93 protein-coding genes, 2 tRNA genes and 1 pseudogene (2 of these 96 running past the window's edge) are annotated in these 115,343 nt (G+C 41.0%); 41 read left to right on the top strand and 55 right to left on the bottom strand.

Features of this window, described 5'->3' with window-relative positions; genetic code table 11:
- The 6 genes from AC4PG5_RS06985 to AC4PG5_RS06960 all read left to right on the top strand — a co-directional run.
- Nucleotides 1–1,574, top strand: partial view of a dipeptidyl-peptidase 3 family protein gene (locus AC4PG5_RS06985; protein WP_492028236.1) — the 3' portion only. 475 nt of this gene lie to the left of the window's left edge; 1,574 of the gene's 2,049 nt are visible here — the last part of the coding sequence; its start codon lies off the left edge, out of view; the stop codon is at nt 1,572–1,574.
- Between the two features lie 9 nt (nt 1,575–1,583).
- The gene (locus tag AC4PG5_RS06980) at nt 1,584–2,255 is read left to right on the top strand and encodes a DNA alkylation repair protein (protein WP_492028235.1); all 672 of its coding nucleotides are present in this window, start codon (nt 1,584–1,586) and stop codon (nt 2,253–2,255) included.
- A 74-nt stretch (nt 2,256–2,329) separates the two neighbouring features.
- Complete coding sequence (locus AC4PG5_RS06975; protein WP_492028234.1) at nt 2,330–2,818, top strand: Fur family transcriptional regulator; 489 nt, start codon at nt 2,330–2,332, stop codon at nt 2,816–2,818.
- Nucleotides 2,815–4,086, top strand: a complete 1,272-nt coding sequence (locus AC4PG5_RS06970) for an adenylosuccinate synthase (protein ID WP_492028233.1) — start codon at nt 2,815–2,817, stop codon at nt 4,084–4,086. Before AC4PG5_RS06975 ends, AC4PG5_RS06970 begins: the two co-directional genes overlap by 4 nt.
- A 74-nt stretch (nt 4,087–4,160) precedes the next feature.
- Nucleotides 4,161–5,465, top strand: a complete 1,305-nt coding sequence (locus tag AC4PG5_RS06965; RefSeq protein ID WP_492028232.1) for an alpha-L-fucosidase — start codon at nt 4,161–4,163, stop codon at nt 5,463–5,465.
- A gap of 112 nt (nt 5,466–5,577) precedes the next feature.
- On the top strand, nt 5,578–6,258 hold the full coding sequence (locus tag AC4PG5_RS06960; RefSeq protein ID WP_492028231.1) for a zinc metallopeptidase: 681 nt from the start codon (nt 5,578–5,580) through the stop codon (nt 6,256–6,258).
- A gap of 546 nt (nt 6,259–6,804) precedes the next feature.
- Here AC4PG5_RS06960 and AC4PG5_RS06955 read toward each other — a convergent pair.
- Complete coding sequence (locus AC4PG5_RS06955) at nt 6,805–9,327, bottom strand: M1 family metallopeptidase (protein ID WP_492028230.1); 2,523 nt, start codon at nt 9,325–9,327, stop codon at nt 6,805–6,807.
- A 167-nt stretch (nt 9,328–9,494) separates the two neighbouring features.
- On the opposite strand from AC4PG5_RS06955, the gene AC4PG5_RS06950 reads away from it, so the two are divergent.
- Entirely contained in the window at nt 9,495–11,123 is a 1,629-nt protein-coding gene (locus tag AC4PG5_RS06950) for a DUF4955 domain-containing protein (protein ID WP_492028229.1), read from the top strand.
- A 129-nt stretch (nt 11,124–11,252) separates the two neighbouring features.
- A complete protein-coding gene (gene hisS, locus AC4PG5_RS06945) occupies nt 11,253–12,617 on the top strand; it encodes a histidine--tRNA ligase (RefSeq protein WP_492028228.1) in 1,365 nt (454 codons plus the stop codon).
- A gap of 97 nt (nt 12,618–12,714) precedes the next feature.
- Here hisS and AC4PG5_RS06940 read toward each other — a convergent pair whose 3' ends face one another.
- The 6 genes from AC4PG5_RS06940 to AC4PG5_RS06915 form a co-directional block, all read right to left on the bottom strand.
- Nucleotides 12,715–12,990, bottom strand: a complete 276-nt coding sequence (locus tag AC4PG5_RS06940) for a putative quinol monooxygenase (protein WP_492028227.1) — start codon at nt 12,988–12,990, stop codon at nt 12,715–12,717.
- A gap of 139 nt (nt 12,991–13,129) precedes the next feature.
- Nucleotides 13,130–13,669: a GNAT family N-acetyltransferase gene (locus AC4PG5_RS06935; RefSeq protein ID WP_492028226.1), complete on the bottom strand. Its 540-nt coding sequence runs from the start codon at nt 13,667–13,669 to the stop codon at nt 13,130–13,132.
- A gap of 1 nt (nt 13,670) precedes the next feature.
- On the bottom strand, nt 13,671–13,853 hold the full coding sequence (locus AC4PG5_RS06930; RefSeq protein ID WP_492028225.1) for a hypothetical protein: 183 nt from the start codon (nt 13,851–13,853) through the stop codon (nt 13,671–13,673).
- Between the two features lie 111 nt (nt 13,854–13,964).
- Nucleotides 13,965–14,753 carry a glycoside hydrolase family 16 protein gene (locus AC4PG5_RS06925; RefSeq protein ID WP_492028224.1) on the bottom strand — a complete coding sequence of 263 codons (789 nt, stop codon included), beginning with the start codon at nt 14,751–14,753 and terminating at the stop codon, nt 13,965–13,967.
- A gap of 11 nt (nt 14,754–14,764) precedes the next feature.
- Nucleotides 14,765–17,254, bottom strand: coding sequence for an outer membrane protein assembly factor BamB family protein (locus tag AC4PG5_RS06920; protein ID WP_492030710.1), 2,490 nt, complete (start codon nt 17,252–17,254; stop codon nt 14,765–14,767).
- Nucleotides 17,255–17,421: 167 nt separating this feature from the next.
- Complete coding sequence (locus tag AC4PG5_RS06915; protein WP_492028223.1) at nt 17,422–17,817, bottom strand: PH domain-containing protein; 396 nt, start codon at nt 17,815–17,817, stop codon at nt 17,422–17,424.
- A gap of 265 nt (nt 17,818–18,082) precedes the next feature.
- Here AC4PG5_RS06915 and recD2 point away from each other — a divergent pair, with 265 nt between their 5' ends.
- The gene (recD2, locus tag AC4PG5_RS06910) at nt 18,083–20,254 is read left to right on the top strand and encodes an SF1B family DNA helicase RecD2 (protein ID WP_492028222.1); all 2,172 of its coding nucleotides are present in this window, start codon (nt 18,083–18,085) and stop codon (nt 20,252–20,254) included.
- A 379-nt stretch (nt 20,255–20,633) separates the two neighbouring features.
- A complete protein-coding gene (locus tag AC4PG5_RS06905; RefSeq protein WP_492028221.1) occupies nt 20,634–20,858 on the top strand; it encodes a hypothetical protein in 225 nt (74 codons plus the stop codon).
- Between the two features lie 157 nt (nt 20,859–21,015).
- Here AC4PG5_RS06905 and AC4PG5_RS06900 read toward each other — a convergent pair whose 3' ends face one another.
- From AC4PG5_RS06900 to AC4PG5_RS06860, 9 genes and pseudogenes are all read right to left on the bottom strand, one after another.
- Complete coding sequence (locus tag AC4PG5_RS06900) at nt 21,016–21,288, bottom strand: DUF1294 domain-containing protein (protein ID WP_492028220.1); 273 nt, start codon at nt 21,286–21,288, stop codon at nt 21,016–21,018.
- Between the two features lie 170 nt (nt 21,289–21,458).
- Nucleotides 21,459–22,229 carry a DUF3387 domain-containing protein gene (locus tag AC4PG5_RS06895; protein ID WP_492028219.1) on the bottom strand — a complete coding sequence of 257 codons (771 nt, stop codon included), beginning with the start codon at nt 22,227–22,229 and terminating at the stop codon, nt 21,459–21,461.
- A 191-nt stretch (nt 22,230–22,420) separates the two neighbouring features.
- Nucleotides 22,421–23,557: a Fic family protein gene (locus tag AC4PG5_RS06890; protein ID WP_492028218.1), complete on the bottom strand. Its 1,137-nt coding sequence runs from the start codon at nt 23,555–23,557 to the stop codon at nt 22,421–22,423.
- A 331-nt stretch (nt 23,558–23,888) separates the two neighbouring features.
- Nucleotides 23,889–23,999 (bottom strand): annotated as a pseudogene (locus tag AC4PG5_RS06885) (IS1595 family transposase); the annotation flags it as partial.
- Nucleotides 24,000–24,196: 197 nt separating this feature from the next.
- Entirely contained in the window at nt 24,197–25,609 is a 1,413-nt protein-coding gene (gene mnmE / locus AC4PG5_RS06880) for a tRNA uridine-5-carboxymethylaminomethyl(34) synthesis GTPase MnmE (RefSeq protein WP_492030709.1), read from the bottom strand.
- 227 nt (nt 25,610–25,836) lie between these two features.
- Complete coding sequence (locus AC4PG5_RS06875; RefSeq protein WP_492028217.1) at nt 25,837–26,715, bottom strand: nucleoside phosphorylase; 879 nt, start codon at nt 26,713–26,715, stop codon at nt 25,837–25,839.
- Between the two features lie 145 nt (nt 26,716–26,860).
- Complete coding sequence (gene floA, locus AC4PG5_RS06870; RefSeq protein WP_492028216.1) at nt 26,861–27,862, bottom strand: flotillin-like protein FloA; 1,002 nt, start codon at nt 27,860–27,862, stop codon at nt 26,861–26,863.
- A gap of 22 nt (nt 27,863–27,884) precedes the next feature.
- Nucleotides 27,885–28,349, bottom strand: coding sequence for an NfeD family protein (locus AC4PG5_RS06865; RefSeq protein WP_492028215.1), 465 nt, complete (start codon nt 28,347–28,349; stop codon nt 27,885–27,887).
- A gap of 8 nt (nt 28,350–28,357) precedes the next feature.
- Nucleotides 28,358–29,782 carry a tetratricopeptide repeat protein gene (locus tag AC4PG5_RS06860; RefSeq protein WP_492028214.1) on the bottom strand — a complete coding sequence of 475 codons (1,425 nt, stop codon included), beginning with the start codon at nt 29,780–29,782 and terminating at the stop codon, nt 28,358–28,360.
- 137 nt (nt 29,783–29,919) lie between these two features.
- Here AC4PG5_RS06860 and AC4PG5_RS06855 point away from each other — a divergent pair, with 137 nt between their 5' ends.
- Together AC4PG5_RS06855 and AC4PG5_RS06850 are read left to right on the top strand one after the other, a co-directional pair.
- Nucleotides 29,920–30,672 (top strand): PP-loop family protein, encoded by a 753-nt coding sequence (locus tag AC4PG5_RS06855; RefSeq protein ID WP_492028213.1) that lies wholly within the window; start codon nt 29,920–29,922, stop codon nt 30,670–30,672.
- Nucleotides 30,673–30,707: 35 nt separating this feature from the next.
- Nucleotides 30,708–31,076 carry a DMT family protein gene (locus AC4PG5_RS06850; protein WP_492030708.1) on the top strand — a complete coding sequence of 123 codons (369 nt, stop codon included), beginning with the start codon at nt 30,708–30,710 and terminating at the stop codon, nt 31,074–31,076.
- Nucleotides 31,077–31,228: 152 nt separating this feature from the next.
- Here AC4PG5_RS06850 and AC4PG5_RS06845 read toward each other — a convergent pair whose 3' ends face one another.
- From AC4PG5_RS06845 to AC4PG5_RS06820, 6 genes are read right to left on the bottom strand one after another with little or no spacing between them, the layout of a single operon-like run.
- Nucleotides 31,229–32,242, bottom strand: a complete 1,014-nt coding sequence (locus AC4PG5_RS06845; RefSeq protein ID WP_492028212.1) for an FAD:protein FMN transferase — start codon at nt 32,240–32,242, stop codon at nt 31,229–31,231.
- 45 nt (nt 32,243–32,287) lie between these two features.
- On the bottom strand, nt 32,288–32,869 hold the full coding sequence (locus tag AC4PG5_RS06840) for a manganese efflux pump MntP (RefSeq protein ID WP_492028211.1): 582 nt from the start codon (nt 32,867–32,869) through the stop codon (nt 32,288–32,290).
- Nucleotides 32,870–32,886: 17 nt separating this feature from the next.
- Nucleotides 32,887–33,675, bottom strand: coding sequence for a DUF6048 family protein (locus AC4PG5_RS06835; RefSeq protein WP_492028210.1), 789 nt, complete (start codon nt 33,673–33,675; stop codon nt 32,887–32,889).
- The gene (locus tag AC4PG5_RS06830; RefSeq protein WP_492028209.1) at nt 33,632–34,156 is read right to left on the bottom strand and encodes a DUF6452 family protein; all 525 of its coding nucleotides are present in this window, start codon (nt 34,154–34,156) and stop codon (nt 33,632–33,634) included. The genes AC4PG5_RS06835 and AC4PG5_RS06830 overlap by 44 nt, the downstream gene beginning before the upstream one ends.
- A 27-nt stretch (nt 34,157–34,183) precedes the next feature.
- Complete coding sequence (locus AC4PG5_RS06825) at nt 34,184–35,134, bottom strand: glycosyltransferase family 2 protein (protein ID WP_492028208.1); 951 nt, start codon at nt 35,132–35,134, stop codon at nt 34,184–34,186.
- A gap of 35 nt (nt 35,135–35,169) precedes the next feature.
- Entirely contained in the window at nt 35,170–35,703 is a 534-nt protein-coding gene (locus AC4PG5_RS06820; protein ID WP_492028207.1) for a DUF4199 domain-containing protein, read from the bottom strand.
- Nucleotides 35,704–36,053: 350 nt separating this feature from the next.
- On the opposite strand from AC4PG5_RS06820, the gene AC4PG5_RS06815 reads away from it, so the two are divergent.
- Nucleotides 36,054–36,127: transfer RNA gene (locus AC4PG5_RS06815), tRNA-Thr, on the top strand.
- Between the two features lie 680 nt (nt 36,128–36,807).
- Here the strand turns inward: AC4PG5_RS06815 and eno are convergent.
- Both eno and crcB read right to left on the bottom strand, forming a co-directional pair.
- The gene (eno, locus tag AC4PG5_RS06810) at nt 36,808–38,088 is read right to left on the bottom strand and encodes a phosphopyruvate hydratase (protein ID WP_492028206.1); all 1,281 of its coding nucleotides are present in this window, start codon (nt 38,086–38,088) and stop codon (nt 36,808–36,810) included.
- Nucleotides 38,089–38,238: 150 nt separating this feature from the next.
- Nucleotides 38,239–38,619 carry a fluoride efflux transporter CrcB gene (crcB, locus tag AC4PG5_RS06805; RefSeq protein WP_492028205.1) on the bottom strand — a complete coding sequence of 127 codons (381 nt, stop codon included), beginning with the start codon at nt 38,617–38,619 and terminating at the stop codon, nt 38,239–38,241.
- A 240-nt stretch (nt 38,620–38,859) separates the two neighbouring features.
- On the opposite strand from crcB, the gene AC4PG5_RS06800 reads away from it, so the two are divergent.
- A complete protein-coding gene (locus AC4PG5_RS06800; protein ID WP_492028204.1) occupies nt 38,860–41,019 on the top strand; it encodes a glycoside hydrolase family 97 protein in 2,160 nt (719 codons plus the stop codon).
- A 90-nt stretch (nt 41,020–41,109) separates the two neighbouring features.
- On the opposite strand, the gene AC4PG5_RS06795 is transcribed toward AC4PG5_RS06800, so the two are convergent.
- The 3 genes from AC4PG5_RS06795 to AC4PG5_RS06785 form a co-directional block, all read right to left on the bottom strand.
- Nucleotides 41,110–43,422: a family 65 glycosyl hydrolase domain-containing protein gene (locus AC4PG5_RS06795; RefSeq protein WP_492030707.1), complete on the bottom strand. Its 2,313-nt coding sequence runs from the start codon at nt 43,420–43,422 to the stop codon at nt 41,110–41,112.
- A gap of 103 nt (nt 43,423–43,525) precedes the next feature.
- Nucleotides 43,526–44,845 carry an SLC45 family MFS transporter gene (locus tag AC4PG5_RS06790; RefSeq protein ID WP_492028203.1) on the bottom strand — a complete coding sequence of 440 codons (1,320 nt, stop codon included), beginning with the start codon at nt 44,843–44,845 and terminating at the stop codon, nt 43,526–43,528.
- A gap of 107 nt (nt 44,846–44,952) precedes the next feature.
- On the bottom strand, nt 44,953–45,966 hold the full coding sequence (locus AC4PG5_RS06785; protein WP_492030706.1) for a LacI family DNA-binding transcriptional regulator: 1,014 nt from the start codon (nt 45,964–45,966) through the stop codon (nt 44,953–44,955).
- A 491-nt stretch (nt 45,967–46,457) separates the two neighbouring features.
- Between AC4PG5_RS06785 and AC4PG5_RS06780 the strand changes: the two genes are divergently transcribed.
- The 15 genes from AC4PG5_RS06780 (at nt 46,458) to AC4PG5_RS06710 (ending at nt 69,074) form a co-directional block, all read left to right on the top strand.
- Nucleotides 46,458–49,481, top strand: coding sequence for a SusC/RagA family TonB-linked outer membrane protein (locus AC4PG5_RS06780; protein WP_492028202.1), 3,024 nt, complete (start codon nt 46,458–46,460; stop codon nt 49,479–49,481).
- Nucleotides 49,482–49,508: 27 nt separating this feature from the next.
- Complete coding sequence (locus AC4PG5_RS06775) at nt 49,509–51,077, top strand: RagB/SusD family nutrient uptake outer membrane protein (protein ID WP_492028201.1); 1,569 nt, start codon at nt 49,509–49,511, stop codon at nt 51,075–51,077.
- A 29-nt stretch (nt 51,078–51,106) separates the two neighbouring features.
- Nucleotides 51,107–52,246 carry a SusF/SusE family carbohydrate-binding protein gene (locus AC4PG5_RS06770; RefSeq protein ID WP_492028200.1) on the top strand — a complete coding sequence of 380 codons (1,140 nt, stop codon included), beginning with the start codon at nt 51,107–51,109 and terminating at the stop codon, nt 52,244–52,246.
- 20 nt (nt 52,247–52,266) lie between these two features.
- On the top strand, nt 52,267–53,721 hold the full coding sequence (locus AC4PG5_RS06765) for an Outer membrane protein SusF domain-containing protein (RefSeq protein WP_492028199.1): 1,455 nt from the start codon (nt 52,267–52,269) through the stop codon (nt 53,719–53,721).
- An 87-nt stretch (nt 53,722–53,808) separates the two neighbouring features.
- Nucleotides 53,809–56,112 carry an alpha-amylase family glycosyl hydrolase gene (locus tag AC4PG5_RS06760; RefSeq protein ID WP_492028198.1) on the top strand — a complete coding sequence of 768 codons (2,304 nt, stop codon included), beginning with the start codon at nt 53,809–53,811 and terminating at the stop codon, nt 56,110–56,112.
- A gap of 284 nt (nt 56,113–56,396) precedes the next feature.
- Nucleotides 56,397–57,269, top strand: a complete 873-nt coding sequence (locus AC4PG5_RS06755; RefSeq protein ID WP_492028197.1) for an electron transfer flavoprotein subunit beta/FixA family protein — start codon at nt 56,397–56,399, stop codon at nt 57,267–57,269.
- Between the two features lie 2 nt (nt 57,270–57,271).
- Nucleotides 57,272–58,291: an electron transfer flavoprotein subunit alpha/FixB family protein gene (locus tag AC4PG5_RS06750; RefSeq protein ID WP_492028196.1), complete on the top strand. Its 1,020-nt coding sequence runs from the start codon at nt 57,272–57,274 to the stop codon at nt 58,289–58,291.
- A gap of 32 nt (nt 58,292–58,323) precedes the next feature.
- Nucleotides 58,324–60,027: an acyl-CoA dehydrogenase family protein gene (locus AC4PG5_RS06745; protein WP_492030647.1), complete on the top strand. Its 1,704-nt coding sequence runs from the start codon at nt 58,324–58,326 to the stop codon at nt 60,025–60,027.
- A 788-nt stretch (nt 60,028–60,815) separates the two neighbouring features.
- On the top strand, nt 60,816–61,946 hold the full coding sequence (locus AC4PG5_RS06740) for a porin family protein (RefSeq protein WP_492030646.1): 1,131 nt from the start codon (nt 60,816–60,818) through the stop codon (nt 61,944–61,946).
- Nucleotides 61,947–61,968: 22 nt separating this feature from the next.
- Nucleotides 61,969–63,195, top strand: coding sequence for a quaternary amine ABC transporter ATP-binding protein (locus AC4PG5_RS06735; protein WP_492030645.1), 1,227 nt, complete (start codon nt 61,969–61,971; stop codon nt 63,193–63,195).
- Nucleotides 63,192–64,019: an ABC transporter permease gene (locus AC4PG5_RS06730; RefSeq protein WP_492030644.1), complete on the top strand. Its 828-nt coding sequence runs from the start codon at nt 63,192–63,194 to the stop codon at nt 64,017–64,019. Before AC4PG5_RS06735 ends, AC4PG5_RS06730 begins: the two co-directional genes overlap by 4 nt.
- A 74-nt stretch (nt 64,020–64,093) precedes the next feature.
- Nucleotides 64,094–64,954, top strand: a complete 861-nt coding sequence (locus AC4PG5_RS06725; protein ID WP_492030705.1) for a glycine betaine ABC transporter substrate-binding protein — start codon at nt 64,094–64,096, stop codon at nt 64,952–64,954.
- A gap of 272 nt (nt 64,955–65,226) precedes the next feature.
- Complete coding sequence (gene dinB, locus AC4PG5_RS06720) at nt 65,227–66,315, top strand: DNA polymerase IV (protein ID WP_492030643.1); 1,089 nt, start codon at nt 65,227–65,229, stop codon at nt 66,313–66,315.
- Nucleotides 66,316–66,407: 92 nt separating this feature from the next.
- Nucleotides 66,408–68,339: a heparinase II/III family protein gene (locus AC4PG5_RS06715; protein ID WP_492030642.1), complete on the top strand. Its 1,932-nt coding sequence runs from the start codon at nt 66,408–66,410 to the stop codon at nt 68,337–68,339.
- Nucleotides 68,340–68,366: 27 nt separating this feature from the next.
- Nucleotides 68,367–69,074: a BT4411 family hyaluronic acid-binding protein gene (locus AC4PG5_RS06710; protein ID WP_492030641.1), complete on the top strand. Its 708-nt coding sequence runs from the start codon at nt 68,367–68,369 to the stop codon at nt 69,072–69,074.
- A 111-nt stretch (nt 69,075–69,185) separates the two neighbouring features.
- Here AC4PG5_RS06710 and AC4PG5_RS06705 read toward each other — a convergent pair whose 3' ends face one another.
- The gene (locus AC4PG5_RS06705) at nt 69,186–70,364 is read right to left on the bottom strand and encodes a C1 family peptidase (RefSeq protein WP_492030640.1); all 1,179 of its coding nucleotides are present in this window, start codon (nt 70,362–70,364) and stop codon (nt 69,186–69,188) included.
- A 179-nt stretch (nt 70,365–70,543) separates the two neighbouring features.
- Complete coding sequence (locus AC4PG5_RS06700) at nt 70,544–70,681, bottom strand: hypothetical protein (protein WP_492030639.1); 138 nt, start codon at nt 70,679–70,681, stop codon at nt 70,544–70,546.
- 305 nt (nt 70,682–70,986) lie between these two features.
- On the opposite strand from AC4PG5_RS06700, the gene AC4PG5_RS06695 reads away from it, so the two are divergent.
- On the top strand, nt 70,987–73,671 hold the full coding sequence (locus AC4PG5_RS06695; RefSeq protein WP_492030638.1) for a transglutaminase-like domain-containing protein: 2,685 nt from the start codon (nt 70,987–70,989) through the stop codon (nt 73,669–73,671).
- 174 nt (nt 73,672–73,845) lie between these two features.
- On the opposite strand, the gene AC4PG5_RS06690 is transcribed toward AC4PG5_RS06695, so the two are convergent.
- From AC4PG5_RS06690 to AC4PG5_RS06670, 5 genes are all read right to left on the bottom strand, one after another.
- Nucleotides 73,846–75,348, bottom strand: a complete 1,503-nt coding sequence (locus AC4PG5_RS06690; protein ID WP_492030704.1) for a sulfatase — start codon at nt 75,346–75,348, stop codon at nt 73,846–73,848.
- Between the two features lie 29 nt (nt 75,349–75,377).
- On the bottom strand, nt 75,378–76,988 hold the full coding sequence (locus tag AC4PG5_RS06685; RefSeq protein WP_492030637.1) for a RagB/SusD family nutrient uptake outer membrane protein: 1,611 nt from the start codon (nt 76,986–76,988) through the stop codon (nt 75,378–75,380).
- A gap of 10 nt (nt 76,989–76,998) precedes the next feature.
- Nucleotides 76,999–80,388 (bottom strand): TonB-dependent receptor, encoded by a 3,390-nt coding sequence (locus AC4PG5_RS06680; RefSeq protein ID WP_492030636.1) that lies wholly within the window; start codon nt 80,386–80,388, stop codon nt 76,999–77,001.
- Between the two features lie 198 nt (nt 80,389–80,586).
- The gene (locus AC4PG5_RS06675; RefSeq protein WP_492030635.1) at nt 80,587–81,531 is read right to left on the bottom strand and encodes a FecR family protein; all 945 of its coding nucleotides are present in this window, start codon (nt 81,529–81,531) and stop codon (nt 80,587–80,589) included.
- A 67-nt stretch (nt 81,532–81,598) separates the two neighbouring features.
- Nucleotides 81,599–82,135: an RNA polymerase sigma-70 factor gene (locus AC4PG5_RS06670; RefSeq protein WP_492030634.1), complete on the bottom strand. Its 537-nt coding sequence runs from the start codon at nt 82,133–82,135 to the stop codon at nt 81,599–81,601.
- 235 nt (nt 82,136–82,370) lie between these two features.
- Here AC4PG5_RS06670 and AC4PG5_RS06665 point away from each other — a divergent pair, with 235 nt between their 5' ends.
- Entirely contained in the window at nt 82,371–82,586 is a 216-nt protein-coding gene (locus tag AC4PG5_RS06665; protein ID WP_492030633.1) for a hypothetical protein, read from the top strand.
- A 658-nt stretch (nt 82,587–83,244) separates the two neighbouring features.
- Here the strand turns inward: AC4PG5_RS06665 and AC4PG5_RS06660 are convergent.
- From AC4PG5_RS06660 to AC4PG5_RS06645, 4 genes are all read right to left on the bottom strand, one after another.
- Nucleotides 83,245–83,991 carry a copper homeostasis protein CutC gene (locus AC4PG5_RS06660; protein ID WP_492030632.1) on the bottom strand — a complete coding sequence of 249 codons (747 nt, stop codon included), beginning with the start codon at nt 83,989–83,991 and terminating at the stop codon, nt 83,245–83,247.
- Nucleotides 83,992–84,065: 74 nt separating this feature from the next.
- Nucleotides 84,066–85,601, bottom strand: coding sequence for a ribonuclease Y (gene rny / locus AC4PG5_RS06655; protein WP_492030631.1), 1,536 nt, complete (start codon nt 85,599–85,601; stop codon nt 84,066–84,068).
- Between the two features lie 123 nt (nt 85,602–85,724).
- A complete protein-coding gene (locus tag AC4PG5_RS06650) occupies nt 85,725–86,015 on the bottom strand; it encodes a cell division protein ZapA (RefSeq protein WP_492030630.1) in 291 nt (96 codons plus the stop codon).
- Nucleotides 86,016–86,027: 12 nt separating this feature from the next.
- Nucleotides 86,028–86,321, bottom strand: coding sequence for a coiled-coil domain-containing protein (locus AC4PG5_RS06645; RefSeq protein WP_492030629.1), 294 nt, complete (start codon nt 86,319–86,321; stop codon nt 86,028–86,030).
- A 335-nt stretch (nt 86,322–86,656) separates the two neighbouring features.
- Here AC4PG5_RS06645 and AC4PG5_RS06640 point away from each other — a divergent pair, with 335 nt between their 5' ends.
- Nucleotides 86,657–87,223, top strand: a complete 567-nt coding sequence (locus AC4PG5_RS06640; RefSeq protein WP_492030628.1) for a 5'-methylthioadenosine/S-adenosylhomocysteine nucleosidase family protein — start codon at nt 86,657–86,659, stop codon at nt 87,221–87,223.
- A 93-nt stretch (nt 87,224–87,316) separates the two neighbouring features.
- Here the strand turns inward: AC4PG5_RS06640 and AC4PG5_RS06635 are convergent.
- The 3 genes from AC4PG5_RS06635 to AC4PG5_RS06625 all read right to left on the bottom strand — a co-directional run bounded on the left by AC4PG5_RS06635 (nt 87,317) and on the right by AC4PG5_RS06625 (nt 88,413).
- A tRNA-Trp gene (locus AC4PG5_RS06635) sits at nt 87,317–87,389 on the bottom strand.
- A 65-nt stretch (nt 87,390–87,454) separates the two neighbouring features.
- The gene (locus AC4PG5_RS06630) at nt 87,455–87,811 is read right to left on the bottom strand and encodes an arsenate reductase family protein (protein ID WP_492030627.1); all 357 of its coding nucleotides are present in this window, start codon (nt 87,809–87,811) and stop codon (nt 87,455–87,457) included.
- 26 nt (nt 87,812–87,837) lie between these two features.
- Complete coding sequence (locus AC4PG5_RS06625) at nt 87,838–88,413, bottom strand: uracil-DNA glycosylase family protein (RefSeq protein WP_492030626.1); 576 nt, start codon at nt 88,411–88,413, stop codon at nt 87,838–87,840.
- 123 nt (nt 88,414–88,536) lie between these two features.
- On the opposite strand from AC4PG5_RS06625, the gene AC4PG5_RS06620 reads away from it, so the two are divergent.
- Nucleotides 88,537–89,244 carry a nucleoside-specific channel-forming Tsx family protein gene (locus AC4PG5_RS06620; protein WP_492030625.1) on the top strand — a complete coding sequence of 236 codons (708 nt, stop codon included), beginning with the start codon at nt 88,537–88,539 and terminating at the stop codon, nt 89,242–89,244.
- 1 nt (nt 89,245) lies between these two features.
- Nucleotides 89,246–90,559 (top strand): nucleobase:cation symporter-2 family protein, encoded by a 1,314-nt coding sequence (locus AC4PG5_RS06615; protein WP_492030624.1) that lies wholly within the window; start codon nt 89,246–89,248, stop codon nt 90,557–90,559.
- 96 nt (nt 90,560–90,655) lie between these two features.
- Here the strand turns inward: AC4PG5_RS06615 and AC4PG5_RS06610 are convergent, their stop codons facing one another.
- The 3 genes from AC4PG5_RS06610 to AC4PG5_RS06600 all read right to left on the bottom strand — a co-directional run bounded on the left by AC4PG5_RS06610 (nt 90,656) and on the right by AC4PG5_RS06600 (nt 94,490).
- Nucleotides 90,656–92,755 carry a KamA family radical SAM protein gene (locus AC4PG5_RS06610; RefSeq protein ID WP_492030623.1) on the bottom strand — a complete coding sequence of 700 codons (2,100 nt, stop codon included), beginning with the start codon at nt 92,753–92,755 and terminating at the stop codon, nt 90,656–90,658.
- A 140-nt stretch (nt 92,756–92,895) separates the two neighbouring features.
- Nucleotides 92,896–93,528, bottom strand: a complete 633-nt coding sequence (locus AC4PG5_RS06605) for a DUF8491 family protein (RefSeq protein ID WP_492030622.1) — start codon at nt 93,526–93,528, stop codon at nt 92,896–92,898.
- Between the two features lie 317 nt (nt 93,529–93,845).
- On the bottom strand, nt 93,846–94,490 hold the full coding sequence (locus AC4PG5_RS06600; RefSeq protein WP_492030621.1) for an AlbA family DNA-binding domain-containing protein: 645 nt from the start codon (nt 94,488–94,490) through the stop codon (nt 93,846–93,848).
- Between the two features lie 148 nt (nt 94,491–94,638).
- On the opposite strand from AC4PG5_RS06600, the gene AC4PG5_RS06595 reads away from it, so the two are divergent.
- The 5 genes from AC4PG5_RS06595 to AC4PG5_RS06575 all read left to right on the top strand — a co-directional run bounded on the left by AC4PG5_RS06595 (nt 94,639) and on the right by AC4PG5_RS06575 (nt 98,368).
- Complete coding sequence (locus tag AC4PG5_RS06595) at nt 94,639–94,815, top strand: histone H1 (protein ID WP_492030620.1); 177 nt, start codon at nt 94,639–94,641, stop codon at nt 94,813–94,815.
- A 181-nt stretch (nt 94,816–94,996) separates the two neighbouring features.
- Nucleotides 94,997–96,295 (top strand): putative DNA modification/repair radical SAM protein, encoded by a 1,299-nt coding sequence (locus AC4PG5_RS06590; protein WP_492030619.1) that lies wholly within the window; start codon nt 94,997–94,999, stop codon nt 96,293–96,295.
- Nucleotides 96,296–96,330: 35 nt separating this feature from the next.
- Complete coding sequence (locus AC4PG5_RS06585) at nt 96,331–97,122, top strand: TIGR03915 family putative DNA repair protein (RefSeq protein WP_492030618.1); 792 nt, start codon at nt 96,331–96,333, stop codon at nt 97,120–97,122.
- Nucleotides 97,123–97,213: 91 nt separating this feature from the next.
- A complete protein-coding gene (locus tag AC4PG5_RS06580; RefSeq protein WP_492030617.1) occupies nt 97,214–98,092 on the top strand; it encodes a TIGR01777 family oxidoreductase in 879 nt (292 codons plus the stop codon).
- A 9-nt stretch (nt 98,093–98,101) separates the two neighbouring features.
- On the top strand, nt 98,102–98,368 hold the full coding sequence (locus AC4PG5_RS06575; protein ID WP_492030616.1) for a GNAT family N-acetyltransferase: 267 nt from the start codon (nt 98,102–98,104) through the stop codon (nt 98,366–98,368).
- Between the two features lie 14 nt (nt 98,369–98,382).
- Here the strand turns inward: AC4PG5_RS06575 and AC4PG5_RS06570 are convergent, their stop codons facing one another.
- A complete protein-coding gene (locus tag AC4PG5_RS06570) occupies nt 98,383–98,652 on the bottom strand; it encodes a zinc ribbon domain-containing protein (RefSeq protein WP_492030615.1) in 270 nt (89 codons plus the stop codon).
- Between the two features lie 51 nt (nt 98,653–98,703).
- On the bottom strand, nt 98,704–99,438 hold the full coding sequence (locus AC4PG5_RS06565) for an SDR family NAD(P)-dependent oxidoreductase (RefSeq protein ID WP_492030703.1): 735 nt from the start codon (nt 99,436–99,438) through the stop codon (nt 98,704–98,706).
- A gap of 185 nt (nt 99,439–99,623) precedes the next feature.
- On the opposite strand from AC4PG5_RS06565, the gene AC4PG5_RS06560 reads away from it, so the two are divergent.
- Nucleotides 99,624–101,129: a TrkH family potassium uptake protein gene (locus AC4PG5_RS06560; protein ID WP_492030614.1), complete on the top strand. Its 1,506-nt coding sequence runs from the start codon at nt 99,624–99,626 to the stop codon at nt 101,127–101,129.
- A gap of 8 nt (nt 101,130–101,137) precedes the next feature.
- Here AC4PG5_RS06560 and AC4PG5_RS06555 read toward each other — a convergent pair whose 3' ends face one another.
- Nucleotides 101,138–102,760, bottom strand: a complete 1,623-nt coding sequence (locus AC4PG5_RS06555; protein ID WP_492030613.1) for an RluA family pseudouridine synthase — start codon at nt 102,758–102,760, stop codon at nt 101,138–101,140.
- A gap of 104 nt (nt 102,761–102,864) precedes the next feature.
- Here AC4PG5_RS06555 and AC4PG5_RS06550 point away from each other — a divergent pair, with 104 nt between their 5' ends.
- Nucleotides 102,865–103,890, top strand: a complete 1,026-nt coding sequence (locus AC4PG5_RS06550) for an endonuclease/exonuclease/phosphatase family protein (RefSeq protein WP_492030612.1) — start codon at nt 102,865–102,867, stop codon at nt 103,888–103,890.
- Between the two features lie 157 nt (nt 103,891–104,047).
- On the opposite strand, the gene AC4PG5_RS06545 is transcribed toward AC4PG5_RS06550, so the two are convergent.
- The 8 genes from AC4PG5_RS06545 to AC4PG5_RS06510 all read right to left on the bottom strand — a co-directional run.
- On the bottom strand, nt 104,048–106,105 hold the full coding sequence (locus AC4PG5_RS06545) for a TonB-dependent receptor (RefSeq protein WP_492030611.1): 2,058 nt from the start codon (nt 106,103–106,105) through the stop codon (nt 104,048–104,050).
- A 182-nt stretch (nt 106,106–106,287) separates the two neighbouring features.
- Nucleotides 106,288–107,292 (bottom strand): metallophosphoesterase family protein, encoded by a 1,005-nt coding sequence (locus AC4PG5_RS06540; protein ID WP_492030610.1) that lies wholly within the window; start codon nt 107,290–107,292, stop codon nt 106,288–106,290.
- Nucleotides 107,293–107,310: 18 nt separating this feature from the next.
- Nucleotides 107,311–108,786: a SusD/RagB family nutrient-binding outer membrane lipoprotein gene (locus AC4PG5_RS06535; RefSeq protein ID WP_492030609.1), complete on the bottom strand. Its 1,476-nt coding sequence runs from the start codon at nt 108,784–108,786 to the stop codon at nt 107,311–107,313.
- A gap of 32 nt (nt 108,787–108,818) precedes the next feature.
- A complete protein-coding gene (locus AC4PG5_RS06530; protein ID WP_492030608.1) occupies nt 108,819–111,974 on the bottom strand; it encodes a SusC/RagA family TonB-linked outer membrane protein in 3,156 nt (1,051 codons plus the stop codon).
- A gap of 110 nt (nt 111,975–112,084) precedes the next feature.
- Entirely contained in the window at nt 112,085–112,621 is a 537-nt protein-coding gene (locus tag AC4PG5_RS06525) for a hypothetical protein (protein WP_492030607.1), read from the bottom strand.
- A 149-nt stretch (nt 112,622–112,770) separates the two neighbouring features.
- Nucleotides 112,771–114,150, bottom strand: a complete 1,380-nt coding sequence (locus tag AC4PG5_RS06520; RefSeq protein ID WP_492030606.1) for an MATE family efflux transporter — start codon at nt 114,148–114,150, stop codon at nt 112,771–112,773.
- Between the two features lie 450 nt (nt 114,151–114,600).
- A complete protein-coding gene (locus AC4PG5_RS06515) occupies nt 114,601–114,987 on the bottom strand; it encodes a YybH family protein (RefSeq protein ID WP_492030605.1) in 387 nt (128 codons plus the stop codon).
- A gap of 160 nt (nt 114,988–115,147) precedes the next feature.
- On the bottom strand, nt 115,148–115,343 hold the 3' portion of the coding sequence (locus AC4PG5_RS06510) for an HU family DNA-binding protein (RefSeq protein ID WP_492030604.1). The gene runs 419 nt beyond the window's last position; the window shows 196 of its 615 coding nt (coding positions 420–615); the start codon falls outside the window, past its right edge — the gene reads right to left on this strand; the stop codon is at nt 115,148–115,150.

The following is a 115,343-nucleotide window of genomic DNA, read 5'->3' as shown; positions in this document are numbered from 1 at the left end:
AAACGGTTGAGCAGTTATGTGATGAGCTTTTCCCAATCATCTTTGACGCAAAGATTATGCCTAAACGCGTTAATCAGGCTGATGGAGAAGATCTTATTTTAACTTCAGCGTCTAATTATTATGATGGAGTCACTCAAGACGAAGCCGAACGTTATTATGCATCGATGAAAGATCCGAAAGATGAGACGCCAATCTCTTATGGATTAAATAGCCGTTTAGTGAAAAAGGATGGTAAACTTCAGGAATTAGCTTGGAAGGTTGGCGGACTTTATTCACCTGCTATTGAAAAGATCGTTTATTGGTTAAAGAAAGCGCAAGATGTTGCTGAGAATGAAGCTCAAAAAGCGGTGATTGCTCAGCTTATTAAGTTTTACGAAACGGGCGATTTAAAGGATTTTGATGAGTATGCTATTCTTTGGGTTAAAGATTTAGATTCACGAATTGACTTCGTTAATGGATTTACGGAAACATATGGCGATCCATTAGGAATGAAAGCAAGCTGGGAATCATTGGTTAACTTCAAAGACATTGAAGCAACTCGTCGGACCGAACTCATTAGTCGTAATGCACAATGGTTTGAAGACCATTCTCCGGTTGATAAATCGTTCAAGAAGGAGACTGTAAAAGGGGTTTCGGCTAAAGTGATTACAACCGCTATTTTGGCAGGAGATCTTTATCCGGCAACAGCGATAGGAATCAACTTACCAAATGCAAACTGGATTCGCGCTCATCATGGCTCGAAATCGGTGACCATTGGCAATATTACCGATGCTTATAATAAAGCGTCTCATGGCAATGGTTTCTCTGAAGAGTTTGTCTATAGCGATACCGAGAAAAAACTGATAGAGACATACGGAGATTTGACCGGTGATTTACATACCGACTTGCACGAATGTCTAGGACATGGTTCTGGAAAACTTTTACCTGGAGTTGATCCGGATGCCTTGAAAGCCTATGGATCCACTATCGAAGAAGCACGTGCCGATTTGTTTGGCTTATATTATATGGCGGATCCTAAATTGGTTGAGTTGAAACTCTTACCGAGTGAAGAGGCTTATAAGGCTGAGTATTACACTTTCCTTATGAATGGCTTAATGACTCAATTAGTACGTATTCAGCCGGGAAGCAATGTCGAAGAAGCGCACATGCGTAATCGTCAACTTATTGCTCGTTGGGTCTTCGAGAAAGGTGCTGCCGATCGTGTTGTTGAGTTGGTGAAGAAGGAAAACAAAACGTATGTGGTGATTAACGATTATCAAAAACTACGGGACTTGTTTGGACAATTACTTGCTGAGATTCAACGCATCAAATCGACTGGCGATTTTAAAGCTGCCCGCGAATTGGTTGAGGCATATGCGGTTAAGGTTGATCCGGTACTTCATACTGAGATTCTTGACCGGTATAAAAAACTAAACTTAGCTCCATATAAAGGTTTTGTTAATCCGAAGTATGAGCTGGTAACAGACGAACAAGGTCATGTTACCGATGTTAAAGTCACTTATGAAGAAGGTTATGCAGAACAGATGTTGCGTTACAGCAAAGATTATTCTCCACTACCTTCTGTCAATAATTAAAATCTTTTGATGGATATTAATGAAGTATTAAAAGAAATAAAGACACAACTCCGTTTATCAATGAACGGAGTTGTGTCTCAAAGTATGCGTGAGCGTGGACTGAAGTATAAATTAAACTTTGGTGTCGAATTGCCACGCATAAAAAGCATTGCTGCAAAATATGAGAAGAATCATGATTTGGCACAGGCTTTATGGAAAGAAAATATTAGAGAGTGTAAGATCTTAGCCGGGATGCTTCAGCCTATCGATACGTTTTATCCTGAAATCGCAGATATCTGGGTGGAAAGTATTGATAATATAGAGATCGCCGAGCTGACTTGTATGTCTTTGTTTCAACACTTGCCTTATGCACCGGCTAAATCGTTTCATTGGATTGCCGATGAGCGTGAGTTTGTGCAAACTTGCGGGTTCTTAACTGCAGCTCGCCTGTTAGCACAGAAGGGCGATATGACCGAACGTGCTTCCGGAGAATTGATCGATCAAGCGCTTTGCGCAGCTTGTTCCGAGGGGTATAATGTCCGTCATGCGGCTTTGCTCGTTATAAAGAAGTATATGCAACATAGCCAAGAACATGCTTTTCAAGTGTGCCGTTTAGTTGAGCATTTGTTTGAATCGACGAAAGAAGCAGAAGCCATCTTATACAATGTCGTTAAAGAGGAATCTGACGCTTATGCGTTATGATTCAAAAAATAACTATTTATGGCTTACTTTCCGCAAAAAACAGTTAACTTTGTTCACGCAAATTTTGTGTGATAATGAAAGCTGAAAATGTGAAAGATACGGTACGGCAGATATTCACAGAATATCTCAACGCGAACGGACATCGTAAGACTCCCGAGCGTTTTGCGATACTAGATACGATTTATTCTATTGACGGTCATTTTGATATCGATTCACTTTATTCACGGATGATGGAATGTGAAAAATTCAGAGTGAGTCGTGCTACACTTTATAATACGATTGTGTTGCTTATTAATGCTCATCTGGTGATTAAACATCAATTTTCCAGTTCTTCGCAATATGAAAAATCGTATAATCGTGAGACCCACCATCATCAGATTTGTACTCAATGTGGTGCAGTGACCGAATTTCAGGATTTAGAGCTGCAGCAAGTGATTGAAGATTCTAAATTAAGCCGTTTCCAGCTTTCTCATTACTCTCTCTATTTATATGGCATTTGTAGCAAGTGTCAGAGGGTAAATAAGCGGAAGAAAAAAAACAATATCAATAAGAAAGAAAAATGAAAGTAGATGTTCTATTAGGATTACAATGGGGCGACGAAGGTAAAGGTAAAGTTGTCGATGTATTAACCCCTCAATATGATGTGATCGCTCGTTTTCAGGGTGGTCCAAATGCAGGTCACACTTTAGAGTTTGAAGGGCAAAAATATGTGCTTCGTTCTATACCTTCGGGAATTTTCCAAGGAGATAAAGTCAATATTATTGGTAATGGCGTGGTGCTTGATCCAGCTTTATTCAAGGCTGAAGCAGAATCTTTGGAAGCATCCGGACATCCATTGAAAGATAGACTTCATATTTCAAAGAAAGCTCATTTGATCCTTCCGACTCACCGCTTGCTCGATGCCGCTTATGAAGCCGCTAAGGGAGATGCAAAAGTGGGTACAACAGGAAAAGGTATTGGCCCGACTTATACCGATAAGGTGAGCCGTAACGGACTTCGTGTTGGAGATCTCTTACATCAATTCGATCAGAAATATGCAGCAGCTAAGGCACGTCACGAACAAATCCTTAAAAGTTTGAACTTCGAATATGACTTGACTGAGTTGGAACAAGCTTGGATGGAAGGTGTAGAATATCTGAAGCAATTCCGGTTTGTGGACAGCGAGCATGAAATCAATGGACTTTTGAATAACGATAAGAGTGTTCTATGCGAAGGTGCTCAAGGAACAATGCTTGATGTGGACTTTGGTTCATATCCATTTGTAACCTCATCAAACACCGTTTGTGCCGGTGCATGTACCGGTTTGGGCGTGGCTCCTAATCGCATTGGTGATGTTTATGGAATCTTCAAAGCTTATTGTACACGCGTGGGATCCGGTCCGTTCCCAACAGAACTATTCGATGAGACTGGCGATAAGATTTGCACATTAGGTCACGAGTTTGGTTCAGTAACCGGTCGTAAACGTCGTTGTGGATGGATTGACTTGGTTGCCTTGAAATATTCAGTGATGATTAATGGCGTAACTAAGTTGATTATGATGAAGAGCGATGTGCTCGATTCATTCGAAACGATTAAAGCGTGTGTGGCTTATCAGGTGAATGGTGAAGAAATTGAAAACTTCCCTTATGATATTGAAGACACGTTGGAGCCAATCTATGTGGAACTACCGGGATGGCAAACGGATATGACAAAAATGCAAAATGAGGATGAATTCCCAGAAGAATTTAATGCCTATTTGTCATTCCTTGAAGAACAACTTGGCGTACAGATTAAGATTGTATCTGTAGGTCCCGATAGAGCACAGACTATCGAACGTTATACTGAAGAATAATAAGATCTTTTACGTATAATCATAAAGGCGGGTTTTTTATCGAATCCGCCTTTTTTTAAAAACACCTATCTATTATGAACAAACGCTTTATTATTGCTTTACTCGCACTGGGTTCTCTTCTTCCTTTGAGTGCCCAAACCACTTATCAACCTTCGCCTGAGAATATTAAATCACGTGAAGCCTTTCAAAACAATAAGTTTGGTATCTTTCTGCATTGGGGCTTATACAGCATGTTGGCCAATGGTGAATGGGCGATGACCAATCATAATCTGAATTATAAGGAGTATGCCAAGCTTGCCAGTGGATTTTATCCTTCAAAGTTCGATGCTGCCAAATGGGTGGCCGATATCAAAGCCTCGGGTGCAAAATATATTTGTATTACGACCCGTCATCACGAGGGCTTTTCGATGTTCGATACTCAATATTCTGATTACAATATTGTAAAAGCAACGCCATTTAAGCGTGATATCTTGAAAGAGTTGGCTCATGAGTGCGATAAACAAGGCATTAAATTGCATTTGTATTATTCTCATTTAGATTGGTATAGAGAGGATTATCCTTGGGGACGTACGGGACGGGGAACCGGAAGACCGGATGCCAAGGGAAATTGGAAAAGCTATTATCAGTTTATGAACAACCAGTTGACCGAACTCCTGACCAACTATGGAAAGATTGGTGCCATCTGGTTTGATGGCTGGTGGGATCAAGATCAGAATCCGAACTTCGATTGGGAGTTGCCCGAACAATATGCTCTGATTCATAAACTCCAACCGGGATGTCTAGTCGCCAATAATCACCATCATCTGCCTTATCCGGGTGAAGATCTTCAACTGTTTGAACGGGATCTGCCCGGTGAGAATACCTCCGGCTTTTCAGGACAAGACATTAGTCATTTGCCTTTGGAAACTTGCGAGACGATGAATGGAATGTGGGGATATAAGATCACCGACCAGAACTATAAGACGTCTAAAGAACTGATTCATTATTTAGTAAAAGCTGCCGGAAAGAATGCCAATCTATTGATGAATATCGGTCCGCAACCGAATGGCGAATTGCCGGCAACTGCGGTAGAACGTTTAAAGGAGATGGGGCAGTGGATGGCTATTTATGGTGAAACCATTTATGGAACGCGCGGCGGATGGGTCGCTCCGCACGATTGGGGAGTAACGACCATGAAAGGGAATAAGCTATACGTGCATATCCTCAATTTGAAAGACCGCTCTTTATTCTTGCCATTAACGGGTAAAAAAGTTAAGAAAGCCGTAACCTTCAAAGATCAGACTCCGGTACGGGTGGTTAAGACGAAATCGGGCATTTTGTTAGAAATGAATGATGTACCGACTGATATCGATCACGTCATAGAATTAACAATTGAATAAGATTTAGATAATTCTTCCTAAAATGAAAGGAAACAATCGTTTTATTGGTTGTTTCCTTTTATTTTTGGCAAACTATTTGTATCATTGATTATAAATTTAAAAACAAAAGAATATGGTTTCATATTGGGTATTATTTATTGGGATTGCATTAGTCAGCTTTCTAGTGCAAGCCAATCTACAAAGCAAGTTCAAGAAATATTCTAAAATTGCAACCGGAAATGGAATGACCGGACGCGACGTTGCTTTGAAGATGCTTCATGATAACGGCATTCACGATGTTCAGGTCACACATACTCCGGGACAACTGACCGACCACTACAACCCATTGACTCGTACGGTCAATTTGAGTGAAGGGGTTTATGAAAGTAACAGCATTATGGCAGCTGCTGTAGCCGCTCATGAATGTGGACATGCGGTGCAACATGCACGTGCTTATGCGCCTCTAAAGATGCGTAGTGCTTTAGTGCCTGTGGTTAATTTCTCCTCTTCTATCATGAGTTGGATTTTATTGGGAGGTATCTTGATGGTGAATAGTTTTCCACAGTTGTTGCTTATTGGTATTATTCTTTTTGCAACTACCACCTTATTTAGCTTTATCACTCTTCCGGTTGAGATCGATGCGAGTAAGCGTGCATTGGTTTGGTTGAGTGCTTCGGGAATAACCAATTCTTATAATCATAATCAGGCAGAAGATGCCCTGCGTTCGGCTGCTTATACTTATGTGGTAGCGGCGTTAGGCTCATTGGCTACTTTGGTTTATTACATTATGATTTTCATGGGTAGACGCGACTAATTTATTATAGCAAACCATATTGAAAGCCATTTACGAGTATTCGATTACCGTAAAATGGCTTTTTTTTATGCGGCAAGCAAGGGAGTTTCATACGTAGACAAAGAAGTTTCATGCGGTGGAGCCTCTAGTTGTGTACTGATAAAGTGAGAGTGCCAACGTTTGAAAATAAATTTCCAAAAGAGGAAACTGAAGTGGCAAGCCTTGAAACTCTTAGGTTTGCCTTGAACGCAGAAAAGTTGCCTTTGAACGAGTCGGATCGACCCTTTGTGGTTGTCGGAATAATTCATCGTCATGAGGTGGCAGATCGACGATCTGCCACCTCATCTGCCACCGATCTGCCACACTTGTTCGAATTTGATAATCAGTAAATTAGTGCTTGTTTGATGGCACGTTGCAGATAAATTTCAAAAAGACAACTCTAGGAGAAGGAGTCCATAAGAGTCCGGTTGTCCGATACCACTTGAATAGTCTGATAACCATTAGATCGACCATTCAAAGACGGTCGCTGAATTGTGGCTTAGTAGATATACAATCCTGATCAATTGATCACTGCGTGGTACTAAAATCGCGATACAGCAAATAGCTGGCTTGTAAAATCTTATTCTTTAAAAGTTGAGGGTAGTTAGGGTGAGTCTCTAAGAATGTTTTAACTGCCGAATAAGCTTCCGGTGTACGATGGCCTCTAAGTAAAGCACTGACCCAATTGCGTGGGAAGAAGATGTCGCCGGTTCGTTGCACTTCTTCCAAAACGTTCAGACCTTGTTGGATATAGTGCACCGCTTGTGCCTGACGTAAAGGATGGTTTAAATAATATAAGAGTGAAGCCGTCCACGGTTCGATACGTCGGTTTTCAGCCTTCATCAAGGATAAAAAGAGTTCGTCTTGTTGTGCGCGATCGGCTTGGATGGCCCGACGGATGTAATCGAACTGACGTAAACGATCGGGATTGGTGAGTCGTGCTCGTTGGGTGCTGATTATTTCATCTTGTTGATCGGGCATTCTTAAAGCAAGCTCATAAGATAAGGTCATATAATCTTGCTCGTTGAGACGTTTGTCATTCTGATTTTTCCATAAGGTGTACAATTGTCGGCTCACATTGTCCGAGATATGCGTGGCTGTAAGCATACGCAGCAATTGCGTTTGACACGATGGAATAGGATGAGACTCGGCAAGCATCATTAATTCTTCCTCAGCTTTCACCCGTTGATCTTTGTCGAGCTCTTCCAATGGTAAGGGGAATAGTTGAACAATGGTCGATGCAATTAATGCGTTCTTTTCAAGAAGTAACCCTTTATACAACGCTTTGAGCAGATCACGATTTGAAAGAGTCTTATTCAGATAGTTTTCATACAACAACATCAATTGTGCTTGTCGGTTAGTCTCACTCGGTAACGAGGTCCAATGGTCGACTACCCAATCTAAGCTGTGCTGATCCGGGATCATTAATCCATATCCACGTCCATCGCTGTTCACGATGAGATGATCGACGTCGAATGGCAAAGGCAATCGAGTCTCGGTGCTCTTGATCTGTACCTCTACGGTACGTTCTTGATCGCCACAGAGCGTGACCTGAAACGTTTGTGGCCAGATCAATCCCCGATGATACCGGTCGTGTTGTGTGAGGATCAATTGTCCGTCTTGGGTTTTGAACGTGAGCGTCGGCATCCCTTTTCGGTTGACCCAAACTTCGCTAAAGGCCGTCAGATCCTCTGGCGTTTTACGGTCGAGGATATCAATCAGCTGATCCCATGTGGCATTGCTGTAAGCATACGTCTTAAGATATTCTCTAATCCCTGCTTTAAAGGCTTCCTTTCCCATGAGCTCGACCAGCTTGGCCATCATGATCGGTGCCTTGTTATAAATGATCTGCCCATAGATGAGTCCGGCCTGATTAAGATTGTCTAAGGGTTGCCGAATGGCGGTTGTTCCTAAGGTACGGTCTTCCGATAAAGCGGCTGCATTGAACGTACGCAAACGGTTTAACTCATGATTGATGGTTGGGAATAAGGGTTCGGTGATACAAGCGGCAAAATAGTTGGCGAACACCTCTTTGGTCCAGACATCATTAAACCAATCCATCGTGACGAAATCGCCAAACCACATATGTGCAGTTTCATGGGCGATCAGCAAGGTACGTCGGAGTTCTTCATCCGGAGTCGGATGTTCACTTAAAAACATCTGATTGTCGTTATAAAGCGTGGCACCGGTGTGCTCCATACCTCCATATTGAAATCCCGGAAGAATAATAAAGTCGTATTTGGCAAAGGGATAGTCGATGCCGGTATAGTTTTCCAACCACCGCAAGGAAGCCATGACTTGTTTGAAGATCGTGTCTAGCTGTGCCACTTTTTTCGGGTCGGTCTCCCGATAATAAGCCGCGATGCTTTGTTGGCCTTCGCGATATTCGCGACGTTCGAGTTTCCCGGCAACAAACGAAAAAAGGTAGGTGCTGAGGGGTTCGGTGGTGCCGAAAGTAATCTTCTTTCGATGATTCTCTAAGATTTTCTCGTGAGTTTGAGCGGTGTTTGAAACGGCCTTCCAGCTCTCCGGAACTTCTAGCTTCAAGATAAACTTGGCTTTTAGGTTCGGCTGGTCGAAACAAGGAAAGAGCGTTCTCGCACGATCGGGTACCAGAAGGGTATACAGAAAATCTTCATTGCGATTAAGCGATTGGTTGCCCGCTATAAAGTCAATCGCAATGGTATTTGCTCCTTTTGCTACGGTCGACTTTGACAAGATGAGATGTTCGTTCTCAAAACGATAGGGAGCTACTTTTCCGTTGACTCTAACTTGTTTCATTTTGTCGGCACTTTCACGAAAGTCAATGATGATTTCTTCCGGTTCTGTTAGTGTGAAACAGATCGTCACTTTTCCGTCGACCGGAAGGCTTTTTTGTTCGGGTATGGAAAATGAAAGATCATATTTTAAATTCTTAATGGTCTGTTTGCGCCATTGGGCTAACTCGAAGGAGACGCCTTTGGTGTAAAAGGCTGAATGAGCCGAGAGGTTCACGGTCGATTCTAGTAGACAAAAAAGAAGAAAGAGGATTCTGACGGTTCGTGTGCCCATAAAAGTTGGTCGTTTTTTGATGAATTGATACACAAAAATACAAAAAGATCTCCTGAATATAAAATGGGCTTTGTATAAATTTGTCCTTTTTCTGTATGATTTCATCTGATGGATATTCCGCTACTCGTATACTTTTGTAACATACAATTTTTATAATCTAAATAAATATGGAAACACAAAAGAAATTTTTACTTTGGGGCTTAATCGGCCTCTCCTTTATGAGTGGTTGCTCATCTAATAAAGATTTTATTTCGCAACTCGATGAGTCAACGTTGAACAACACCCGTACCGACACCTCTCAGAATCCCCTAGTGTGGCAAGAATATCTAGCCGATAGACAGAATGGAAAAACAGATTCGCGACTATTGGACTTTTCATTTGCAGGTTATCACCATGCAGAGACTGCTGTACCCGACGTGACGTATCCACTTTTTGATGTTACGGCTTACGGAGCGATTCCGAACGACGGCTTATCCGATCGTCAAGCCCTAATTGATGCGATTGCGGCGGCAGAAGCCAATGGCTCCGGTATCATTTACTTCCCGGCAGGACGATTTATTCTTCAGAGTGAGGGAGACCCGGACGAATCGATTCGGATTACTAAAAGTCGCATCATCATTCGTGGCGCAGGCTCAGGAGCGGGAGGAACAGAGTTGTTTATGAAAACGCCTATTCCACCGAAAGATCTGACACAGATGTGGGCTTCACCGTCGATGATTCTGTTCGATGGGGGATATACTAGTGGGAATGTGAGCGACGTGACGGCCGATGCTCCTCGCGGTAGTTTCTCGGTACAATTGGCTACCGTCGGCAACTTGAAAGTGGGACAATGGGTCATTTTATCCCTATCGGACAATAATCCGGAGTTAGTGGCCAAAGAACTTAGTCCGTATCCTGTCGATCCGTCGTTGACCGAGATCATTGCAGGAGTACAGGTTAGAGATATTCATCAGATTGTAGCGATCAGCGGCAACACGGTGACTTTTAAAGAACCGATCATGCATGCTGTTGAAAGTAAATATAAGTGGAACATCACGAAGTTATTGTATGCCCAAGAGAATGGGGTGGAAGATATTGCATTTGTTGGAAACTTCCATGAATCGTTTGTTCATCATCAAAGTTGGTTACACGATGGCGGCTATAAACCGATAAATATTAAGAATAATGTCAACTCCTGGTTGCGTCGCTGTCGATTTGTCGATGTTAGTGAAGCCATGTCGGTGATCAATTCAGCCAATGTTTCGGTTTATAGTGTAACGATCGAAGGGAATCAAGGGCATGCGGCTATTCGCTCTCAAGGCTCGAGTCGCGTGTTTTTAGGAGCTATCGAAGATAAGGCCGGCCAATGGCATTCGGTTGGTGTTTCGAAACCGGCTATGGGGACAGTGGTATGGCGGGTGAAGATGAAGTCGAATACTTGTTTCGAGATGCATGCTTCTCAACCCAGAGCTACATTGTTCGATGCTTCCGAAGGTGGATATTTTCGTGAGGGTGTTGGTGGTGATGTCAAAAATACACCTTTCCACTTAGCCGATTTAGTGTTTTGGAACTATAAGCAGAATGCCAGTAAAGCTGCAGTAACCGATTTATGGGGAACTCGTTATAAAGGTTTTGTCTTGCCGTTATTTATCGGTCTACATGGGGTGGATACTCAGTTCGATCCGTCGCAAGTGACTGTTGATGAAAGTCACGGGGTTAAAGTGCAACCGGAGTCTTTGTTTGAGGCACAACTGGTACATCGTTTGGGAAGTTTGCCGACATGGCTTACCACGTTGAAAAGTGGTCTGACTTATTGATAAACGCTTTTGTAATTGACTATAATTGCTTTTTTTATCGGCCGATCTCTTTCGAAAAGTCGTCGGAACGGTTCAGAAGCTGAGAATTTTCAGTAACTTTGCACCCTGAACTAATAAAAGAATAATCTTATGGCAGCAAAACCAAGCATACCCAAAGGCACACGGGATTTTTCGCCGGTAGAGATGGCGAAACGTAACTATATATTCAATACCATTCGTGACGTTTACCATTTGTACGGATTCCAACAGATCGAAACTCCATCTATGGAGATGCTTTCAACCCTTATGGGAAAGTATGGTGATGAAGGCGATAAACTTTTGTTTAAGATTCAAAACTCAGGCGACTATTTTTCGGGTATAACCGATGAAGAGTTGTTGAGCCGTAATGCCGTGAAACTTGCGAGTAAGTTTTGTGAGAAGGGGTTGCGTTATGACTTAACCGTACCTTTTGCTCGTTATGTGGTGATGCATCGCGATGAGATTACTTTCCCTTTCAAACGTTATCAGATTCAGCCGGTTTGGCGTGCCGATCGTCCTCAAAAAGGACGTTATCGCGAGTTCTATCAGTGTGATGCTGATGTGGTTGGAAGTGACTCGTTGCTTAATGAAGTGGAATTGATGCAGATTGTCGACACGGTGTTTAGTCGTTTCGGTATTCGTGTTTGCATTAAGATTAATAATCGTAAGATCTTAACCGGTATTGCTGAGATTATTGGCGAAGCGGATAAGATTGTTGATATCACCGTAGCGATCGATAAGCTAGACAAGATTGGTCTGGAAAATGTTAATACCGAACTTCGTGAGAAAGGGATCAGTGATGAGGCTGTAGCCAAATTACAACCGATCATCTTGCTGAGCGGAACGAATGCTGAGAAACTAGCGACGTTGAAAGAGGTCTTATCAGCTAGCGAGACTGGCTTGAAAGGGGTAGAGGAGAGCGAATTTATTCTTACAGCTCTCGAACGTATGGGCTTGAAGAATGAGATTGAGTTAGACTTGACTTTGGCTAGAGGATTGAACTATTATACCGGAGCCATCTTTGAGGTGAAAGCGCTCGACGTACAGATTGGAAGCATTACCGGCGGTGGTCGTTACGACAATTTGACCGGTGTGTTTGGAATGTCCGGGGTATCGGGCGTGGGTATCTCTTTTGGTGCCGATCGTATTTTCGATGTACTCAACCAACTCGATCTTTATCCGAAAGAGGCGGTGAACGGTACAGAACTGATGTTCGTCAACTTTGGCGATCGAGAAGCGGCCTTTTCTATGGGCATGTTGACCGAAGTACGTGCCGCAGGTATTTGTGCTGAGATCTTCCCCGATTCGTCGAAGATGAAAAAGCAGATGAGCTATGCCAATGCAAAGAATATCCCATTTGTGGCAATTGTCGGTGAGAATGAGATGAACGAAGGTAAGGCGATGTTGAAGAATATGGAGACTGGTGAACAGAATCTGGTCACTGTTGAAGAATTGATTCAAAGCATCCGTCGCTAAGCATATTGGTGATCTTTATCCTATAAAAATATCCCCCACTCCGGAACTCAACGTTTTTAGTTTGGTCTCTGGAGTGGGGGATATTTATGTTCTTTCTTTAAAACGCGAACTTCTCGATTTTGGTTTTACTCAATGCACCCATCTTCGGAACTAACGTTAGGAAGTGTTCTGCTTTCTCGTGTTCGGCTAGAGATGCTTCATCGGTCCATGTTTCGCAGATCATGAGAACCTCAGGACGAGTAGAACTTTCGAATACGTCATAAGCAATACATCCTTTATCGGTCAATGACTTTGCAACGAGTTCTTTAATAATACTGAGCAATTCAGCACGTTGACCTTCATTCGCTTGAATAAAAACATTTAATCTAATCATGTGTTTAGTGGTTTGTGGGATCTAACTTCTTCTAAATTAACCCCGGATTAATGATTGATAGCCCTAATTTCAGTCGTTATAGAAACGCCTCTTTAGGGTCTATCTATACAACAATAGAAAAAGAAGCCGATTTGTTCAATCAGACCGATTTTTCATATTCCTCGCGAGAGATGGAGAAACATTCCATATCCATAATCGCTCCATCAAATCTCATTTCACATTGTCTAAGGCATCCTTCATGGCGAAACCCGCACTTCTCGATCACTCGATACGAACGATGGTTGGTAGGGTAGCAGGTACAAGTCAGCAGGTCTATTGGTACTTCTCTAAAACTATAGTCGACTATAGCACGTGCTGCTTCGGTCATTAGACCTTTTCCCCATTGTTCTTCGGACATGGCGTAGCCTAACATCATGACTCTAGGATTCGAGCGATGAGGATCTTTTAGTAAACCTACGGTTCCAATGAGTTTGTTGTTTTCTTTCAAAACAATTCCAAAGATATGATCTTGACCGATGAAGAGTTGATTCATAATCTCTTTCGTCTCTTCTATACTCTCGTGAGCCTTCCAACCGGCATGAATGCCGACATTGGGATTATGACTATATTCATAGATCTCAGACGCATCTGTTTCGGTTATTGGACGAAGCAAAAGTCTTGTTGTTTCTAATGGATTCATATTAATATTTCTTGAAGTGATACTGTGCTCTCAACTGCTGCTGCTCCTCGGGTGAGAGTGCGGTGAAGTAAGCCTTGAACCCCGGACAAAAGTTGATATGCCAACGCCAAAATCGTCCCAGAAGTGATTGGGGATTTTTATCGTATTTGGCTCTTAGATTACAATGACTACAGTTGGATGCCATAAACTTCTTTTTTTAGTGATTTGGATTGCTTTAATGAGGGATGGAGTTGCTCAATAAGTAATATATCGTTATTCTTCTTGAATGCAAATATAATCTTTTTTTATGGATCGCCTATTCCTTCTGATAAAATCTTACCCAATCGATAGTCATCTCTACCGGCAATTGTTTGGCATCGACAGGACCGACCCAACTTCCACCTAGCTGTGAGTCGAGATAGAGATAAAACGGATCGTATGCAAAAGGAAACTGGCCATCTTTTCCGTTGTTCACTTTCGGATAACAGAGCGTGCGCTGTCCATTGGTATAGTATACGATGCTGTCGTTGTAGAGTTCTACGGCATAGGTATTGTATGCTTCCGGATCGATGGTAGCCGTGGTGAAACGTTTGGGTTCCTCTTTCTTCAGATTTATAGTGTAATGGCTATGTGCTGTTTGGTAGACATGAGGGTCGTGATTGAGGTGTTCCATGATGTCAATCTCTCCTCCATACGGATAAGGAATAGGAGCCGGGACCATCCAAATAGCTGGCCAATAACCTTGAGCGCTATTGAATTTAGCACGTATCTCGATCCGTCCATTCTGAAATCCTTTTTTATTTACAGTCCAGATGCCTCCTGTTAAATAGGTTGCTGTATCTTCAGGATGTGATTCGTTTTTGACTGCTTTCAAGATGACGCAGCCATCTTTGACTTCAACGAGTTCTTCGTGGAGAGCCATATAATTGTTCCAGTCTGCACCTCCACGTGGGATGCGCGACCATATTGTCGTATCGAGTTTGTTTCCGTTGAACTCTTCTTGCCAGACCAGACGCCATTTACGTGGATTCTTGTGGATGGTCGTAAAGCCGACTAGGTGTGCGGAGACAAAAAGGAGAATCAGTAAGGTCAATTTATTTTTCATGATGTCTTTATTTAGTGTGAAACAGATGGGGTGAATGCGTAAACATTTCCGGAAAAGTCGGCAGCAAAGAGAGCATTGCCCGATGTTGAGAGGGTTGAGAAGCACGGAGAACCGGTGTTGTATTGCCAAAGTAACCGCCCTGTCGACTGCTCGAGCCCATAAAGGTATCCGTCTGATGAGGCGATATAGACTGTTGTTCCACAGAGTATGGGGCTCGTCTCGATTGTTGAGGCCGGGTTGCGTACATATGGTGCCGAATAAATCATGGCTGGACGAGTTTTAAAGTTCCATTTTTCCGTCAATGTCTCTTTATCTAATGCCATTAACCCTCTGTCTGCAGTGCCAAAGATGATCTCTTTGTCGGTGATCAAGGGGGTAGAGGTCACGTTGACATTATAGCCTAATGGTTTTCGGACTAAAATGTTTCCGGTTGCCGATTCGATAATAAATAGCGATTGATCAGAGAGGATATACATTACTGATCCCAACATGGCTGCTGACGATGAACGATGGCGGAGTCCGTTTTCAGAATGCTTCCACAACAGCTCACCGTTGGTGGCATTATTGGCATAAAGAGCGCCCCAATGAGCATGTCCAATCAAAACGTTATTGTTTAGAGATAAGGTGGCGGTACATCCTTCTCCCTGATTCCATGACTGGTTTGTCCATAGTGTTTCACCACGATCAATATTGATTGCACATAATCCTTGACCGGTTCCGGCATACACAACATGATCGGTTGCTATTAACCCGTCGTTGAGTGCCGGAACGGCATTTAGATGTAGCTTTTTCTCCCATTTTAATTTTCCGTCTTTAGCATTCATCGCATAAAGGTTGCCATAAATGTCTTGTGCCAAAACCGTCTCAGCCGATAACGCGATGTTGTTTTTGATCGATCCTTTTGTTGGGTGTTTCCATACCATCTTTCCTGTAGCGGCATCAAGGCAAATAACGGCAGCCTTTCCACTGTTGTTCTCGTCTATTGAGGCAACATATATTCTGTCTTTGTAGATTAATGGCGAAGTCATGTAGATATTGGAGCCGACATTATTCACCCAGCAGAGTTTTAGTGGAGGAGATAGGGTCTCGTTATTTAGACTGACATGCGTTGGAGAAGCCAATAGATTGGTCGACGGGCGGTCAGTTTGTATTTTCTCTTCGATGGTCGGCTGATAGATGAAAGATTCGGTTGCTTTTGCTTTCTCACCATTGTTGAAATGTGCGGTGACAGATAGGGTGATGGACTTTCCTTTATATTTAAGAGGTAAACTAAAATCGGCATACCAATTGAAATCGGTTTGCTGTTTCATTAATCGATCCTTAAACAATGGCCGGTCATGATAATAGCAGGTGTAGCTCACCTTTGTAGTCGGACTGACCGTAGAGTAGGTGTTGACAGATAAGGGGATTTTATGAGTTGGCAAGACCGGTGAGTGGAGGTTGGCTATGGAGGCTATTTGAATCGATTTATCGAGATATGTATAACGTAATTCTGAATTCAGATCACCTTTTCCATCCATTTTTATCACTCTAAAAGCGGAAGAGGCATGATCAATGCCCCCTCTTATAGGAGTTGAAGTGCAAATGCTATATATCCCTGACTCTGCATGTTTGAGGATATGGTTGATATGCCAATGTCCATATAACCAAGCTTTCAAATGGTGCTTTTTGAGATCAATATAATCTGTTGAGTTGATACCGAAGTGGAATAAGTCTGTTTGATCAAGAATGCCATGATTGAACATAACAATCGACTTATTGTGCCCTATTTTACTTAAATCATTTTTTAGCCAGCGATAGATATCTTCAGTAGTATATGATGGCTTATGATCTCCATTAGGCATTGGAGTGACAATATAATGAATGTTGCCAACCTCGAATGAGTAATACGTCGGCCCGTAAAGTTTCTCGAAAAGATCTTCGCCTGAAGGGCCTTCTACCAAATCGTGATTACCGAGGCAATAGAACACCGGTGTATTCATGTTGGCGGTATTCATTAATTTGATGTGACTTTCTAATCCGGGTACATAACAAATGTCTCCGGTGTGGATAATAAAAGCCATTTTTTCGTTTGTGGCGTAATCACGTAAATTAGAAACCCAATCGTCGTGTCCACTTGTTTCTCTAATTTCTGTGTCTGAAAGGTGGATAAACCGATGAGTTCCATCTTTTTCAACGGCTCCATTACAAGGTAGAACTCCAAAGTCGTATTGGTTAACGCTGGGCTGTATTCGTTTGTAATAAGCATTGTTCGTTTTATATCCGGATGGCGTAGTGATGAATATAAACTTTTCTTTCGCATGTCCTGTTAGGAGATATTCTCCTTGACTTGAAGTGGTCGTGACATTTAATCCATCCGACACTAGGACCTCTTTTAATGTTTTCTCTCCAACATCGTAAAGACCATTTTGGTTGCTATCGACGAAAACCTTTCCGTGATATTGTGCTTTGACGCTTAGACAAAGCAGGCTGAGTAAGATAAAGCAGAGTGCGTTTTTCATGTTGCTTTTCATGTTGTGTTTGATTTTATTGGGAGTTGTTAATGACTTGTCAATGAGTTGGTCGCTTTTTATCTGCTCTCAACCAACCTCATTGAAAAATCGCAGCAAGTTATAGAAAAAATGCCAGAGGACAAAGAACCATTGACACAAACCTGTTTTTGGCCTGTTTATGGATTCTTTATAACGATTAATTCTTTATTTACGGTTTTTAAATCGGAAATGAAAAGCTCGGGATGTTCAGGATTAATCAGTGTGAATCCTTGTGCATAGTCGATCTTTATCTTTTGATCAGTCCAATGATTCGGACGATAAGTGACTTTTGAAATACCTGATAGGATGACTCTTGAACGCCAAATAGTCGTTATTTTTAATGTTCCATTTTCTTGAATGTAATATCTTTCTTTACTGTAATTATAATAAAGCAAAAGTAAGGGCAGAAGATTTAATAGGAAAGTCGGTTGTACCGAAAAGTAGAAGCTGGCTGTCAAGGAAATACTGGATATTATAACAAAGAAAATACCCCAAAAACGCTTGTTGATTTTTCGTCTATATACAGTTGACATATTAAGGTTGAATTTAGTACGTTTGTTTTTGCATAGTCGATCGGGAATGACTCTATCGAATCTTTTTTATGGTGACTTACAAATATAATACTTAAAATAACGATGGTTATCTCGGAGTGAGTTTTTTGCAAAATACTTTTATAATGTTGTAAATAAACAACTCCTTATTCTGTGTTCGATCTAAAATTTATACTTTTGTCTGTATCTACTAGTTCCGTTATCGAATGGGTAGTCTATTTTATCTCTATTTTAGAATTGTACGACCATGGTAAAACTTCGTTGTGTCATCGAACATATTACTTATCAGAATGCCGAAAACGGGTATTCCATCCTAAAGGTTAATGTCAAAGGTTATAAGGATCTGGTGACTATTGTGGGGCATTTACTCGATGTACCTGTTGGGAGTGTTTTGCTTTGCGAAGGCGATTGGAAAGTGGATAAGAAATATGGCAGTCAGTTTGTGGTCGACTCTTGGGAGGAGGTGATGCCGGCGACGATCTATGGGATCGAAAAATATCTGGGGAGTGGTTTGGTGAAAGGTATCGGACCTAAATATGCGCGACTCATTGTGGCAAAGTTCGGACTCGAAACCATTGAGGTCATTGAGAACGATATCGATCGGTTGCATGAAGTGTCCGGTATCGGACAGAAGCGGGTTGAGAAGATCCGAGAGAGTTGGGAGAAACAGAAAGATATTAAGAATGTCATGTTGTTTTTGCAAGGCTACGGGGTGAGCACGGCTTATGCGGCGAAGATTTATCGGCAATATGGGAAACATAGCATCGACAAGGTTAAGGAGAATCCTTATCGCTTGGCCGACGACATTTGGGGGATTGGGTTCAAGACGGCTGATGGCATTGCGGCTAAAATGGGATACGAGAAGAATGACTTACGGCGCTGTCGAAGTGGCATCTTCTATACGTTGAGCCAGCTCTCGAATGACGGACATGTCTATGCCGATGAGGAACAGTTGCTCACGTCTGCCAAGGAGTTGCTTGAAGCCGACGAATCATCGGTGAGTGAGGCGATGAACCAGATGATTGGGGCTAACGATCTGATTCTTGACGGAGAAGCCATTTATCTGCCTCCTTTTTATTATGCGGAATGTGGAACGGCCAACCGACTGCGGGCGTTGTTGGACGCTAAGGAGAAACGTAACGATCGTCTGTCGTTCGATCTTGAAGGGGTTTCGAAAGTCACCGGCATGGAATACGACGAGATACAGATTGCGGCTATACAGCAAGCGGTAGAGTCGAAAGTCATGGTGCTGACCGGTGGACCGGGTACCGGAAAGACAACCACCACGCAAGGCATCATTGCGACGCTAAAAACGGCCGGGCTGTCCATCTTGCTGGCTGCTCCTACGGGACGAGCCGCAAAGCGCATGAGTGAAGCTACCGGCATGGAAGCAAAAACCATTCATCGACTGCTGGAGTTCAATCCGATGGATGGTTATAAGCGCAACGACGAGAATCCTTTGGAGGGAGATGTGCTCATTGTGGATGAGTGTTCGATGATCGATTTAATCTTGATGAATAACTTGATGAAAGCTATTCCGACCGATATGCGCCTGATCTTGGTGGGTGATATCGATCAGTTGCCGAGTGTGGGGGCGGGGAATGTGCTTCGTGATATCATCGATTCGCAACAAATTCCCGTCGTACGGCTGACCCGAATCTTCCGGCAAGCGCAATCGAGTCGTATTGTGATGAGTGCCCACGCCATCAATAACGGAAGATTCCCGGATACGAGTAATGGCAAAGAGACGGACTTCTTCTTTATTAAGATGGAGGATCAAGTGCAGGTGGCGGAGAATATCGTCCGGTTGGTTAAAGAACGTTTGCCTCAAGCCTATCATCTCCCGAGTAGTAAGATACAGGTACTTACTCCCATGCAACGAGGTCATGTGGGAGCATCCAGCTTGAACTTGGCCTTACAAGAGGCTTTAAACCCCATTAAAACGGGATTGAATCGTGGAGGATATTCGTTTCGAAAAGGTGATCGGGTGATGCAGGTTCGTAATAATTATGAGAAAGAGGTGTTCAATGGCGACTTGGGGTATGTTGAAGAGGTCGACTTGGAGGAACGTACATTGATGGCTCGTTTTGACGATAAACTGGTGGAGTATGAGGTCTCGGAGTTGGATGAACTCGTCTTGGCTTATGCGACCACGATCCATAAGTCGCAGGGATCGGAATATCCCATCGTGGTTATGCCTGTGCTGATGAGCCATTATGTGATGCTTCAGCGAAACCTCATTTATACGGGGATCACTCGTGCCAAGAAGATTTGTGTGCTCATCGGGAGTTCTAAAGCTTTAGGGTTCGCTATTCGTAATCTGTCGGTGCTGAAAAGAAATACGAAGCTCAAGGAACGTTTAAATCCGTCGTTGGGCGTGACTTCGGCTCAGCAAGATCATCCCTCTTCCTCTACATAGAATAAATAAATGTGTTTTATCCCACACTACCCACACTGAAAATGCGCGAAAGTGTTTGTTTATGGTGGTTTAGGTCAAGTGTGGGATAGCCTTTGGAACCGTTTATCCCACACTAAATGGGGGGTATCCCACACTATCTTACACCTTTGATCTTATCGTGCTTCATTGATTGTATCGTGCTTCATTGATCTTACCACATCTCATTTTGGCTGATTTTGCAGGGTGAGTCACAATCTTACATCAGGTTATTTCGTTTTGACCTTGCCGTTAACAGGAACTCTTGGTCCTTTTATGTATTATGGCGATTGGGTTTACTGTTGCGAACACTTCATTTCTTGAGCCCTCGAAGCAGGGCTCTTCGGCCCTCGAACGAAAACCCATGAGCCCTCGAACGAGGGCTGAAGAGCCCACGTTCGAAGGCTCAAGAAATCTTGGCTGGTCAGCAACAACTGGCGGTTTGATGGCAACAACTTTCAGTTCGGTAGCGATTGGTGGCGTTGGCAGTTTATTTTGTTGCACTGTTTCATTGATGATTGACCAACCGGTATTTTTGGAAAGTCAATTGATCGGATCGTGTGAGATCGTGTGGAATAGTGTGGGATAGTGTGGGATAACCTCCATTTAGTGTGGGATAATCGTTCTTTTAAGCTATCCCACACTCGGCCTAAACCATCATGAACAAACACTTTCGGGCGTTTTTAGTGTGGGATGTGTGGGATAAATCGTATTTATTTGTTCTGGTGTGAAGTAGAAATCACGCTTTAATTCATAGAGATCAAAAGAGCGAAAACGATTTGAATGATTAGAATAGCAGGTACTCCATATTTAAATTTTCGGTGCAGCGTCTTATGATGCCAAACCTTCATGGCCACTAATGCTCCAACAGATCCGCCCAATACAGCTATCCATAGGAGGGTCGATTCCGGGATGCGCCATTTGCTTTTCCTCGCTTTGTATTTGTCTATGCCATAGACGAAAAATGTAACCAAAGTTATTGCCGAAAGATAGATCAGAAGTATTTTAGTGGATGTCATAAATTCTAAAGTGAATGTTAGTTTGAACTGGTTTATAATGATTCTTGTTAATCTTGTTAATCTTGTTAATCTCCTTAATCTTTCCAATCTTTCAAACATTGGAAAGAATTAGAAAATCTTCTTAATTTCTTGTTAATTTATTAGGCTCATTTGGCAAATGCATAGCATAGTTAAGAGATAGAATAAGCCGGTATATCATGTTTTTGATTACCCATAATTGATAGGATACGTATACCGATCTTTCGCTTTATACCACGCCTTTGGCGTTTGGGAATAAGAATACTCCCATATACAATACGAAGATAAGAGTATTGTTTTAAAACGACAAACTCGTAAGGATAAACTTTGAATGAGGCTTTGAAGAGGCATGAATAAAACTGTTGATTCAATTTTTCCGAAAAACGCCGAATATATATTTGCATATTACAGTTGCGTTTAGCTCGCACCTTTATCTCGTCGCTCAACAACTTACGCAAAACCTCCAACGCTATATTTTTATGCTCCATTCCTTTGAGTTCCATTAAAAACTCTTCAGATAGAATCGAAATATCAGGTTTCTTAATTCCGGCAGCATCAAAGATGTCAATCACCTTCTCGGAAACCAATGCTTGGTCGATAACTTGACGGATGGTAGTTTCAATCTCTTCATCGATTCGTCCATCGCCTGTGGAGTCGAACTTACATAGTCGTGCTTTCACTGCTTGGAAGAATGAAACTTCATCCTTTACATCCATTGCCTTGTCGTGCGGAATGGCTATGGCAAAAGCTTTTCCAAGTGCTGTGACTTCATTTACGAAACGTTTCTTGCCATCCTCGACATCCAAAATGAAATCTTCGGCACGCAATATCCATGAGAGTTTGCCCGACGTGTCGGCTACAAAATAATTCTCGTATTCAAATCCGTGAAACATCTGTGAGATTATCTCTAATTTTTCGAGCATAATCTCTACCGCTTGATCTTGTTGTAGTGTCGGATCACCTTTACCACCCGAATCAGAGTAGAACGAAAGGGCTTTTTTGAGGTCGGTTACAGATATCTCCTTTTAACCCTCTGAAATTTTTTATTGTTATTCTTTGTAATTTCATGCAGATATAGTGTTATGATGAATTTATACTAACTTTTATAGTGTCTTTATTTTGAGTTGTAAATAGCTAACCCTTTCACTGTGAGCAAATATTTCTGTCGTGGGTGCTTTGGTGATTCCGGATATAGCATTCTCACAAAACCATTACTTAATGCAAGCTTTAGATAGTTTTCTATAAATGTTGGTCGGTGTTTAAGCCCAATAGCATCAAGCATTTCCTTGACTGACAAGGATTTTTTACCAATAACTTTAATCAATGCCAATACATTTTTATTATCAGTGCCTATTATGTTATTAGCTTGTTCGGTTTCTGTGGTTGACTTGTTCGGTACTTGTTCGGTACTTGTTCGGTTTTCAGCTAGTTCTGTTGGCGCATCTATTATCATAAACCTATTTTTAAGTTCATGAGTGGTATTCATCATCAGGTTTTCAAAGAATCGAATAAGATAGCCCATATCAGGTTCAATGCCTTTACGCACATTGCGATAGTTTGCGCGAACTAATGCATTGCGGAAATACCAAGAGTGTTGTGCAAACAAGTCGTTGTTTACGTCAAAGCCGATGCTCCGCAAATACTTAATCGTAAAAACGGCAGTTGTGCGAGTATTTCCCTCGCCAAAAGGATGTATCTGCCAAATCCCCGAAACGAATTTAGCAATATGAGCCACAACTTCGCTAATGGATAGATTCTTATATGAGAATGATTTTTCTTGTTCCAAATCATATTCCAATGCCATGCGCAAGTCTTCTGAATTCACATAAAGCACAGTGTCGCCACGAAGTATCCATTCTTTCTTTGTAATGTCGTAGTCTCGAATCTTACCGGCAAACTTGAATACATCTTCAAACAGACGACGATGAATAGAGGTGAAGCCTGTTACAGAAAAAGCAAACGACTGTTCGTTTAGAATACGAGCAATGTTGGCTGATACCTTATCTGCTTCTTCTGTATCGTCATCGGTAGCAGTACGCATGGTCTTCGACTGATAATAGCTATTGATAAGCATCTTCACCTCCTCAATGCTAATATCACCCTCGATGTGCTTTACGGCAGTATCTTTAAGATAGTCTGACGTTTGAAGACCATCAACAGCTTGCAAGCCAATAGCTGTTTTCCAAGCAGTGGCTTTAGCCTGTTTGTCAGGCTCGCTACTTCGTATGTATGACTCAAAATCTATATCCATTGCTTTATAAATTATATCCTATTGTTATCTGTTTTATCTAAAAAATAAATTATTGTAATATGGTACAAACATCGATTTTTCTTATAACCTATTACGATATGGTATTTGTGATAATGACACTTCAATAGGATGGGTTATTTTCATCTCTGCTAATTGTTTTATCCTTTCAACGACACCACTCGAATTTGCACATGGACCAATAATAATCCTTGTTAAACAAGAGATAGGTATTTTTATTCTTATATATGGAATTAGAATCTTATCATCTGTCATACGATATTGAGCCTTATAGCAAAGTGCTTTTTTTATTATTCTCCATTCTCCTTCATCTCTCAGGATTCCATTTAGTCTCAGATAAGTAACGAAAACAATCTTCGTCACTTTGAAAATATCTATTGAACTTTATCGAATTCACACCTTCAAACCTTTCTCGTTTTTCCATACTACAAATGTAGCTATTTCTCTAAATATTACAGCGATCTAAACGCCTATACCAAAAATTATATTTGTTGAGATTTTAATGAAATAGAAACCAGACAGAGTTTAAATTACACTCCCATGCGTGGTGGTGTGTGAAGACAATGAGGGAATTAATCCCTCATTTCCTACACGATTATATATTTGTTTGTTTATAGACTGTTATTTTCCGATGCAGAAATGGTGGAATATATTTTGCAATACCATGTCGTTTGTCACTTCTCCTGCAATATCGCTCAGATGGAAAATACATTCGCGAATATCTTGACTGAGGAAGTCGCCCGAGATTTGTTGTGTCAATCCGTTTTGAACGCGCTGTATGGCATCTAAGGCTTTAGTCAGAGCCTCGTAATGACGAACATTAGTCACGATGATATCGTTTTGCGTGATGGATGGTAAATGAGCGGCTGAAACGAGTTGTTGTTGTAACTCTTCTGTTTGTACGCGTTGTTTGGCAGAAATAAATGCGGCATCGGTCTGATCTTTGGGGAATAGAGGATAGACTGATGAGGCTAAAAGGAGGTCGAGTTGTTTGCGTTGAGTCTCGTCGATCAAATCTGTTTTGTTGAAAACAAAGATGACATGCTTGTCTTTGCAGCGTGGAAGAATCTGTGACGAGAGTTGCTCTATTTGTGCAGTGGCATCGGTTGAGTCGATCATCCATAAGACAATTTCCGCTTGGTCGAGTTTCTGGAAAGTGCGTTCTATCCCGAGGCTTTCAATCGTGTCGGTTGTTTCGCGGATACCTGCAGTGTCGATGAATCGGAAGGTGATCCCCCCAATATTGACGGTATCTTCAATCACATCGCGAGTGGTACCGTGAATATCGCTGACAATCGCTTTTTCTTCATTGAGTAAAGCATTGAGCAAGGTCGATTTGCCGGCATTTGTTTCTCCAATGATGGCCACAGGCACACCATTTTTGATGGCGTTACCAACGCTGAAGGAATCTACTAAGCGAGCGATGACTTTCTCGATATCGTGTGCTAATAGTCCGAGGGCTGAGCGATCGGCAAATTCGACATCTTCCTCACTGAAATCGAGTTCGAGCTCAATCATGGAGGTGAAGTTGAGGAGTTTGCTTCGAAGGTCTGCGAGCTCTTTCGAGAACCCTCCACGCATCTGACTCATAGCCAAACGATGGGTAGCGGCTGAGGAAGAGGCGATGAGATCGGCCACTGCTTCGGCTTGACTCAAATCCATTTTCCCATTTAGAAAGGCGCGTTGGGTGTATTCACCGGGTTGAGCCATCCGACATCCATTTGCTATCAGAAGCTGCATGACTTGTTGTAGGATATAGGCCGAACCGTGACAGGTGATTTCTGTACTGTCTTCTCCGGTATAGGAGTGAGGGGCGCGAAATAGGCTGACGAGTACTTCATCGATGATCTCTTCATCTTTGATGATACGACCGAAAGTAAGGGTGTATGGCGATTGTTGTGCGAGCGTTTTTCCGGCTTTCGCAGGGGTAAATATGCGGTCGGTTATTTCAATGGCCTTTATTCCTGATACTCGTATGGTTCCAATAGCGCCTCCTTGTGCAGTTGCAATGGCGCAGATCGTATCTTGATTGATCATGACTAGTCTGTTTGATGATTTGTTTGCAAAGATAGTTATTTTCGGGGAAATTTTAGGAGTCTTATCGAAGAGACGTTTCATGTTGTGATGAGGAAGGATTAAAAAGGAGAAAAGACTTGTCCTCACTTTAAAAGAGTAAAGCCGTTTATGCTTACAATGAAAGGGCATAAACGGCTTATATCAGAATCTTTGCTCATCTTAAAGATGTAACATGGGTATAGGACTTAAATACGATCAAGAACGGTTTGAATCAGGGTGTCGATGGTGTTTTTATACCCTGTGTTGGCTTCCTTGATGAGACGGTTGGCGATTACCATACAAACTGTTGTGGCTTTATGTCCCATTAGACGGCTTAATCCTGCCAAGGCGGAGCTTTCCATTTCGAAGTTGGTGATTTTATAGCCTTGGTATTCGAACGACTCAATTTTTTCATTTTGCTTTGGATCGGCTAGGGGAATACGTAACTCGCGGCCTTGAGGACCGAAAAATCCTCCGGCTGCTATTGTTACTCCACGCACCATGTCGGTTTGTGCGATGCGGTTGATCAGTTCTTCATTAGCATCGATCACGTAGGGAGCTGGAGCGCATAAGTTGCCCGACCATCCCATGTGATTGAGAAGAGCCCGCTCGAAAGCTAAGTCGCAAACGCTGTTTCGGCCGGCATAGAAGTTGAGTAGACCGTCGAAACCGACCGATTTTTGTGAGCAAATGAAGGTACCAACGGGTGTATTAGGTTGTAACCCTCCACAAGTGCCGATGCGAACAAGCTCCAACTGACGAAAGTTTTCTTTCTCTTCACGCGTGTTGAAGTCGATGTTGGCTAGAGCGTCAAGCTCGTTCATTACAATATCGATGTTATCACAGCCGATACCTGTAGAAACAACAGTGATGCGTTTCCCTTTATAAGTTCCTGTGATCGTTTTGAACTCCCGACTTTCAACTTCGCATTCTTTTTGATCGAAGTGCGAAGCTACAAGGGCAACTCTCCCGGGATCGCCTACTAAAATGACTTTGTCGGCTAGCCATTCGGGTTTAACATGAAGATGGAATACAGAGCCGTCTTCGTTGATTATGAGTTCTGAGGATGGAAAATACTTCTTCATACGTACTAAATCATTAAATTAAAAAATACGTTAGCCTCCGATGGAGACAATAAAGCCGAATTTTTGTGCAAACAACACTCCTTTATTGATTAGGAAATGGCTGTTGGCACAGAAACCCGGCTATAGTGGTCGGATGCTTAACCGCTTATTTGCTTATAGGCTGGTTGTTGTTAGCATTAGCTCCTGGTTTTGCTATGGTTTCACGCATTGAAGTATCTGCTTCAATGTTTTTCATACGATAATAATCCATAATGCCAAGATTGCCATTTCTAAAGGCTTCGGCCATCGCTTTAGGGACTTCGGCTTCAGCTTCGATGACTTTAGCGCGAGCTTCTTGAGCTTTTGCTTTCATTTCTTGTTCGGTTGCGACAGCCATTGCACGACGTTCCTCTGCTTTGGCTTGAGCGATATTCTTGTCAGCATTGGCTTGATCCATTTGAAGGGCAGCTCCAATGTTACGGCCGATATCAATGTCGGCAATATCAATGGATAAGATTTCAAAAGCTGTACCGGCATCCAATCCTTTGCGAAGAACAAGTTTGGAAATAGAATCCGGATTTTCAAGTACAGACTTATGATTCTCAGATGAACCGATAGATGAAACGATACCTTCGCCTACACGAGCCAAAATGGTATCTTCACCTGCTCCACCAACTAATTGACGAATGCTGGCACGTACGGTGACACGAGCTTTAGCGATCAGCTGAATACCGTCTTTTGCAACTGCTGTTACCGGTGGAGTGTCGATCACTTTAGGATTGACAGACATCTGAACAGCTTCAAAAACATCGCGACCGGCCAAGTCGATTGCTGTTGCCATTTGGAATGATAACTCGATATTCGCTTTAGAGGCTGATACCAAGGCATGAACTACTTTCTCAACGTGTCCACCTGCCAGATAATGGGCTTCGAGTTCGTCGCGAGTAATGGTTTGTAAACCAGCTTTGTGTGCTTCGATCATGCCTGGGACGATCACATAAGGAGGGACATTACGTATTCTCATCAGAAAGAGTTGAACTAATGAAATGTTCACTCCGGAAACTTTGGCTGATAGCCATAAGAAAAATGGAACATAGTGAAATAGAAGGACTAATATGATAATTCCTCCCACAATCAAACCAAAGGTAAGATAAAGCGTTTCTTCCATAATTGCTTGTTTTAAATATGTATTATTGTTTTTCTACTAGAATGACACCATCGGTGATGCGGTTAACAACAATAGGGGTTTTTTCATCGATAAATCCACTCATCGATTTGACTTCAATGATACGACCATTGATCTCGGCGTATCCTATTTGTGCTAATCGAGTTGTACTGACTCCTTTGTCGCCTTTCTGAATGCTTCTTGAAGCGCTATTGTCGACTTTCGAATTAATCTCTTTTTTCAGCGCTAGCTTGTCGAGCGTTTTCGATCGTATAAAGAAAACAAGAGATCCTATGCAGGCTACTGCCGATATGCCTAGTGTAATAAATCCACCGGCTACACCTAGATGGGTGAAAGCGTAATAATTGGCATACAAGATGCAGATACCGGCAGAAACACCGGCAAGACTAATGCCTGGAATCACAAAAAGCTCTACGAGGAATAATAGCACTGCTGCTAAAATGAGTACGGCAATAATAAGGATGTCCATAATTGGTGTTATTTGAGTTTACTTTTTTCAGCGTCACGTATCTTTTTTGCAAGTGTAGTCAATTCTTTTGACATTTGCAATACTCTTTGCTCTAAATCTAATATCGCCGGTGCTAGTTTCGCTTTATCGGCTTTATTCGATTGGCTATAGGCATTGCGCTGGCCTTCCAAACGAACTTCTTGTTGTTGTAAATCTTTGTCCAACTGCTGATATTGAAGAAACAGTTGCAGGGCTTTTGGCGATTGAAAATCTTCTTGCTGAGTATAAGTCTGACGATCATCAATGATGAATTCAAACTCTTTTTGATTCATTTTTTTAGGTTTATCCTTTTGCACTTCTTCCAATCGAGCTTTAGCTTGGGCAACTTCTTTTGGGTCTTTCCACGTTTCTTTTAATGAATGAATCTGAGCCAGACGGATTAGTTTACTTAGTTCCATCGATTCATAATTATAGACTTGTTTTGAAGAGTTAGGGATAAAGACATAAACACAAACCTTTCCTTCCGGTTGGTAGCGATCGGAAGCGAACCAGCCTAAATTGTTGTACTCGTCAATGACATACATATAGTCATTGAACGGAGAATTGAATGGCATTCCTACATTTTCCGGATTGAGGTAAGTGTCAGTATTGGTATTATATCTAGTCACATAAATATCGTATCCCCCGAGTCCTTCTCCATCGGTAGCATAATAGATGGTTACTCCATCGGTCATTACGAACGGATAATTTGTATTCCCAGAAGTGTTTATGCTCTCCGGTAGTTCTTTTCCTTTACTCCATTCGTCAAGTAATTTTGTCTGAGTATAGATGTTAAAGTTCTTTCTACCTTTATCGCTGTAATAAACTTTACTTCCAATTTCAGTTTCGTAAACCGTTCCCGGATGTGTTCCGTCGGTGTTCTGGAAATAGTCGTTATAAGTGAACAACTTTCCCGATTCCTCACTAATCTTGTACGTGCTTAAGAAGTCTTTTTTATCGACTACAAAACTGTCGATGATGCAGACGTCTTCTACACCTTTAAGCATGCGTAGGTCTGACCGACTCTTATCTAGAAGTTTTTCGGCTTCCTCAGTCGATTTTTTACGTTTGCTTAAGGCTTCAATATAATCCTCATAACAACCGATCGCATCTTCGAAGCGGTAGGTTGCGTGATAAGCTTGGGCCAGATAAAGTTCTCCTCCTGTCGTACGTCTTTTGATTGCCTTTTCAAAGTATGGGATCGCTTCTTCTGCCGCGTTGGTATTCAAACAACAGATGCCATACCAGAGATTATACAAACCGTTGTTGGGTTGCGATTTGACCTGTTTTAAAAAGATAGGTTTCGCTTTTTCATACTCTCCTTTATCTAAAAGAACCTTTGCTTGTTCTATATTTTGGGCAAAAAGGCCAACAGATAGTAGACAAAATAGTGATAAAATATATTTTCGTTTCATAGATTCTTGCTTATTGTTTCTTATTGTTCAAAATTACAAAAATATTAGAAACTATCCTTTTTTTCGTGATTCTATTATGTTAATTCTTCTTTAAATCGGTCTTTTGACGTACTTTTGCAATCGTTTTTTTTAAAGCTATGGGGAAATTTACAGAAGAAGATAAAGTGGTGCGTCGCATCGAGAAAAGGTTTAGTAAGGGGGTAGTCGAGTATGGGTTGATTGCCGATGGAGATAAAATTCTAATCGGTCTATCTGGTGGAAAGGATTCATTGGCCTTGGTCGAGTTGCTGGGGAAGCGTTCGAAGATTCATGTGCCGAAGTTTTCATTGGTGGCTGCTCATGTGATTATGAAAAACATCCCATATCGTAGTGATTTGGATTACCTGCGTGCACAATGCGAGGCGTACGATATCCCATTGGTCGTGTATGAAACGGAGTTTGATGCTTCGACCGATACCCGCAAGTCGCCTTGTTTCCTTTGTTCATGGAACCGAAGAAAGGCTTTATTTACAGTCGCTAAGGAGAATGGATGTAACAAGATTGCTCTTGGGCATCATATGGATGATATTCTTGAAACCCTCTTAATGAATCAGACCTTTCAGGGGAGTTTTGGCACGATGCCACCGTTGATGACGATCAAGAAGTTTGAGATGCAAATCATTCGACCGATGTGTCTGGTGCATGAAGCTGATCTTATTGAATTGGCTACTCTTCATCAGTATAGAAAACAAGTTAAGAATTGTCCTTTTGAGTCGGAGTCTAATCGTAGCGCCATAAAAGAGGTCTTCCGGCAGTTGGAACGTCTAAATCCCGAAGCGCGATATAGCTTGTGGAATAGCATGTCGAATATACAAGAAGAGTTTCTACCTGCTGTGGTGCGTAAAGATTAAACTGACGAAGTGATGAATAATGAACTAACGAAGTGATGAAAAGTTTATATACTATTGGATTATTGATGGTGTCGAATGTCTTTATGACGTTTGCATGGTACGGTCACCTTAAACTTCAAGATATGAAGTTGATTACTCATTGGCCATTGTGGACTGTCATCCTTTTCTCTTGGGGAATTGCTTTAGCAGAGTATTCTTGTCAAGTACCGGCCAATCGGATTGGATTTATAGGGAATGGTGGCCCTTTTACTTTATTACAACTTAAAGTGATTCAAGAAGTGATCACCCTCTCGGTGTTTACGCTTTTTACAACCTTACTTTTTAAAGGAGAGTCGTTGCAGTGGAACCATTTAGCAGCATTTGTCTGTTTGATCCTTGCGGTCTACTTTGTCTTCTTAAAATAAAGAACAAACGCCATTGGTGGGCGTTAAATAATAAACAGGATTTCCCCATTTGATGTTAAAAGAATCAAATGGGGAAATCTTGTTTATCGACGGAGTTGAGTTTATACTATAACCTTGGTCGACAGAGGTAAACTGTTGTTTGGATGGTCAAACTACTGTTTACTGATGTATTTTTTCATACCTTCGGTAAAGAAGGTTTGTAGTTGTCCGCTTTCGTCACTATAAATAAAGTAGGCTTCAATATCTTGATGAGCTTGAGTAAAGACTTTAGCTTCTTCTAATCCCATGACCATAAACGAAGTGGCTAAGGCATCGGCTGTCATGCAATTCTTTGCAACCACTGTCGACGATAGAATGCTGTGTTGCACCGGATAACCCGTGCGAGGATCGATGGTGTGTGCATACTTTTTCCCGCCTTTATAATAGAAATTCCGGTAATTACCCGAAGTCGCTATCGCAATATCCGACAATTCAAGTATGGTTTGTATGTCTTGGTTTACCGACAAAGAATCGTCAACCGGTTTGTTGATTCCTATTCGCCACGATTTCTCTTTGGGATTTTTACCCTTAACAACAACTTCACCACCAATATCGACCATATAGTTTGTGATGCCCTTTTTCTCTAAGTACTGAGCAATCACATCGACAGCATATCCTTTGGCTACAGCACTGCAATCGAGCATGGTGCGTGGATCGGTTTTAATGACTTTACCGTCGACTAGCCCCACTTTTTTAAATCCGACAAACTGTTTTAAACTGTCGATCATGAGTGAATCGGGAAATTGTCCCGCTTTAAAGCCAAAGCCCCACGCATTAACTAGAGGGGCGACAGTGATGTCGAAAGCACCATTGGTTTCTTCGGAGATCTGTTTCGAGAGGACAAAGCAATTCTGAAACAAGCTGTCGACCGTTATATCTTCATTGCGATTTACACGACTGATTACCGATTGTTCGTTGAAAGGAGAAAGTGAATGATCGAATCGTTTTAATTCCGCTTCAATCTCTAGTTTTAAGTCACCGTCGTATTGGTAAGTGATGTTGTAGACCGTTCCGAAGACCAATCCGTTGATGCTGTTATAAGGCGTTGCTTCATTTTTCTTCGTTAGAATCCAGATGGTTCCAAATAGAAGGATGACAAGCCAGATGAGATTTTTTTTTGTTTTCATATTTGAGCGTTTTATGCCTTAAAAGCAGAATGAACCTGCGAGATGTTATTGTAAAAAGAGATGCTCTATAAGAATTTTGGTGCCGATCGAAAATAGAATGATACCTCCCCAAAGCTCTGCACGTAGTTTTTTGGCATAGCCGCAACTACATTTTATGCCAAATAGTAAACCGATAATCGACAAGATAAACGATACCAGACCGATGATGAGGATTGGGGAGCTGATCATCGAAAATTGATTAATTCCGATAAATGCGAAAGATGCTCCGACAGCCATGGCATCAATACTCGTCGCGATTGACATGGTCAGGATAATCTTGGGATCTTTGGGATTAAACTCTTGACGGCATTCTTCATCTTTAAACGACTCGTTAATCATTCGTCCTCCAAGAATTGCTAAGATACCGAATGCAATCCAATGATCGATGTTTTGAATCAGGTGACTAAAAGAGCTCGCTCCTAACCAGCCTAAGAGAGGCATCAAAGCCTGAAAGAAACCAAACGAAAAGGCCATGATCAGAATCGGTTTCCATTGAATGCGTTTTAAAAAGATGCCGCTGGTGATCGATACGGCGAAACAATCCATTGCTAGTCCGATGGCAATTAGCCAAATTTCAAGTCCCGTCATGTGTAGTTTTGTCTGCTTTAAAAGGGTAGTTGATAAATAATAGAATAGGTGATGCCTAGGTTCGTCGTGGCATATTTGCCAAATCCCGGTACATACCACAAATTGCCAAAGTCGTTGGAAGATGCCGATAGCTTATGCTTCACTCTCAGTGCCCAACCCATATTCAAATTCTTATAAATGTTGATCTTTACCCCGGCTAAGACCTCTAGCCATTGCATTGATCCTTTTATGCCGGTTTGCTGAAAGGGAATGCTGCCTCCCCAAATCTCGTCTTGAAGAGGTGGGTTGTTGATCTGATCTTTCCAGATCGGGTCATTTTGTGGTAGTGAAGCAACATTGTAGTTGAATGAAGTAAAGGCATAACGAAATCCGACGTATAGAAAGTTCTTTTTATTTTTTTTCTTCGACATCGTGTTATAATCCATTCCGATACGAAAATATGGAGCGGATTTACTTTTGTAATGTATTCCCGTCTCATTCCAAGTATCGGCACCCCCCATCCCGAATTCTATGGCAGGTATGTATTTGTTTTTGAGATTAACTTTAAGGCTAACCTCCGAACTAAACTCCTCTGATCCCAATAGATAGGCACCCGGGCCAAACAAATCGACCCCTATGGAAAGTCCGTTAAAGAACGGAATACTATCAGGAACCACTACTTTTTTCTCCTCAACTTTCGGTGTAGTGCGTTTGTGCGGAACCTTGCGAGGTTGTTGTTGCTGAGCATACACCGATGTCCCGATGGTGAAAAAGAAAATGAAGCTAATCGCGATATTTATAGAATAGGTCCAAGTTTTTAATCTCATTGGTGTTGGCTTGATTATTTACAATTTTAGCTGATTCTAATTGTCTTATAGTCGATTCGTTTTTGCCGATGTTTACCTTTTCAATGGTTTGTTTCATGCTATAGCCACATTCCATCGATAGGAAATAAGGGGTATTTTTATGGATCACATACAAGGTGTCGACCTGGTTGGGCTGACGGGTATAGTCGTAGTGAAGAATAAAAGCTGTGGTGTCTTTGGTAAACCGCAAAGGCAACATCATGCTGTGAACTTTTTTCTGATTATTGATGATAATCTCATCGGTGCCTAACGCACGTACGGTAACCGAGTCCAAAGTGTCTGTCAAGACAGCTTGATTGTCGGGATTGATCTTATAAAGATTGCAATAGATCATGGGGCGACCGGACTCGGAACAATTGGTGTCTTCCGAACAAGAAGTGTTGATGCTTATGATACAACACGTGACTATTAAAGGTAGAACGACCCGGAGTAAATTCTTCATAAGTTGTAAAAACGATATAATGGGTTATTAAATCTTTTTCTCTATCTGATAATTATTTCTTTCCGGAGCATTCCGCGTGATGAGTTCACCCAAGAAACCGGCTAGAAAGAGTTGGGTACCAATGATCATCGCCGTAAGCGACAAGTAAAAATAAGGTGATTCTGTGACTAGGCGATAGGGCCATCCCTGATACATTGCATACAGTTTGCCTAATCCGACAATGGTGACTGCAAGAAAACCGAAAATGAACATCAATGAACCGAGCAGTCCAAAGAAGTGCATCGGTTTCACACCGAACTTCGACAAGAACCATAGTGATAGCAAGTCCAGATAGCCATTAATGAATCGGCTGAGTCCAAATTTAGTTTGACCGTATTTCCGAGCTTGGTGATGTACCACCTTTTCGCCTATCTTTGCGAATCCGGCATTCTTGGCTAGATAAGGGATATAACGATGCATCTCGCCATAAACCTCAATAGCTTTCACGACCTCATTACGATAAGCCTTCAACCCACAGTTAAAGTCGTGTAAGTTTTTAATTCCCGATATTTTGCGGGCCGTAGCATTGAATAACTTAGTCGGCAGTGTTTTGGAAATCGGATCATATCGTTTCTGTTTCCATCCGGAAACTAAGTCATATCCCTCTTTCATAATCATTCGATATAGTCCCGGAATCTCATCAGGACTATCTTGTAAGTCGGCATCCATGGTGATGACCACGTCGCCTTGTGCTTCCTCGAATCCGCAAAAAAGTGCCGGCGATTTTCCATAATTACGACGGAATTTGATGCCTTTTACGGTCGATGATTGTGCCTGCAATTGTTCTATTACGTCCCATGAGTGGTCGGTGCTGCCATCGTTTACAAAAATAACTTCATACGAAAAATTATTTTCTTTCATCACTTTTTCGATCCACTTATAAAGTTCCGGAAGAGATTCCTCTTCATTGTATAATGGAATGACAACTGATATATCCATCTTTATACTATTTTGTGAGTTGTTCGAGTTCGAGGTTATTCGTTAGTTGTAGGCTTTTTCATAATCACTAAAGCCGTTGGAAAAGCTAATATCGTGCCGAAAATTACATCCCACGACAAGAGTTGCATGGTGATGTCAATTGGTTTCAGCGTTTTAGCAGTTTCTATCATCTCTTCTATGATTTGTCTGTTGACTTCCATGCTTGGTGTATCGGTCAACATGGTGTTCCAGATTTGAGTATACGATTCGATGACATATCCTTGATCAATATATTCAAAATAGGCATAATGCGCAATCGCCACAAGCAGGGAGGCAAACATATACATCAACACCGTAAAGAAAAAGGCGTGTCCAAAAGATATTGCGCCCCGACAAATTTTATCTCTGTAAGTCTTTACAAAATAATAACCGATGAAAGGTATAATTAAAGTCAAAGCCAAAAAGAGTAGAGATAAAAAAGGAATAGTTAGTGCAAAAGGGAATAGAATGAACTTTAAGATCCAATAGATTCCGATGTATGTACCAAACTGCATGGCATATTTGTGTAAGTAATTCCTGCTATTTGTCATATGGTCAATAATTGTTATTATGGTTGCAAAGTTATAAATAATATTGCTTGCTAAGAGGTTTGTAGGTGTTTATTTGTGATTTTTTCTTTTTTTAGCTTTGATTGATTTCTTTTGAGGTTAGGGCATGAGTGCCCTCGAATTTAGCGTTTCGCAATCATTTGAAATGCAGATGTTTGCCGATTTTTATGATAAAAAGTTACTGTTTTTATTGCAGATTAAATATAAATAACTACCTTTGCAACCGCAAAACGGGTAAGTCCTATACGGCCAGCTCCCTTCAAATCCTCCAGGGCTTGATCGCAGCAAAGGTAGTCGGTTGTAGCGGCGCGATATAGTAAGCTTACCCACCCGCCTCTTTAGCTCAGTTGGCCAGAGCACGTGATTTGTAATCTCGGGGTCGTTGGTTCGAATCCGACAAGAGGCTCGAAAAAAAGAAGAATTGATTGAATCGATTCTTCTTTTTTTATGCCTTTGAAAGTAGTTGTTACAGATAACAGCTGAAGAAAACGGATCATACCTAAATCCTGAGGGATTGTCCTGTTAAGCATAAATTTTAGATAATCTGAATAAGAAGAATGCCACATCCCTGACTCCTCTTGCCGAGTCGTTTTTATAAACCTATCTTTTGGTCGCCTTGATATTAAATATCTTCTCTTAGAGTTGTATTTTTGATTTTTGCCGGTCATCTTGTCTTATTTTCTTTGATTTAATCATTCTCTGTTATCCGTTTATGCTCCCAAAAACTAAAAGACTATGATTAATAAATCCGACCACATACGCTAATCCTTTTCCTTGCGATAGCTAATTCGTTTGCCTATAGTGTTTCTTTCGTTAGCCTATGGTGTTTCTTTCGTTCGCCTATAGGCTAACGAAAAAGCCGTCGCAAGTTGACTATTTAGCCTTTGCCATCAAAAAAACTATGGATAAGAGGAAGTTATGTGTTAATAGAGCTTTGTTTTATCTTTGTCTTTTGATGGCTTTCAACGCCCAAAAAGAAAAGCCAAACAGAGGAGCTAACCGCGTATTATCAATCGGGTTGTCCTTGTTTGGCTGTAATCTGTTTTTAAGTTAGGCTTCTATCTTATAAACAAACGATGTGTTTGTTTATTTCAAGCGCTTGTAACCATATACGGCACGTTCACCAAGTTCTTCCTCGATACGGAGTAATTGGTTGTATTTGGCCATACGATCCGAACGACTTAATGATCCGGTTTTAATTTGTCCACTGTTGGTTGCTACAGCAATGTCGGCAATGGTTGCATCTTCAGTCTCTCCCGAACGGTGTGAAGTCACTGTGGTGTATCCGTGACGGTGAGCCATTTCGATAGCGTCGAGTGTTTCGCTGAGCGAGCCAATCTGATTAACCTTGATTAAGATAGAGTTGGCACAGTTCGTTTCGATACCACGACTTAGGAATTCAACATTCGTTACAAAGAGGTCGTCGCCAACGAGCTGGCAGCGTTTACCAATGCGTGCAGTCAGCTTTTCCCAGCCTTCCCAGTCGTTTTCACTCATACCATCTTCGATCGAATCGATTGGGAAATTGTTGATGAGGTGCTCAAGATAATCCACTTGTTCGTCGCTAGTTCGTCGTAGTCCTTTCTCGCCTTCAAATTTGGCGTAGTCGTATATGCCGTCTTTGTAAAACTCTGAAGCGGCACAGTCCATGGCGATAGTCACATCTTTTCCGGGTATATATCCTGCTAATTTGATTGCACATAGGATAGAGTTGATCGCATCTTCTGTACCTTCCAAGGTTGGAGCAAAGCCACCTTCGTCGCCGACTGCTGTACTTAGTCCACGATCTTTAAGCACTTTTTTCAAGGCATGGAAGACTTCGGCACCCATTCTCAATCCTTCTTTGAATGATGTTGCGCCAATGGGGCGAATCATGAATTCTTGGAAAGCGATAGGGGCATCGCTGTGCGATCCACCATTAATAATGTTCATCATCGGAACAGGCATCACGTAGGTGTTGGTTCCTCCAATATAACGATAGAGAGGGAGCTCTAGATAGTTGGCTGCTGCTTTGGCTACAGCAAGTGAAACGCCAAGAATGGCATTTGCACCGAGTTTCGATTTGGTTTTAGTACCGTCGAGCGCAAGCATGGCATGGTCAATTTCTCTTTGTTGGAGTGCAGACATGCCGATCAAATGTTTGGCAATAATCTTGTTCACATTATCGACCGCTTTTTGTACGCCTTTACCTAGATATCTTTTTTTGTCACCGTCACGAAGTTCTAAGGCTTCATGCTCGCCGGTTGATGCACCCGATGGTACGGAAGCGCGTCCTACTACGCCACATTCTAACATCACATCCACTTCAATGGTTGGATTACCTCTTGAATCCAAAATCTCCCGAGCTTTAATTTTTTCTATTCTCATTGTTTTTCGATTGTTTGTTAATAGTTAGCAAATATATGAATGAATACCTATTTATGAAATCGCTATGTGTAGGTATAGATTGCTTTTTTCATCCCTTTTTGTAGGGATGCAATCGAATATATAACAAAGGAAATGCCGGGATTGTTTCAATTAGATTTGCTTACCTAAATAGCCGCCGGCTAGAACCGCTACCAAACCAAGTCCTATGCTTAGTAGTGTATAAAGGATGAAGGTGCCGTAGAAATGACCTTCGATGAGGCTTAAGCCATCGTTTGAAAAGGTAGAGAAGGTGGTGAACCCTCCGCATAGCCCAACAGTAAGTAATAAGCGTAGTTCTAGCGAGAGGTTGAAACGTTCCGATAGGGAGTAGAATAGTCCGATTAATAGGCAACCGATGATGTTGACACAGAAGGTTCCCCATGAAAATGGAAACAGTGAAGTCGACATCTGTTTATTGATAAAGATCTGTGTCAAGTAACGTGCTGTACTTCCAATTCCACCGCCGATGAAAATATAAATCAGTTCTTTCATATCGTTCTGTATTTTACCGACTGCAAAGGTACTGTTTTTTATCGTTTTTCTCTATCGAATTTTCCCGAACATTGCTTGTAAGGAGTTTGTTTTATCTCTTGATGACTTTCCGTTGATCTACGCAAACGTTTTCGATGACTTCTTAAACGTTCTATTGATGGGGAAAAAGGTATTTTCACATAAGTAACTATCTTTGTCCTAATATAACTAACTATCTATTAATTCTTTTTATTCATAAACATGAAGAACCTAAGAACTTTAATCGCAACATTTATCTGCTTGCTGCTCTCTTTCTCAATGAGCACGATGGCTGTTGCTGAGAGTATTACTTCACCAAATGGTAATTTCAAACTGAACTTTACGGTTGATCAGCAAGGAGTACCGGTTTACGAACTTTCTTATAAAGGGAAAGAAGTGGTCAAACCGTCTAAATTGGGCTTGGAACTTAAGAATGATCCGGGATTGATGAACGGATTTTTATTGACCGAAGCTAAAACTTCTACATTCGATGAAACATGGACTCCGGTTTGGGGAGAAGTAAAACAGATTCGCAACCATTACAATGAATTGGCAGTAACGCTTAATCAAAAGGAACAAGATCGTCATATCGTGATTCGTTTCCGTCTGTTCGACGATGGATTAGGCTTCCGTTATGAGTTTCCTCAACAGAAAAATCTGAATTATTTTGTAATTAAGGAAGAACACTCGCAGTTTGCTATGGCGGGCGACCACAAAGCATTCTGGATCCCGGGGGATTATGATACTCAAGAATATGACTATACAGAATCTAAATTGTCTGAGATCAGAGGTTTGATGAAGAGTGCTGTTACTGAGAATGCTTCTCAGCAAACGTTCTCACCAACAGGGGTTCAAACTGCATTGCAAATGAAAACGGCTGATGGATTGTACATCAATCTACATGAAGCTGCTTTGGTGGATTACTCTTGTATGAATTTGAATCTTGATGATAAAAATATGATCTTTGAGTCATGGTTGACTCCGGATGCTGTAGGGGATAAAGGCTATATGCAGACGCCTTGTAAATCACCTTGGCGTACGGTCATCGTTAGTGATGATGCTCGCGAAGTGTTGGCTTCTAAAATGACCTTGAACTTGAATGATCCTTGTGCTTACAGCGATGTTTCTTGGATTAAACCGGTGAAATATATCGGTGTTTGGTGGGAGATGATCACCGGAAAGAGCACTTGGGCTTATACAGATGATGTTTACTCTGTGAAATTGGGTGAAACAGATTATGCGAAAACAAAACCAAATGGTCGTCACGCGGCTAATAATGATAAGGTAAAACGCTATATTGATTTTGCTGCGGCTAATGGATTCGATCAGGTTTTGGTGGAAGGCTGGAACGAAGGTTGGGAAGATTGGTTCGGAAAATCAAAAGATTACGTTTTTGATTTTGTAACGGCTTACCCTGATTTTGACGTGAAGATGTTGAATGCTTATGCGAAGAGCAAAGGGGTGAAGATCATGATGCATCATGAAACATCCGGATCGGTTCGTAACTATGAACGTCATATGGATAAGGCTTACCAGTTTATGGTAGACAATGGCTATAACGCTGTTAAGAGTGGATATGTAGGTAATATCATTCCTCGTGGTGAGCATCACTACGGACAATGGATGAATAACCATTATTTATATGCTGTGAAAAAGGCTGCGGAATATAAAATCTGTGTCAATGCTCATGAGGCTGTTCGCCCAACCGGATTGTGTCGTACTTATCCGAACTTGATTGGTAACGAGTCTGCACGTGGTACTGAATATGAATCATTTGGTGGAAACAAACCTTTCCATACAACAATATTACCTTTCACTCGTTTGATGGGTGGACCGATGGATTATACTCCGGGTATCTTGGATACTAAGATGACTTTCCTTACAGGTGACCATAGCTTTGTGCATACCACATTGGCTAAACAATTGGCGCTTTACTTAACTATGTATAGCCCATTGCAAATGGCTGCTGATCTACCTGAGAGTTATGAGCGTTATGCTGATGCTTTCCAGTTTATCAAAGATGTAGCAGTAGATTGGGACAACAGCAAGTATTTGGAAGCAGAACCGGGTGATTATATCACAGTGGCTCGTCAGGCAAAAGGTACCAACAACTGGTTTGTAGGCGGTATCACCGATGAGAATCCTCGTCAGTCGAACATTAAACTTGACTTCTTGACTCCTGGTAAGGTTTACGTGGCAACATTGTATGCTGATGGTAAAGATGCTGATTATATTAAGAAGGCGGATTCTTATCAGATTAAAAAGGGATTGGTGACTAGTAAATCTAAATTGTCTGTTCGCTTGGCTTCAAGTGGTGGCTTTGCATTAAGCTTGATTGAAGCAACAGCTGCCGATAAGAAGGCATTAAAGAAATTGAAATAAATATTTGTTTATTACTCTTGTGATGAAAAAGGGGCACTTCGTTTTGAAGTGCCCCTTTTTTAATAAATGACTATTTTGTTTGATTTTTTGTTAGCCTAATGTGTTTATCACTAGCTCTTTATTGCGTTTGATCGGATAGGTCTTTCCATAAAATTGGATGGTGGTATCCGGACCTTCAATGAGATTTACTTTAATTTCTTTCTGTCCGACTTGGATTTGGAATCCATATTCGCGGAAGTAAAGTTTGAAGGTGTAGTGATTCCATTTCTTGGGTATTACAGGGGCAAAACTTAATCCTTTAGTATTGATGGTCATACCGGCAAAACCTTGTACGATGACTAGCCAACTTCCGGCCATACTGGTGATGTGTAATCCTTGCTCTAGCTCGTTATTATAATCGTCGAGGTCAAGACGAGTCGCATGGAGGAAAAGCTTGTAGGCCTTTTCGACTTGTCCGATGCGAGCAGCTAAAATGGCATGCACAAAAGGAGAAAGAGACGATTCATGCACTGTACGCGGCTCGTAAAAGTCGAAATTCCGCTCGATAGTCTCTGTGTCGAATAGGTGTCCGAAAAGATACATCCCTAAAAGCACATCACTTTGTTTAATATAACATGAACGTAAGATGCGATCCCAAGACCAGTGTTGATTGATTGGGCGTTCGTTAGGGTCGATATCTTCAACGGTGTTTAGCTCTTTGTCGAAATAGCCATCATGCTGCACGATCACGTCCAACTCTTTATCTTGTGGTAAGTAGAGGTTGTCGATGATGTTTTGCCAATGGCTGATTTCTTCGGTTTGGAAATTTGTGATCCGACGGACATGGGCGTATTCTTCGGGATACTCTCTAGATACTTTCTCGAAATGTTGTATGGTCGAGAGTAGAGTCTGCATGCACGAAAAGTTGGTATACCAGTTGTTGTCGATATTGTTTTCATATTCATTTGGACCGGTTACTCCCAAAATGACGTATTGTTGTTTGGCTTGCGAGAAAGAGACTCGTTGAGCCCAAAAACGACAGATGGCAATGAGAACTTCTAAGCCGTATCGTGCCATATATTTTTCATCGCCGGTCATGATGACATATTGAAAAATGGCATAAGCAATGATATTGTTGCGATGAATCTCTTCGAAAGTAATTTCCCATTCATTATGACATTCGTCTCCATTGATGGTTACCATGGGGTAGAGGGCGGCTCCGTTTTTAAATCCGAGCTTTTTGGCGTTCTCTATGGCTTTATTGAGTTGATAATAACGATATAGCAATAGGTTACGGGCTTTCTCGTGCGGACTGGAGAGGAGGAAAAAGGGCACACAGCAGAGTTCGGTATTCCATTGGGTATTACCCCCATATTTTTCACCTGTAAAACCTTTTGGCCCAATATTTAGTCTGGAGTCATCTCCGCGGTAACTTTGATTGAGCTGGAAGATGTTGTATCGGATGCCTTGTTGCGCATCGTCGTCTCCGTCAATGATGACATCTGTTTCGTCCCAGATGGTTTGCCAAACTTTACGGTGTTCATCGACGATTTTATCCCATCCCATTTGTTTGGCCTCTTGACATTCGTTGATGGCCCGATCGACTAGGAGCTGGCGATCATAATAGAGTGAGGCAACAATTGAAGTGTATTTGATCAAGCTTAGACGATCATTGGGTTTTATCTCGGCACCGGTACTAAATCCAACGAGCTTTTCTTTTTCAATTTTAATGGGATTACTTCCCATTTCTTTACTGTTTCTAAAGAGTTGATAGGTCATGGCACAGCAGAGTTGCGAATCTTCTCTTTTGGTTTGAGTCCAAAGGTAAGCGTGATCGCTAGTCGTTTCTGTGCGTAAGATGTTCCACATTTTTTCGTTGAAGTTCGACATCTCATGCTTGACATCGCCATTGATATAAGGAACAAGTGAGATTTTTCCTTCATAATTGAGGGATGTGACGCTATATTTTATGGCACATAAGTTCTGGTTGGCCATACTATTGACGTGTTCGACGTGAATCGATAGTTTGTGGCCTTTCGGAGAAGTGACCTGAAAGTCTCGATAGGCGATGCCCGATTGCATATCAAGCCGTCTCTCGAATGTATCCACATCCCAAAGTGCCAAGTCTAGCTCTTCGTCGATGAGTCGTACATAGATACCGCTCCAATCCGGTGCATTTGGGATGCGAGAAAAGAAACGAGGATAACCGTTTTTCCACCAACCAACGCGAGTATGGTCTAAAAAGGTAATCCCGGCTACATACGATCCGGGAAGGGTGTCGCTACTATATGTTTCTTCAAAGTTACCCCGCTGACCTAGTCGCCCATTACCTAAACTGAAGATACTTTCCGATGACCGTAAATTATCGGCATGAAATTCGTCTTCAATGACTTGCCACACATCTGTTTTGAGGAATTTTCTCATGACCTGTTCGTTGTTTTGACTATTGAGTGGGAAAGGTACAAAAAAATAATGCATCGGATGAAATAAACGATGCATTATTTTAATATTTATACACTAATCTGCTTTACTTCTTTTCTGTATGGGCAGTGGTTTCTTTAATGAAATGAACGCATACTGCACCAATGATAAGTAGCACGCCGGCAAGTACAAGCATGTCTACTTGTCGTCCGCCAATGAGTCGTAAAAGACTACCGCCTAGTACAGCTGCTGCAATTTGTGGAATGCAAATGGTACCATTGAAGAGTCCAAGGTAAGCTCCCATATTTTTTCCTGATATGGAATTGGTCAAGATGGTGAATGGAAGGGCTAACATAGCTGCCCATGCACAACCGATCAGTAGATAAGAACCAAAGAGTAAATACTGGTTCGTTAAGAATAAGGTGGATATAAAACCGATTCCTCCCAAAATCAAACTTAGGGTGTATGCGATTTTTCGTGATTTAAATAGAGGTAATACTACGGCCCAAACGACCGATCCAATGGCTTGTACGGCAAATAATACGCCAACCCAGTTGCCGGCTTCTTGGTAATGAGCCGATTGCACGTCTGTGGTGTTCCATACCGTATCGGCTATGGCGCCATTGGTGTAGGTCCACATATACATGAAGGCGGCCCAACAGAAGAACTGAACCAGACCGACAGTCCAGAATACTTTTGGAGCATGACGTAATAGAGAGAAAAAATCGGTCTTTTCTTGCTTTTCACCGGCGGTGATCCCGTGAAACTCTTCAAATTCTTTTGGAGGCATCTCTTTGACTTTGACTGTCGTATAAATGACGCACAAAATCAAGATTGCTGCACCAATGTAGAAGGAATAGATTACAGAGTCTGGAATCATTCCTTTATCGGCTATATTACTGATGCCAATCCAAGTGAAGATAAAAGGGAAGAGGTAGCCAACCAAACTTCCGGCATTACACAGGAAGCTTTGAATGGAGTAAGCCAGACCTTTTTGTTTCTCGTTGACCATATCGCCGACCAACATCTTAAAAGGCTGCATAGCCATGTTGACCGATGTGTCTAGAAACATGAGTGCTACTAATCCAAAAACCATGGCGGTGGAAACCGTCATTCCAAAGCTACCGGAATTGGGTAAAAGGCACATCACGATGACTGCAATTAGGGTGCCTATGAATAAATAAGGAATCCGTCGGCCAAATCGTGTCCAGGTCTTATCACTAGCTGACCCGACAATGGGTTGAATAATGATTCCTGCCAAAGGCGGGAGAATCCAGAAATAACTGAGGTTATGAGGATCGGCTCCCAAGGTCGCAAAAATTCGACTAATGTTAGCACTTTGTAGGGCATACGCAATTTGTACACCGAAAAAACCAAAGCTGATGTTCCACAGCTTCCAAAAACTTAAATCTGGTTTTACTTTCATGGTGTTAATAGTTACCTCATGTTTTTTCTCGTCCTGTGTTTGTGAATGGCATGAGGATGATTAATAGGTTAATTATTTATTGTTTTTTTATTCTTAATTTGATCGTTTTATTTGGTTGTTCCTCTGACCACAAGATTGGTTCGCACAATTCTGTTTGTTTTCTTAGAATCGGTGTTTTCTTCGAGTTTATCGATGAGGAGATTAATAGCACTGCGACCGACTTCTTCACCGTGTTGTTCAACTGTGGTGAGTTTGGGATCGGTACTTTGAGCTATCGCTCCATCTGTAAATCCACATATTGAAACCTCTTCAGGTACTTTCAACCCAACGAGTTTGCAAGAGTATAAAATTCCAGATGCTGTTTCGTCATTGATGGCAAAGAATCCGTCTGGTCTGTCGGGTGCTTCTAAGAGGTCTGGAGTGATCGCAATGGCTTGCTCGCGGGTGTCACAAAGCTTAATCATATTCTCATTAACCGGAATACGATACTTCTTCATGGCATCTAAGTAGCCGTTTTTTCTATTTTTGGTAATCTCGAGATGAGGTGAAGCCCCATAAAAGAAAATCCGTTTACAGCCGGTTTGAATCATATACTCTACAGCTGCGAATGCTCCTGCATAATCGTCGACGACCACGCGCTCGGTATTAATGCCGGTACAGATTCTATCGTAAAAAACGATCGGAATATTGTTGTCTATCAACTTCTGATAATGATCGTATTTAGAGGTGTCTTTAGCTAATGAAGTAATGACTCCGCAAACACGTGCTGCCAAAAAAGATTGGGTAATTCTGACTTCATTGTCATATTGCTCATTGCTTTGTGCTACAAGAATATTATAGCCTTGCTTAGCCGCAATTTCTTCTATTCCACTTAATACGCAGGAGAAGAAATGATGGACTAATTGCGGAATGATGACCCCGATAGTATTGGAACGACTTGTACGTAGGTTTAATGCCAATACGTTGGGCTGGTAATTGTGCTCCTTGGCGTATTTATGCACTGCATCTCTCGTCTCTTGGCTAATGTCGGGATTATTCTTCAAAGCTCTCGATACGGTAGACGGCGATACACCTAGTTCGCGGGCAATATCTTTGATAGTAATCTGTGCTTTCTTCATAATGGTATTGAGTTTCAGCCAAAGGTACTTATTTTTGAGAATATTTTGATATAAACAGTGTTTACTTACTCTCTCTATTTGCAAAAATAAACGAAGCTTTTATTGTATGACTTCGTTTTTGTTATTTCTGTCTTTTAATGAAACGCAAACGTTTGCATTTTGCGTTATTGCTTCTCTTTTTAAATCGTGCGGAACTGGATGATCTGGATTGTTCGTTGATTTGTTGATTTCTAGCTTAACTTTTTTATCTAAAAATTGTTATTACATAATGTAGGCGTACATATTATTAATATAATCTTTCTTTACAGAGCTGTTTAGTGCAAACGATTGCAAGTATGCAATAGCCGTTTTTATGTGTTTTGTGTATTGATAAATAGGTATATATCATATTTTTGTCCCGAATGTAACGCATATACGGCTTATAGAAGCCTTTTGATGTGCAAAATTTTGAGAAATTATTAATATTATATTGTTAACTTTAATTTTTAAGATGCATGAAGCAAGTTAATCTTAGAATCTTTCGAATGATTCTTCCCTTGTTATTAGGGCTATTCTTGTCAGTAGGTGCTTATGCGCAGCAGATCACAGTCAAAGGACATGTGAAAGATGCGACGGGCGAGCCTATCATTGGTGCGAATGTTCTTGTAAAAGGAACAACGACGGGTACAATAACAGACTTTGATGGAAACTTTACTTTAAATGCTCCTCAGAACGCTACTTTATCCATAACTTTTGTTGGTTATAAAAATGTAGAAATTAAGGCTGCAAAGTCGGTTATGGTAATTATGGAAGATGATTCACAAGTCTTGGATGCGGTTGTGGTTATTGGTTACGGTACAGTTAAGAAGAATGATATGACTGGTTCTGTAACTGCTATTAAACCTGATAAAATTAGTAAAGGTATTACTACAAGTGCACAAGACATGATGACAGGTAAAATTGCCGGTGTGAATGTCGTTTCTAGTGGTGGTACTCCTGGTGGTGGTGCTACAATTCGTATTCGTGGTGGTTCTTCTTTGAACGCAAGTAATGATCCGTTGATCGTTATTGATGGATTGGCTATGGATAATGACGGAGTAAAAGGCTTGTCAAACCCATTGTCATTGGTTAATCCTAACGATATTGAAACGTTTACTGTTTTAAAGGATGCTTCTGCTACAGCAATCTATGGTTCACGTGCATCAAATGGTGTTATCATCATCACAACCAAGAAAGGTAGTGCAGGTTCTGCACCTAAGGTCTCTTATGATGGTAACGTATCGGTCGGTTTCTTGAAAAGTAAAATGGATGTAATGACTGGTGATGAGTACCGTAAATATGCAACAGCGGTGTTTGGCGAAGGCAATTTACCTTACGCATTGGGTACTGCTAATACAAATTGGCAAGATTTAATTTATCAATCAGCGTTTAGTCACGATCATAACTTAACGGTTTCTGGTGGTTTGAAAAATATGCCTTATCGTTTCTCTTTGAGTTATACAAATCAAGAGGGTATTCTTAAAACATCTAGCTTTGACCGCTTAACTGCTTCTATGAATCTAGCTCCGGCTTTCTTTGATAACTACTTAAAGTTTAATATCAATGCAAAGGCGATGTTTGCTAGAAATCAATATGCTGATGGTGGTGCTGTTGGCGCTGCTGCTACAATGGATCCTACTCGTCCGGTAATGGATAACTCGTTAACAACAATGGGAGGTTATTTCCAATGGACAAATCCTGCTGAATTTAATGATCCGAATTGGCTTCTTACAAATAATTCTTTAGCTACTCAAAATCCAGTAGCTCTTTTGAATCTAAAAAATGATAAAGCGAATTCTAAAAGTTTTATTGGAAATATCGAAGCTGACTATAAATTCCATTTCTTACCCGATTTACGTCTCCATGGAAATTTAGGTGCTGACTATTCTGAAGGTGATCAACATACTGTTAATTCTAAATATTCATTTTCGAATAATTATTATGGATGGGATGCTACTGCATATGAATATAAATATAACATTTCTGGTAATATCTATATGCAGTATATGAAAGAATTCAGACATCAAATGATTGATGTAATGGTTGGAGCCGAGCAACAACATTTTAAACGTCAAGGTTTTACTTTAGGACAAGGTACTAATCCTCTTACTGGTGATGCTAAAGACTTGAAAACAAAATCTAATACTGCTTATGCTTACCATTCATCTCTTGTGTCATATTTTGGTCGTGTAAACTATACCGTGTTGGATCGTTACTTATTAACAGCAACTGTTCGTCGTGATGGTACTTCGCGCTTTTCTAATGCCAATGGTAATCGTTGGGGTACTTTCCCATCAGTTGCTTTAGGGTGGAAGATTAAAGAAGAAAGCTTCTTAAAAGAAGTGTCTGTATTGTCTGATCTGAAGCTTCGTTTAGGATGGGGTGTTACAGGTCAGCAAAACGTAAATGACAATGACTTTCCTTATTTGCCACAATACATTATTAATAAGGATGGCGCTTACTATCCAATCGGTGATGAGTTTTTACCGACTTCTCGTCCTAAAGAATATAACAGTAAATTGAAGTGGGAGCAAACCTCTACATGGAATGCCGGATTAGATTTCGGATTCTTGAATGGCCGCATTGCTGGTACGGTGGATTACTATTATCGTAAAACAAAAGATTTGATTAACTCTGTTAAAGTTGCTGCTGGTACAAACTTCAACACAGAGGTGTTAAGCAACATTGGTTCTTTGGAAAATCAGGGTATCGAATTTGCAGTTAATGCAAAACCGATCGTAACGAAAGATTTTGTTTGGGACTTGGGATATAACATTACTTATAATAAGAATAAGATTACAGAACTAACAGGTGGACAAGATCCAAGTTATTATGTAGCAACAGGTGGTATCTCTAAAGGTACTGGAAATACAATTCAAGCTCATAAAGTAGGGTATCCTGCTTCTTCATTCTATGTTTATCAACAAGTTTACGATGTAAATGGTAAGCCATTGGAAAATCAGTTTGTGGATAGAAATGCTGATGGACAGATTGATGATAAAGATCGTTATATTTATAAAAAACCGACTGCTGATGTAACAATGGGTTTAACTTCGAAGATGACTTATAAATCGTTCGACTTAAGTATTGCATTGCGTGCTAGCTTGAATAATTATGTTTATAATGATGTGTTAGCTAATCAAGCGAATGTGGGTGAAACCGGATTATGGTCTACCTCAGGATTCTATTCAAATCGTCCTTTAGAAGCTTTAAGATTAGGCTTTGAAGGTAAGGGTGATTACTTTAAGTCAGATTACTTTGTACAAAATGCTTCTTTCGTTCGTTGTGATAACATTACGTTAGGTTATTCATTTAAGAACTTGTTGAAATCTAGTACATATGGTTATAAAGGAATGCAGGGACGCGTTTTTGCAACAGTACAAAATCCATTCGTTATAACTAAATATAAAGGTCTTGATCCTGAAGTTTATGGAGGTATTGATAATAATATTTATCCACGTCCTACTACAGTATTGTTGGGTGTTAGCCTTCAGTTTTAATTCGTTTAATTTTAATAAGATACTATTATGACATTTAAATATTTAAAATCATTGATTCCTGCGGCAGGCATGGTGTTGGTTTTAGGAACGACATCTTGTGTAAACGAATTGGATATAAGTCCTATTAATCCGCAGGTAAATACAGACTTTGTTCAAGATGAAGTTTTTGTAAAAGTGTACGCCACTTTAGGATTGACAGGTCAAGAAGGTCCTGCTGGTTCTGGTGATGTTGCCGGCATAGATGAAGGAACTTCGGCTTTCTATCGTTTGATTTCAGTAGCTAACGAGAACCCAACTGATATGGTTCATTGTTGCTGGGGGGATCCAGGTATACCGGAATTTAATAATATTGCATGGGGAGCTTCTGATAATAAAATCGAAGGATTATATGGTCGTTTGAATTTTGATGTGACTTTGTGTAATCACTTCTTGGAGAAGACAGAAGGTTTAACTGATGATAAGAGTGTAAAACAGCGTGCAGAGGTACGTTTTATGCGTGCATTGAATTTGTATTATTTGATGGATTTATATGGAAACGTTCCGTTCTCTGAAACCGTATCGGAAAAGTTGCCTGAACAAATTAAGCGCGCAGACTTATTTAAATATATTGAGCAAGAACTTAAAGCTATTGAACCGGACATGTATGAGCCAATGCAAGCGCCTTTTGGACGTGCAGATAAAAGTGCAACATGGTTCTTACTTTCTCGTATGTATCTAAATGCAGAAGTTTATACAGGTACTGCACAATGGGGTGATGCTATTACTTATGCAAATAAGGTGATTAAAGAAAGTGGACGTTCATTGTGTGAGAATTATGCTCAGCTGTTTATGGCCGATAATGATCAAAATCTAAAGGCTAGAAATGAAATTATTTTCCCGATTCGTCAAGACGGTATCATGACTCGTTCTTATGGTGGTTCGTTGTATGTTATTGCTTCGACTCATACAAACGGTATGAATTCTTGGGGAACTTCAGAAGGTTGGGGTGGTATTCGCGCTCGTAAAACACTGATCGATAAATTCTTTGTTAACACTCCTGTTCCTATGGATGCTGATGAAGTCGGAATGGTGGCTGCCGCTAAGGACGACCGTGCGTTATTCTTTGCTGGTGGGGATCGTAAATTGGAAATTGAAAATGTTAATGGTTTTAAAGATGGACTTTCTCTAGCTAAATGGAGTAATGCACGTTCGGATGGCAAAGCTTCTAGAGATCCGAAATTTACAGATACAGATGTGCCTTTCTTTCGTTTGGCTGAGGCTTACTTAACTTTGGCTGAAGCTACTCTACGTAATGGTGGAGATCAGAAAGTGGCTCTTGATGCGGTTAATGAATTGCGTAATCGTGCACATGCTTCTACTTTTGCAACAATCAACTTGGGTATGATTCTAGATGAAAAAGCGCGTGAGTTCTACTTTGAAGGTCAACGTCGTACAGATTTGGTTCGTTACGATTATTTCACAACGAATAAGTATCTTTGGGAATGGAAAGGTGGAGAGAAGGCTGGTACAGCCGTAAATTCGAAGTTTAATATATATCCTATTCCTGCGTCAGATTTAAATGCTAATAAGAAGTTGGTTCAAAATCCTGGTTATTAATGGGTGTCTTACGATTAACAAATAAGAAGATGAAAAATATATATAGTATTTTATTCCTTTTAGCAGCTTTGATTGGATTCTCAAGCTGCGAAAGTGATCGGGATTCTAATCCTGCATTGAATGTTCCAGATTCGTTTGTTTTAAATACACCTGCTTATGTGTCGGGAGTATATGATTTGAAAAACACTCAATCTGTGTTATTAACTTGCACTCAGCCTGATTATGGGTTTACTGCTGCAACAACTTACAAGGTTCAAGTCTCTTTGAGTCAAGACTTTGCGACAAGCTACACTTTACCTACTACTTATAATACAGCAAAAATGTATGTATTAGGAAATGAGTTTGCTATTGGAGTTTGTACTTTAATGGTTGATGCTAAGGGATATGATGAAAATAATTTCCCAACAACCAATATTCCTATCTATGTACGTTTGGTGGCTAACTTGGGATCGGTTAATGCTGTGGTTAACTCTAATGTTATTGAATTGCCTCAAGTTAAACCGTTCTTTGCTCTTCCTCCAATGAAGAATATTGAAACGATGTATCTTAATGGTGCTATTTTGGGAGATGCTGATTGGAATAAGAGTGTTGCTATGGTTCCTGTTCATTCTAATGTTGGTAAGTTCTGGACAATTCAATATTTTGGAACGACTAGTGGAGATCCCGTATCTATTAAGTTTAACTCAGTTAAGGATGATAACGAAGGCACTCCATTTAGTGTGAATGCGCAAATTGACGAGGCTTCTAAAACATTAGCTGGTATTACGACCAACAACAGTAAATTGACTGTAGGTAAACCGGGTTGGTATTTGGTTGTTGCTACAGCTACAATCAATGGCCGTACTTATGACTATAAACTCGAATTTTTGGAACCTAAGGTTTATTTGATCGGTCCTACTACCGGAGGATGGGACATCAAGGAAGAAAATGCATTTGCCAAACCGGCTGCTCTTCCGGGAGAATTTGTATCACCAGCATTTACTGCAGGTGGAGAATTGCGTATGTGTATTAAGCTGGATAACATTGATTGGTGGAAAACGGAGTTTATTGTTCGTGCCGGAAAGATTGAATATCGTGGAGCCGGAGGTGACCAAGAACCTAGAATTCAAGTGACGGCAGGTCAGAAAGTATATTTGAATTTCCCAGGACTAACAGGCTCAATCAAATAATGATTTAAAACAAGAAAAACATGAAAAAGATATTTTTATATACTATGATGTTCTTATCGGCTTGTTTGACGGCTTGTAATGAGGACTTCAATAAAGATGTGACAGACCCACAATCTTACCCACAAGAGGACGAGCAAACCGTTGACGGTTTTACTGTTCAAAAATCGGATAAATTCTCTACTCTTGTTCTTACCGAGGATATATTAACTGCTAATGCACCAATAGAAGCTTTTAGCATCACAGCTAAACCAACTTTGGCCGAAGGTGCCACCACTAGTTTACGTTTAGTGGCTGCAAAGACAAGTGAATTTACAGAAACTAAAGAACTAAGCAGTAAATTGATTGAAGGAGTAACGACTATTAATCCGAATGACTTGAATGAACTAGTTAAGGGTTTCTATGGAAAGGCTCCTAATGCTCGTGAATTGTATGTACGTGCGTTCATTTACATTAATGATGGGACTGCTTCTTCTATGGTGCCAACTCCTGTAACATTTGGACCGATAACAGTAACTCCTGTAGGTCCTGTTATTGAAAGTGCCTATTATTTGTATGGTGCACCAACAGGATGGGATAAAGATAATGTCTTGAAATTCTCTCAAAGTGGTAAAGATGTTTACGAAGATCCAATCTTCACCATCATGTTCCCTGCAGTGAAGGACTCTGAAACTGGAGAAGTTGCAGATTGTTGGTTTAAGATTGCTTCTCAGTCGAGTGTTGATGCTCAGAAAGCAGGTGGCGATCTTGAATCTGTCGGAATTTTAGGTAGTGCTACTAATGGTGATGACGCTTTGGAAGGTTCATTGGTTTCTGAAGGTGCTCAAGCGATGAAGATTGCTAAGGGTGATTATCAATATATTCGTATTACATTGAATATGATGGAATACACTTATAAGATTGAGACTCTAAATGTTTCACCTTATCTTTGGGTGCCTGGAAATCATCAAGGTTGGAATCCTGCAACAGCTTTACAACTTTACACTTCTGAGATGGATATGATTTATACCGGATTCATGTATTTGGATGGTGGATTTAAATTGACAGGTCAAAATTCATGGACTGGTGATATCTATGGTTACAGTGAGTTTACTACTGTTTCGAATATAGTATCTAATGACGGTGGTAACTTGAAAGTTGATCCGGGTTTCTATTATTTGAAAGCAAACTTAACTACAAAGAGTTTTGAGGCTACTAAAACAACTTGGGGACTTATTGGTGATGCTACACCTGGTGGTTGGAGCACTGATACTCCTATGGCTTATAATAATGCTGATAACACCTGGAGAGTAACCACAACATTGGTTGACGGAAGCTTTAAATTTAGAGCTAACAGCGCTTGGGATATTAATGTCGGAGGTACTCCTGCTAAGTTGCTACCGAGTGGTGATAATATTTCTGTTACTGCAGGAACTTATGAGATCATTCTGCATTTAGGTAATGATTCTAATAGCTCTTGTGAGATTATTAAGAAATAAGGTTCGTTAATAAATATAAGTATCAATAGAAGCTGCTTCGGTTTCCGAGCAGCTTTTATTGTCAAATTTGAATAAAAAGTATATATAATGAAGACCGTACATCACTTTTTATCCGTTTTGTTTTTTCTATTGATATTCTCTTCTTGTTCAGAGAATAGAGATTTCCCAATACCAACCCCTCCGGATGTTGTTTTGCGCGATGGGTTTAATTATTCAGAATCGTCACCTGATGCAGATAAAGCTTTAACTATTACGTTTAAGGCTGGATCAACATCTGCTCTTTATGGGTATTCGGGAGATGTTTATTTACACACGGGAGTTATTGTTGAAGGAACATGGATGTTTGTCCCGGCTGCATGGGATGAAAATATTAGTAAATGCAAGATGACGAAGGTTGAAGACAATGTCTGGAAGATTGATCTTTCTCCTTCTGTTCGTCAATGGTTTGGTTCTGGTGAGACAGCTGTCGTTAAATTAGGTTTCGTTGTTCGCAGTGCGGATGGTACTAAAAAAGGAATCGCTAGTGATACTTTCCTTGATTTAACAGATTCTAAATACACTGCTTTCACACCTGGTGAGATTAAACAGTCTACTTTGCCATCTGGGGTCGTAGCTGGAATTAATGTTATTGATCATGCGACAGTCACTCTGGTTCTTTATGATAAAGATAAGAACGGTGCGCATAAAGATTTTGCATATGTTGTTGGTGACTTCAACAATTGGAAGTTAAGTAATGACGACAAAAGCCAAATGTTTCGTGATGATGCAGCAGGCTGTTGGTGGATTACATTAACCGGTTTGGATGCGACTAAAGAATATGCTTTCCAATATTATGTTGGAACGACAGGGAAAGAAACCATTCGATTGGCAGATGCTTACTCACGTAAGATACTTGATCCTAATAATGACAAGTACATTTCTTCAACGACCTATCCGGAGAATATGACTTATCCTGCCGGGGCAATTGGTATTGCTTCAGTGTTTAAGATTAATGAAACTTCTTACAATTGGAAAGTCTCTAATTTTAAAGTAGCCGACAAAGATAATTTGGTTATTTATGAATTGCTTTTGAGAGACTTTACTTCAACGGGTGATCTTAATGGAGCAATGGCAAAACTAGATTATATTAAATCGCTTGGCTTTAATGCGATTGAACTCATGCCGGTGCAGGAGTTTGATGGGAATGATAGCTGGGGTTATAACCCTTGTTTCTTCTTTGCTATGGATAAAGCTTATGGAACCGATACCATGTATAAGCAGTTTATTGATGCTTGTCACGAACGTGGCATCGCTGTGATTTTCGACGTGGTTTATAACCATGCGAGTGGTAGTCATCCGTTTGCAAAGCTTTATTGGGATAGCAGTGCTAATAAAACAGCAGCAAATAACCCTTGGTTTAATGTAGATGCTCCACATCCATATAGTGTATTCCATGATTTTAATCATGAATCGCCGTTAGTACGACAGTTTGTGAAGCGCAATCTGAAGTTCTTATTGGATGAATATCATATTGATGGATTCCGTTTCGATTTGGCTAAAGGATTCACTCAGAAAAGTAGTACAGAAGCTAATGCTGCTAATTATGATGCTTCACGTATTGCGATCTGGAAAGATTATAACGCTGCGATCAAGAATGCAAAAAGTGATGCGATTGTGATTCTTGAATTGTTTGCGGAAGATTCGGAAGAAAAAGTCCTGGCTGCTGATGGTATGAAAGTGTGGCGGAATCTAAATAACGCTTATTGTCAATCGGGTATGAGTTGGAAAGATGATAGTGATTTTTACCGCTTATACACAGGAACAAACAATATGACTTTTGGAGCTTACATTGGTTATATGGAGAGTCATGATGAAGAACGCGTGAATTATAAGATTAAATCGTATGGTAATGGCGATTTGAAAACAAACAATGTTAATCGTTTGAAGAGTCTTTCGACTAATGCCGCTTTCTTCTTTACAGTTCCCGGACCAAAAATGGTGTGGCAGTTTGGAGAGATGGCGTATGACATTTCTATCGAACAAGGTGGACGTACAAGTAAGAAACCGATTCACTGGGAGTATTTAGAGTCGAATAAAGCTTTGGTCGATAATTACACGAAGTTAATTAATTTTAGAGTGAACCATCCGTCACTATTTACCTCTGCATCGACTTTAGATTGGAAAGTTGGTTATAGTGATTGGGATAACGGTCGTACGTTGACTCTAACCTCTGTGGGCGGTAAGAAGTTGCATGTATTTGGTAATTTTACCATCAGTGCAATGAACTATACTCTTCCCGCAGGTACGTGGTACGATTACCTCGGAACTGGCTCAGCGGTTCAAGGTGGACAAACCATCTCTGTTCCGGCGCATGAGTTCCGTTTATATACTAGTTTTGCTCCTCAGAATTGATTTATAAATCTTATTGGGCAAGATTAAGATAAAGGTTAATCCTATTTGTTTTTAGATTATAGACCTTGTATTACGTTTATTATAATATCGTAATGCAAGGTCTTTTCTATTTATTTTGCTCAATTAAAAGTCTATTGTGCATTTTTTACATCCTTTTCTTGGCAAAACCAAGCGTTTGAGTAATTTTGCAACCTGATAGTTAACCGGATAGTTCAGATAGCAAGAATTTACTAGACGACTACTGGCTGCTAACTTGTAGAAATACTAATACTAAAATTAATAACATGAGTTTGAAAATTGTCGTATTGGCAAAACAAGTTCCTGACACTCGTAATGTTGGGAAAGATGCCATGAAAGCCGACGGTACTATTAACCGTGCGGCACTCCCTGCCATCTTCAATCCCGAAGACTTGAATGCTCTTGAGCAAGCGCTTCGATTGAAAGATGCTCATCCAGGCTCAACCGTGACTATTTTAACGATGGGTCCCGGTCGTGCGGCTGATATTATTCGTGAAGGATTATTCCGTGGTGCTGATAATGGTTATTTGTTGACTGATCGTGCTTTTGCCGGAGCTGATACGTTGGCTACATCATATGCTTTGGCTACTGCCATTCGTAAGATTGGTGAGTATGATGTGATTATTGGTGGTCGTCAAGCTATCGATGGTGATACGGCTCAAGTTGGGCCACAAGTTGCTGAGAAACTTGGATTGACTCAGATTACTTATGCTGAGGAAATCTTGGGCATTAAAGATGGACGAATCACAGTGAAACGTCACATCGATGGTGGTGTGGAGACTGTCGAAGGACCATTGCCAATCGTGATCACGGTCAACGGTTCTGCTGCTGCTTGTCGTCCTCGTAATGCAAAGTTGATCCAAAAGTACAAACATGCGAAAACCATCACCGAAAAGCAACAAGGCAACTTAGATTATACGGATTTATACGATAAGCATGATTATTTGAATCTAGCGGAGTGGAGCGTATCTGACGTGAACGGTGACTTGGCTCAGTGTGGATTGTCCGGCTCGCCAACTAAAGTTAAAGCGATTCAAAATATCGTTTTCCAAGCTAAGGAGAGCAAAACAATCGATGCAAACGATCGTGATGTAGAAGATCTTATTGTGGAACTATTAGCTAATCATACTATCGGATAATTATGAACAACTTATTTGTATATTGCGAAATAGAAGATGGCATCGTCGCTGACGTTAGTCTTGAACTTCTAACTAAAGGTCGCTCGTTAGCTAATCAGCTCAACTGTCAGTTGGAAGCGATTGTTGCCGGATCGGGATTAGAGGGTGTTGAAACACAAATCTTACCCTATGGCGTAGATAAACTTCACGTTTTCGACGGTGAAGGACTTTATCCTTATACCTCTTTACCTCATACTTCAGTTTTAGTGAACTTGTTTAAGGAAGAAGAACCACAAGTGTGTTTGATGGGAGCTACCGTGATCGGTCGTGACCTTGGGCCACGGGTCTCTTCTGCATTGACTAGCGGGTTGACTGCCGACTGTACATCGTTAGAGATCGGTGATCATGAGGATAAAAAAGAAGGTAAGACGTATAAGAACTTGCTGTATCAGATTCGTCCGGCATTTGGTGGTAACATTGTGGCTACGATTATCAATCCGGAACACCGCCCACAGATGGCAACGGTACGTGAAGGCGTGATGAAGAAGGCAATCCTTGCACCGGATTATAAAGGTGAAGTGATTCGCCATGATGTGAAAAAGTATGTGGCTGATACAGACTATATCGTAAAAGTCATTGAACGTCATGTTGAAAAGGCTAAAAACAATTTGAAGGGTTCTCCGATTATCATTGCCGGTGGCTATGGAGTTGGTTCGAAAGATAACTTCAATCTGTTGTTCGATTTGGCTAAAGTGCTTAACGCTGAAGTCGGTGCAAGTCGTGCGGCTGTTGATGCAGGCTATGTGGATCATGATCGTCAGATCGGTCAGACCGGAGTAACCGTTCGCCCGAAACTGTATATTGCTTGTGGTATTTCCGGACAAATCCAACACATTGCGGGTATGCAAGAGAGTGGCATTATTATTTCGATTAATAATGATCCGGAGGCTCCAATCAATACGATTGCTGATTATGTAATCAATGGAACAGTAGAAGAAGTGGTTCCGAAGATGATTAAATATTACAAGAAGAATTCTAAGTAATCATTTGAGAACCTGTAAAAACAAGAATTAATATGGCTAATTTTTATTTAGATACTCCGGAACTCAAGCATCACTTGAACCATCCGTTGATGAAGAGAATTGTTGAGCTGAAAGAACGTAATTACACCGATAAGGATCAGTTCGATTATGCTCCGATTGATTTTGAAGATGCTATGGATAGCTACGACAAGGTATTGGAAATTGTCGGAGAAATCTGTGGTGACATTGTGGCTCCTAACGCTGAAGGCGTTGATCACGAAGGCCCGGTCTGTGCCGATGGTCGTGTGGCATATGCTAGCGGAACTGTGACTAACTTAGAAGCTTGTCGCAAAGCCGGTTTGATGGGTATGGCGATGCCTCGTCGTTTTGGCGGCTTGAACTTCCCAATCACACCTTACATCATGGCTGCTGATATCGTGAGCCGTTGTGATGCCGGTTTTGAGAACTTATGGGGATTGCAAGATTGCGCCGAAACCATTTACGAGTTTGCTACTGAGGAACAAAAACAACGTTATATCACTCGCGTTTGTCAAGGTGAAACCATGTCGATGGACTTGACTGAACCGGATGCGGGTTCCGACCTTCAGGCGGTGATGTTGAAAGCAACCTATAGCGAAAAAGATCAGTGCTGGTATTTGAATGGTGTGAAACGTTTCATTACCAATGGTGATTCTGATATTCACTTGGTGTTGGCTCGTTCGGAAGAAGGCACACACGATGGTCGTGGACTTTCAATGTTTATTTACGACAAACGTAACGGTGGGGTGACTGTTCGCCGTATCGAAAACAAAATGGGTATTAAAGGGTCGCCAACTTGCGAACTTGTCTACAAGAATGCTAAGGCGGAACTTTGTGGCGATCGTAAACTTGGTCTGATTAAGTATGTGATGGCTTTGATGAATGGCGCTCGTTTGGGTATTGCCGCTCAATCGGTTGGTATTTCTCATGCCGCTTATAACGAGGCGTTGGCTTATGCTAAAGATCGTAAGCAGTTCGGTAAAGCGATCATTGAATTCCCTGCGGTATCGGAGATCTTGGCTGTGATGAAAGCAAAATTGGATGCTTCACGTACGTTGTTGTACGAGACTGCTCGTTTCGTGGACGTTTATAAAGCGTTGGACGATGTGGCTAAGGAACGCAAGTTGACTCCTGAAGAACGTACCGAACAAAAGACTTTTGCTAAGTTGGCCGACTCGTTTACGCCTCTTGGTAAAGGATTAGGAAGTGAGTTCGCTAATCAGAATGCTTACGACTGTATCCAGATTCATGGGGGGTCCGGTTTTATGAAGGATTATGCTTGCGAACGCATCTATCGTGATGCGCGTATCACTTCTATTTATGAAGGAACGACTCAGTTGCAAGTGGTGGCTGCCATTCGTTATGTCACTACCGGTGCTTATCTGAATCGTATGAAAGAGTACGAGATGATGGCTGTGGCTCCTGAATTCGAAGGCTTGAAGAACCGCTTGAAAGAGATGACCAGCAAATATACGGCTTGTGTGAACCAAATAGTGGAGACTAAGGATCAGGAACAACTTGATTTCTGTGCTCGTCGTTTGGTTGAAATGGCCGGATACATCATTATGGGACATCTGTTAGTTCAAGATGCTTCTGCTGATGATTTGTTTGCAGAGTCGGCTCAGGTCTTTGTACGTTACGCTGAATCTGAAATTGAAAAGCATTTCAATTTTATTCGTAAGTTCGATAAAGACGATTTAGCATACTATCGTAAATAAATGAACTTGATTTATTACATTCGATGATGGTTATTGTTTAAAGACAACAAAAAAGAATCATCTAGATTTAAAAGGCACCTCAATAGGGTGCCTTTTTGCTTATCGTTAACTAAGTGCTTGCACGCCCTATCGCATCTCTTTTATCTACGAACTCAGTGTTATTAGTCGTTTCGCCCTTTTCATTAATCGCTGCGAAGGTTTTGTCTGTTGAGCCTTCGAACGAAGGCTCTTCGGCCCTCGAACGAGGGCTCATGGGTTTTCGTTCGAGGGCTGAAGAGCCCTGCTTCGAGGGCTCAATAAATGACCTTTTAACAGCAACTAAATGTGCTTTGGGGTGAAATAATCTAGATTAAATGTCTTGTTAATTGCATTATGAAGAATGTTATTTCTAATGTTATATTTGGTCTGATGTATCTAAACTAGATGTAAATTCATTATACAAGAAAAAATAAAAAATGATCTTTAGGAATAGACTCATTTAACCCTAATTGGGAAACTCTATAAAGTAAATGTTTTTGTTAGATATAATCCCGAAAAACTTCGAAAAGCGATTAATATTGGACTGAAATAAAAAAAATATTTGCTTTTTAGTCTTATTTTCTTTATCTTTGTATTTCTAGAGTACGGCGACAGACTGTTTTTTTATAAGAAATATAATTTTTCTAGCTGTTCTTCTTCAGGTATTTTTTTCAAATATCTATCCATTTTTAGCTGCTCGGTCTGTTCAATTAACATGTTTATTAATCTTTCGGATGCTTTAAGTATTTCCGTCTAAAAATCAGAACTTTATGAGATATAAAGAACGATTTCTTTTTGTGTTTTTTTTCATTTTTTGTTTTCAAATCAAAGGGGGCGCTCAAGATAAGCCTCAAGTTAAGTTAGGTGGTGCACTACGTTTTAATTATAATTATTCCGATTGGAATTCAAATAATAGAAAACGTGGAGGAGATCTAGGGTATGATGTGCTTCGTTTAGACGTTGATGCTTCTTATAAACGCCTCAGTTTAGATCTTGACTATAGATTTTATCCATCTTCATCAGGAGGAGGAATGCTGAAGCATGGTTTTATTGGTTATGAGTTTAACGATCGCCACAACTTCCAATTTGGATTAGTACCGGTACCTTTTGGGCTTAAGCCTTATACTTCAAATAGTTATTTTTTCAACATTAATTATTATCTCGGTTTTGAGGACGATGCCGATCTTGGAGTGAGTTATCATTATCAAGATAAGCATTGGGGGGCTTCTTTGGCTTTCTTTAAAAATGCTGATGTTCTTGATTTCTCTTCGGGACGTGAGGCTTCGCCCGATCGCTATGGCTATGATGTTGGAGGACGAAATAAAGAAACGAACCAACTCAATGGACAAGTGACCTATCAGTTTGGAACGACGTGGAAACAACAGTTGGGCGTTTCCGGACAATTAGGCGGACTTTATAATCTTGACACGCAAGAGATGGGAACGACTGCCGCATGGGCCTTGCATTATATGGTCGATTATAAACATTGGAACTTAAAAGCCCAATATACCGGTTATAAGATGAAACCTCGGAACAAAGTTGGCGATAGTCGTGAGAGTGTGGCAATGATTGCTTATGGTCTTGATTATCAAATGGCTTCAGAAGCGAATACTTATTCTATCGCCTTGGCTTATAAAATACCGATCAACAAAGGTATACTCGATGAGATCTGTCTGTATAATGATTTTAGCATGATGCAAAAACAGATCGACGGGTTTAATGATAGCTATCAGAATGTAACGGGAGCAATGTTGACTATGGGACCTATTTATACTTATGTAGATTGGATCGCAGGGAAAAATCAACCTTGGTTTGGCGCTGATTGGAATACAGCTTTTGCAGAAGGGATCGATTCTAAATGGCACACGCGGGTAAATGTGAATGTAGGTTATTATTTTTAATTGATTAAATGATACATATTGAATGAGTAAAATAGAAATTAAAAACTTAGATGTTGTCTTTGGGCATGATAAACAGCGGGCTTTAAAAATGCTTGATGAGAATAAGACTAAGGCAGAAATTTTAAAATCGACAGGATGTACTGTCGCGGTCAAACATGCAAATTTATCAATTAATGAAGGAGAGATCTTTGTGATAATGGGGCTCTCTGGTAGCGGAAAGTCGACTTTGTTGCGTTGCATTAACCGATTGATTCGCCCAACCTCTGGTGAGGTGGTGATTAATGATATCGATATTTCGAAAGTTTCAGATAAGGAGTTATTGCAGATTCGTCGTAAAGAACTTGCCATGGTCTTTCAGAATTTTGGATTGTTACCTCATCGTACGGTACTTGAGAATATTGCATTTGGTCTTGAATTACAGGGGGTCAGTAAAAAGGAACGCGAGAAGAAAGCGGAGGAAAGTATGCTTTTGGTTGGCTTGAAAGGCTACGGATTGCAAATGGTGAGTGAACTTTCCGGAGGTATGCAGCAACGTGTTGGTTTGGCTCGTGCCTTAGCCAACGATCCGGAAGTGTTATTGATGGATGAGGCTTTCTCGGCTTTAGACCCACTGATTAGAGTGCAAATGCAAGACGAGTTGTTGACGATTCAGCAACGAATGAAAAAAACGATTGTGTTTATTACTCATGATTTAAATGAAGCCATTAAGCTGGGTGATCGTATTGCGATTATGAAGGATGGAGAAGTGGTGCAAATCGGCACTTCGGAGGAAATCCTTAGTGATCCGGCGAACGATTATGTTGAACGCTTTGTTGAACATGTCGATCGTACGAAGATACTGACGGCATCTTCTATTATGATTGTAGAGCCTGTGACGGCTCGTGTAGAAAAAGAAGGACCTGAGGTGCTTATACGTAAGATGCGTGAGAAAAACCTATCGGTACTTCCAGTCGTTGATGCGAACAAGAAATTGCTAGGTGAAGTGAGACTGAAAGATCTGCTTCGGCTTAGGAAAACACAGACTAGAAGTATTGATTCTATCATACGTGCTGAGGTGCATTCTATTTTGGGGGATACTATACTTGAAGATGTATTGCCTCTGATGACTAAAACGAACTCACCGATTTGGGTGGTTGATGATAATCGGACGTTTCAAGGTATTGTTCCATTGACCTCACTGATTATTGAGGCTACTGGAAAAGATAAAGAAGAAATCAACGAAATTATTCAAAACGCAATAGATTTATGATAAATATAGGAAAATATATAGAGATCGCTATTAATTGGTTGACGGAACATTTTGCTTCATTTTTCGATACGCTCAGCTTGGCTATCGGAGGATTTATTGAAGGGTTCCAACAAATCCTGTTTGGCATTCCTTTTTATGTCACCATATTGGTCTTGGCCCTTTTAGCTTGGTTTAAAGCGGGGAAAGGTACAGCAGTATTTACCGTTTTGGGCTTATTACTGATTTATGGTATGGGCTTTTGGGAAGAGACGATGCAAACCTTGGCTTTAGTTTTATCAGCAACGTGTTTGGCTTTGTTGCTGGGAGTTCCTTTAGGTATTTGGACGGCAAACAGTTCGAAGTGCGATAAGGTGATGCGTCCGATCCTTGATTTTATGCAAACGATGCCTGCATTTGTGTATCTTATTCCTGCGGTTCTATTCTTTGGATTGGGTACTGTGCCCGGGACATTTGCTACGATTATTTTTGCGATGCCACCGGTCGTACGCTTAACCGGGTTAGGTATTCGTCAGGTGCCTCTTAATGTGATAGAAGCGTCGCGGTCATTTGGCGCAAATCCTTGGCAACTCTTGTTTAAGGTACAATTGCCATTGGCTTTGCCTACTATCCTTACCGGAATTAACCAAACGATTATGATGTCACTTTCGATGGTGGTTATCGCGGCAATGATTTCGGCCGGCGGACTTGGTGAGGTTGTTCTTAAGGGAATTACGCAAATGAAGATCGGATTGGGATTTGAAGGTGGAATAGCCGTCGTTATTTTGGCTATTGTGCTCGATCGTATCACTCAAGGTATAGCCAATAATCGTAAGAAGACGAATTAGGTTTGAGTGCCGGATGATGGTACATTCCATGGATAAAGAAGTGTATAAACTAATGATTAAAAAGAATTAAGATGATGATAAATAGATTGAAAGTTGTAGGAGTAATTTTAGTGGCCATTCTTTTGATAGTTGGCTGTGGAGGTAAAAGCTATTCGAAGAAGATCAATATTGCTTATACGAATTGGGCAGAAGGAATTGCTATTACCCATGTAGTTAAAGCGGTTTTTGAAGATCAAGGTTACGATGTTAAGTTGTTGAATGCTGATGTTGCACCGATCTTTACTTCGCTTTCGCGTCAGAAGACTGATGTCTTTCTTGATGTTTGGATGCCAATTACTCATGCCGATTATATGACGCAATACGGAGATAAGTTAGAAGTTCTAGGAGATGTTTTTCAAAATGCACGTATCGGATTGGTTGTGCCTAGCTATGTGAAAATAAACTCAATCGAAGAATTGAACCAATTTAAGAAAGAGTTTGGAGGAGCAATTGTAGGTATTGATGCCGGAGCCGGTATTATGAAAACAACAGAAAAAGCAATTGATGCTTATCAGCTGGATTATAAATTGATGACTTCAAGTGGCCCCGCGATGACGGCTTCATTAAAGAAAGCAATCGACGACAAGGAATACGTGGTGGTTACAGGATGGACTCCACACTGGATGTTTGACCGTTTTGATTTGAAAGTCTTGGAAGATTCTAAGAAAGTTTACGGAGATGCCGAGAAAATACAGGCAGTGGCTTGGAAAGGTTTCACCGAATCTGACCCGTTTGCCGCTGAGTTATTGAGTCATGTTCGTTTTTCAGACGCTGAGATCAGTTCATTGATGACAGCAATAGAGGAGTCGGAGACTACTGAAGATGATGCCGCTCGTCAGTGGATAGCGCAACATCGTGAGTTGATTGATAGTTGGATTCCTCAACTTCAAAAATAAAAAAAACTAAGAGATCGATTGAATCACGACATTTCCTCTGCAAATTATTCTTTAGAGAATAGTATGGAAGTGTAAACCGATTATGAGATCTCATGATGTTAGTTTTGTTTAGTGTTATTTCTTTAAATAGACAGAAAGTTCTCATTACTGTGTATTGAGACTTTCTGTCTATTTAAGTTTTAGGAGCATGAGAATTTGGTCTCTCCTTTAAGAAGTCGATCGATTTGATCTCTTTTCATTGATATTTCAGTAATTTTGCCTACTGATAGATCATGGACGAACGTAAGATTATACATATTGATATGGATGCTTTCTTTGCATCTGTGGAGCAACGAGATCATCCTCAGTGGCGCGGGAAACCTTTGGCTGTTGGATATGAGGGTAGCCGTGGAGTCGTGTCTGCTGCAAGCTATGAGGCTCGGCGATATGGAGTGCGTTCGGCTATGTCGTCCATCAAAGCTAAGCGATTATGCCCTAATCTGATTTTTGCTCCGGTTCGCCATGATGTTTATAAAGAGGTGTCACGGTCTATTCATGAGATCTTTCACGATTATACTGATATCATTGAGCCTCTATCTCTTGATGAAGCTTTTCTGGATGTGACAGAGAATAAGAAGGGAGTCTTTCTGGCTGTTGATATGGCTAAAGAGATCAAAAAGAGGATACGTGAGGAACTCGATTTGGTGGCTTCTGCAGGGGTATCGTATAATAAATTTTTGGCAAAGATTGCTTCTGATTATCGCAAACCGGATGGATTATGCACCATTCATCCTGATCAGGCCTTAACTTTTATTGCGCATTTACCTATTGAGTCGTTTTGGGGTATCGGACCGGTTACGGCTAAGAAAATGCACCAATTGGGCATTCATAATGGAGAATTACTGCGTTCTTGCTCATTGTCCATGCTAACTCGCCACTTTGGAAAGGCTGGGGCGCTGTATTATGAATGTGCCCGCGGCGTTGATCTTCGCCCTGTAGAGGCTGTTCGAGTGAGAAAGTCTATTGGTTGTGAACATACTTTAGAGAAAGATATTTCATATCGTTCATCTGTAATCATCGAACTTTATCATGTTGCTGTTGAACTAACCGAACGGTTGAAGCGCAAAGATTTCGTAGGGAATACCCTTACCTTGAAGATTAAATATCATGATTTTAAGCAAATCACACGTAGTGTCACGCAAGAACATGATCTTACAACTCTCGATTGTATTCTTCCATTAGCTAAAGAGTTATTAAAAGAGGTGTCGTTTGAGGATCATCCAATACGTCTTATCGGCTTGTCGGTCTCCAATCCTAAAAAAGAAGGTAACGAACAAGGACGTTGGGAACAATTGAGTTTCGAATTTAGTGATTGGGAATGATCTGGACGTTTTGATCAGCATATTCGTATAATTTTCTTCCATGCCTTAGTTGTAAAGTCGTTATTTTTGCTCGGTATAAAACAAAATCAACTATGAACATGAAAAAACATTTACGTGTTTGGATAACATTGTGCCTTTGTAGCATTACGCTTATTGCACAAGCTTATACCGAACGTAATTTATTACAGCAACTTACCAATGAGGCTCGATTAAAAGAAGTGCTGTTGACTCATCAAAAATGGGTTGCTTTTCCAGCTTATACCGACCGAGTGGCTTGGGATGGCTTGATGGGAGAAAACAAGCAGCGCTTAATTGAAGCAGGTGAGAAATTACTTAACTATGAGTGGCGATTGGTTTCTGCTACAGCTTATTTAGAATATGAGCGAAGTGGCAACCGAAATGTGATGCAAGATCCTTATGAGTCTAATCGTCTGGCATTAAATACCCTGATGTTAGCCGAACTTGCCGAAGGGAAAGGACGGTTTATCGATCAGCTTATTAATGGAGTATATATGAGTTGTGAAATGACTTCTTGGGTGTTGTCGGCACATCTTCCTAATCAAAGTTCTAAGCGCTCATTACCAGATTTTCGGCAACAGATCATTGATCTTGGATCTGGAGGTTATGGTGCTCTGATCTCTTGGATTCACTATTTTTTCCACGAAAGTTTCGATAAGGTTAATCCGGTGATTACTTTGCATCTAGAGAAAACGATTAAAGAGCGTATTCTTGATCCTTATATGAATGATGATTCGATGTGGTGGATGGCTTTTCAATGGGAACCGGGTCGTATCATTAACAACTGGAATCCTTGGTGTAATTCAAATGTTTTGCAGTGCTTTCTTCTGATGGAGAACGATACTGAACGGTTGACAAAAGCGGTTTATCGATCAATGTTATCGGTCGATCGATTTATCAACTTTGTTAAGGCTGATGGTGCTTGTGAGGAAGGTCCTTCATATTGGGGGCATGCTGCTGGAAAATTATATGATTATTTGCAAATCTTATCGGATGCTACGGGAGGCAAGGTCTCTTTGTTTGGTGAACCTATGATCCGTCGGATGGGGGAATATATTTCTCGTTCGTATGTTGGTAAAGGATGGGTTGTGAATTTTGCCGATGCCTCGGCTAAGGGGGGAGGCGATGCTCAGTTGATCTATCGTTATGGTAAGGCTGTTGCGAGTGATGAGATGATGACGTTTGCAGCTTATTTACTTAACGGTAAAAAACCTTATGCGACATTAGGCAATGATGCTTATCGGTCGTTGCAATCTTTACTTTGTTATAAAGGGCTATCGGAAACTCCCGCAGCACATCGCATGCCTGATATTACTTGGTATCCGGAAACCGAGTTTTGTTATATGAAGAATCGTAATGGATTATTTGTAGCTGCCAAAGGAGGATTTAATAACGAAAGTCATAATCATAATGATGCCGGTACTTTCTCTTTTTATGTTGACCAAACTCCAATGCTTATTGATGCAGGCGTTGGTACCTATACTCGTTTAACGTTTAGTAGTCAGCGCTATACGATCTGGACAATGCAAAGTGATTATCATAATCTACCGATGATTAATGGTGTTGCTCAGAAGTATGGACAGGATTATAAAGCTAAGGGAACAGTGTGTAATCAAGGTAAGAAACAATTTGTAACTGATATATCCGGAGCTTATCCTGCTGAAGCTCAGGTAAAGAATTGGTTGCGTAAATATACTCTAAAATCTAATCAGTTGATTATTGATGATCAGTTCGAGCTGAAAGCATTTAAAGCCTCTAATCAAGTTAATTTCTTAACTTGGGGAGAAGTGACATTCCCAAAGAAAGGGATTATTCGTATTGAGGTAGAAAATAAAAAGGTGGAGCTTTCTTATCCTGAAATCTTTGAACCTCAATTGGAAACAATTCGTTTGGATGATTCACGCTTGTCCGATGTTTGGGGAAAGACGATTTATCGTATCATGTTGCATACCACCGATCGGTCATTAAAAGGGCATTATCGCTTTGTAATCAACAACTTGAATTAATTTTATCATTTTAAAAGAATACCGTTTATGAAAAAAGTACTACTACTTACTCTTTTAGTCATTTCTGGGGTTTCTATGAAAGCTCAGAACGAGATCGAGAACGATAAGTTTACTACAGAAGTGAATGCTGTCGTGAAGAATCCGAATAAAACTCCTTCTGGCGTTTGGTTCGTTGTAAATAATGAAAAGGAGGGGGCGACTACAATCACTTGGCAAGGTAATACGGGTGATAAAGCTTATCCATGTGCAATGAAATTCGATAATCGTGAAGCTGATAAAGACTTATCGTGGTACAAGGCCTTTGTAGGGCAACGCATCACTAAAGAGTTGGAGAAAACTGTTTATAACCTCACATTCTTTGTGCGTACTAACCAATCCAATGCCTCTATCTCGGCTTATATAAAGCAATCGGTTGAGGAAAAGAGTGATAATGGTAAGTATAATACGACATTTTTTGTGCGCGACCAATACGATGCTCAGTCACAAAAGAAATCCTCTGCTGCTCAATACAACTATAATGTAAAGCATGCTGATAAGTGGACTAAAGTTAGCGTTGATTTTGATTTATCACAATTGGTCAACACCGTTAACAGTCAAAGTTCTACTCCAGATTTACAGATTACTACTACTCCCGATCATGCAGCTATCTTGAAAGATTGTTATATTGCAATCCTTTCTCAAACTAAAGGTGCTGTAGTGGAGATTAGTCAAGTTACTTTTCAAAAGAAGAAATAGATCATCTTAAGATCAATCATTTGGTCGTTTATCAGTCCCTAATTATAAAAAGCTCCATCTTCTGTTTATTCAGAAAGATGGAGCTTTTTATTTTTTAGTTAATGTTGGATCTTATTTGATTCCTAGCTTATTTCTTAATCCTTTGGGTAATGCGTTTTTGTGAACCATCACATAAATTGTTTTGGCACGTACATAGCTTTCGGACATATTCAAATAGCCTCCGAATTTATTGCCATCGGCCGACCACAAATTCTTGGTCATGTAATACTTCGTTCCATTTTGATCTTCAACGATACCTGTCAAATGCATTAAGTGATCATCGGTGGTCACAAAATGTTCATAACCTTTTTGACGAAGTTCTGGAGTCACTTCGACTTCAGGAAAAGGATGCTTGAATTTAAAGACTTCTTTCAAACGATCTTGAGGCTTCATCTTTTCAAATTGTGCACGATCGGTACTTGAATATTGGTCGACATCCTGAACTTCCGGATTGATGGCGACTCCATTGGAATATGAGAAACCTCTTTCGCTGACGTCACCATCCCAACAAACGGTATACCCGTTGGTCAATGCGTGATCTATCACTTCCATCATGTCGTCCAAAGGTAAGTTATACATTAATTCGTGTTCCCAGTTGTCGGGTACTTCAGGCGCGAACATTTGATAATAAGGTTTATGAGTGAAGCTTGTTACCTCTACATAATCATCCATATTTAATCCCAGGCTTTCAGCAAACGATTGGGGAGTATATGTTTTTCCTTTATAGGTAAACTGCTCCGGAGATTTCCCTAAATAAATATCGAATAGACTGTTAACTAGTTTATCGTATTCAGGACTTTGGCTTCTCAACGAGACCGATGTTTCGGTTATGGCATTAAGATATTTCGATAATTCACGGTGATTGTGTTTGGTTTCGTTGTAGTTAATGCCCGAATAAATCTCTTCCGGTACGATACCCACTTGTTTGTAAGCGTTCTTGAACGTGTGCGATAGGCTACCTTCTCCCAGATTTCCTTTTCCTTTGCGTAGATAGTTATCTTCTAATTGATTTAAATATTTCTGACGAACAATAAACATTTCTGATAAATCATACTCCCCTTTACCCATTCGGAGTAGTTCCGATTCGAAGAAGGAGGTTGAGGCAAAACACCAGCATGTGCCGCTCGATGCTTGATTTTTAACCGGAGTAGCTTGCTGAGAAACCACTGTCTTAAACTGATATCCGGGCTCTTGAGCATATAGACTGCCTATAACAAACAAGGTGGCGATGGAAATCATCAATTTTCTCATAGTCATAATTTTTATTTAACCTAATAGTTACGCTTTTATAGAAAAAGCGTTGATAACGAAAAACTCCTACAAAAATAACAATACTTTTCATTAATCCCCTTTCATAGAGCGATTTGTTTCAATAAAAAAAGGGCTGTTCATAACGAACAGCCCTTTCTAGCTATAATGTTGTTTTTCGTTTACAAAGCAGACTGCTGTAATAGCAGTTTTTGAAGTTGGCCATTTAAGGCTTGACACATAGCACCATTTCCCATTGCTTGATAGCGTTTAATACGGTACTGTAACATCACAATCTTTTCGCTTGAATTCTTTTTCATAATTTTTCCTCTTTTTTGCTCCCCACGTTTTGAAGAGCGATTATTATTTTCCTTTTAATTACACTGCAAAGATACGAACTTTTTTGGATTTCCATGTTGTAGAACATGAAAAAGGCCTTTTATTTTCCATTATTTATTATTAAAGGCCGTTTTTTAACAAGATGTTACATTTTTGTGACATAAAGTCGACTTAAATGAGAGGGGGAAACCGACTTTTCGAAAGCGTTCTATTTCCATTCCGAAAATAATCTGCTATTTTTGTGTTCTATTCTGTAACAACCTAACTGAAGTGAGATTTAGAAAAGATGAAAACACTGATTCGTTTGTTATGCCTTCCGCTATTATCGGTTTGGCTTTGTAGCTGTGGTGAGACCCATTTTCTTAAAGATGAAGGATACCGCCAACAAGTTTTTGATGACTTTGAGAGTAAGAAGAACGATTTACCTCATGGTGAATTGTTCAATGTTTGTTCTCGTACCGACTTGACAACCCTCGAAAAAGAGGCTTTAACTTTCCTATATGCTTATATGCCTATAGGTGATGTAGTCGATTATTCGGGTGATTACTATTTAGAAAATGTACGTCTGTCGCAACAGGCTCGTCAGGAAATGCCGTGGGGAAAAGAGATCCCCGATGGAATCTTCCGTCATTTTGTGCTTCCTATCCGTATTAATAATGAGAACTTAGACGATGCTCGTCGTGTGTTTTATGCCGAACTGAAAGATCGCGTGAAGAATTTATCGATGAAAGATGCTATTCTTGAAGTGAACCATTGGTGTCATGAGAAGGTGGTTTATCATCCGAGTGATGCTCGTACGAGTTCCCCGTTAGCTTCGGTGAAGACTGCTTACGGACGTTGTGGCGAAGAATCGACTTTTACAGTGGCTGCTCTTCGCTCGGTAGGCATCCCGGCTCGTCAGGTCTATACACCACGTTGGGCACACACCGACGACAATCATGCTTGGGTAGAAGCTTGGGCAGATGGTAAATGGTATTTCCTTGGAGCGTGCGAACCTGAACCGGTACTTAATTTAGGTTGGTTTAATGCTCCGGCTAGTCGTGGAATGCTGATGCATACTAAAGTGTTTGGACGGTATAACGGTCCTGAAGAGATTATGCTTGAGACCCCGAACTACACTGAAATCAATGTTATTGATAACTATGCCCCGACAGCTAAGACGACGGTGACTGTGACCGATGCAGACGGTCGGCCGATAGCCGATGCAAAGGTTGAGTTTAAAATCTATAATTATGCCGAGTTCTATACCGTAGCGACCAAATATACGACTGTAAAAGGACAGACTTCGCTAACTGCCGGTAAAGGGGATATGTTGGTCTGGGCTTCAAAAGAAGGTCAGTTTGGTTATACAGAAGTCTCATTTGGAAAGATGGATAGTGTGACTATTGCTTTGGATAAGAAAGAAGGAGAGGCTTATGCATTAGATATTGATATCGTTCCTCCTGCCGAAGGAGCTAATATGCCTGAGGTGACTCCTGATCAAAGAAAAGAGAACGATCGTCGTACGGCTCAAGAAGATTCTATTCGTAATGCCTATGTCTCGACTTTCATTAACGAACAACAAGCCCATGAGTTTGCACAAAGCTGTGGACTCGATACGGCATTGGTTACTAAATATTTATTGGCTTCTCGTGGAAATTATGCAACCTTACAAGCTTTCTTGAAAAAGCAAACAGATGAGGTCGCAAAGCGTAAAGGCATGGGATTGTTGGAAGTCATTTCTGCTAAAGACTTGCGTGATGTCTCTTTAGAGGTACTAGATGATCATCTAAATTATACGATTTCGTTTGAAAAGATGGCTGCCAATCGCACTGAGGCTCAGCGTTGGGAGCTCTATAGTCGTTATGTGCTTAATCCACGTGTCGCTAATGAAATGATTACCCCTTACAAGGCCTTCTTTACGGAAAAACAGTCGGCCAATCAAAACTTCCCGACTGATTTAAGACAATTGATTGATTGGTGTGGTAAACAGCTTACAATTAAAAACGATTTGAATATCCAGCGTATTCCAATTTCCCCTATAGGTGTGTGGAAAACCAGAGTAACCGATAGCTTCTCACGTGACATCTTCTTCGTTTCCGTGGCTCGTAGCTTAGGTTATCCGTCGCGTATCGATGAGGTGACCGGTAAGTTGCAATATTGGAACGAGGCCGGTTGGGTCGATGTGAACTTTGAGTCGGCCGAAGCTCAGTCGGCATTGAAGGGCAAGTTAGTGGCAACCTATCATGTTGTTCCTTCGTTGACTGATCCGAAATACTATTCTCATTTCACCTTGTCGAAGTTTGATGGCGGAACGTTTAACTTACTCAACTACGATGAAGGCGATGTCGATATGGGCGGTGGTGCAACATGGTCGAACCTTCTAAAGAACGGTACAATGCTTGATGCCGGTTATTATATGCTCGTGACCGGAACCCGTTTGGCTAGCGGCGCCGTATTGTCGAATGTGACTTTCTTTACCATCGCACCGAACCAAACCACAACCGTTGACTTGGTGATGCGTGAGAAAAAAGACGAAGTACAAGTCATCGGTAGTTTCAATTCTGAGTCGACTTACGAACCTGTTGGACAGGGAGCTTTACAAAGCATCTTGCAGACTTGTGGTCGTGGCTACTACGTGGTTGGCGTACTTGGTGTCGGTCAGGAACCGACCAATCATGCTTTGCGTGATATCGCAGCATTGAGTGGAGAGTTTGAGAAATGGGGACGTCGCATGGTTCTTCTTTTCCCATCGCAAGCCCAATATCAGAAGTTCAACCCTAAAGAATTTAAGGGTCTACCATCGACCATTACTTACGGTATCGATGCGAACCATGCTATTCAGGAACAGATCATGACCAACATGAAACTGAATAAAACGACCTTGCCTGTCTTTGTGATTGCCGATACGTTCAATCGTGTTGTCTTTGTTTCACAAGGTTACACGATCGGTTTGGGCGAACAGATGATGAAAGTCATTCATGGATTATAAGATATAGATCAATTTAGATCAAAGAAAATCCCCTTATTTTAGCTTATTAATTCAGCTAAAATAAGGGGATTCTTATATCCGATTGAACGCTGTCATTCGTTTAAACGGGACGGTTGAAATAGCGTCGATTTTTTATTCGATCGTTTCCTAATTGAAGGTTTTTCGTTTAGGCGTTTATTGCTCGATAAACTGAGGTAAAAGTGCTTTCTTGTCCTTATCGACCGGATAAAGCGCTTGCTCTTTTTCGAGACGTTTAACCATGAGTTTAAACAATTCTTTAGCTTTCTTTTGTTCGGTTTTAGCTACATCCTGCTTTTCGAACGGATCGTTCTTTAAGTTGTACAACTTATAGTAAGGAGCGTCCGGCTGTTCCGGATGATAATAATAGATTAGCTTCCAATCGCCTTTGCGATAAGTGGTGAAGTAACTTCCTCGATGTTCGTGAGGGAAATGCATCAGAAAATCCGACCGATGTGATCGATCTGCTTTTCCACTCAACAACTTCTTCAAGTCCGCCCCATCGAGTACTTGCTGTTTCGGGGCTTGTACCCCGGCTACCGAAAGTACGGTCGGGTAGAGATCCATAACCGTAGCCATCTGAGTCTGTATAGCTTGTTGTGCTACCGGATAGCGTTTCTGGAATTGATTTTGAGCTTTTGGATGAGCCCAGCTAACGATGAACGGTACTCGTACACCGCCCTCATATTCCGAACCTTTCTTTCCTTTCAAGGGAGCCGATGAACCATAATCGGCCGCCTCACCTAGCGGAGCATCGCCACCATTGTCGCCCAAAAAGATGATCAACGTGTTTTCCGCTACACCCAACTCTTCGAGTTTGTTGAGTACATCGCCCAACGACTTATCCATTCCTTCAATCAGTGTAGCAAATGCCTTCGCCTGCTGATTCTTATCTCCTCCTTTATAATGATCGATAAACCGCTCATCGGTTTCGAACGGAGCATGTACGGCATAATGTGCCATGTTCAGATAGAATGGCTGTTTGGCTTTGACGGCCTTTTCAATCTCCTTATTCGCTTCTAAGGTGAGGGCATCCGATAAGAACGTCGATGTGCCGTGATAAGCTTGCAGATCGGGTACTGCCCGTGCGCGCTGACCTTTAATCCAGCCGTAACCGTTCTCACCGTGGTAACTTCCCGGGTGACCGATCGATGAACCGGCAATGTTTACATCGAAGCCAAGATTGGTCGGATTTTCTCCTTCACTATGCAGACAGCCGAAATGTGCCTTGCCTACATGGATGGTTTTATATCCGGCTTCCCTTAACACCTGCGGATAAATATGGTCGGCAGCTGTTAGTCCTTTCCAGTTCCATTCCGGCGGTCCGTAAGTGGTTCGGTTATTACTCTCGGCATTAATCCAGTTTGTTGTTCGGTGACGTGCCGCATTCTGTCCTGTCATGATCGATGTTCGCGAAGGTGAGCTGACGCTTTGCGCGTAGAATGTTGAGAAGCGGATGCCTTGATTGGCCAATCGCTCCATGTTGGGCGTGCGATACCAATCGTTCAGCGGCTGTCTCATCGGCTCTCCTTTGCCATTCGTGATAAAAGGCACAGATGTGTCCATCAATCCCATGTCGTCGACTAGAAAGACGACAATATTCGGATGATCCTGTGCGTTCACTACAGACTGACAGGTGCACAATAGTGCACCGATCATTCCGCTTTTAAGGTTTCTATTCATGTGTTTTACCAATTAGGGTTTTGTGTTAGATTATCATTTAGCGATATCTCTCGTAAAGGTAACGGAAATAGATAATGCTTGTTCGATTCAAAGGTACGACTTTCTCCCTTTTGTACAAGAATAAATCCGTCTTCTGTCAGATTAATATCCTTTCCGGGAATAATACTAGGATAGGCCGTAGCATCAAATTTAGCTCCTAAGATGGTCTGAGGCAATTCGGTCTCGGCCGTTTTCCAACGGATAAGATCATCGTATCGGAACGATTCGCCGCATAATTCGACTCTTCGTTCTCTTCTGATCTCTTCGCGCAGACTTAATTGATGTTGGTCGACAAAGCTATTGGTCAAGTCGGGCAACTGATTAGGATCACCTTCGAACCGTTTTCTTAAGGTATTGATCGAAAGGTTTAAATCCTCATCCGAGATGGTTTCATCGATCTCATAAACCGCTTCGGCGTAAGTTACCAAGACCTCTGCATAGCGAATTAGAATTTCGTCAATTGTCGATTTCATATTTGTGAAGGCATCTTCATCGCCATACTTCTTAAACATATATCCCGTTCTGGTCTGGTTGGATAAGTTAGGGACGAAAGGTGCTCCTCTAAAGCTGTCTCCCGGTTTCCAAATGGTTAGTGCCATACGTGGGTCTCTATTCTCAAACTCTTGTCCTAAAGGTAGGTAGGTGGTTGAATAAGTCGATTTACCGATTGGCAATCCGTCTTTACAAAGGAATGCGTCGGCCAGGTGTTTCGTCGGCTCGTGAACGAAATCGACAATTGTAGCTCTGATTCTACCGTTATAAGTATTAGCTTCGTCGGAATATCTATACGATAGGATATGCTCATTCGAATCTTCTCCCGGAGCTAAAAATAGGTTTCGGTAATTGGCATATAAACTATACTCTCGGCTGTCGATCAATCGTTTGCAAGCTTCCTTGGCTATATTCAAATAGGGCTTGTGGTCGGTTCCCCCATGAAACTTGTAATAAGTTCCATAATATAAAGCAATGCGTCCCATCAAGGCTTGAGCGGCTCCTTTAGTGATGCGTCCCACATCCTGAGTCATTTGACTTTTCAGAGGAATGTGTTCTTCCGCAAACTTTAAATCGTCGAGAATACCATCTAGGATGACCTTTTTATCAACCCTATTTCCCTTTAATTCCTCCGAACTCAAGCCGAGCGTGTGCAAGATATAAGGCACATCTCCAAAGCGTTTAATCAAGTTAAAGTAGAAATAAGCCCTAAAGAAACGGGCTTCTCCTGCATATCGGTTTTTAATGTTATCGCTGACTTCCGCTTGCTCGTAGTTCTCGAGGAAATTATTGACGATCCGAATCTCATCGTAAGCTTTGGTCCAAATGTCGTCGGTATTGCCCGGAGTGTGTGTGCCCGAACTTACGTTATTGCCTGTATTCGCGAAACAATCGATACTTTGATTGTCCAAAGAATATGGACGGTTCATATTCTGATATAAAGTATTTAAAGCTAAGCGCAGATCGTTTTCTGTTTTCCAAAAACTTCCAGGTGATAGAGACGTCTTTGGTTCTCTATCCAAGAAATCATTGCAACTTGTCATGGTGAGCAAGGCAAATAAATATATTAATGTACGTAGTTTCATAGTTCTTTAATTAAAATGCAAGGTTTAAACCAAATGAAAAACTTCTCATGATAGGATACATCACGCCACTTGTGGTGGTCAGCTCCGGATCGAAATTTTTATTTAACTGACTGAGTTCTGCTAGATTATCTCCACTGAAGTAGAGACGACAGCGAGTGATGCCCAGCTTGTTGATCAAACTCTTAGGTAGTGTATAACCAACCTGTAAGTTTTTGAGTCGGACATAAGCTGCATTTTGTAACCAATGATCGGAGGTCTGATAATTGTGTCCGGCACCGGCATAATGTCTTGGAAGCGAAGCATTCGGATTCTCAGGTGTCCAATAATCGTTATGCATCGTATAAGAGAAGTTACCCCAAGTGACCGAGAATGGAGCCATGATCTCTTGATTGATGTAGAAATTACGTTTTCCTACTCCTTGCAATGCGAGACTGAAATCGAACCCTTTCCATTCGGCATTGAGATTCATACCGAAGATGTAACGTGGCATAGTCGTACCTAAATATTTCAAATCGTTTGGTGCAGAGATCTTTCCGTCTTTATCTTGATCGATGTATTTGATATCGCCCGGGCCGGTGATTGCTTTGTTGTAAACGGCCGACTGGCTGACTTCTTCTGCGGTTTGGAAATAACCGTCGGTTTCATAACCAAAGATTGCTCCCAACGAGTAACCTTGTATTTTCTGATTGATTCCCTGTGTGAATCCATTATATTTCACGCCATAGTCAACCAGTTTGTCTTTTTGATCGGACAAGTTGAAGTTTACACCGTACGAGAAATCTTTAATTTGATCTTTCCAACCGATCGAAACTTCCCAACCTTTGACTTCCAACTCTCCGTAGTTGCCTGTTGGGACATTGATTCCGATGACACTCGGCACCTCGATGTTGACCAACATATCTTTATTCTTCTTGATGAAATATTCACCGGTCACCGACAATCGGTTGTTTAGGAATCCCATGTCGATAGCCACATTTCTCATCACGACGGTTTCCCAAGTTCGTTCTTCCGAAGGGAGTGTCCCATTGACAGCCCATTGTCCTAGACCTGAAGCAAACGGATAGTACCCACCGACCGTATATTGTGCAATATGATCATAAAGACCTAAGCCGTTCTGGTTTCCCAGCTCACCCCATGATAAGCGTAATTTCAGATTAGAAAAGACCTTTTGATGTTTCATGAATGCCTCTTCCGAGATTCGCCATCCGATAGAAGCAGATGGGAATATTCCCCAACGGTTTTTCTTAGAGAAGCGTGAAGAACCGTCGGCACGGAAGTTGGCCTCGAACAAATATTTTGAAGCATACGCATAGTTCACTCGCATAAATCCTGAGGCTAAAGCCCATTCATTCTCATCCGCATTGTTAGACCATCCGTCGGTAGACCCGAGTTTCAGTGCCGGTAATAAGTTGCCGACGATGTCGGTACGTTTAGCCGATAAATCCTCATATTTATTCTCCTCCACAGAACATCCTCCTAAAATCTTTAGATCGTGAACCGTGTTGATCACCGTATTATATTCGGCCAAGAATTGTCCGGTGAGGTATTGGCTGTTCGAGCTCTCTTGAATAATATTGTTCGGTCCGTATTGTCCGGCTCCCATTGAGATCAGTCCGTTCGGACCATATTTCCCATATTTACGTCTGAACTCTTTAGTCTGATTATTACGGATGATTGCTCCTCCAGTTGCTTTGAGCAACAAACCCTTTAATGGCTTATAAGACAATGAGAAGATTCCCTCTATCTTTTGTTGCTTAAAGACTCCTTCTCCGCCTTCACTCATGGCTTGTATCGGATTACCCTGCATTCTGTAACGAGCGTAATTTCCGTTGTAATCATAAACTGGCATGTTAGGGCCTGCTTGGATAAAGGTTATATAAGGAATAGACCATCCTCCGAATTGTGGATGATATTTCTTATTCGTACTCACATAGTTTACTTTACTGTTGAAGGTCAGTTTGTTTTTAATGATGTCTACTCCGACGTTCGACAAGAAGTTGATACGATCGAAGTTGTCCGGTCCGTATTCGGAGAACATACCGTCCTGATCGAGCCAACTGGTCGAGAAGAGATAGTTTAGGTTGTCCGAAGCCTTCGATACTGATAAGTTGTGGTTCTGTTGGAAGCTATGATCCATCATCAAGTCGATCCAGTCGTTATTTGCCGTATAGATAAAGTCGTTGCCCTTGGGTAATGCCACAACCGACGGATCTTTGATTGCTTCTAGAGCTTCTTGAGAAAAGTTAGTCGCCAGTCCGGCATTAGTAAACGCCTCATTCGATAAAAGAGCGTGACTGTAAGCATCGTTGCTTTTGGGTAATCGGGTAGGAGTGTTGAACGAAAAGTTGCCATTATATTCTATTCTGGGTTTTTCCGATTTTCCTTGTTTGGTCGTGATCAAGACCACACCTTCGGCTGCCCTTGCACCATAGATCGCTGCCGATGCAGCATCTTTTAATACCGAGATCGTCTCAATGTCTTGTGGCGCGACATGGTTGATATCACCCGGAAGCCCGTCGATGATGACAAGAGCGCCACCACTATTGATCGACGTGTTTCCACGGATCTTTAAAGACGAGAATTCACCCGGCTGTCCCGATCCCGATTGAATGGTAATACCTGACACGGCTCCTTGTAGCGCATCCGTTGCACTCCTGATCGGACGATTCTCGAGGGTTTTGCTATCCACTGTCTCTACCGATCCGGTGAGGTTTACTTTCTTTTGCGTGCCAAATCCGACAACGACCACTTCATTAAGCGTTTGCGTATCCTCTTTTAAGATCAGGTTGAATTGAGTTTTGTTACCAATCTTGACCGTTTGAGTGATATAACCAATAAATGAGAGTTGAATCTCATTTCCTCTGACCGATGATAAGGTGAATTTACCATTCAAGTCGGATACGGTGCCGTTGGTTGTCCCTACCTCGATGACCGATGCACCGATGATTGGTTCCCCGTTGCTATCTTTAATGACTCCCGTGAGCGATCTTGTTTTCTGTTGTTGATCATGGTTTGTCATAGCGATTTGGCTCTTTCTCTTCAGCACAATATTCACATCCTTTACTTCATAAGTCAGCCCCGACTGCTCGAAAGCTTCTTGAAGTAGTGCGCTGACCGATACTTCATGTGCGTGTAGTTTTACTTTACGGTTCAAGTCGACATCTTGCTTGCTGTAGATAAACAAGAACTCCGTTTGCTTCTCGACCTCCTTTATTACTTGAGAGATTGTGAGCACTTCCTGTTTGATCGTAACTGTTTTGGTTTGAGCTTTTATGCCTAGTGCATAAATGTTGAGTGTAAAGAGCAGTAAAAAAAGATTTGTAATTTTAAAAATACGTAATAAACGTTTTGATGGCACAAATTTAGGGGTGTTGAAATCCCTATATAACTTTTTATTCATACATTTGTTTAGTATTAGTGTTAGAACTAAGGTTTGTCTAGATTGAATATCTAGGATAAGTAAATGAGATCAAAGGATGTGGGCGCATTCTTTGGTCTTTTTTTTGTGGGGCTATGTGCTGTTTTCCATGATTGTGATTTAAGATTAATATTCGATTTAAGTTTATTCGTCCGTCTGATAACCAAGGTGATGAAAAGTCTATTTGATGATGATCACATTCTTTTCTTCATCTCTGGTATAATCAAATGGGGTATGTGTTCTGATTACTTCTAAAGCATGATTGACTCCGTCGCACACTCTAAGCTTACCGCTAAAGGTCTTGTTGACGATCGATTTTTTCTGCACAACAATCTGAATATCGTAGTATAGCTCGAGTTTCGTAAAGAGTTTATCGACCGAGATCTCATCGAAACAAATCAGCCCGTCTTTCCAAAGGTAATAATCATAATTGCTTATTGCCGATTTCTTAAGTTGGCCATTATGATAAGCAATCACTTTGGTACCCGGCTTTAACACGGTCTGTAAGGTTTGTGCCGAATCGAGGATCTCTACACATCCTTCCAGTAATGAGGTCTCAAAGTAATTGGTTTGTCGGTACGATGATACATTGAACTTTGTGCCCAGTACCCTGATGTTATGTTTCTGGGTATGCACAATAAAAGGATGGTGCTTATTTGAGGTGACGTCGAAGAAGCCTTCACCGGAAAGTTCAACATCGCGCGTGCGACTATTGAACGTTGTCGGGAAAGTTAGAGTCGATAGGGCATTGAGCCAGACTTTGGTTCCGTCGGCAAGCGTGATCTGGGCCCGTTGTCCTGCCGGGACATAGAGGGTTTGCATTGCGACTGTAGATGAAGACTGTTGCTTGTTGAGCAAGAATAGATTGCCGACCGTCAACAGGACGATAATGATGGCGGCGACTTTCAATGCCGGATGATGATAGATGGATCGGTGTTTGATTGGGGGCGATAGACGACGCGGCTCTTCTTGCGGCTGTTGCCACAGCATTGTTTCATAGAAGCGGCGCATGGTGGTCAGTTCCTTGACCCGGTTGGCATCTTCGCTAAGCCATTGGCCGATTAACTCATTTTCAGATGGAGAGGTTTCTCCTTTGATATATTTTTCTAGTAGTTCGTTCTTCATGTTTAAGAGGTCTTTCTGACGATAAGACACCTCTCGTCTCTTCCCCCCTAGTGCCAACTGCTTATTTTTATAAGAAAAAAATAAGAAGGTAATAATAATCTTTTAGATTATCTCGTAAAGCCTTCAGTGCCTTGGAGATATGGTATTCTACTCCTTTAACACTAATATTGAGTTCGGCAGCGATGTCGTCATATGTTTTGTCCTGGAAGCGACTTAATTCGAAGATGAGTCGTGTGCGTTCGGGCAAGTTGGCTAAGATCATGTTTAGACGTTCCCATAACTCTTTCGATAGGAGTTCCTGTGGGTCGCAAGCTTCCAACGAGCTGATTCGACTATTGAGCTCGATTTGCGCTTCTTTGGAGATCATTGCCAAGGTCTCAGTTTGATATTGCTGTTGTCTCAAATGGTTGAGTGCTCGGTTTCTAAGACAGGTCATCAGATACGCTTCGGGTACTTCTAGACTAGTCTCTTTCGATTTTTCCCATAAGGAGATGATGGCTTCAGACACAATATCTTCGGCCAACTGATCATTCTGCACGTACGACTTGACGAACAAAAATGATTTTCTATAATATGTGGAATAAATCGTATTGAGATTTAACATTGCATTAGATCGTAGTAATCCCCTAAATTTGTTTTAACTTTAATTTCTGACTGCTGTCGTCGTGTTTATTCATCGGCTCGGAAGGGTCGTGAATAGTCCTGCCGTGCGATTAGACTGAGGCAAAGATATTGAAATATTGCAAACTATTAATAAATCTTCTGTTTTTTTGCGAAACGGGACAGCGAGTCGTCTTAGCATTGATTATCTTTGTATCCGTAAAAATGATGTAAACGATATGAAAACAAAAAAGATGACTCAGCGTGATTACATCAAAGCCAATCGCAAAGCTAGTCGCGAGGCAGAGATCGAACAACACACGCGTCCTGTTAATTTTTGCAGGGTACACCAATCGAAGAAAGTCTATGACCGTAAGCGTAGTAAGGCAGAGTATAAAAAGGCTCTGCCTTCTTTTTTTTATCTCTATTTGTCTAGGCTGTCTTTCTCTCTCTAAACTTTCCCGATCTCTTGCTTCTCTTTTTTCTAATGGTATCGGATAAAAGCGTTTGGTGTATAGATAAATGATTTTCTTAGTGGATCTTGCTTGAGTTTCTATGGGGGCTCTTTTATTCTCTTGCGAGAACACTTTGAGCTCTAAAGGATAAACTCCTAGTTCCATTAGGTGAAACTTTCGGTTTCATTTATTGGAACTTTTAGTTTCTACGGTTGTAATTTCTTTTTCTAAGTTTGAAACTCTGTTTTTGTCTATTTGAAACTTTATTTTTGTCCGTTCGAAACTGCTGTCATCACCTATTGGGAATTAGTTAGGATGCTTTGTTGTGCTTCTTGTGAGTGAGGTTTTGTGGCTAACTATAAACATTATTTCCTTTTTATTTCTGGATTAGTAGACTCTTGTGGTTCTACAGTCCTAAAAAGATAGACTAAATCGTCTGAAGAATATATGATCGAGGCTTTCTTGATAATTATCGGTTTGACCGGTCGGCTGGTCTGCTCGACGATGCTAGCTTTGTCTTGTTTTTTAGTGATTAGAGACTTTTTTGAAGTTAGGTGGGCATCTGATACATAAACCCCCAAGACCATCTGTGTCTGAGAAGATTGAGATCGTCTTGGGAGGATATTGAGTCTTTAGCCTTTAATGCGATATTTTCAAGTTACCGTAAGGCTTCTATGATGGTTCTCACTTGCTTGACTGTGGTGACTTGTCGCTTATATTCGTCGATTTGAACGACACCTCCCATCGATACGGCTTCGTTTTTATATTTCATTCCGCTTTTTAGGGTTTCTCTGGCGGAAAAATGGAACTCTTGTATATCAGCTTCTTGGGCAATCTTGGAAATATTGGCTTGATTGACTCCGCAACCGGCCATGAGGTTGATGCGTCCATTGGCTTGTTCTTGAAGAGCTTTTAGCAACGGAATGCCTTTGAGGGCATTTGCTTGTTGCCCGGAGGTGAGAATGCGGTTACACCCCAAGTCGATTATTTGCTCCAACGCCACTTTGGGATCTTTACAAACATCGAAGGCGCGGTGAAAGGTGACTGATAGGCCTTGTGAGGCTTTCATCAACTTATTCATAAGGGGGAGATCGATCTCACCGGAAGGGGTGAGGCAACCGAAAACCACACCGTCGACCCCAATCTGTTTCATCATTTCGATGTCTTTCAACATGGTGCGGATCTCAATAGGGGTATATAGAAAATCGCCTCCGCGGGGACGGATGATGACGTGTAGGCGAGTGGTGGTGAGGAGTTCGCGAGCAACACAAACCTCGCCGCATGAAGGGGTTGTTCCGCCTTCAGGAATGCCGGCGCAGAGCTCTACACGATTGGCTCCTCCTTCTTGTGCAGCCAAACAGCTTTCTACCGAATTGGCGCAAATCTCAAACTGATAGTGTTCCATGGCTAAAAAGGGTTGAGGGTTAGACTAAAAAAGGGCGAAATGATTCGCCCTTCTTAATTTGTATTCTGATTCTGTTATTTTGCAAAACTTACTGCACGGGTCTCGCGGATCACAGTGATCTTTACTTGTCCCGGATAGGTCATCTCGTCTTGGATCTTCTTTGCAATCTCGGTCGATAGGTTTTCAGTTGCCTTATCGTCGATCTTGTCGGCACCAACAATGACACGAAGTTCACGACCGGCTTGGATCGCATAAGTCTTCGTTACACCCGGATAAGACATGGCCAATTGTTCGAGGTCGTTCAGACGTTTGATGTAGGCTTCTACAATCTCACGACGAGCACCTGGACGAGCACCTGAGATGGCATCGCACACTTGAACGATAGGAGCCAATAAGCTGGTCATCTCTACTTCGTCGTGGTGAGCACCGATCGCATTGCAGATGTCGGCTTTCTCTTTATACTTCTCGGCAAGCTTCATACCTAACATAGCATGTGGCAATTCCGGTTCTTCATCGGGCACTTTACCAATATCGTGGAGAAGGCCGGCGCGTTTTGCTTTCTTAGGATTTAATCCAAGCTCTGAAGCCATAACAGCACAAAGGTTGGCTGTCTCACGAGCATGTTGCAACAAGTTCTGTCCGTATGATGAACGGTATTTCATCTTACCGATGATACGGATCAATTCCGGATGCAAGCCGTGTATGCCTAAGTCGATTGTGGTACGTTTACCTGTCTCGATAATTTCTTCTTCTACTTGTTTACGTACTTTAGCCACCACTTCTTCGATACGAGCCGGGTGAATACGTCCGTCGGTAACCAATTGGTGCAGAGCTAAGCGAGCAATCTCACGTCTTACGGGGTCGAAAGCTGAAAGCACGATAGCTTCCGGAGTATCGTCTACTACGATTTCTACACCGGTAGCAGCTTCCAAAGCGCGGATGTTACGACCTTCACGTCCGATGATACGACCTTTGATTTCATCCGATTCGATATGGAATACGGTTACTGAGTTTTCAATGGCTGTTTCTGTTGCTACGCGTTGGATGGTTTGGATCACAATACGTTTAGCTTCTTTGTTGGCTGTAAGTTTTGCGTCGTCTACAATGTCGTTAATATAGGATTGAGCCTGCGATTGAGCTTCACCTTTCAACGACTCGACTAAGCGTTCTTTAGCATCTTCGGCCGATAGTCCGGAAATGGCTTCTAGCTTTTCGATGCCTTGTTGTTGAAGCTTGTCAAGTTCTTCTTTCTTTTTGTCGATCACCACTAATTGGTTTTCTAGATTCTCTTTTACAGCTTCGGCTTCTAGCTTCTTGCGCTGAATTTCTTCTTGGCGTTGGTTAAGCACCATTTCACGCTGTTTAAGCTTATTCTCGGCTTGTTGAATCTTCTGGTTTCTGATGGAAACCTCTTTTTCCAAATCGGCTTTCTTGTTCAAGAACTTCTCCTTTACTTCCAGAAGCTTGTTCTTCTTGATAACTTCGGCTTCAACTTCGGCTTCTCTCAGAATGTTATCGTATTTATTCTTCAGTCCGTACTTGAAGAAGAGGTACGATAGCGTTCCTCCGACGAGGAAGCAAGCAACGGATGTGGTTATAATTGCTATCATTTCACATTATTTTAATTTAAATATAAATAAAACGCACCACCAATCATTCGGAGGATCTATTCCGAATAGTTAGTAGTGCGTGGAGTTTTTCTTGTTTTATCGGGTTAGGCTTGCTTCGATTTCTTATTCGTTTCTGAAATATTCTTCAAGCGTTTCCGTTAATTCTTTTAATTTGGTCGTGTACGGAAGTGTGTCATTCCGATCGGCTAACTGTAGCTTTTCTAATGAAAACTGGTAAGCGACCATGGCCATAATCTTTTCCGGACTGACGTTTGGATAACATTCCCGGTATTTATTTAGCCTTATATCAACCTGTTTAGCTGCCTCTCTGATGATCTGTTCTTCTTTAAGTTGAATAGTCAGAGGGTAATTGGCGTCTCCAATTTTTAGGTTTATTTTTATTGTATCGTTCATACATCTTCTTATTTATTCACTTAATAAAGCGATGCATTTATCGACCTCACGCACTAGTTTTGACAATCGCTGTTTGGTCTCCTTAACGTCGCCGTTGTTGAGACTGATTGCCGAAGCTGATTTCAAATTGGCGTAATTTATTTCCAAAGTGTTGTATTCAGCTTGTAACTTTGAAACGTTCTCTTGCTCTGCATGTAGAAGGTCGATTAATTTGGCGTTTTCACGCTTTAGTTCATCATGCAAATAGATCAAATGCCGAAGCCTGGCTTCAAAGGTACTTAATAACTGTTTGTCTTCTTCTGTCATTATTACACCAAAATTCTACACAAAAATACAATTAACTCTGATATTACAAAAACTTTTCTATAGAAATTACTGGTTTTTGCCAAATTTTAATTGGGTTCGATGTGAAACTGAAAAAGAAAAAGCCTATTCACCGATAGATCGTAATTTTTAAATCGTTTGCTGATGTCTTTATGCTAGACGGCGTTGAGCTCCTGAAAATGATGTAGGAGAGGGGCGTGGAAAGTCGGGAATGCGGGTGGGGTACGATGAAAAGTGGTGACTTCATTCTGATTGTTATCCGATTTTGCTTATTTTTGCTGTTGGTCTTTTTAGTGATCATTTTATGGAATAAAACAATGGTAAAGATTTTAGTAACGTATGCCGTTCAGGAAGAACTGGTAGAAATTAAGTGGCCGGATGTGGAATTATATTATGTACGCACGGGCATAGGTAAAGTGAAATCGGCTTTTCATTTAAGTGAAGCGATGAATCAGATACAGCCTGATTTGGTATTGAACTTTGGAACGGCTGGTACGGTGAATCACCGGGTTGGTGAGATGTTTGTGTGCTCGACGTTCGTGGATCGTGATATGCAGAAACTTTCGGACTTTGGTTTGGAATGCGAGATCGATGCTTCTGCGCTTTTGGCGGAGAAAGGATATGCACTGGACTGGAATAAGTCGGGATGTTGTAATACCGGGGACGGATTTTTGACGGAATTGGAACATGTTTCGGGTGATGTGATCGATATGGAGGCTTATGCGCAGGCTTTTGTTTGTCGGTCGAAAGGGGTACCTTTTGTGTCGGTGAAGTATGTGACTGATATTATCGGTCAGAATTCGGTCAAGCATTGGGAAGATAAATTGGCGGATGCTCGCGTGGGACTTGCGGCTTTCTTTAATGAAACATTGAAGGGGCTCTGATGTCGGAAGTCTAAATTTGGATCCTAGAACTTGAGAAGGGAACATGAAAAAAATAATCCCTGCTGAAAAATCAGCAGGGATTATTTTTGTTTGCACGGGAGGAGAGGCTCGAACTCCCGACACCCGGTTTTGGAGACCGGTGCTCTACCAACTGAGCTACTCCCGTGTTTGCGGTTGCAAAGGTAGTATAATATTCTGAATCTCCAAGAGGTTTGTTAAATTAGTCGCTAATTATTTTATGTTTTCCCATTCTGCAGGTTTAAAACCGACCCATACAGCGGTCTCGGTGACTACAATTGGGCGCTTGACGAGCTTTCCGTTCGATGCCAATAGAGCGATCTGTTCGTTTTCACTTAACTGAGGGAGCTTGTCCTTGAGGTTCAGTTCTTTATAAACTAAACCGCTAGTGTTGAAAAATTTCTTTATCGGAAGTTTACTTATTGATATCCAACGTTTAAGCTCGTCTTCTGTGGGATTATCGTCTACAATGTGGCGACTAGTGAACTCAATCTGGTGGGTTTCTAACCATTTTTTGGCTTTCTGGCAAGTGCTACAAGCCGGATAGTGAATAAATAGAGGTTGCTTCATCTTACTTTTATTTTTATATATGATTATTATAAGAGATGTAGATCTTCAAATAGCGTTCGGTAATGAGAGGCTTTTTGCTCAAGAGCCAATGGATAGGCCCGTGAAGAGGAAGGCATCCGGTAGAGCCGCATCGGGCGGTCGATGAACCGAAAATCGGCATAGTGTCCCACAGCCGGATCGGCAACATCGATCTGTTGTCTAAGGGTGTCGGTCGCTTTTTGTCCTGTAGTGACGATGGCTTGGCATTCGGGTAATTGCTTCAGCAATTGTTGAATGTCGGTTGGTGTTATGATGTCCAAAAACTTGTCGGAGGCATTGTCTTGCAAGCGACAAACCTGACTTCCGGTATCGAAGAGGGCAATATGTTTCTCTTTAAGAAAGGTGGTGATGCTTTCTTTGCAAAATGCTTTACGGTCGGCTGTGAGGAAATGGTTCTTGTCTTCAAAGAAGAGATGTCCCATGATGCGCCACATGTCGTTATTTAGATTGGGATAATAAAATTCCATCGACCACCGTTTGCGAGGTGGTGGAAAACTACCGAGCATTAATAAACGGGTTCCGTCCGGTAGGAAAGGGGATAAAGGGTGATTTTCTATAATCATTATGAGTCTTTAAATTTCAAAAATATCTTTTTGTGTTTTATCTAACGAAAATATTTTGTTTTTTGCATGTTAAGTCTCTGCTTTTTTAACTATTTTTGCACTTTATTTTAAAAAGTATATCATATGAAAAAACTTCTTTTTGCTATTCTAGTTACTTTTTGTGTGTTTTCTTCTGTGTCTGTGTCTGCACAAAACATTCAATTGCATTACGACTTCGGACGCTCGCTTTACAGCAATGATATGAAAGCACGTCCTTTGATGACTTCAACTGTTGAAAAGTTCCAACCGGACCAATGGGGTAGTACATTCTTCTTCGTGGATATGGATTATGCTTCTGAAGGGGTACAATCGGCTTATTGGGAAATTGCTCGTGAATTGAAGTTCTGGAAGGGACCTTTCTCGGCTCATATCGAATACAACGGTGGAGTAGTGAAAGGTTTTTCTATTAATAATGCCTACCTTGCCGGTATGACATACACTTATAACAATGCCTCTTTCTCTCGTGGATTTTCTCTTTCGGCTATGTATAAGTATATCCAGAAGAATTCGTCACCTAATAACTTTCAGCTGACTGGTACTTGGTATATGAATATGTGCGATAATCTGTTGACGTTCTCTGGATTCGCTGATTTCTGGCGCGAAAAGACACCGAACACAACTATGCAGTTCTTGTCGGAACCTCAGTTCTGGGTGAATTTGAATCGTATTAAAGGAGTAAACGAGAAGTTTAATTTAAGTGTAGGATCGGAAGTGGAGTTGAGTCATAACTTTGGCGGTCGTAAAGGATTTTATGCTATTCCTACTCTTGCTTTAAAATGGACGTTGAACTAAGATGAAGACGGATTTGATCTATGGCGTTGAAGAACGCCCACCCTTTAAAGATGCGTTTTTTGCCGCATTACAACATTTGTTGGCTATTTTTGTTGCGATTATTACTCCTCCGTTAATTATTGCCGGAGCGTTGAAGTTGGATGTTGAGAAAACCGGTTTCCTGGTTTCGATGGCGTTGTTTGCATCGGGAATCTCAACTTTTATTCAATGTCGTAAGGTGGGACCGGTAGGGGCTCGTCTGTTGTGTATTCAAGGCACGAGCTTTTCGTTTATTGGTCCGATCATTGCAACGGGGTTGCTCGGTGGTTTGCCTTTGATCTTCGGGGTCTGTATGGCAGCTGCTCCTATTGAAATGGTGATTAGTCGGACATTTAAATATATGCGTAATATTATCACTCCGTTGGTTTCTGGTATTGTTGTGTTGTTGATCGGGTTAAGTCTGATCAAAGTTGGTATCGTGGCTTGCGGTGGTGGTTATGTTGCTATGGAGAACGGTACGTTCGGTACTTGGGATAATCTGTCGATTGCCGGTGTTGTTTTGTTGAGCGTATTGTTCTTTAATCGTTCGAAAAATAAATATCTGCGCATGAGTTCGATTGTTCTTGGTATTATCCTAGGCTATGGTTTGGCTTATGCTTTGGGTAAGGTGAACATGGATACGCTTAATGCGGAAATGCTTTTAGGTATCAACGTGCCTATGCCTTTTAAATATGGACTAGATTTTAATTGGTCGTCGTTCATTGCTATTGGCTTGGTTTATATGATTACAGCTATTGAGGCAACGGGTGACGTTACGGCTAATTCTATGATTTCAGGATTGCCGATTGAGGGTGAACCATACTTGAAGCGGGTATCTGGTGGCGTATTGGCCGATGGAGTTAACTCGTTCTTGGCTGGTGTCTTTAATTCGTTCCCTAATTCTATTTTTGCACAAAACAATGGTATCATTCAGCTGACTGGTGTAGCGAGTCGCTATGTGGGTTACTATATTGCAGTGATGTTGGTGTTATTGGGATTGTTCCCTATCGTTGGTGGGGTGTTCTCAGTCATGCCTGATCCAGTGCTTGGAGGTGCAACGTTGTTGATGTTTGGTACGGTGGCTGCTGCGGGTATTCGTATTGTGGCTTCACAGAACATTGGCCGTAAGGAGACTCTGGTATTGGCCGTCAGCTTGTCACTTGGTCTTGGCGTGGAATTGATTCCTGACGTGCTGAGTCAAGCGCCTGATGCCATTAAGAGTATTTTCTCATCGGGTATTACTACAGGTGGATTGACTGCAATCATTGCGAATATGGTGATTCGTGTGAAAGAGTGATCGATTTGAAAAGATAAAAACCGATTGAAGAAATTGGTTGAAGCGACGAGCAACTGACTATTTTCGGTTGCTCGTCTTTTTTATTGGAGATGGGAGTTATTCAACTTCTAGATTACTAATCCGTTCGGTCGGTTCGAAATCGAATGGCGGATAGTTGAATAAACTGAAACGCGGTTCGGTTTCTCCCTTGGTGTAGTTCCACAATGTGGCATAGTCTTCGGGATCTTCTCCCATGTTGAAGAGTTGTCGCAGATAGGCTGCCAACGATTTGTTTTCAACAATATAGACTTCTCGCATCTGATCAATGATCGGACTGTGCCGACGTGTGGCGTCATGGTCGAACTTGAGTAGGCGTTTGCCTTCTTCGGTCATGCCGACTAATTGGAAGGTCATACTTTTCCCAATGGCCGGTAGGTTGAGTACGCTACGGTCAGTGGCAAGGAAAGGCAAGTGATGCTTTTTCATGAACCGACGAATGTTTTCGGCAGTTTCTTTACCTTGCTCGAGGATGCGATAAAGCTCATCGGCTTGATCTTGGGTCATAGCGCCATAGATCTTCTCTTCGAGTTGTTCTTGCATTGAACGACTGTTTGGAGTAAAGACAGCATAGTTCTCGTTGAAACCTTTGACCGAGAAGGTATAATAGCAGACTACGCCTAGCTGGTTTAACGTTTGACGTAACTTGGCTGTGTGTCCTCTGCGTGATGCGGCAACATTGTAAACGAGTTGATTGGTAATGATCCAACCGGTCGACAGAATTTTACCGATAGCTTCTTTAGCTTCGGGAGTAACCTCCAATGGAGTCTGGAAATGGGTTTGAATGACGAATTGCTTGATGCCGACGGCTGATGCTTTTTCTTTGAATTCTCTTAGAATGTCAATAAGCTCGTCGTTGATCCTCATGGGGAGGTAAGCGAGTAATCGCGACCCTAAACGTACGCGTTGTAATTCGGCATATTTCTCTTCATCCGGACGTTTGGCATTGGCCTTCTGTTTGCGAAACGCCATTCGATATACAGCATCGAGGATATGTTTTAAGGTCTTGTTCTGACTCATTAAAGCATCTCCTCCCGTGATAAGGATGTCTCGTAATTGCGTATCCTCTTCAAAGTAGGTCATCAATCGGCGTAACTTTTGTTCCCAGCTCTCTTTAGGGCGAAGGCTGTCGAATTCAAAGTTTAGCCGTTCGCTTTGAAAATCGTACATGCGTTGACAAGAGGCACATAACCCTCCGCAGGCACGTCCCATGGTGTCGGGGATTAAAATGGCAACTTCCGGATAACGACGGTGGATGTTATGACCGTCGGGTAGTAGCCAGCCTGCCGCATTGGGCTTTCCAGCTTCCACAATGTCTTCTTTCTCCCAAGCATGAATATCGCCATAGGTCTGTACGAGCTCAGGCGAATAAAGGATATAACTTCGTATAGATTCGTCGTCATATCCTTTTCCTCTAATATTTAATAAGGATAGATAATAGGGAGTTGCAAAGAAAGGCATTCCTTTTTTCTTGGCGCGTGTGAGCAGAAACATGGTTTCTGGAGAGAGAGAATGATCGAGCAGGCGATTTAACTCTGTTGGACTTTTGATGGCCATGGAGAGTTGGAAGCGAAAGTCGTTCCACCATTCGCTGACTAAATGGTATTTTTGTTCGTAAGAGAGACCTTCTTCAAACTGAAAACGTGCAGGAGTTTTTGATTTGCGGTGTTCAATGCGATGAATAAGTAGATGTAACATACGTTCCTTATTCTCTAAACGAATCTCTCTAACTTCAGGATCGAGCCCGGTTTTCCATCGATCGTAACTTCTCTTCAATTGAGTTAAAGAAGGTGGGGATAAGCGGGGATGATTTAATCGATCAAATTGTTTGTATAGATCAAGGTATAAATCGGTAGGGGCATCGGCGTTAGTGGATGTTCCTTTTAAGAAGTGATAAAGTAGATTGATAGTTTGAATTTTTATATCTTTTCCGGTAGATAATTCATGAATGACTCTACCGTCGTTGTCAATAAGAATTCGAATTTGCTCACTTGCATCACAATTTTCGATATCAGAAGTCTTTAAGTAGTGGTTAAGCTGGCTTTTGAACTCATTCTCTGAGGAGCTTTCTAGAGCAAGCTTAATCAGCTCAGGGTGGTTTTGTTGATAAAGGAGTTTTAGTTGTGATGGTGTAAGTGAAAGCATTTTCTTTTGTTTCATACGCAGTTGGTTTTTGGGGTTAATAACTTAAAATATGCATAAATATAATAAAAAAGCGGAGTTTTTTCAAACCCCGCTTACCATATCGTACTATTCTTTACGATTATTTTTTATTTAATAACATTCAAAATCTGACAATTTTACTTTTCAGAGTCATTCTTCTTAGACTTTGGCTCCTTTTTTGCCAACATAATGATATTATAGACATATTCCGTAATCCAAGCTTCTGAATAACCCAAACGTTCTTTGTATTGACGTACAGCCATTGCTGTTTTATGAACATCATCGGCTTTCCAAACATTTTTGGTACAGATGTCGTGTACGGTCTTTTGAGTCATTCCATATAATGCTTTTTTGAAGATAGACGGCATACGGAATTTCCATTGCATCAGATTACCCATCAACATCATTAAGTCGTTCGAGAATCCTTGGTACATAAATAAGTAGGACTGTATGTCATTTTGGTGACGGCAATTACTCTTTACCGAATGGTCGATCTCTTTAAAGAAGCTTTCACTTAAACCATAATCTTGCATTAGCATTTTACGTGAAGCTGATTTTTCAGCCAATCCGAGTTTACCGTTTTGTGTGGCAACTTTGAATAGACGTTTGAAATTGGCTACATCTGGTAAGAAACGGATATTCGTTATGCCAAGGTTGACTGCAATTGACGATTGGAAGTAAACTCTAGTCAGGGAGGTGAAGTCTTCCACATTGCCGACTTTGGTCCCGTCATCGGCTTTCTTTTTAAATAAGTTGCTAAATAATCCCATTATAAATTTAGAATGTTTATGAGTTATGATGTTCTATTGTCCCCATCGTCTCTTTGGTTAGTAGCATTTGGTTGTCAATAGGTTTTGAATATTAATCTGTTTGATTTAAGTCCTATTTGGCTTTGAACCAAACAAAACTGTACAAAGGTACTAATTCTGTTGGTTTACACCAATATTCTATTTCCCTTTTCTACATTAATTTATAATAGAAGAGCCGATTTTGTCTTTCTTCTAAACTTTCAATGTGTCATTTTAAGCTTGTTGGGAGATCGTTTGTGCGTTGGAGTTGATTGATTCGATCGGCACGGGGTTATCTCCTATTTTTTGAGTTGAAAATAGAACTTTCGATCGCGATACAACGGTTCTACAATGTTGAAGCGTATAAATTTGGCTAAAAGGTTCTCAATGCTTCGGCGTGAGAGTTTAGTTAATCGGCTATATTGGTTAATTGACAGTGAAGGTGAGTTTTCTAAAATGGTCAGTAAAGCGTGTTCTTTATCGGTGTATTTTAAAAACTGACCGGTAGGTGCAACAGATTGTTGCCAAACCTTTAAATGTACAGTTGTGGCTAAAATATTTTCGTCTTTGATTCGCAAGTAAGCCAATAATTTCCCGTCTTCGTTTTTGGCATAAACCGGTTTATGAAGACTCTCTTTTATGTCGGCAATCAAGATCTGACGACCTTCAATGTGATAACTTTGAACTTCGTATTCAACTTGAGGAACGCAATAGAGTTGTGCGGCAGCTTCGATCATGTAAATTTCTTCTTCCGAACGGATGCCGGCTATTTTCCCATTGTCTTTTACTCCAATTAACAACCGTCCGCCCTCTGTATTGGCAAATGCAGATAGTGTTTTCGCTATTTTGCGTGTATCTGAAATTTCAAATTTGAAGTCTTGTTGTTGATGCTCTCCCTCAGCGATTAATGCGTGTATATAGTCTGTCGTACTCAAAGCTTTCATGTGTACAAAGTTATATAAAAATTAGCAAACGGCTTTTTTTTGTTATTTTTTTATTCTTTGTCCCAAAAAAAATAATCTTTTTATACGTTTATTTCAGGAAAGAATGTATTTTTGCCCATCATTATTAACGAAAGTAATAAATAGGATTATGAAAGAATTGGTAGAACAAATAGCAGCTTTGTATGCAGATTTTGCAAAAGATGCTAACGCTCAATTAGAGAATGGAAACAAAGCAGCAGGAACTCGTGCTCGTAAAGCTTCATTGGAAATTGAAAAAGCAATGAAAGCTTTTCGTAAAGAATCTTTGGAAGCTTCTAAAAAGTAAGCATTCCATTTCTGGAAAAGATCAAGGCTGCATCTGTATTATACAGATGTAGCCTTTTTTAATTCATTTATTAATAGGTGGTTAACTTGTTTTTATTGAAATAAGTTGCCGGTCTATAAACAACCTTTTATCTTTGTCGATTGTTCACTCTTTAACAAGTGGAGATATCGGGGACTAAAAGATGGATGAGAAGGTCTTAAATAAACTGAAGATTTTAGCTGAGTCGGCAAAGTATGATGTATCGTGCTCTTCTAGTGGAACAAGGCGTGCCAATACGAAAGGTGCTTTGGGAAACACGGTTGGAGGATGGGGAATCTGTCATAGCTTTGCGGAGGATGGGCGATGTATTTCGTTGCTCAAAATCATGCTAACCAATTATTGCATTTACGATTGTGCTTATTGCATTAATCGTCGGAGTAATGATCTTCCAAGGGCAACATTCTCAGTATCTGAATTGGTTGATTTGACGATTGAGTTTTATCGTCGTAATTATATCGAAGGACTCTTTTTGAGTTCCGGGGTAGTACGGAATCCTGATTATACGATGGAACGTTTGGTCCGTGTGGCAAAAGATTTGCGTACTGTTCATCGGTTTAATGGCTATATTCATCTTAAAAGTATTCCGGGGGCAAGCCGTGAATTAGTAAATGAAGCGGGACTCTATGCTGATCGACTGAGTGTGAATGTCGAAATTTCGAACGAAGAGAGTTTGAAATTTTTAGCTCCGGAGAAAGATCATCAGAGTGTTTTTGCTCCCATGCATTATATTCAGCAAGGGGTTCTGGAGAGCAAAGAGGAACGACAGAGGTTCCGTTATGCTCCACGTTTTGCACCTGCCGGACAAAGTACCCAGATGATTGTTGGTGCAACTCCTGAGTCGGATCATGAAATTTTGAAACTCTCATCAGCTCTTTATGATCGGCCAACGATGAGGCGGGTTTATTATTCGGGTTATATTTCGGTGAATAGTTATGATAAACGTTTGCCGGCTTTGAAACAACCTCCTTTAGTTCGTGAGAACCGTTTATATCAAGCCGATTGGTTGATGCGTTTCTACGCTTTTAAAGTTGACGAGATTGTCGATGAGGCATACCCTAATCTTGATCTGGAGGTCGATCCTAAACTTGCTTGGGCGTTGCGACATCCGGAGTTTTTTCCTGTGGATGTTAATAGAGCCGACTATGAGGCTATTCTTCGCATACCGGGCATTGGTGTGAAGTCTGCTCGTTTGATTATTGCTTCTAGGCGATATGGAAAATTGGGATATTATCAACTGAAGAAGATCGGGGCGGTAATGAAAAAGGCACAGTACTTTATTACTTGTCAGGAATTGCCTACACAAACCATTCATGAGTTGAGTCCGCAACGGGTGCGTGGATTACTTGTTCCAAAACCCAAAAAGACTTTGGATGAAAATCAACTGACGTTTTCGTTTTATGATGATTTATTATCTGATACGTATTCCTCTGTCACCGATTAGTAAGTCATACTCTGTTTTTTTACCGACCGATGAAGATGAATAAAGAAGATCGCTATATCGTTTTTACTTTTGATGGGACTTTTGAAGGACTGTTAACTTGTGTGTTCGATGCTTATGCTCGGAAAACATTCCCGTCTTCTATTCTTTTTGAAGAAGATACTCTACCGTTGTTTTATGATGAGGTGCATCGAGTGATGACAGATGAGGAGAAATCAGGGCGTGTATGGAGGGGCTTGCAAAAGAAGCTATCCCCTTCGGCCTTGGGATGTATCGCTCAGAGTTGGCTCTCCGAACGATCTGGAATTAACGATTTGTTATTTCGATATATGTGTAAAGCTATCGACTCAAAACGGTCGATAGAAACAAACTTCGCCGATCTGGATGTCCTGGAATTGGCTCAAATCTGGAAGAAGGTGGATTTTGAACGTATTCGTTTATTGCAATTTGTGAGGTTCCAGAAGGCCGTGGACGGTACGTTCTTCGCGGCATTTGAGCCTGAGTTTAATGCACTTCCGTTGACTATCGAACATTTTAAAGATCGTTTCGCTGATCAAAAATGGTTGATCTACGATTTGAAAAGGCGATACGGTTTCTATTATGATTTAAAGACGGTCGTTCGGGTCTGTTTTGACGATCATAGTCGGGAGTCGCATTTACTTACAGGGATGCTTGATCGAACACTGATGGATGAAGATGAATTGCTTTTTCAGAGGTTATGGAAGACTTATTTCAAATCAGTTGCTATTAAAGAACGTTTGAATCCACGTAAACATCGGCAAGATATGCCGGTTCGCTATTGGAAGTATCTCACAGAGAAACAATTGTAGTCTTTTTTAAGACTCTTTTTCGAGGATTTAATTTTTATAAAAGAACTTTTCGTCTCTGTAGACTGTTTTTTTAAGATGAAATAGACTGAAGATGAATATTGCAATAACAGGAGCAACAGGTTTTATCGGTACGATTCTTACTTTGTATTTGAAACGTACGCAAGGGGTAACGATCATCCCGCTTAATCGACCTTTTTTTTATGATGGCATGGAAGAACGTCTCATTCAAACGTTATCTAATTGTGAGGTGGTGATTAATTTGGCCGGAGCACCAATTAATAAGCGATGGAGCAGCCGGTATAAGAGAACGTTGTATGATAGTCGTGTTGGGGTGACCCGTAAACTGATTCATGCGATGGAACAAGCTACGGTCAAACCAAAACTTTTCATTTCGACTTCAGCTGTGGGTTATTATCCCTCGAATGGCCGGTTTGATGAGAGCATAGATGCTTGCGGAGAAGGTTTCCTTTCGGAATTGGCTTTCGACTGGGAGAAGGAGGCAAGCTATTGCCCTTCTGAGATTCGTCTTGTCATTACTCGTTTTGGCGTGGTTCTCTCGCCTAAGGGTGGAGCTTTGAAACGGATGTTCCAGCCATTGCGCCTGACCCGGGTTGCGACTATTCTAGGTTCCGGTCGTCAAGTTTTTCCTTGGATTGGTATTGATGACCTTTGTCGGGCTATGGATTTCTTTATAAAGAATGATTTTACACATGGAATTTATAATCTTGTATCCCCGGTTCAGACCACTCATGGGGAATTGATCCGAAAGTTATCTAAAGTGTATGGAGCATGGTTGGTGATAAAGATACCGGCGATTTTGATTCGTCTCCTTTTAGGAGAGGCTTCTTCATTTATCCTTGAAGGGCAGGAGGTCTATCCGGAGCGACTCATCAAATCCGGCTTTTCTTTCTCCACGCCGACTATAGAACATTTCTTAGAATCTATTCGTTCTTCAAATAACAACCAATAATTGCCAATTATGACTTATTCAATCATACATCAGCCAGATCAAAGTTTGTTCAAGGTTGAAATAGACGGACGCACAGCTTTTGCACAGTATCGGCTTATCAATAATTCACTTGATATCCTTCGAGTGATGGTACCTAAACCTCTAGAAGGACAGGGAGTTGCAAGCGCTTTGGTTAAAGCTGCTTACAACTATGCGGCAGAGCATCAGTTACGTGCTAAGGCCACTTGTTCTTATGCCGTGAAATGGTTGGAACGCCATCCGGAATTAGTAGAATGATTGGTATCGGTATACTAATGCTTCCAGCGTTTTAGATGGGGGAAGAACTTTCTCATATTTTCGATAGCCTCTTCTTTGGTTACTTTAACTTCGGCGGTTTTATTATACTCGTCGACATATTCCGCACAGTGGGCGATCATCTCCTCAATGGTGCAGTTCGCTGTGAATTGTCCTTTTTCATAACAGTAATGACAGTAGTCTTCGTTTTTCAAACCATTCGATTCTGATCCGAATGTTTGTTCATCAATGGGCATACCGCAACTTTGGCAATATTTTTGTTCCATAATATAAAGGGTTAATGAGTTGAACCGGATAATAGATTTTATTTTTATGAATTAACCTTTGGTTTTGATGGGCATTCTCTTCCAAATAAACTGTGGAAGCATTCTCCAAAAGAACACAATAAGTTGATACCTATAGTCAATAACAATGACCCGTCTTTTTTGATCGATAGCTTTCAGTACTTTTTTAGCAACGGCTTTTTTATCCATCAACAACGGATATTGTTTCCCATCATTTAATAAATCGGTTGCCACAAATCCGGGACGGATATCGGTAAATTGGATGTTGAGTTTTTCTAAATGAGCCAATTGTTCTAAGGCATCGATATAAATATTCTGAAATCGTTTGGTTGCAGAATAGGCTGGTGCAATTCCTAAACCTTTAGTGCCGGCTACAGAACTGATAATGGCTAAATGTCCATGATGCTGAGCTTTGAAAAAGTTGAAAGCTACTGTTGTCATCCGTGTAAAACCAAGGGCATTGGTCTGAATGGTTGAAAGTTCGATGTCGGCTATGAGATTCTTATTCTGAAAGCCTATGCCCGAACTGAGTAAGAAAAGATCCATTCCTCCCAAACGTTCAATGAGGGCATGGAATTTTTCTTCAGATTTTTCTTTAGTAACATCAATTGCTTCTATTTCTATGCGGTCTGGAAATTCCTTTTGAAAAGCTTTAAGACGTTCTACTCTTCTTCCGGCAATGCCAATATGCCATCCGGAATTTACTAATAAACGTGCAACCTCTTGACCTATTCCTGATGTTGCTCCTATAATGATTGCTCTTTTCATAGCTGTGAATGCATTGATGTCTTTTTTACAAAGATACATCATATTTTTTAATATTCGTTTTATGAAGCGTATGTCACTGCGCTTTATCCTTGCTTGTTGAAAAAAAAAGCTTGAATTGACGATAATCACAAAGAGATTAGTTAAATTTGCCCTAATTTTGGTATTTAGTTCTTGCATATAAACGTATGAGTGAATATTTGTCGGGCAATCAGTCCTATAATCGTTCTGCATCTAATAGTATGATCAATAAGAAAATGATCGGAAGGGTGTTGGGCATTTTGCTTTTCATTGAAACGGGAATGTTTCTAGCTTGTTCTGGCATTTCTGTCTACTATAACGAGAGTGATTATATTTATTTTCTATACACTAGTGCTATCAATGTCGTATTTGGTGGGCTTTTATTACTTTATGGACGTGGTGCAGAGAATAAAATGAGCCGGCGCGACGGCTACTGTGTGGTGAGTCTATCCTGGCTTTTTTTTACTCTATTTGGGATGTTACCTTTTTATTTTAGCGGGAGCATTGACACCATAACTAACGCATTTTTTGAAACAATGTCGGGGTTTACTACAACGGGGGCCACGATTCTTGATGATATTGAATCTCTTTCCCATGGTATGCTTTTTTGGCGATCACTGACTCAGTGGATCGGTGGACTTGGTATTGTATTCTTTACGATCGCTATTCTTCCGATATTCACGAGTGGAGGGGTACAGCTTTTTTCTGCTGAATCTACCGGTGTTACTCACGATCGTACTCATCCCAAAATTAATGTGATGGCTAAATGGTTGTGGAGTATTTACCTTATTCTAACCATTTCTGAGACTGTATTACTCCTATTGGGAGGAATGAATTTGTTTGATGCTGTTTGTCATTCTTTCACAACAACTGCAACCGGTGGTTATTCTACTAAGCAAGCGAGTATATCGTATTGGAACTCACCCTTTATAGAATATGTTGTGGCGTCATTTATGATTTTGTCCGGAATGAATTTTTCTCTATTTCTAATGTGTTTGAAGGGGAAATTCGGACGCTTCTTTAAAGATGAGGAATTGCGTTGGTTTCTAGGTTCATTATTCTTGCTAACAGGTATTATTACCGTTGCCTTGGTGTTTAAGAACCATTATGGTTGGGAACTTGCTTTTCGTAAATCTCTTTTCCAAGTTGCTACAGCTCATACGTCGTGTGGATTTGCGACCGATGATTTTAATTTTTGGCCTCCATTCACTTGGTTGCTTTTATTCATTGCGATGATTTCAGGAGGATGTACAGGGTCAACAAGTGGTGGAGTTAAAAACATGCGTTTATTGATTGTTTATCGTTCTGTACGTAATGAGTTTAAGCATTTGATCCATCCTAATGCGGTTCTCCCTATTCGAGTGAACCAGCAAACGGTTTCCCCGTCGATTGTTACTACAGTGTTGCTGTTTTTTGGGTTTTATTTGATTATTGCCTTTATTGGTTGGACTCTTCTGTTATTTTTTGGAGTCGGATTTGCAGAGTCAATTAGTACGGTATTTTCAGCTATGGGTAACGTTGGCCCGGGCGTTGGAGCCTGTGGGCCCGCTTATTCTTGGAATCTGCTTCCAGACGCAGCCAAATGGGTTCTTTCGTTTTTAATGCTAATCGGCCGTCTGGAACTTTTTAGCGTTTTATTACTTTTCTATCCCGGATTCTGGAAAAGTCATTAATGGCTGAGTTAAAAATCAGCCTTTTTTTTAACGTTTATTCTTTCTTGAGTGATGGGGTGGATAAAGCTCAGACTTTCGGCATGGAGAAATAGACGTTCGCCCTTTTCTCCATAAAGTTCATCACCGATGATCGGACAATAGAGTCCTTCTTGATGAGCAGCGTGTACTCGAAGTTGGTGTGTGCGTCCTGTCAAGGGTTGAAATAAAACTCTAGTCTTTCCGTTTAAACGATCTAAAACCAGGTACTTAGTGATCGCAGGTTTTCCTTGTTCCTTGTCAACGATTTGTCTAGGTCGGTTGAGTGGATCTGAGGACAAAGGGAGAGTAATAGTCCCTTCTTGTTGAGCGATTACCCCATCAAGTAAGGCAACATATCTTTTTTTAATGGTTCGGTTCTTAAATTGCGCTTGTAATTTCTGGTGTACCTCTTTGCTTTTGGCTGCTAAAAGTAATCCGGAGGTTGCCATGTCGAGCCGGTGAACCAAAAGAGGGCCTGTGGCATCTGGATAACGTGTTTGTAGAAATTCTAGTGCTGAGGGTAAGTGAGCCGATTTTCCAGGAACGGAGAGAAGTCCGGCCGGTTTGTTTAAAATGACGATCCATTCATCCTCGTAGACTATTTCCAAGTCGACTTCTTTGGTCGAGATGCGTGATAGAGGATTATCTTCTACATCTAATCCTTGTAGCATGTGCCCTAAGATCGGTCCACATTTTCCTTGGCAGGAAGGGTAATAGATCCCATGTTTCCTAATTTCTGTTTTAGGTGAATTGCCCCACCAAAATTCTGCCATAGCGATTGGCCTAAGTTCCTTCTCGTAAGCATATTGAAGTAATTTTGGAGCAGCGCACTCTCCGGCACCAGAGGGCGGAGTCTTCTGAACCGTTTGTTCAAATATGGCGCAAAGGTCATTTCTATCGCCTCTAGCATTGAGAAAACGAAATTGCGAAAACAAACGTTGTTGAAGAGCAAATGAACGTTGTTTACGTTCAAGTTTAAGCTTGCTGATGATGGCTGTCTGTTCGGCTATCTGATCTATTTGAGCTTGAATGCGTTCTTTCCAAAACCTTTCTGTACGCTTTTGTTCTGCTTTTAGAAATTGACTTTCTCGGATTAAAAGACTTTCTTCTGAATCTGTGACTCCCGCTTTACGTTGTTCGTCTCGGTTTTTCTTTGCTTGCTTCGATTGTTCTTTAAGCTGATCCATAACTTGTTTGAATCGAATTTGATCGTTGCAAAGCTGTTCTCTTTGTTTGATAAGATCCGAAGCTGTTTCTAGTTGATGAATGTTTTGATTGATGAGACTGATTTGTTCCTCTTCAAGTTTAAAAAAAACTTCCGGTTTGAGTAGATCGTAGACTGGCGGTACAAAATAGTCATGAGTATTGGTTCCATCTAAATGTCCTGAGAATGCCGCAATAAATCCAATCTCTTTTTGTGGTGTTTCTATGATTAAGACTCCAAACATTTTACCTTTTAAAAGTTCAGTCGTCCATTCCGGACGAGTAGAAATATACTGTTTAACTTCCTCTGAGGCCCTAATGCAAAGAGGATGTGGAGTATAGTGAAAAGGATAAGTGAACTTTTCAGGTAAATCCAGAGGTGAGACTGGGGTTTGAAAGTAGTGGACCATAACTATTGTTTATAACTGCAAAGGTAGAGAAAATGATAGATATTATTTATATTTGCTCTTCGAAAACAAACATAGAATATCGACCTTTAAAACTATTTTAGATTATGATGAAGAACTTTTTTATTTTTGCATTCTTATTTATTGGCCTTAATCTAAGTGCCAAAGGGAAAAATGAACTTACTGTATTGCAATGGAATATCTGGCAGGAAGGTACTGTTGTTCCTGGTGGATATGATGCCATAGTAAATGAAATTGTGCGATTAAAGCCTGATTTTGTTACTTTTAGCGAGGTGCGTAACTATAATAAAACGCGCTTTAATGATCGTATTATCCAATCACTTCAAGCGAAAGGGCTCACTTATTATTCTTTTTATTCATACGATTCTGGGCTATTAAGTAAATATCCATTGATCGATAGTCTGACTGTTTTTCCTCATAAAGGTGATCATGGAACGATTTATAAGTTAACGACTTCGGTTGGAGGACATCCCATTGCGGTTTATACCGCTCATCTTGACTATCAAAATTGTGCCTATTACAATGTGCGTGGCTATGATGGAATCACTTGGAAAGAGACGGCCTTGCCACAGTCTGTTGATGAGATATTACAATTGAATGTTGCTTCACTGCGTGATGATGCTATTCGTCTCTTTATTGATGATGCCCAGCAAGCCGTTGCAAAAGGATATAATGTGATCTTAGGAGGTGATTTCAATGAACCTTCTCATCGGGATTGGTTAGAAGAAAATAAGGATCTTTACGATCATAATGGCTTTGTTGTTCCTTGGTCAGTGACGACGTTGTTGGAAAATTCGGGATTTGTCGATGCTTACCGCAAGGTCTATCCTAATCCGTTGACTCATCCGGGTTTCACTTATCCATCGGATAATTCGTTGATGAAAGTTGGAAAACTGACTTGGGCTCCTAAATCGGATGAACGTGAACGTATTGACTTCATTTTCTATCGTGGAAAGAATATTGAAGCTCGAAAAGCAGTCATTTTTGGGCCAGATCGTTCTATTGTGAAGAGTCAGCGGTTGAAAGAACACACACAGGACCGATTCTTAAAGCCATTAAATGTTTGGCCAACAGATCATAAGGCTGTTCTGGTGACTTTTAAGCTTCGTTGATGAGGCTTTCGTAAGTAGAAATACACGATCCTTTAAATGGGGATGGAAGAACATTTTTGAATTAGAGATGATGTTCTTAAATGGTAATGCGGTACATAGATATTTCTATCTCTATGTACCGCATTATGAGATTACGACCTTTTTGAAAGGTTTACAATCAATAGCTAAAGGTATATCGACATCCGACTTTTAATCCGAAACCCGGTTGAGGAATATTCCCTAAATCGTAGTAAGTACTATTGAATAGATTATTCATTTCAGTGTAGACCACCCAATTTTTATGTTGCCAGTTGAGTTTGAGATCAACCAAACAGTACGGAGCATAATCTTCGTTATGTGTCGGTTTTAAGTTCTCATATTTAATATAAGCCCCGGCACGATCTTGCCAACGAATATACCAAGTTGCACTCATACCTTTGAACAGGGAGTGAGTGATCTGTCCTGTAAACTTGTGTTTTAAGTAGTTGAGCGCGTAGTTCGACAAATAACCTTTACTATCCTTTTTTTGATGAATATAAGCGTACCCAAGTTCTACTTTTTGAATGAAGAAATGGGGGCTAAAACATTGACGCGGCAAGAACGTGATGTTGCTTTCCAATCCTACATTATCGAGTTGAGTGAGGTTTTGGCTCTCCCATAGATCATCCGGATTAAGTTTAACCCAATCGATCATATCTTTCCCTTTGTGATAGAATCCCGCTAAGTGAGCTTTCAATACCGGAGCATCATACTTTACTCCCATTTCAAAGGCTTCACTCTTTTCCGGTCTGAGATGAGGATTCCCTTTATTGGTCTTGCTTTCGTAATATAAATCGGTAAAGGTGGGCATTCGCAGAGCTTTGTTCCAACTACCGTATAAACGAAGTTGGGGGGTCAGGCGGTAACTGACATCAATGCCCGGATAATAGCTGAGGTCGTTATTCAGCGCTGTGTTATAGTTCGCTAAGACACCCAACGACACAATTAACCGGCTGACTTCTATTTGATGTTCGAGGAAGTAACTGATGTTTGTGCGGTTATCACTTTTTGTATAATAGTTGCCTTTCTCAAAAGGAACTTCTATCGGCTCGTCGAGTGGGTGTCCCAAAACATTACTCCTAACACCTTCATTGCGAAATTCTACACCGGCAGAGGTGCGACCTAGACTCCAATCGGCGGTCGCATTCAGATTGGCCCCGAAGGCTTGAGTTTCGTGATAGTTGTGCCCTTTGTACCAACTGGCCGGTTCACTTCTGAACAGTTCGAAACGGTCGAAATGACGGGTCCAATACACTTTTGGAGTGAATCGTATTTTCCCGTGTGTTTCTGCGCCGACTGAAGCAAAAAGACGTCGGGTGTGATCGTATTGATTCGGATACTCAGCGGTGTAAAAGCTATTTGCTCCATACCCCTTGTCATTATATCCGGCTTGGAAATTAAACTTAGCCTCTTCGGTACGAAGTTCTGATTGCCAAAATAGGTTGAGAATCTTATAATCGGTATTATCAGTATAGCCGCCCGATGACTGATAACCGGCCGATAAGCGTTGATCGAAATGAGAAGTGGTATGATTGATGCCGGACTCCAGTTTCCACGTTTGGTGTTTGGCTGCATAAGCTTCGGCGGTCACACGGTTCTCTTGTCCGGTTTTTGTAATGATATTGATGGCACCGGCAAAAGCACTGGCTCCGAAAATACGGGAAGAGGGTCCGGAAATGATTTCGATCCGTTCGATATCGGAAAGATTGACGGGTAAGTCGAAGCTATAATGCCCGGTTTGTGGATTGGATAGATTGACGCCGTTGAGTAAGACGGCTATTTGGTCGAAGGTTCCTCCTCGGATAGAAATGTCGGATTGTGTTCCTCCTTCGCCTCGTTGACGGACATCAACGCCTGTGGCATACTCTAGTAGATCTTGGATACTGGTGACGGGCGCCGCCGCGATATCACGGGCAGTGAGTACCGTCACAATCTTTGCGGCTCTGTTGATAGGCATGGCCGAGCGTGAGGCTGTGACCTCTACTTCTTCCAATTCAACCGATCCGTTTTCGACAGGATGCTTGGGCTGAGCCTTCACCTGTGCCTGAGCAGAATCGTTCAGTGCAAAAAGGAGAGTGGCCGTCGCTACCATGCCGATGTTGACGATTTTGTGCATGCTTCTGAAAATTGCATATCCTTTGCGGTCGAAACGACGAAAGCGAATAGCTCTTGTAGCATGCAAGGTTAAATACTTCATGTTTATAGAATTTAATTCGGGTACAAAAATAAGAGGAATTTCTTGAAGTATGGCTATCATGCAATGATTTTGATTAGATGATACTTCTTGAAGTTCAAAGATAAAATAAAGAGCCACAATCTGAATGGTGGCTCTTTATGATTAAAAACGATAGAAAAGATTAAAGACAACAGCCTACACTGCTATTTCTTTTTTAAGAAGGATGTTGGATAACTAACAACGTCAGGACGTTTCTTTTTTCCTTTCTCGTAGATCCAGGTATCAAATGTTCGTTCTCCTTCTTTTAAGACAAAGATCCGACTTCCGGGTAGCTTATCACCATAAGTATTTTTTCCTCCGGAAGCACGTCCATATCCTAGCGCAATATTGTAAAGAGTGGTAATATAGTCGTTAACGTGGTCGTGTCCGACGAAAATCCCCATCACGTCACCACATTCAACCATATTGGTGAACAGTCCGCTGTTAAGCTTTCCGGAACACTCGTTTTCGTCTTTTGTTCCGTAACGTTTACTATCCATTGATGCCCATCCTTGAGCATGTTCCGGTAACGGAATGTGGAAGAAAGCTAATGCCGGCAACGGAGTCCCATTATTTTGTTGGGTTAGTTTCTTACTTTCACTAACATACCAATTGATTTGTGAACGATCGAACCATCCGTATCCGTCTATGCCTTTAATCCTAGAGTATGAGTTTGAGTCTAGACAATAGAGCACCGACGAGACTTTTGTCGGATCGGTAGAGTTATAGATCCGTACGATATGATTACCTTCACCTGCAATTCCTTCAGCGACATCTTTAAGGATGCAGTAGGATTGACGACGGATAATTTCAATAATGTCATGACGTTTTACAGCATACTCATCGTCGTGATTTCCTAAAATTGCTGTCCATGGTGTTTGATGATTAGCAAGTATTTGCGCGATTTCACTCCATCCTTGTTCCACTTCGTTCATTGTGGTATTATCTCCGGTGAATACCACCAGATTGGGATGTTCTGTCTCTAGCACTTCTTTAATCAAATCTTTTACAACTTGATTCTTAGCTTGATCTTGTGCGAGGTGCATGTCTGTAAACTGAGCAATTTTAAAGGTTTGGTTTGGGTTGAAATAAACTTTATCGGGCGCATTTTGGGCTTTTAGATTCCATCCTGTTGCGATTAAACAGAGGCATAAGAGAAGTTTTTTCATGATTGTTCTTTTAGTTTATTATTTTGAGGTTTGTATCCACCAAGGAGTTTGGTGCGTGTTTTCGGTTTCTACACCAAATTGTCTGTTGAGTGCTTCTTTTACATGATCACCATTGACGTTATATTCGCTTTGCGGATACATCCAACGTTTAGGAATATTCGTGCCGACCGGACGTCGGAATTCCGGATAGTTCGTCCGCAATTGTTCGTAATATGAATCCCAATTCCCCTGGTAAAAGTTTACTAAATATTTCTGCATGATGATGTACTCAATTTTTTGTTTAGCGGTTGTTGCTTGGTCTAAATCAACTAACACTCCTTGAAGATAGGAATTTAGTGCTGATTCATTCAAATATTGTGCTTGTTTTTTTGCGTAAGTCTCGAAGAATTTGAAAGAAGCCCGAATCCCGTTTTCATAATAGGTTTTAGCATGACCATTAATCCAACCTCTGACGACCCCTTCTGCTAAGATTTGTTGAAGTTCCGCATAGCCCATCAGCATGGTTGGTTCAACGATCGGATCGATTCGGTATCGATCGTTGATTGGTGAGATCGTACCTTGGCTTACCTTTATGATGGCATCGCTATAAGGAGCAGCCGGATCGCCTCCTTCGTATGAAGTGAAATCATCAATGGCTTTACCTTCGGTTCTTGCTTGATTGGTTTGAGCACTGAAAATAAATAATCGGGGGTCTTGGCGCTCGCGTAAGCGTTGAATGAACGTGTCGTCCATATAATAGCCCGACCATTGCGCATTGAATTGAGGGTAACGGTTGCCTTGTTGATCGAGATAAACCAATTGCCCATTGTCTGCTAAACTCTCCATCAAAGGTTGACTGGAAGCTATAGAGTTGAACTCAGAGGAAATATTAAGTTGACCGACAGTCGACTGGTTCGATAAGGTCATTAAAACTTTTAAGCGGAACGAATTGATCAGTTTGCGCCATTTAAAACTATTACCCTGATAAATAATATCGCCTCCAATGATCGTTTCATTATCTGTTAGGAGTTTGTTTGCCTCTTTCAATTCATTCAACAGGCCTTCAAAGACAGCTTCTTGAGCATCGTATGTTGGGGCATATACAGCTTCCGATTCACCTTTTAGGGCTTCGCTATAAGGAATATCTCCAAACCGTAGTGTTAATTCATAAAAATAGTAAGCCCGAAAAAATTTGGCTAGTGCCATATAGGTGGGATCATTAATGCGTTCCGCTTCTTCATACATTTTTTGCACATTACGCAGATCATTATATGGATCGAAACTACCACGCGACCATTTGTAATATTGTCCTTCGTTTTCTCCATCAGCTTGTATGACCATCTTGGTCGCATACATCGCGCTGTTTCCTCGTGTGAAGGCTTTCATACACAATTGAGTCAACAATAACTTGGGATGGGTTTGAGTCGGATTGTTTGGATCAAGGTTCATCTCTTCGAGGTTACTACATGAGAAAAAGAGTAGAACACTCAGGATAAAGACTATTATTTTTTTCATTTTACTCAATTTTTTTAATGTCGTGATGGTGTTTAAAACTTAACATTCATACCGATGCCGATATAGCGTGCAGTTGGATCATTTGCTCCTCCGTCATTGCTATCGCCTGTATAGTCGGGATCGACATAAGGCACCTTTTTCCAAATGGCAACATTATTGGCAAAAAGAGTGGCGGATAATTCTTTTATTGGGCCATGTTTGGGTAAGATCTTCTTGAAATTGTAGGTCAGTGCGATTCGTCTTAATTTGATATAGGTACGATCGAAGACATTGGTAAACTGACTGTTTTCTTGTGTGGTGACATAAGCGCGGTATGGATAATTCTGACACCATTGTTGCCAATCGACTTTTGTTGTATTTTCTTTATATGTACGAGAGTCAGAAATAATATGGCCATTAATATCACGTTTAACTTCACCGCCGGTGATGACTACACCCTCAGGGATATATACCGGTTTGCCTTCAAGATATTGTTCATCGCGATACTTAACCGATTGGGGATGTCGTCCGCCCCACCATAGTTTTTGAGTTAAAGTAGAAGCGATAACTCCTTTATAAGCTCCATCCAGATCAATAGCTAATGTGAAATCCTTATAACGTATGATGTTTTGTAATCCCATCCTAAAATCTGGTTCGTAGTGACCGATATAACGACTGAATGGATCTTTCGTGGGCATACCGTTGGCATCGAGTATAACCCTACCGTTGGCACTCTTTTCCCATTGCGTTCCATAAAAGGAATCCGCTCGATCGCCAACTTTTAAGTCGCCAAATTTTGTCATCTCACCGTAAATATCGGTGAGCTTTCTTACCGAACGACTCCAATTCAAGGTGAAGTCCCATCCCCATTCTTTTTGTTTAACCGCTTGCACATTAGCCATAATTTCCCAGCCATTCGTGGTATAGCGATTTCCGTTGACTTTTCGTTTAGAGAAACCGGAAGCTTCTGAAATATTGAGATCGATGATTTGATTCTCATCGATGGTACGATAATAGGTCAAGTCGAATGACAGTCGGTTGCGTAAAATGGCTGTCGATAAGCCTATTTCATAGGACGTCGTTTTTTGTGGTTTGATTTGATAGTTTAGTAACGCAGAAGGGTAGTTAACGGATGGATTTGAACCGTAATTATTTCCTTTATTGTAAGTTGATACGATCTGATAAGGATCTAAATCGCTTGAGACAACCGCCCACGAGCCATAAACTTTTAAGTAATCGATAAATTTAGGAAGTTTGATATATTCTGAAACCATGGTACTTAGGGCAACCGATGGATAGAAATAAGAATTATTTCCTTTGGCTAACGTCGACGACCAATCGTTACGTCCGGTTAGGGTTAAAAAGGCATATTTATCAAAATCTATATTGATAGAACCATATATACTGCGAATCGATTTCTCATTACGATTGGCGTCAGTGATGGCCGGACCTTGAGTGTTTTTAATACTGTATACAAAAGGAACGATCAATCCGTCGGTCGACTGATATTCTTGACGGTAGGTGCGGTAGAAGAGAGATGTTCCTGCATTGATGGTGAATAAAATATTGGCTGGTAAGTCGTGTGTGTATGTGGCCAAAAGGTCTGCATCAACATTCGTTTGACGACTATTCCATACTTTATAATCTCCTTCTCGTGAGTCGCCGTAGTTCATATACGTTTTAGGCATCTTCATCTCTTGAAGCGTATTCTTTTGTCGGATAGCCGATCGGCCTTGTAGGTTTAGGTTAGGCCAGATCTGATAGTTTAAGCGTAGCTGCCCATTGACAACATCCCGATCTTCCGATTGTTGGAGTTCTTCTGCGGCGAAATACGGATTGTTATACCAAGCGTAGTTATAGTTCGCTTGACGATAGCCTTCTTGTCCGGGGACATACGGATGCTTTTGTAGCTCTTTCCCATTCACATCGTCTCCCATCCATACGACAATGGTATACATGTGATTCCTTGGCCCATATCCATAACGTGGATAACTTGGAGCAACGACTTTGTTATAAGATAAATTGGCATCTAATTGTAGGTTTTGTGCCAAGTCGAATGTGGAGTTAAAGTTTAGCCCTCCCGTATGCATGCGTGTTGAGGGTACTTGCCCCTTCTGGTAAGCATATTGACCGTTGACGAAATAACGGGCTTTTTGTCCCTTGTAAGCCACAGAAATCGTGTTGTTTGTGACAAGACCTGTTTCTAGAAAATCATTTAGGTTGTCGTGTGAGACCCAGTCGATAGGGACACGTTCGTAGCGAGATTTGTCATCATATTGAGTGCCTTTAACATCGCCCCACCATGGAATTTCTTTTCCGGTTACCTTATCTCGAATCGGACTATTCCATTGTGCAATTTTCAGTCCCGTATTCAGTTTAGGTCCCCAAGTCATGTCGCCGTCCGATATCCCTCCGTCGGCTCCGTCCCAGAATTCATATTTCCCATTCGAACCGCTACCGTATTGACTTTGTGTTTCCGGTAATACAGTGAAGCCGGCAGTCATCATCGTATGGCTAGAGAAGTTGATTTCTATCCCGTCTTTTTTGGCCGATTTGGTCGAAATCAATATCGCCCCATTTTTCCCTCTCGAGCCATATAATGCAGAAGCGGCTGTTCCCTTCAAGACATTAATATTTTCGATATTATCGCTTGATAGATCGTAGAAATCAGTTTCAACCGGTATACCGTCGAGTACAATAAGTGGGGTGTTGCCACGTAGTTTAAAACTAGGAGCTTGAAAAATACCGGTGGGGTTGGCGACTAATAATCCGGCTACTTGTCCCGATAAGGCCGATCCCACATTTAAGCTTGGGGTAGCGTTTAGTGTTTCACTGTTGACTTGTTGGGTGGTATAACCAATTTTCTTTTTTTGCTGCTTGATTCCGATAGCGGTAACCACCACTTCGTCGATAGCTTGTACGTTATCCGATAGTTCTACGTTGATGGTCGTTTGATTTCCAACTGATCGTTCGACGGTATTGTACCCAATGTATGAAAAGACCAGAAGAGTGTTTTGAGGCACATCTATACTGTATTTTCCATTTATATCGGTTATGGTGCCGTGATTACTTGCTTTAGCTTTGATGCTGGCTCCAATGATCGGTCCCATTTTGTCTGTAACGATTCCGGTGACTTTAATGGTTTGTGCAATACTCCATGATGCACAGAGAATCATACTGAGAAAGGATAGATAAAATCTACGGTTCATAATTTAAAAGTGTATTAGTGTTTGAGCATGACAAGCCTAGGGATGAAAGTTGTTTTCTCATCCTTGCTTTGTCGTTAAATAGGTTTGAAATGAATGAAGTCTCTAGGCGATTAGATTTCGATCAGTTTAACTTTGTCGAATACTGCATAGAGATTGGAAAGTTTTCTGTCACAATTAGTTAAGGCTTTCTCAAAAGATTCGGTTTCAGAGTCGAAAGCTGAAATAGCCTTTTTAAGTACTTCCTCAAAGCGAATCGTGGCTTGATCTTTATCGATCTTATGAGCTTTGACTTCTTTCTTGAGTTGTTTCTCGATGAGGCGAACTGTTTTATAGATGGTTGGTTTCCGGATAATATTCCGTCGTCTGGGGTCTCCGGGGACCACCTCTTCCTTAGCGACATAGAGTTTTAAGAAGGTATTGTATAGGCAACCTGCCGTACGTCCAAAATAGTAATTGTTCTCGGACGATAACTCTTCGATTGTTGGTGGCGTAATGATTGAATAGAATTCCCAGGATTCTGTCTCTATCACAGAATTTTCGGTGTGTACTTTGCGTGCTGATTTGTCTTTATCCGGAGCAGGTTTTGCTATACTCATTGTTATCCCTGTTACCAATAAGACCATTGTTAGAATTAAACATCTTTTCATAAAACTATTTTTTTATTACGCTGCAAAGATCAAGAAAGGATGTTGCGATTTGGTGTCGGGGAGATTACGTTTGAACGTAATATCTAGTAAGAATGCATTAACGCACACGTTAACAGGTTATTGAGTTAAGTGTGCGTTATTCTTTAAGCTTAAACATGAATGGTTTTCTGAAGTGTGACCGATTCGGTTTCACAACTTTCGTTTTCCGTTGCGATCTGTCGTTTGAATCTTATATAGAAGAAGATGCCTGCAGTAGTCAGTCCCAATGGGAATCCATACCAAATACCCGATACTCCCCAATGGAGATAAAATCCAAAGAAATAACTAGCCGGTAGTGATACCACGAAATAGCTAAACAAGGCAATCCACATAATTGGTTTGACATCTTGTATTCCACGTAAACTGTTTGAAAAAGCAATCTGTATACCATCGCCTAGTTGAAAGATCCCCATAGGAATGAGTAACATCGTCACTAAATCAGCGACTTCTTCCGATGAGGTGAATAGATGGATGATTGGACTCTCAAAAAGGTAAATTAGTCCGCAGGTGACGATGGATAAACCGAAGATGAGCCCATACCCCGTGTATGCTAAACGTCGTACATTAATCCTATCGCCTTGTCCATGTGCATTACTGACAAGAATCGTTATAGCCGATCCCATACCTGTGTAGAGCATAAAACAGATCTGTGAGATGGTCATAGTCACCTGATGCCCTGCCAGTGCGGTGGTTCCTAACCATCCGACCATGATAGCACTCAGTGCAAAAGCGGCGGTTTCCATGCCCATCTGTGCGGCTAACGGGTAGCCGATATGGAAAAGTTTCTTTTGACAATCGGGATTAAGCTTCGAGATTTTGAATGCTTCAACATATATTTTGAATTTTGAAGCATGGCGGAGATAAGCGTAGAAAATAATCACCATCAATACGCGTGAGATTAATGTACTTAATCCGGCACCGAATAATCCTAACTCGGGACATCCTAATTTACCATAGATCAGTCCGTAGTTGCCGATAATATTCAGTAGATTACCAGTCATCAGAATAATGGTTGATACTTTAGGCTGACAGATCCCATCGGTGAACTGTTTTAAAGTATTGAACATCATTACAAAAAGGGTAGAAATGGCTACAGTAATAAAATATGGACGGATCAAGGGTAATAACTCTTCCGGTTGTCCAAAACGGTCGATTTGGAAATAGATGATCCCCATTACGAGGAGTAAGAGTACGGCTAATAGCAAATTGATATATAGGCTGTTTTTTACAGCCTGTCCGATGCTTTTTTGATCTTTTTTGCCGAATAGCTCTCCAATAATCGGAGTCAGTCCGCATGAGAAGCCTATGCTGATAAAGATGAATAGATTGATGATATTATTTGCAAAGGCCGATGCTGCAAGTTCTTGGATTCCATAACGTCCTACCATGATGTTGTCGGCAAAGCTGAGTATGATGGCTCCGGCTTGTCCAATCATGATGGGTACTCCTATTTTAAGAAGTTTGTTGATATGTTGCTTATAAACGTTCATTGCTATTTGATTAGAAAATAGTAAAACAATAGCCTATCCTGCATGAATAGATGATGCCGGATCGGTTTTAATAAAAATTAAAGTTGAAATGTTGAAAGAGTGACCTCGAAGTTAAACGGAGGTAAATCCACTGAACCACTGCATACAGATCGCATGACGCTTTACTGCTAAATGCGCCAATCGACTACGTTTATGTTTTAATATCTGTTGCATGGTGAGAAGCAATTGTTTTTTGATTTGCGCTGCAAAGGTAAATAATATGCAGTTTTTATGCAAATAATTTATAGTTTTTTTGTTTTGAGAGATAAAAGATGAAGGTAATCTCTTGAATAAAGGGAGAAAAGTTAAGCTTTAGCTATTGAGGTTACGATTGGTTATTTAGAAAACCAATCTTCGTTGGGTTTTATGTGATATACTTTAGATTCTAAAAAAGATAAAAGTATAGTCAGGCTATAACTTTGGTTGAGTTGGCGAAATATGACTGTGGATAATTCTCCATCTGTTATCTTCCAATCGATACACTTCTGTGCAATTCTCTTTCCAGATGGTTTGACCTAGGTAAATATGTAGATTATAAGAAAGAACCGCCATAGAGTCTGATACTTGTACGTTAGGGTTTATCATTTCGAATTTATCGACTCTTGTTGTTCCCTTCATACTTTCATATAACTCTTTTATCTTTTCCCAACCATCTAGACGAAATTCTTGAGATGGATCGAAATAAGAGAAATCTTTCGAATAAAGATTTAAAAAAGGAGAAGGATTGCCGTTAAGCCACGCTTGCATGGCTGTCTTTTCTAAAGCAATAATCGTTTCTGAAATTGTTTGTTTGTTCATGACGTTTTACTTTCGTTGAAGTGGCGTTTTGATAATCTAACAAAGATAATATTCTTTTTTTACCGGCAAACTCTTTCTGAAAGATAATCAGTGATTTATTGTAAGTGTGGGATGCCCTTTTATAATCTTCATCCCACACTATCCATCGTTATTGATGATTCTATTTGATCCTATTGGCTGTTACACGAACATAGACTTTGTGGCATCCATATCCTTTATAATCGATGAGCCCTTCGTCGATGTAACGATTCAGATCGGCCAACGATTTATTCTTGAGTAATCCGGTGATCGATGAGTAATCTGCGCGCGTCATAAAGGGATGGGTTTGCAGGAAGCTGAACATGCGACTTTGGCGT

Source organism: Bacteroides sp. QWL-09 (genome assembly GCF_058683585.1).
This window is presented reverse-complemented; position numbering and strand designations above follow the sequence as displayed.

Bases quoted from the DNA above. Each gene is read 5' to 3' on its own strand.
- AC4PG5_RS06700 (WP_492030639.1), bottom strand. From the start codon at position 70,681: ATGAAAAAGAATTCAAGCGAAAAGATTGTGATGTTACAGTACCGTATT.
- AC4PG5_RS06515 (WP_492030605.1), bottom strand. From the start codon at position 114,987: ATGAACAAACAAACAATTTCAGAAACGATTATTGCTTTAGAAAAGACA.
- AC4PG5_RS06555 (WP_492030613.1), bottom strand. From the start codon at position 102,760: ATGGTCCACTACTTTCAAACCCCAGTCTCACCTCTGGATTTACCTGAA.
- crcB (WP_492028205.1), bottom strand. From the start codon at position 38,619: ATGAAAGAACTGATTTATATTTTCATCGGCGGTGGAATTGGAAGTACA.
- AC4PG5_RS06915 (WP_492028223.1), bottom strand. From the start codon at position 17,817: ATGTCAACTGTATATAGACGAAAAATCAACAAGCGTTTTTGGGGTATT.
- AC4PG5_RS06955 (WP_492028230.1), bottom strand. From the start codon at position 9,327: ATGGGCACACGAACCGTCAGAATCCTCTTTCTTCTTTTTTGTCTACTA.
- AC4PG5_RS06645 (WP_492030629.1), bottom strand. From the start codon at position 86,321: ATGACAGAAGAAGACAAACAGTTATTAAGTACCTTTGAAGCCAGGCTT.
- AC4PG5_RS06710 (WP_492030641.1), top strand. From the start codon at position 68,367: ATGAAAAAAGTACTACTACTTACTCTTTTAGTCATTTCTGGGGTTTCT.
- AC4PG5_RS06730 (WP_492030644.1), top strand. From the start codon at position 63,192: ATGATAAATATAGGAAAATATATAGAGATCGCTATTAATTGGTTGACG.
- AC4PG5_RS06865 (WP_492028215.1), bottom strand. From the start codon at position 28,349: ATGGACATCCTTATTATTGCCGTACTCATTTTAGCAGCAGTGCTATTA.
- rny (WP_492030631.1), bottom strand. From the start codon at position 85,601: ATGATAGCAATTATAACCACATCCGTTGCTTGCTTCCTCGTCGGAGGA.
- AC4PG5_RS06790 (WP_492028203.1), bottom strand. From the start codon at position 44,845: ATGAAAGTAAAACCAGATTTAAGTTTTTGGAAGCTGTGGAACATCAGC.
- AC4PG5_RS06550 (WP_492030612.1), top strand. From the start codon at position 102,865: ATGATGAAGAACTTTTTTATTTTTGCATTCTTATTTATTGGCCTTAAT.
- AC4PG5_RS06950 (WP_492028229.1), top strand. From the start codon at position 9,495: ATGGAAACACAAAAGAAATTTTTACTTTGGGGCTTAATCGGCCTCTCC.
- AC4PG5_RS06890 (WP_492028218.1), bottom strand. From the start codon at position 23,557: ATGGATATAGATTTTGAGTCATACATACGAAGTAGCGAGCCTGACAAA.
- AC4PG5_RS06745 (WP_492030647.1), top strand. From the start codon at position 58,324: ATGGCTAATTTTTATTTAGATACTCCGGAACTCAAGCATCACTTGAAC.
- AC4PG5_RS06920 (WP_492030710.1), bottom strand. From the start codon at position 17,254: ATGAAAAACGCACTCTGCTTTATCTTACTCAGCCTGCTTTGTCTAAGC.
- recD2 (WP_492028222.1), top strand. From the start codon at position 18,083: ATGGTAAAACTTCGTTGTGTCATCGAACATATTACTTATCAGAATGCC.
- eno (WP_492028206.1), bottom strand. From the start codon at position 38,088: ATGAGAATAGAAAAAATTAAAGCTCGGGAGATTTTGGATTCAAGAGGT.
- AC4PG5_RS06935 (WP_492028226.1), bottom strand. From the start codon at position 13,669: ATGAATCCATTAGAAACAACAAGACTTTTGCTTCGTCCAATAACCGAA.
- AC4PG5_RS06820 (WP_492028207.1), bottom strand. From the start codon at position 35,703: ATGACAAATAGCAGGAATTACTTACACAAATATGCCATGCAGTTTGGT.
- AC4PG5_RS06835 (WP_492028210.1), bottom strand. From the start codon at position 33,675: ATGAGATTAAAAACTTGGACCTATTCTATAAATATCGCGATTAGCTTC.
- AC4PG5_RS06615 (WP_492030624.1), top strand. From the start codon at position 89,246: ATGAAGACGGATTTGATCTATGGCGTTGAAGAACGCCCACCCTTTAAA.
- AC4PG5_RS06670 (WP_492030634.1), bottom strand. From the start codon at position 82,135: ATGTTAAATCTCAATACGATTTATTCCACATATTATAGAAAATCATTT.
- AC4PG5_RS06775 (WP_492028201.1), top strand. From the start codon at position 49,509: ATGACATTTAAATATTTAAAATCATTGATTCCTGCGGCAGGCATGGTG.
- AC4PG5_RS06560 (WP_492030614.1), top strand. From the start codon at position 99,624: ATGAGTGAATATTTGTCGGGCAATCAGTCCTATAATCGTTCTGCATCT.
- AC4PG5_RS06650 (WP_492030630.1), bottom strand. From the start codon at position 86,015: ATGAACGATACAATAAAAATAAACCTAAAAATTGGAGACGCCAATTAC.
- AC4PG5_RS06610 (WP_492030623.1), bottom strand. From the start codon at position 92,755: ATGAAACAAAAGAAAATGCTTTCACTTACACCATCACAACTAAAACTC.
- AC4PG5_RS06715 (WP_492030642.1), top strand. From the start codon at position 66,408: ATGAACATGAAAAAACATTTACGTGTTTGGATAACATTGTGCCTTTGT.
- AC4PG5_RS06750 (WP_492028196.1), top strand. From the start codon at position 57,272: ATGAACAACTTATTTGTATATTGCGAAATAGAAGATGGCATCGTCGCT.
- AC4PG5_RS06735 (WP_492030645.1), top strand. From the start codon at position 61,969: ATGAGTAAAATAGAAATTAAAAACTTAGATGTTGTCTTTGGGCATGAT.
- AC4PG5_RS06770 (WP_492028200.1), top strand. From the start codon at position 51,107: ATGAAAAATATATATAGTATTTTATTCCTTTTAGCAGCTTTGATTGGA.
- AC4PG5_RS06960 (WP_492028231.1), top strand. From the start codon at position 5,578: ATGGTTTCATATTGGGTATTATTTATTGGGATTGCATTAGTCAGCTTT.
- AC4PG5_RS06640 (WP_492030628.1), top strand. From the start codon at position 86,657: ATGGTAAAGATTTTAGTAACGTATGCCGTTCAGGAAGAACTGGTAGAA.
- AC4PG5_RS06800 (WP_492028204.1), top strand. From the start codon at position 38,860: ATGAAGAACCTAAGAACTTTAATCGCAACATTTATCTGCTTGCTGCTC.
- AC4PG5_RS06530 (WP_492030608.1), bottom strand. From the start codon at position 111,974: ATGAACCGTAGATTTTATCTATCCTTTCTCAGTATGATTCTCTGTGCA.
- AC4PG5_RS06625 (WP_492030626.1), bottom strand. From the start codon at position 88,413: ATGATTATAGAAAATCACCCTTTATCCCCTTTCCTACCGGACGGAACC.
- AC4PG5_RS06795 (WP_492030707.1), bottom strand. From the start codon at position 43,422: ATGAGAAAATTCCTCAAAACAGATGTGTGGCAAGTCATTGAAGACGAA.
- AC4PG5_RS06740 (WP_492030646.1), top strand. From the start codon at position 60,816: ATGAGATATAAAGAACGATTTCTTTTTGTGTTTTTTTTCATTTTTTGT.
- AC4PG5_RS06970 (WP_492028233.1), top strand. From the start codon at position 2,815: ATGAAAGTAGATGTTCTATTAGGATTACAATGGGGCGACGAAGGTAAA.
- AC4PG5_RS06965 (WP_492028232.1), top strand. From the start codon at position 4,161: ATGAACAAACGCTTTATTATTGCTTTACTCGCACTGGGTTCTCTTCTT.
- AC4PG5_RS06925 (WP_492028224.1), bottom strand. From the start codon at position 14,753: ATGAAAAATAAATTGACCTTACTGATTCTCCTTTTTGTCTCCGCACAC.
- AC4PG5_RS06575 (WP_492030616.1), top strand. From the start codon at position 98,102: ATGACTTATTCAATCATACATCAGCCAGATCAAAGTTTGTTCAAGGTT.
- AC4PG5_RS06660 (WP_492030632.1), bottom strand. From the start codon at position 83,991: ATGGAACACTATCAGTTTGAGATTTGCGCCAATTCGGTAGAAAGCTGT.
- AC4PG5_RS06980 (WP_492028235.1), top strand. From the start codon at position 1,584: ATGGATATTAATGAAGTATTAAAAGAAATAAAGACACAACTCCGTTTA.
- AC4PG5_RS06540 (WP_492030610.1), bottom strand. From the start codon at position 107,292: ATGAAAAAACTTCTCTTATGCCTCTGTTTAATCGCAACAGGATGGAAT.
- AC4PG5_RS06760 (WP_492028198.1), top strand. From the start codon at position 53,809: ATGAAGACCGTACATCACTTTTTATCCGTTTTGTTTTTTCTATTGATA.
- AC4PG5_RS06825 (WP_492028208.1), bottom strand. From the start codon at position 35,134: ATGGATATATCAGTTGTCATTCCATTATACAATGAAGAGGAATCTCTT.
- AC4PG5_RS06830 (WP_492028209.1), bottom strand. From the start codon at position 34,156: ATGAAGAATTTACTCCGGGTCGTTCTACCTTTAATAGTCACGTGTTGT.
- AC4PG5_RS06850 (WP_492030708.1), top strand. From the start codon at position 30,708: ATGAAAAGTTTATATACTATTGGATTATTGATGGTGTCGAATGTCTTT.
- AC4PG5_RS06525 (WP_492030607.1), bottom strand. From the start codon at position 112,621: ATGAAAAGATGTTTAATTCTAACAATGGTCTTATTGGTAACAGGGATA.
- AC4PG5_RS06765 (WP_492028199.1), top strand. From the start codon at position 52,267: ATGAAAAAGATATTTTTATATACTATGATGTTCTTATCGGCTTGTTTG.
- AC4PG5_RS06930 (WP_492028225.1), bottom strand. From the start codon at position 13,853: ATGGCATCCAACTGTAGTCATTGTAATCTAAGAGCCAAATACGATAAA.
- AC4PG5_RS06630 (WP_492030627.1), bottom strand. From the start codon at position 87,811: ATGAAGCAACCTCTATTTATTCACTATCCGGCTTGTAGCACTTGCCAG.
- AC4PG5_RS06860 (WP_492028214.1), bottom strand. From the start codon at position 29,782: ATGAAACGAAAATATATTTTATCACTATTTTGTCTACTATCTGTTGGC.
- AC4PG5_RS06725 (WP_492030705.1), top strand. From the start codon at position 64,094: ATGATAAATAGATTGAAAGTTGTAGGAGTAATTTTAGTGGCCATTCTT.
- AC4PG5_RS06695 (WP_492030638.1), top strand. From the start codon at position 70,987: ATGAAAACACTGATTCGTTTGTTATGCCTTCCGCTATTATCGGTTTGG.
- AC4PG5_RS06685 (WP_492030637.1), bottom strand. From the start codon at position 76,988: ATGAAACTACGTACATTAATATATTTATTTGCCTTGCTCACCATGACA.
- AC4PG5_RS06570 (WP_492030615.1), bottom strand. From the start codon at position 98,652: ATGGAACAAAAATATTGCCAAAGTTGCGGTATGCCCATTGATGAACAA.
- AC4PG5_RS06940 (WP_492028227.1), bottom strand. From the start codon at position 12,990: ATGATTAGATTAAATGTTTTTATTCAAGCGAATGAAGGTCAACGTGCT.
- AC4PG5_RS06975 (WP_492028234.1), top strand. From the start codon at position 2,330: ATGAAAGCTGAAAATGTGAAAGATACGGTACGGCAGATATTCACAGAA.
- AC4PG5_RS06520 (WP_492030606.1), bottom strand. From the start codon at position 114,150: ATGAACGTTTATAAGCAACATATCAACAAACTTCTTAAAATAGGAGTA.
- AC4PG5_RS06875 (WP_492028217.1), bottom strand. From the start codon at position 26,715: ATGAAGAAGTATTTTCCATCCTCAGAACTCATAATCAACGAAGACGGC.
- AC4PG5_RS06705 (WP_492030640.1), bottom strand. From the start codon at position 70,364: ATGAGAAAATTGATGATTTCCATCGCCACCTTGTTTGTTATAGGCAGT.
- AC4PG5_RS06895 (WP_492028219.1), bottom strand. From the start codon at position 22,229: ATGCTCGAAAAATTAGAGATAATCTCACAGATGTTTCACGGATTTGAA.
- AC4PG5_RS06680 (WP_492030636.1), bottom strand. From the start codon at position 80,388: ATGAATAAAAAGTTATATAGGGATTTCAACACCCCTAAATTTGTGCCA.
- floA (WP_492028216.1), bottom strand. From the start codon at position 27,862: ATGGAAGAAACGCTTTATCTTACCTTTGGTTTGATTGTGGGAGGAATT.
- AC4PG5_RS06840 (WP_492028211.1), bottom strand. From the start codon at position 32,869: ATGACGGGACTTGAAATTTGGCTAATTGCCATCGGACTAGCAATGGAT.
- dinB (WP_492030643.1), top strand. From the start codon at position 65,227: ATGGACGAACGTAAGATTATACATATTGATATGGATGCTTTCTTTGCA.
- AC4PG5_RS06585 (WP_492030618.1), top strand. From the start codon at position 96,331: ATGAATAAAGAAGATCGCTATATCGTTTTTACTTTTGATGGGACTTTT.
- AC4PG5_RS06565 (WP_492030703.1), bottom strand. From the start codon at position 99,438: ATGAAAAGAGCAATCATTATAGGAGCAACATCAGGAATAGGTCAAGAG.
- AC4PG5_RS06590 (WP_492030619.1), top strand. From the start codon at position 94,997: ATGGATGAGAAGGTCTTAAATAAACTGAAGATTTTAGCTGAGTCGGCA.
- AC4PG5_RS06605 (WP_492030622.1), bottom strand. From the start codon at position 93,528: ATGGGATTATTTAGCAACTTATTTAAAAAGAAAGCCGATGACGGGACC.
- AC4PG5_RS06845 (WP_492028212.1), bottom strand. From the start codon at position 32,242: ATGAAAACAAAAAAAAATCTCATCTGGCTTGTCATCCTTCTATTTGGA.
- AC4PG5_RS06780 (WP_492028202.1), top strand. From the start codon at position 46,458: ATGAAGCAAGTTAATCTTAGAATCTTTCGAATGATTCTTCCCTTGTTA.
- AC4PG5_RS06675 (WP_492030635.1), bottom strand. From the start codon at position 81,531: ATGAAGAACGAACTACTAGAAAAATATATCAAAGGAGAAACCTCTCCA.
- AC4PG5_RS06535 (WP_492030609.1), bottom strand. From the start codon at position 108,786: ATGAAAAAAATAATAGTCTTTATCCTGAGTGTTCTACTCTTTTTCTCA.
- AC4PG5_RS06905 (WP_492028221.1), top strand. From the start codon at position 20,634: ATGAGCCCTCGAACGAGGGCTGAAGAGCCCACGTTCGAAGGCTCAAGA.
- AC4PG5_RS06665 (WP_492030633.1), top strand. From the start codon at position 82,371: ATGAAAACAAAAAAGATGACTCAGCGTGATTACATCAAAGCCAATCGC.
- AC4PG5_RS06690 (WP_492030704.1), bottom strand. From the start codon at position 75,348: ATGATCGGTGCACTATTGTGCACCTGTCAGTCTGTAGTGAACGCACAG.
- AC4PG5_RS06595 (WP_492030620.1), top strand. From the start codon at position 94,639: ATGAAAGAATTGGTAGAACAAATAGCAGCTTTGTATGCAGATTTTGCA.
- AC4PG5_RS06580 (WP_492030617.1), top strand. From the start codon at position 97,214: ATGAATATTGCAATAACAGGAGCAACAGGTTTTATCGGTACGATTCTT.
- AC4PG5_RS06545 (WP_492030611.1), bottom strand. From the start codon at position 106,105: ATGAAGTATTTAACCTTGCATGCTACAAGAGCTATTCGCTTTCGTCGT.
- AC4PG5_RS06855 (WP_492028213.1), top strand. From the start codon at position 29,920: ATGGGGAAATTTACAGAAGAAGATAAAGTGGTGCGTCGCATCGAGAAA.
- hisS (WP_492028228.1), top strand. From the start codon at position 11,253: ATGGCAGCAAAACCAAGCATACCCAAAGGCACACGGGATTTTTCGCCG.
- AC4PG5_RS06900 (WP_492028220.1), bottom strand. From the start codon at position 21,288: ATGACATCCACTAAAATACTTCTGATCTATCTTTCGGCAATAACTTTG.
- AC4PG5_RS06620 (WP_492030625.1), top strand. From the start codon at position 88,537: ATGAAAAAACTTCTTTTTGCTATTCTAGTTACTTTTTGTGTGTTTTCT.
- AC4PG5_RS06755 (WP_492028197.1), top strand. From the start codon at position 56,397: ATGAGTTTGAAAATTGTCGTATTGGCAAAACAAGTTCCTGACACTCGT.
- AC4PG5_RS06600 (WP_492030621.1), bottom strand. From the start codon at position 94,490: ATGAAAGCTTTGAGTACGACAGACTATATACACGCATTAATCGCTGAG.